Origin of the sequence: Acinetobacter sp. AOR12_HL, assembly GCF_027855275.1 — a bacterium.
Taxonomy (GTDB): Bacteria; Pseudomonadota; Gammaproteobacteria; order Pseudomonadales; family Moraxellaceae; genus Acinetobacter; species Acinetobacter baumannii.
The window spans coordinates 114,132-229,474 of the sequence record NZ_JAKTIJ010000020.1 but is presented as its reverse complement, the minus strand read 5'-3'; the positions used below and the strand labels follow the sequence as shown (position 1 = coordinate 229,474).

At 38.8% G+C, this 115,343-nt stretch carries 90 protein-coding genes, 4 tRNA genes and 1 pseudogene (1 of these 95 only partly in view); 55 read left to right on the top strand and 40 right to left on the bottom strand.

The window, feature by feature from the left end; translation table 11 throughout:
- The 9 genes from MKL36_RS09565 to MKL36_RS09525 all read left to right on the top strand — a co-directional run.
- Nucleotides 1-1,749: the 3' portion of a carbon starvation CstA family protein gene (locus tag MKL36_RS09565; RefSeq protein ID WP_000380470.1), read on the top strand. It extends 348 nt beyond the left edge of the window; only the last 1,749 of its 2,097 coding nucleotides appear in the window; its start codon lies beyond the left edge, outside the window; the stop codon is at nt 1,747-1,749.
- A 2-nt stretch (nt 1,750-1,751) separates the two neighbouring features.
- The gene (locus MKL36_RS09560; RefSeq protein WP_001009533.1) at nt 1,752-2,054 is read left to right on the top strand and encodes a YbdD/YjiX family protein; all 303 of its coding nucleotides are present in this window, start codon (nt 1,752-1,754) and stop codon (nt 2,052-2,054) included.
- Nucleotides 2,055-2,222: 168 nt separating this feature from the next.
- A tRNA-Val gene (locus MKL36_RS09555) sits at nt 2,223-2,299 on the top strand.
- Between the two features lie 262 nt (nt 2,300-2,561).
- Nucleotides 2,562-5,858, top strand: coding sequence for a M10 family metallopeptidase C-terminal domain-containing protein (locus MKL36_RS09550; protein ID WP_021511033.1), 3,297 nt, complete (start codon nt 2,562-2,564; stop codon nt 5,856-5,858).
- 233 nt (nt 5,859-6,091) lie between these two features.
- Nucleotides 6,092-6,958 carry a PaaX family transcriptional regulator C-terminal domain-containing protein gene (locus MKL36_RS09545; RefSeq protein ID WP_000211449.1) on the top strand — a complete coding sequence of 289 codons (867 nt, stop codon included), beginning with the start codon at nt 6,092-6,094 and terminating at the stop codon, nt 6,956-6,958.
- Between the two features lie 29 nt (nt 6,959-6,987).
- Nucleotides 6,988-7,872 carry an SDR family oxidoreductase gene (locus tag MKL36_RS09540; protein WP_021511032.1) on the top strand — a complete coding sequence of 295 codons (885 nt, stop codon included), beginning with the start codon at nt 6,988-6,990 and terminating at the stop codon, nt 7,870-7,872.
- Nucleotides 7,873-8,110: 238 nt separating this feature from the next.
- Nucleotides 8,111-9,130 (top strand): fatty acid desaturase family protein, encoded by a 1,020-nt coding sequence (locus tag MKL36_RS09535; protein WP_001097599.1) that lies wholly within the window; start codon nt 8,111-8,113, stop codon nt 9,128-9,130.
- Entirely contained in the window at nt 9,130-10,122 is a 993-nt protein-coding gene (locus MKL36_RS09530; protein ID WP_021511031.1) for a fatty acid desaturase family protein, read from the top strand. The genes MKL36_RS09535 and MKL36_RS09530 overlap by 1 nt, the downstream gene beginning before the upstream one ends.
- A 42-nt stretch (nt 10,123-10,164) precedes the next feature.
- Nucleotides 10,165-10,995, top strand: a complete 831-nt coding sequence (locus MKL36_RS09525; RefSeq protein ID WP_000511746.1) for a metal-dependent hydrolase — start codon at nt 10,165-10,167, stop codon at nt 10,993-10,995.
- A gap of 61 nt (nt 10,996-11,056) precedes the next feature.
- Here MKL36_RS09525 and MKL36_RS09520 read toward each other — a convergent pair whose 3' ends face one another.
- Nucleotides 11,057-11,737 carry a hydrolase gene (locus MKL36_RS09520; RefSeq protein ID WP_000106450.1) on the bottom strand — a complete coding sequence of 227 codons (681 nt, stop codon included), beginning with the start codon at nt 11,735-11,737 and terminating at the stop codon, nt 11,057-11,059.
- 182 nt (nt 11,738-11,919) lie between these two features.
- Between MKL36_RS09520 and MKL36_RS09515 the strand changes: the two genes are divergently transcribed.
- Both MKL36_RS09515 and MKL36_RS09510 read left to right on the top strand, forming a co-directional pair.
- Nucleotides 11,920-12,840 carry a LysR substrate-binding domain-containing protein gene (locus tag MKL36_RS09515; RefSeq protein WP_001153333.1) on the top strand — a complete coding sequence of 307 codons (921 nt, stop codon included), beginning with the start codon at nt 11,920-11,922 and terminating at the stop codon, nt 12,838-12,840.
- A 248-nt stretch (nt 12,841-13,088) separates the two neighbouring features.
- Entirely contained in the window at nt 13,089-14,012 is a 924-nt protein-coding gene (locus tag MKL36_RS09510; protein ID WP_021511030.1) for a trypsin-like serine protease, read from the top strand.
- A gap of 69 nt (nt 14,013-14,081) precedes the next feature.
- Here MKL36_RS09510 and MKL36_RS09505 read toward each other — a convergent pair whose 3' ends face one another.
- Genes MKL36_RS09505 through MKL36_RS09490 form a run of 4 tightly spaced genes read right to left on the bottom strand, consistent with a single transcriptional unit; the run spans nt 14,082 to nt 18,582 of the window.
- Nucleotides 14,082-15,587, bottom strand: coding sequence for a flavin-containing monooxygenase (locus MKL36_RS09505; protein ID WP_001038285.1), 1,506 nt, complete (start codon nt 15,585-15,587; stop codon nt 14,082-14,084).
- A gap of 55 nt (nt 15,588-15,642) precedes the next feature.
- Nucleotides 15,643-16,563, bottom strand: a complete 921-nt coding sequence (locus MKL36_RS09500) for an alpha/beta fold hydrolase (protein WP_021511029.1) — start codon at nt 16,561-16,563, stop codon at nt 15,643-15,645.
- Nucleotides 16,564-16,571: 8 nt separating this feature from the next.
- A complete protein-coding gene (locus MKL36_RS09495; protein WP_021511028.1) occupies nt 16,572-17,519 on the bottom strand; it encodes a metal-dependent hydrolase in 948 nt (315 codons plus the stop codon).
- A gap of 22 nt (nt 17,520-17,541) precedes the next feature.
- Nucleotides 17,542-18,582 (bottom strand): NAD-dependent epimerase/dehydratase family protein, encoded by a 1,041-nt coding sequence (locus tag MKL36_RS09490; protein WP_021511027.1) that lies wholly within the window; start codon nt 18,580-18,582, stop codon nt 17,542-17,544.
- Nucleotides 18,583-18,746: 164 nt separating this feature from the next.
- Here MKL36_RS09490 and MKL36_RS09485 point away from each other — a divergent pair, with 164 nt between their 5' ends.
- The 5 genes and pseudogenes from MKL36_RS09485 (at nt 18,747) to MKL36_RS09465 (ending at nt 23,270) form a co-directional block, all read left to right on the top strand.
- The gene (locus tag MKL36_RS09485) at nt 18,747-19,766 is read left to right on the top strand and encodes an AraC family transcriptional regulator (protein ID WP_001069952.1); all 1,020 of its coding nucleotides are present in this window, start codon (nt 18,747-18,749) and stop codon (nt 19,764-19,766) included.
- Nucleotides 19,767-20,028: 262 nt separating this feature from the next.
- Nucleotides 20,029-20,151, top strand: a pseudogene (locus MKL36_RS09480) (NucA/NucB deoxyribonuclease domain-containing protein); the annotation flags it as partial.
- A 54-nt stretch (nt 20,152-20,205) separates the two neighbouring features.
- Nucleotides 20,206-21,609 (top strand): MoeA protein, encoded by a 1,404-nt coding sequence (locus tag MKL36_RS09475; RefSeq protein ID WP_021511026.1) that lies wholly within the window; start codon nt 20,206-20,208, stop codon nt 21,607-21,609.
- A gap of 694 nt (nt 21,610-22,303) precedes the next feature.
- The gene (locus tag MKL36_RS09470; protein WP_021511024.1) at nt 22,304-22,867 is read left to right on the top strand and encodes a TetR/AcrR family transcriptional regulator; all 564 of its coding nucleotides are present in this window, start codon (nt 22,304-22,306) and stop codon (nt 22,865-22,867) included.
- Between the two features lie 163 nt (nt 22,868-23,030).
- Nucleotides 23,031-23,270 (top strand): hypothetical protein, encoded by a 240-nt coding sequence (locus MKL36_RS09465; RefSeq protein WP_162281441.1) that lies wholly within the window; start codon nt 23,031-23,033, stop codon nt 23,268-23,270.
- A gap of 34 nt (nt 23,271-23,304) precedes the next feature.
- Here MKL36_RS09465 and MKL36_RS09460 read toward each other — a convergent pair whose 3' ends face one another.
- Nucleotides 23,305-23,991 (bottom strand): pirin family protein, encoded by a 687-nt coding sequence (locus MKL36_RS09460; protein ID WP_000995333.1) that lies wholly within the window; start codon nt 23,989-23,991, stop codon nt 23,305-23,307.
- A 245-nt stretch (nt 23,992-24,236) separates the two neighbouring features.
- Nucleotides 24,237-25,205, bottom strand: a complete 969-nt coding sequence (locus MKL36_RS09455; RefSeq protein ID WP_021511022.1) for a threo-3-hydroxy-L-aspartate ammonia-lyase — start codon at nt 25,203-25,205, stop codon at nt 24,237-24,239.
- Nucleotides 25,206-25,457: 252 nt separating this feature from the next.
- On the opposite strand from MKL36_RS09455, the gene MKL36_RS09450 reads away from it, so the two are divergent.
- Nucleotides 25,458-26,081 carry a helix-turn-helix transcriptional regulator gene (locus MKL36_RS09450; RefSeq protein WP_000528174.1) on the top strand — a complete coding sequence of 208 codons (624 nt, stop codon included), beginning with the start codon at nt 25,458-25,460 and terminating at the stop codon, nt 26,079-26,081.
- On the opposite strand, the gene bauF is transcribed toward MKL36_RS09450, so the two are convergent.
- Nucleotides 26,078-26,938, bottom strand: coding sequence for an acinetobactin utilization protein BauF (gene bauF / locus MKL36_RS09445; protein ID WP_021511021.1), 861 nt, complete (start codon nt 26,936-26,938; stop codon nt 26,078-26,080). The two genes, MKL36_RS09450 and bauF, sit on opposite strands and share 4 nt — an antisense overlap.
- 393 nt (nt 26,939-27,331) lie before the next feature.
- Here bauF and basA point away from each other — a divergent pair, with 393 nt between their 5' ends.
- On the top strand, nt 27,332-29,179 hold the full coding sequence (gene basA / locus MKL36_RS09440) for an acinetobactin non-ribosomal peptide synthetase subunit BasA (RefSeq protein ID WP_086374092.1): 1,848 nt from the start codon (nt 27,332-27,334) through the stop codon (nt 29,177-29,179).
- A gap of 70 nt (nt 29,180-29,249) precedes the next feature.
- Here basA and basB read toward each other — a convergent pair whose 3' ends face one another.
- Entirely contained in the window at nt 29,250-31,280 is a 2,031-nt protein-coding gene (gene basB, locus MKL36_RS09435) for an acinetobactin non-ribosomal peptide synthetase subunit BasB (RefSeq protein WP_086374091.1), read from the bottom strand.
- A 631-nt stretch (nt 31,281-31,911) separates the two neighbouring features.
- Here basB and bauD point away from each other — a divergent pair.
- The 5 genes from bauD to MKL36_RS09410 all read left to right on the top strand — a co-directional run bounded on the left by bauD (nt 31,912) and on the right by MKL36_RS09410 (nt 37,955).
- Nucleotides 31,912-32,853 carry a ferric acinetobactin ABC transporter permease subunit BauD gene (bauD, locus tag MKL36_RS09430; protein ID WP_001159458.1) on the top strand — a complete coding sequence of 314 codons (942 nt, stop codon included), beginning with the start codon at nt 31,912-31,914 and terminating at the stop codon, nt 32,851-32,853.
- A complete protein-coding gene (bauC, locus tag MKL36_RS09425) occupies nt 32,853-33,800 on the top strand; it encodes a ferric acinetobactin ABC transporter permease subunit BauC (protein ID WP_021511018.1) in 948 nt (315 codons plus the stop codon). The genes bauD and bauC overlap by 1 nt, the downstream gene beginning before the upstream one ends.
- Nucleotides 33,797-34,567 carry a ferric acinetobactin ABC transporter ATP-binding protein BauE gene (gene bauE / locus MKL36_RS09420; RefSeq protein ID WP_000582115.1) on the top strand — a complete coding sequence of 257 codons (771 nt, stop codon included), beginning with the start codon at nt 33,797-33,799 and terminating at the stop codon, nt 34,565-34,567. The genes bauC and bauE overlap by 4 nt, the downstream gene beginning before the upstream one ends.
- A gap of 6 nt (nt 34,568-34,573) precedes the next feature.
- Nucleotides 34,574-35,542: a siderophore-binding periplasmic lipoprotein BauB gene (bauB, locus tag MKL36_RS09415; RefSeq protein WP_001104135.1), complete on the top strand. Its 969-nt coding sequence runs from the start codon at nt 34,574-34,576 to the stop codon at nt 35,540-35,542.
- An 85-nt stretch (nt 35,543-35,627) separates the two neighbouring features.
- Entirely contained in the window at nt 35,628-37,955 is a 2,328-nt protein-coding gene (locus MKL36_RS09410) for a TonB-dependent receptor (protein ID WP_021511017.1), read from the top strand.
- Between the two features lie 68 nt (nt 37,956-38,023).
- On the opposite strand, the gene basC is transcribed toward MKL36_RS09410, so the two are convergent.
- Complete coding sequence (gene basC / locus MKL36_RS09405) at nt 38,024-39,334, bottom strand: putative histamine N-monooxygenase (protein ID WP_021511016.1); 1,311 nt, start codon at nt 39,332-39,334, stop codon at nt 38,024-38,026.
- Between the two features lie 47 nt (nt 39,335-39,381).
- Nucleotides 39,382-42,324 (bottom strand): acinetobactin non-ribosomal peptide synthetase subunit BasD, encoded by a 2,943-nt coding sequence (gene basD, locus MKL36_RS09400; RefSeq protein WP_021511015.1) that lies wholly within the window; start codon nt 42,322-42,324, stop codon nt 39,382-39,384.
- A gap of 161 nt (nt 42,325-42,485) precedes the next feature.
- Here basD and basE point away from each other — a divergent pair, with 161 nt between their 5' ends.
- The 9 genes from basE (at nt 42,486) to basJ (ending at nt 52,585) form a co-directional block, all read left to right on the top strand.
- Complete coding sequence (basE, locus tag MKL36_RS09395; protein WP_021511014.1) at nt 42,486-44,114, top strand: (2,3-dihydroxybenzoyl)adenylate synthase BasE; 1,629 nt, start codon at nt 42,486-42,488, stop codon at nt 44,112-44,114.
- 17 nt (nt 44,115-44,131) lie between these two features.
- On the top strand, nt 44,132-45,001 hold the full coding sequence (gene basF, locus MKL36_RS09390; protein WP_001018271.1) for an acinetobactin biosynthesis bifunctional isochorismatase/aryl carrier protein BasF: 870 nt from the start codon (nt 44,132-44,134) through the stop codon (nt 44,999-45,001).
- A 117-nt stretch (nt 45,002-45,118) separates the two neighbouring features.
- Nucleotides 45,119-46,270: an acinetobactin biosynthesis histidine decarboxylase BasG gene (basG, locus tag MKL36_RS09385; RefSeq protein WP_021511013.1), complete on the top strand. Its 1,152-nt coding sequence runs from the start codon at nt 45,119-45,121 to the stop codon at nt 46,268-46,270.
- A 97-nt stretch (nt 46,271-46,367) separates the two neighbouring features.
- Nucleotides 46,368-46,523 carry a hypothetical protein gene (locus MKL36_RS09380; RefSeq protein ID WP_001176134.1) on the top strand — a complete coding sequence of 52 codons (156 nt, stop codon included), beginning with the start codon at nt 46,368-46,370 and terminating at the stop codon, nt 46,521-46,523.
- On the top strand, nt 46,516-48,126 hold the full coding sequence (gene barA / locus MKL36_RS09375; RefSeq protein ID WP_021511012.1) for an acinetobactin export ABC transporter permease/ATP-binding subunit BarA: 1,611 nt from the start codon (nt 46,516-46,518) through the stop codon (nt 48,124-48,126). The genes MKL36_RS09380 and barA overlap by 8 nt, the downstream gene beginning before the upstream one ends.
- Nucleotides 48,123-49,718 carry an acinetobactin export ABC transporter permease/ATP-binding subunit BarB gene (barB, locus tag MKL36_RS09370; RefSeq protein WP_021511011.1) on the top strand — a complete coding sequence of 532 codons (1,596 nt, stop codon included), beginning with the start codon at nt 48,123-48,125 and terminating at the stop codon, nt 49,716-49,718. The genes barA and barB overlap by 4 nt, the downstream gene beginning before the upstream one ends.
- A gap of 72 nt (nt 49,719-49,790) precedes the next feature.
- Nucleotides 49,791-50,525, top strand: coding sequence for an acinetobactin biosynthesis thioesterase BasH (basH, locus tag MKL36_RS09365; RefSeq protein ID WP_021511010.1), 735 nt, complete (start codon nt 49,791-49,793; stop codon nt 50,523-50,525).
- A gap of 10 nt (nt 50,526-50,535) precedes the next feature.
- Entirely contained in the window at nt 50,536-51,291 is a 756-nt protein-coding gene (basI, locus tag MKL36_RS09360) for an acinetobactin biosynthesis phosphopantetheinyl transferase BasI (protein WP_031222709.1), read from the top strand.
- 124 nt (nt 51,292-51,415) lie between these two features.
- Nucleotides 51,416-52,585: an acinetobactin biosynthesis isochorismate synthase BasJ gene (gene basJ, locus MKL36_RS09355; protein WP_000983813.1), complete on the top strand. Its 1,170-nt coding sequence runs from the start codon at nt 51,416-51,418 to the stop codon at nt 52,583-52,585.
- Between the two features lie 120 nt (nt 52,586-52,705).
- Here basJ and MKL36_RS09350 read toward each other — a convergent pair whose 3' ends face one another.
- Nucleotides 52,706-53,962 carry a L,D-transpeptidase family protein gene (locus tag MKL36_RS09350; protein ID WP_021511007.1) on the bottom strand — a complete coding sequence of 419 codons (1,257 nt, stop codon included), beginning with the start codon at nt 53,960-53,962 and terminating at the stop codon, nt 52,706-52,708.
- Between the two features lie 303 nt (nt 53,963-54,265).
- Between MKL36_RS09350 and hemE the strand changes: the two genes are divergently transcribed.
- The 4 genes from hemE (at nt 54,266) to MKL36_RS09330 (ending at nt 58,709) form a co-directional block, all read left to right on the top strand.
- The gene (gene hemE / locus MKL36_RS09345; protein ID WP_000209397.1) at nt 54,266-55,339 is read left to right on the top strand and encodes a uroporphyrinogen decarboxylase; all 1,074 of its coding nucleotides are present in this window, start codon (nt 54,266-54,268) and stop codon (nt 55,337-55,339) included.
- 6 nt (nt 55,340-55,345) lie between these two features.
- Entirely contained in the window at nt 55,346-56,140 is a 795-nt protein-coding gene (locus MKL36_RS09340; protein WP_001199677.1) for a DUF817 family protein, read from the top strand.
- A 144-nt stretch (nt 56,141-56,284) separates the two neighbouring features.
- The gene (locus MKL36_RS09335; RefSeq protein WP_000914200.1) at nt 56,285-56,755 is read left to right on the top strand and encodes a DUF3015 family protein; all 471 of its coding nucleotides are present in this window, start codon (nt 56,285-56,287) and stop codon (nt 56,753-56,755) included.
- 70 nt (nt 56,756-56,825) lie between these two features.
- Nucleotides 56,826-58,709, top strand: coding sequence for an Lnb N-terminal periplasmic domain-containing protein (locus MKL36_RS09330; protein ID WP_437389647.1), 1,884 nt, complete (start codon nt 56,826-56,828; stop codon nt 58,707-58,709).
- Between the two features lie 65 nt (nt 58,710-58,774).
- On the opposite strand, the gene MKL36_RS09325 is transcribed toward MKL36_RS09330, so the two are convergent.
- Together MKL36_RS09325 and folE are read right to left on the bottom strand one after the other, a co-directional pair.
- Nucleotides 58,775-59,926, bottom strand: coding sequence for an extended-spectrum class C beta-lactamase ADC-248 (locus MKL36_RS09325; RefSeq protein ID WP_021511005.1), 1,152 nt, complete (start codon nt 59,924-59,926; stop codon nt 58,775-58,777).
- A 161-nt stretch (nt 59,927-60,087) separates the two neighbouring features.
- Nucleotides 60,088-60,636: a GTP cyclohydrolase I FolE gene (folE, locus tag MKL36_RS09320; RefSeq protein ID WP_001187844.1), complete on the bottom strand. Its 549-nt coding sequence runs from the start codon at nt 60,634-60,636 to the stop codon at nt 60,088-60,090.
- A gap of 262 nt (nt 60,637-60,898) precedes the next feature.
- Here folE and xdhA point away from each other — a divergent pair, with 262 nt between their 5' ends.
- Genes xdhA through xdhC form a run of 3 tightly spaced genes read left to right on the top strand, consistent with a single transcriptional unit; the run spans nt 60,899 to nt 65,765 of the window.
- Nucleotides 60,899-62,398: a xanthine dehydrogenase small subunit gene (gene xdhA, locus MKL36_RS09315; protein WP_021511004.1), complete on the top strand. Its 1,500-nt coding sequence runs from the start codon at nt 60,899-60,901 to the stop codon at nt 62,396-62,398.
- A 1-nt stretch (nt 62,399) separates the two neighbouring features.
- Nucleotides 62,400-64,775: a xanthine dehydrogenase molybdopterin binding subunit gene (gene xdhB / locus MKL36_RS09310; RefSeq protein ID WP_021511003.1), complete on the top strand. Its 2,376-nt coding sequence runs from the start codon at nt 62,400-62,402 to the stop codon at nt 64,773-64,775.
- 6 nt (nt 64,776-64,781) lie between these two features.
- Nucleotides 64,782-65,765, top strand: a complete 984-nt coding sequence (gene xdhC / locus MKL36_RS09305) for a xanthine dehydrogenase accessory protein XdhC (protein ID WP_021511002.1) — start codon at nt 64,782-64,784, stop codon at nt 65,763-65,765.
- A gap of 10 nt (nt 65,766-65,775) precedes the next feature.
- On the opposite strand, the gene MKL36_RS09300 is transcribed toward xdhC, so the two are convergent.
- From MKL36_RS09300 to trpD, 3 genes are read right to left on the bottom strand one after another with little or no spacing between them, the layout of a single operon-like run.
- The gene (locus tag MKL36_RS09300; protein ID WP_000066121.1) at nt 65,776-66,471 is read right to left on the bottom strand and encodes a Smr/MutS family protein; all 696 of its coding nucleotides are present in this window, start codon (nt 66,469-66,471) and stop codon (nt 65,776-65,778) included.
- A gap of 9 nt (nt 66,472-66,480) precedes the next feature.
- Complete coding sequence (gene trpC / locus MKL36_RS09295) at nt 66,481-67,287, bottom strand: indole-3-glycerol phosphate synthase TrpC (RefSeq protein ID WP_021511001.1); 807 nt, start codon at nt 67,285-67,287, stop codon at nt 66,481-66,483.
- Nucleotides 67,288-67,296: 9 nt separating this feature from the next.
- Nucleotides 67,297-68,346 carry an anthranilate phosphoribosyltransferase gene (gene trpD, locus MKL36_RS09290; protein ID WP_001982145.1) on the bottom strand — a complete coding sequence of 350 codons (1,050 nt, stop codon included), beginning with the start codon at nt 68,344-68,346 and terminating at the stop codon, nt 67,297-67,299.
- Nucleotides 68,347-68,701: 355 nt separating this feature from the next.
- On the opposite strand from trpD, the gene MKL36_RS09285 reads away from it, so the two are divergent.
- Together MKL36_RS09285 and MKL36_RS09280 are read left to right on the top strand one after the other, a co-directional pair.
- Nucleotides 68,702-71,434, top strand: a complete 2,733-nt coding sequence (locus MKL36_RS09285) for a TonB-dependent receptor plug domain-containing protein (RefSeq protein ID WP_021511000.1) — start codon at nt 68,702-68,704, stop codon at nt 71,432-71,434.
- Nucleotides 71,435-71,447: 13 nt separating this feature from the next.
- Nucleotides 71,448-74,213, top strand: a complete 2,766-nt coding sequence (locus MKL36_RS09280; RefSeq protein ID WP_021510999.1) for a M1 family metallopeptidase — start codon at nt 71,448-71,450, stop codon at nt 74,211-74,213.
- Nucleotides 74,214-74,309: 96 nt separating this feature from the next.
- Here the strand turns inward: MKL36_RS09280 and MKL36_RS09275 are convergent, their stop codons facing one another.
- The 3 genes from MKL36_RS09275 to MKL36_RS09265 form a co-directional block, all read right to left on the bottom strand.
- Nucleotides 74,310-74,894 (bottom strand): anthranilate synthase component II, encoded by a 585-nt coding sequence (locus MKL36_RS09275; protein ID WP_000925673.1) that lies wholly within the window; start codon nt 74,892-74,894, stop codon nt 74,310-74,312.
- Nucleotides 74,895-75,191: 297 nt separating this feature from the next.
- Nucleotides 75,192-76,994 carry an aminopeptidase P family protein gene (locus MKL36_RS09270; RefSeq protein ID WP_021510998.1) on the bottom strand — a complete coding sequence of 601 codons (1,803 nt, stop codon included), beginning with the start codon at nt 76,992-76,994 and terminating at the stop codon, nt 75,192-75,194.
- Nucleotides 76,991-78,532 carry a peptide MFS transporter gene (locus MKL36_RS09265; protein WP_000872622.1) on the bottom strand — a complete coding sequence of 514 codons (1,542 nt, stop codon included), beginning with the start codon at nt 78,530-78,532 and terminating at the stop codon, nt 76,991-76,993. Before MKL36_RS09265 ends, MKL36_RS09270 begins: the two co-directional genes overlap by 4 nt.
- A 734-nt stretch (nt 78,533-79,266) precedes the next feature.
- On the opposite strand from MKL36_RS09265, the gene glnA reads away from it, so the two are divergent.
- From glnA to MKL36_RS09240, 5 genes are all read left to right on the top strand, one after another.
- Nucleotides 79,267-80,682, top strand: a complete 1,416-nt coding sequence (gene glnA / locus MKL36_RS09260; protein ID WP_000061267.1) for a type I glutamate--ammonia ligase — start codon at nt 79,267-79,269, stop codon at nt 80,680-80,682.
- Between the two features lie 125 nt (nt 80,683-80,807).
- Complete coding sequence (locus tag MKL36_RS09255; RefSeq protein WP_001231791.1) at nt 80,808-81,317, top strand: chorismate--pyruvate lyase family protein; 510 nt, start codon at nt 80,808-80,810, stop codon at nt 81,315-81,317.
- A complete protein-coding gene (gene ubiA / locus MKL36_RS09250) occupies nt 81,314-82,192 on the top strand; it encodes a 4-hydroxybenzoate octaprenyltransferase (protein ID WP_021510997.1) in 879 nt (292 codons plus the stop codon). The genes MKL36_RS09255 and ubiA overlap by 4 nt, the downstream gene beginning before the upstream one ends.
- Nucleotides 82,193-82,302: 110 nt before the next feature.
- Nucleotides 82,303-83,760: an alpha/beta hydrolase family protein gene (locus MKL36_RS09245; RefSeq protein WP_002045860.1), complete on the top strand. Its 1,458-nt coding sequence runs from the start codon at nt 82,303-82,305 to the stop codon at nt 83,758-83,760.
- Nucleotides 83,761-83,870: 110 nt separating this feature from the next.
- On the top strand, nt 83,871-84,071 hold the full coding sequence (locus MKL36_RS09240; protein WP_031222705.1) for a hypothetical protein: 201 nt from the start codon (nt 83,871-83,873) through the stop codon (nt 84,069-84,071).
- 9 nt (nt 84,072-84,080) lie between these two features.
- On the opposite strand, the gene MKL36_RS09235 is transcribed toward MKL36_RS09240, so the two are convergent.
- From MKL36_RS09235 to MKL36_RS09210, 6 genes are all read right to left on the bottom strand, one after another.
- On the bottom strand, nt 84,081-84,524 hold the full coding sequence (locus tag MKL36_RS09235; protein WP_000464149.1) for a DUF2726 domain-containing protein: 444 nt from the start codon (nt 84,522-84,524) through the stop codon (nt 84,081-84,083).
- Between the two features lie 55 nt (nt 84,525-84,579).
- Nucleotides 84,580-84,655, bottom strand: a tRNA-Asn gene (locus tag MKL36_RS09230).
- A 181-nt stretch (nt 84,656-84,836) separates the two neighbouring features.
- Nucleotides 84,837-84,912, bottom strand: a tRNA-Asn gene (locus MKL36_RS09225).
- An 8-nt stretch (nt 84,913-84,920) separates the two neighbouring features.
- Nucleotides 84,921-84,996: transfer RNA gene (locus tag MKL36_RS09220), tRNA-Asn, on the bottom strand.
- 146 nt (nt 84,997-85,142) lie between these two features.
- Nucleotides 85,143-85,769 carry a superoxide dismutase gene (locus MKL36_RS09215; protein WP_000208082.1) on the bottom strand — a complete coding sequence of 209 codons (627 nt, stop codon included), beginning with the start codon at nt 85,767-85,769 and terminating at the stop codon, nt 85,143-85,145.
- 145 nt (nt 85,770-85,914) lie between these two features.
- Nucleotides 85,915-86,673 (bottom strand): Nif3-like dinuclear metal center hexameric protein, encoded by a 759-nt coding sequence (locus MKL36_RS09210; RefSeq protein ID WP_001284931.1) that lies wholly within the window; start codon nt 86,671-86,673, stop codon nt 85,915-85,917.
- Nucleotides 86,674-86,866: 193 nt separating this feature from the next.
- On the opposite strand from MKL36_RS09210, the gene MKL36_RS09205 reads away from it, so the two are divergent.
- Nucleotides 86,867-88,042: a S1C family serine protease gene (locus tag MKL36_RS09205; protein ID WP_021510995.1), complete on the top strand. Its 1,176-nt coding sequence runs from the start codon at nt 86,867-86,869 to the stop codon at nt 88,040-88,042.
- Between the two features lie 49 nt (nt 88,043-88,091).
- Here MKL36_RS09205 and MKL36_RS09200 read toward each other — a convergent pair whose 3' ends face one another.
- The 6 genes from MKL36_RS09200 to ahcY all read right to left on the bottom strand — a co-directional run bounded on the left by MKL36_RS09200 (nt 88,092) and on the right by ahcY (nt 97,944).
- Complete coding sequence (locus MKL36_RS09200; RefSeq protein WP_021510994.1) at nt 88,092-89,330, bottom strand: multifunctional CCA addition/repair protein; 1,239 nt, start codon at nt 89,328-89,330, stop codon at nt 88,092-88,094.
- A gap of 91 nt (nt 89,331-89,421) precedes the next feature.
- Entirely contained in the window at nt 89,422-91,692 is a 2,271-nt protein-coding gene (locus tag MKL36_RS09195; protein WP_021510993.1) for an NADP-dependent malic enzyme, read from the bottom strand.
- 236 nt (nt 91,693-91,928) lie between these two features.
- A complete protein-coding gene (locus MKL36_RS09190; protein WP_021510992.1) occupies nt 91,929-94,778 on the bottom strand; it encodes a putative bifunctional diguanylate cyclase/phosphodiesterase in 2,850 nt (949 codons plus the stop codon).
- Between the two features lie 134 nt (nt 94,779-94,912).
- Complete coding sequence (locus MKL36_RS09185; protein WP_002132055.1) at nt 94,913-95,635, bottom strand: 16S rRNA (uracil(1498)-N(3))-methyltransferase; 723 nt, start codon at nt 95,633-95,635, stop codon at nt 94,913-94,915.
- 18 nt (nt 95,636-95,653) lie between these two features.
- Nucleotides 95,654-96,490: a methylenetetrahydrofolate reductase [NAD(P)H] gene (gene metF / locus MKL36_RS09180; protein ID WP_000167013.1), complete on the bottom strand. Its 837-nt coding sequence runs from the start codon at nt 96,488-96,490 to the stop codon at nt 95,654-95,656.
- Nucleotides 96,491-96,561: 71 nt separating this feature from the next.
- A complete protein-coding gene (gene ahcY / locus MKL36_RS09175) occupies nt 96,562-97,944 on the bottom strand; it encodes an adenosylhomocysteinase (RefSeq protein WP_000994842.1) in 1,383 nt (460 codons plus the stop codon).
- Between the two features lie 221 nt (nt 97,945-98,165).
- Here ahcY and MKL36_RS09170 point away from each other — a divergent pair, with 221 nt between their 5' ends.
- A complete protein-coding gene (locus tag MKL36_RS09170; protein ID WP_021511553.1) occupies nt 98,166-98,702 on the top strand; it encodes a cysteine peptidase family C39 domain-containing protein in 537 nt (178 codons plus the stop codon).
- A gap of 38 nt (nt 98,703-98,740) precedes the next feature.
- Here the strand turns inward: MKL36_RS09170 and MKL36_RS09165 are convergent, their stop codons facing one another.
- The 3 genes from MKL36_RS09165 to lipA form a co-directional block, all read right to left on the bottom strand.
- Nucleotides 98,741-99,124, bottom strand: a complete 384-nt coding sequence (locus MKL36_RS09165) for a carboxymuconolactone decarboxylase family protein (protein ID WP_000043121.1) — start codon at nt 99,122-99,124, stop codon at nt 98,741-98,743.
- A gap of 103 nt (nt 99,125-99,227) precedes the next feature.
- The gene (locus MKL36_RS09160) at nt 99,228-101,693 is read right to left on the bottom strand and encodes an acyl-CoA dehydrogenase (RefSeq protein ID WP_021511554.1); all 2,466 of its coding nucleotides are present in this window, start codon (nt 101,691-101,693) and stop codon (nt 99,228-99,230) included.
- Between the two features lie 283 nt (nt 101,694-101,976).
- A complete protein-coding gene (gene lipA / locus MKL36_RS09155; protein ID WP_001289259.1) occupies nt 101,977-102,990 on the bottom strand; it encodes a lipoyl synthase in 1,014 nt (337 codons plus the stop codon).
- A gap of 196 nt (nt 102,991-103,186) precedes the next feature.
- On the opposite strand from lipA, the gene sthA reads away from it, so the two are divergent.
- Nucleotides 103,187-104,599 (top strand): Si-specific NAD(P)(+) transhydrogenase, encoded by a 1,413-nt coding sequence (gene sthA / locus MKL36_RS09150; RefSeq protein ID WP_001137505.1) that lies wholly within the window; start codon nt 103,187-103,189, stop codon nt 104,597-104,599.
- A gap of 243 nt (nt 104,600-104,842) precedes the next feature.
- On the opposite strand, the gene MKL36_RS09145 is transcribed toward sthA, so the two are convergent.
- The 4 genes from MKL36_RS09145 to map form a co-directional block, all read right to left on the bottom strand.
- Nucleotides 104,843-106,057, bottom strand: coding sequence for an MFS transporter (locus tag MKL36_RS09145; RefSeq protein ID WP_021511555.1), 1,215 nt, complete (start codon nt 106,055-106,057; stop codon nt 104,843-104,845).
- Between the two features lie 174 nt (nt 106,058-106,231).
- The gene (locus tag MKL36_RS09140; protein WP_000097621.1) at nt 106,232-107,578 is read right to left on the bottom strand and encodes an MFS transporter; all 1,347 of its coding nucleotides are present in this window, start codon (nt 107,576-107,578) and stop codon (nt 106,232-106,234) included.
- A gap of 409 nt (nt 107,579-107,987) precedes the next feature.
- Nucleotides 107,988-109,106, bottom strand: a complete 1,119-nt coding sequence (locus tag MKL36_RS09135; protein WP_000976517.1) for an OmpW/AlkL family protein — start codon at nt 109,104-109,106, stop codon at nt 107,988-107,990.
- 204 nt (nt 109,107-109,310) lie between these two features.
- The gene (gene map, locus MKL36_RS09130) at nt 109,311-110,138 is read right to left on the bottom strand and encodes a type I methionyl aminopeptidase (RefSeq protein WP_001089491.1); all 828 of its coding nucleotides are present in this window, start codon (nt 110,136-110,138) and stop codon (nt 109,311-109,313) included.
- Nucleotides 110,139-110,347: 209 nt separating this feature from the next.
- Here map and rpsB point away from each other — a divergent pair, with 209 nt between their 5' ends.
- The 6 genes from rpsB to MKL36_RS09100 all read left to right on the top strand — a co-directional run bounded on the left by rpsB (nt 110,348) and on the right by MKL36_RS09100 (nt 114,714).
- The gene (gene rpsB, locus MKL36_RS09125; protein WP_001982118.1) at nt 110,348-111,100 is read left to right on the top strand and encodes a 30S ribosomal protein S2; all 753 of its coding nucleotides are present in this window, start codon (nt 110,348-110,350) and stop codon (nt 111,098-111,100) included.
- Between the two features lie 137 nt (nt 111,101-111,237).
- Nucleotides 111,238-112,113: a translation elongation factor Ts gene (tsf, locus tag MKL36_RS09120; RefSeq protein WP_000125378.1), complete on the top strand. Its 876-nt coding sequence runs from the start codon at nt 111,238-111,240 to the stop codon at nt 112,111-112,113.
- Nucleotides 112,114-112,178: 65 nt separating this feature from the next.
- Nucleotides 112,179-112,661: a DUF3465 domain-containing protein gene (locus MKL36_RS09115; protein WP_000182509.1), complete on the top strand. Its 483-nt coding sequence runs from the start codon at nt 112,179-112,181 to the stop codon at nt 112,659-112,661.
- Nucleotides 112,662-112,759: 98 nt separating this feature from the next.
- The gene (locus MKL36_RS09110) at nt 112,760-113,584 is read left to right on the top strand and encodes a helix-turn-helix transcriptional regulator (protein ID WP_000554500.1); all 825 of its coding nucleotides are present in this window, start codon (nt 112,760-112,762) and stop codon (nt 113,582-113,584) included.
- 94 nt (nt 113,585-113,678) lie between these two features.
- The gene (locus MKL36_RS09105; protein ID WP_021511556.1) at nt 113,679-114,395 is read left to right on the top strand and encodes an AzlC family ABC transporter permease; all 717 of its coding nucleotides are present in this window, start codon (nt 113,679-113,681) and stop codon (nt 114,393-114,395) included.
- Between the two features lies 1 nt (nt 114,396).
- Nucleotides 114,397-114,714, top strand: coding sequence for an AzlD domain-containing protein (locus tag MKL36_RS09100; protein WP_021511557.1), 318 nt, complete (start codon nt 114,397-114,399; stop codon nt 114,712-114,714).
- 40 nt (nt 114,715-114,754) lie between these two features.
- On the opposite strand, the gene MKL36_RS09095 is transcribed toward MKL36_RS09100, so the two are convergent.
- On the bottom strand, nt 114,755-115,207 hold the full coding sequence (locus MKL36_RS09095; RefSeq protein WP_000835608.1) for an Mpo1 family 2-hydroxy fatty acid dioxygenase: 453 nt from the start codon (nt 115,205-115,207) through the stop codon (nt 114,755-114,757).
- Nucleotides 115,208-115,343 lie beyond the last annotated feature (136 nt).

The window sequence follows — 115,343 nt, the reverse complement described above, 5'->3', positions numbered from 1 at the left end:
ATGGGCTTTTTACCGGGCACCATCTGGTTATTGGTTGGTGTGGTTCTGGCGGGTGCGGTACAAGACTTTCTAGTTTTATTTATATCAACACGCCGTGATGGCCGTTCACTGGGTGAAATGGCAAAGCAGGAGCTTGGTCCTTTTGCCGGTATTGTGGTCATGTTGGGCGCACTTGGGGTAATGATTATTATCCTTGCGGTATTGGCTTTAGTTGTTGTGAAAGCACTTGCACATAGTCCGTGGGGTGTCTTTAGTATTGCAGCCACTATTCCAATTGCATTGTTCATGGGCGTTTACATGCGCTTCATTCGTCCGGGACGTATTGCAGAAGTTTCAATTATTGGCTTCGTTTTAATGATGCTGGCAATTGTATATGGTGGACATGTTGCCGCAGATCCATATTGGGGTGAATTCTTCACTTTAACTGGAACACAGCTCACTTGGTGCCTCATTATTTATGGTTTTATCGCATCGGTACTACCAGTTTGGTTGCTATTAGCACCACGTGATTATTTATCTACTTTCCTTAAAATCGGGGTTATTCTTGGTTTGGCAGTCGGTATTGTGATTGCATTGCCTGACCTTAAAATGCCTGCTGTTACCCATTTTATTGACGGTACAGGTCCAGTTTTCTCAGGTAGCTTATTCCCGTTCTTATTTATTACCATTGCCTGTGGTGCCATTTCTGGTTTCCATGCGCTGGTATCGAGTGGTACGACACCAAAACTTGTTGATAACGAAGTTAATATCCGCATGATCGGTTACGGCGGTATGCTTATGGAGTCTTTTGTCGGGATCATGGCGATGATCTGTGCGACAGTATTAGACCCAGGTGTGTACTTCGCGATTAATGCGCCAGCAGCAGTGCTCGGTACAACCGTAGAATCTGCGGCGGAAGCTGTACGTAATTTAGGCTTTGTGGTTACGCCTGAAATGTTGACGGTTTTAGCTCAAGAAGTGGGTGAAAGCTCAATCCTTTCACGTACAGGTGGTGCGCCTACCTTTGCTATTGGTATGGCTCATATCATTTCTGAAATCTTTAATAGCCGTGCCATGATGGCATTCTGGTACCACTTTGCGATTTTATTTGAAGCATTGTTCATTTTAACTGCGGTAGATGCAGGAACACGTGCTTGTCGTTTTATGGTGCAAGACACGGTTGGTATTGTTATTCCGGCGGTTAAATCTTCAGGTTCATTCTTTGGTAACTTGTTAGGTACAGCCGTTGCGGTAGGTGGATGGGGCTTCTTCGTCTATCAAGGTGTGATTGACCCACTTGGCGGCGTCAACTCATTATGGCCTCTATTTGGTGTGGGTAACCAAATGTTGGCTTCGATGGCACTCATTTTGGGTACAGTGATTCTGTTCAAAATGAAAAAAGAGAAGTATGTGTGGGTGACAATCATTCCAACCATTTTCTTGTTCATTACCTGTATGACAGCAGGGTGGCAGAAGATTTTCCACGAAAACCCGAAAATCGGTTTCTTGGCTCAAGCACATAAGTTCTCCGATGCGATTGCTCGTGGTGAAATTCTTAAGCCTGCAAAAACCATTGCCGAAATGCAAACTATTGTGATGTCGAACCAGATTAATGCTGCACTTTGTGGCTTCTTTATGATTGTATCGATTGTCATGATTATTGCCTCAATTGGTATTGTTCGTCGTGCTTTAGCAAGTCCAACACCGACTGTAAATGAAGCGCCTGCGGTATATACCGATCCTGAAGTGGTTACCACTCGAGGAGAATAAAGATGAATTTTAAATTTGCAAAAAATGGTACTGTCATTATTGCGAAAATCATCAAAATGACCGTGCTTTCGCAAAAAGAGATATTACTCTCTCCAAAGAACTGGTCACGTATCGCAACCTTATGGCAGCGTTTACAGCAAAGCTTCCGACTCATGGTTGGTGTGCCGGACTATCAAACGTATCTGGAGCATATGAAAGCCCATCATCCAGATTTAACACCTATGGATGCACAAACTTTCTATCGACATTGTGTTGATGCAAGATACCCATCTGCAGGTGGTACTTTGAAGAAGTGCCCTTGTTAAGTTGACCTTGATATTTGGCTAAACAAAGACGGTATGTGGTTGAACCATGTACCGTTTTACTTTTTGGGAAATGAAAAAGAGTTTGCTCAAAGTCTGCTCATTTGTATTTTTTTCACTGGTAAATCACTTGTTTTGCTTTTGAAAAATGAATATGATGCTTTCCATCTTAGGCGTATAGCTCAGTTGGTTAGAGCGCTACGTTGACATCGTAGAGGTCTCCAGTTCGAGTCTGGATATGCCTACCAAGATTTAAAGTCATATAAACTCGAATAGCTTTATATGACTGAAAAAGCCCTAAACTATATGGTTTAGGGCTTTTTTATTGCTTTAGATAATCGAGGGATTTGATTTAAGTATTAAGAAGAAGTGTTTAAATCTTTTTTGATTGTTAAGAGCTTAAAACAAAATATGTCGCTAAATGGTAATTTTTGTCGTCCAAAGAAGTTCTTCTATTAAGAAGAATTAAATAATATTTCCTTTTCCAATAACAAAAAAAAGGAAACTTCAATGGTAACTTATGGCAATGATCAAAACGGTTTATGGCTAAAGTTCGATAATTTTACTTCAAATGATATTAGGCAAATTGAATATATAAATAATGTCTTATATGTCACTAATTATTCAGGAACTTACTATTCACTTAATTTTAATTCTCTTGCTAAAGCTCGCATGATTTTCAGTGATGGGGTCGAAAAACAGGTTTTATTTACAAGTGGGGGTAATGGTCTAAACATTTCTACTGCAAACAGTGAGTGGATTGTAGGCACAAATTCAGTCGATCAAATAAGTAGTGGTGCGGGAAATGATCGTCTATTTGGTGGAGTAGGAGACGATATTTATCAATTCAGCAAAGGGGACGGAATAGATAAAGTCACTGACTATAGTGGAAATAACACGATTCAGTTTATGGCGAGTAATTTGGCAGACCTATCTATACAAGGCAATGGAAGTAATTTAGAAGTCAAATACTCTGATACTGATGCAGTATTAATTGAAGGGAATGTAAGTAACTTTAAATTTTTAGATGGTACAACCGCCACACTCGATCAATTACTTACAAATAAAACAATTACACTCACTGGTACCAAAGGCAATGAAACGATTAATGGCTTTGCATCCAATGACATTATCAATGGCCTTGAAGGTAATGACACTTTAAACGGAAACGCGGGGAATGATACGTTAAATGGTGGTGCTGGCGATGATAGGTTATATGGTGGAACAGGTAATGACTTAACTGTAGGTGGAACTGGAAACGATTGGTTAGCATCAGGAAGTGGTGATGATACTTATCAATTTAGCAAAGGAGATGGTAACGATACCATTAACGATTATTCGGGTAAAAATACTATCCAAATTACCGATGTTTCTGCAAAAGATATTACATTCACAACTAACGCTAATAATGAGTTAGTCATTAATTATTCAGCAACGGATAGCATCACGTTAAAAGCCTACATTAACAACTACATTCTTTCAGATGGCGTGGTCCAAACCTATCAGCAGTTTCTAACAGGAAAAACTGCAACCTGGAATGGGACAGATAACGCCGATAACTTTTCGGGCACTCTTCCAAATGATGTGATCACTGGAGGTAAAGGTAATGACACATTAAATGGGCGCGAAGGTGACGATACTTACCGTTTTTCTTTAGGAGATGGGATAGATACAATTAATGGAGATTATTCGGGTAACAACACGATTGTGTTTACAGATGTTAAATCTACCGATGTACAATATAGTTTTGATAAAACAACTTTAAATATCCAGTACAGCGATAGTGATATTGTTAAGTTAACTGGCTATCTTGCCAGCAATAATAAAAACTTTAGTATTCAATTTGCCGATGGCGTGACGATTGATCGTGCCCAACTAGATACGACGGTTGGAGTGAATTACTGGGTACGCGCGCTTGTTGCCACAACAAATAGTAATCCAGACTTTAAGTATATTTTCCCTTCAACCGCACCTGATTACCTACTCGATGCAAATGGTCAAGCACCTGCATGGTGGAGTCCTTTTAGCCAAGCTCAGCAAGACTTTATGACTCAGGTTTATCAGAAAGCTTCTGAGTTTTCAGCATTAACTTTTACTTTAACGGACAATGCATCGCAGCTTAATACTGTTGCTGCATACCGCAATAGCACTGCGGCTACGGCTTATGCACAGTATCCAAGCGGAGCTTTTGTTGGTTCAGATGTGGCGTTTGGCCCTGATTTTTGGTTTGACCCAGCGGGTACTTGGGTAACTGCGAGTTATCCGCATGAGTTGGGGCATGCTTTAGGGCTACGCCATACTTTTGAAGGTTCCACTATTGATAGTTTCTCAAAAGAAGAAGACACGCGTAAATGGTCAGTCATGTCGTATGACCGTACTGGTATGTCATATGATGGCTCTTTTGCACCGTTTGATGTTGCTGCTTTGCAAGCGATATATGGGGTGAATAGTTCTGCGCGTGCAGGTAATGATAGCTATGTGTTTGATAGCACTAAAGGCGTTTTAATATGGGATGGTGCAGGCGTAGATATAATCAATGCAAGTAACGCTACACAAGCCGCTACCATCGATCTTAATCAGGGCGGCTGGAGTTATATTGGTGAAAAATCTTCTCATATATCGAGTGCAAACCAACTAAGCATTAATCTTGGCACTCAAATCGAAAATGCAATTGGAGGCGCTTACGATGATATTTTAGTTGGGAACAATTTATCTAACCGACTTGAAGGTGGCGCTGGCAACGACACTTTAAAAGGAAATTGGGGAGACGATGTTCTATTGGGCGGTGCTGGAAATGACACACTTGATGGAGGAAAAGGTGCAGATAGCCTGATTGGTGGAACGGGTGACGATACTTATTATGTAGACAATGTAGGCGATAGCATTGTAGAGAATACTAGTGAGGGGAATGATAAAGTAATCTCCGATATAAATTATACCTTAGGAGATAACCTAGAAAACCTCACTTTAAATGGCGCGGATAATTTAAACGGCAATGGAAATGCGCTGAATAATGTCATCATTGGTAATGCAGGTAATAACATTTTAAATGGATATGCCGGAAATGACACATTGAATGGTGGAGCTGGAAACGACACCTTAGATGGTGGGGCTGGCAATGACACTTTAGATGGCGGAATTGGGATTGATACGTTGATTGGAGGTTTGGGTGATGACATCTATTATGTTGATAACGTAAATGATGTCATTATCGAGAAGATTAACGAAGGATTTGAGACCGTTAACTCAACTGTGAGTTATGCGTTAGATAGCGGAAACGCGCTAAATAATTTGAATCTGTTGGGAACAGACAACATTGATGGAACGGGTAATGGAAATGGAAATACGATTGTTGGGAACAGTGGTAATAACATTTTAAGTGGTGGTACTAACAATGATGTTTTAAATGGCGGTGCGGGTCATGACATTTTAAATGGTGGAAAAGATAACGATACCTTGATTGGTGGTTTAGGCTCTGACACTGCTTTATATAAACTATTAAATACAAACGATGTAACGGGTGGTAACGGAGCTGATGTTTGGAAAGACTTTAAAGTAGGCAATACCTTAACCGACAGTGAAGCCGACAAAATTGATATTAGTGAACTGCTCATCAATTACGCTAATGGCAGTACTGTAAACTCTATTTTTTCTTATCTCTCATTAGACCTCAATGGAAATAACAGTATTTTAAATATTGACCGAGATGGTGCAGGAACTGCTTATAACAGTACCTCTTTTTTAACCTTAAATAATGTCAACACTACTTTAAATACTTTATGGGACAACCATCAGATCCTTGTCTAAATGAATGGTATGTAAGTGGCTAACTAGCTTTAAAAAGATGCTTAGGTGAGATGGCTTAAGCATCTTTTTTATAATTAAAAAATTAGATTTCTCCTAGAACGTTTTTCGTAAAGCTTTGATGAGTGATTTATTTCATTAATAAAAATAAAAATAAAAAAATGTAATATTGTGGTAAGCTTTATTCTGATGTTTAGAGCGCTCACAAATTTTAAATTTTTCGATCTGGAAATGAGATGACTACACAGAAAATTAATGCACGTACTTTAATTACAGATCTGTTACTGGCTTCAGAAGGTAAAATAATTTCAATTAAAGAAATGATCCTTGCTGCAAAGCTGTTTGGAATTAGTGAAAACGGAATAAGAGTTGCTGTCACCCGTTTAGCTAGTGAAGGGGTCATTGTTTCTGCTGAAAGAGGCTTTTATCAGTTAAGTGAGCAATCTCTTGAATGGGCAGATGTAATGTTAAACCGAAGAGCAGGTTTAAAAGAAACAAAAGCTTGGAATCAAAAGTATTTATGTGTTCTTACAGGAACATTGGGGCGTGTTGACCGTACAGCTTTAAAAAGAAGAGAAAGAGCACTTAAAAAATACGGATTTCGTGAACTTGAACCAAGTGTATATATTCGACCAGATAACTTGGTTATTTCTTTGGAAGACATGCTAGAGCATATGAAATCTATAGGCTTGGAGTCAGGAGCCAAGATGTGCCATATCAATTCCTTTGATCAGATTACGACAGGGATGATTAAAGATTTATGGCAAACCGAAAACTTAAATAAAAATTATGAAAAATATAGCCATATTATTCAGCATTGGCTCAGTCGAGTACCTGCTTTAGGCCTTGAGGATGCTGCAAGAGAATCGTTATTGCTGGGCCGCCAGACAATTTCTTTATTAATGAATGATCCTTTACTCCCTGAACCTTTTGTAAATGTTGAGGCAAGGGAGCAATTTACTGCAGATGTTAAAAAGTTAGATGAAGTTGGGCAAAGATTATGGAAACAGTTACATGAACTAACTTTTGGTACAGCCGCAACGAGCTTATTAAATTTAGAATTACCCGCCGTTGCGGATGTAACTCCTAAAATTCTTAATTAATAGAAGAGCATGATTACAGGAGTATGGATATGCCTTTATATCAATCAGCTTTAGCAAAGGATATTTTTAAAGATCAGATAATTATAGTAACTGGAGGCGGTTCGGGTATTGGCTGGTGTACTGCTCATGAATTGGCTTCCTTAGGTGCGCAAGTCATTCTTACAGGTAGGACCGAAGAAAAACTACAACAAGTAAAACAAGAAATTATTGAAGATGGAGGTAAGGCATCTTATCGAGTATGTGATAATCGTGATGAAGAGAAAGTAAAACAAACAGTTAGTTCTATTGTTGAAGAATTCGGCCAGATTAATGGATTAGTCAATAACGCAGGTGGTCAATTCCCTGCATTTCTTGAAACTATGTCTGCTAATGCTTTTGATAGTGTAATCCGCAATACCTTGCTGGGTACTTTTCTTATGATGAGAGAAGTTTTTAATCAAAGTATGGTGAAAACGGGCGGTAGTATTGTGAATATGACAATAGATATGTGGAGTGGTTTACCGAGTATGGGACACTCTGGAGCTGCTCGTGCTGGTATCGATAACCTTACTAAGACTTCAGCACTCGAATGGGCTAGAGCTGGGGTAAGAGTTAATGCTGTTGCACCAGGTTGGGTAATGGCCTCAGGTCTCGACTCTTATAAAGATGGCATGAAGGCCATGATCCCTACAGTGTCTTCAAAAATCCCTTTAAAACGAATGGCTACAGAATCAGAGGTCTCAGCTTTAATGTGTTTTTTACTGTCGCCAGCAGCTTCTTTTATAACAGGGATGAACGTCAGAATTGATGGGGGAGCATCTTTAGTTTCACCTTTCTTTCCATTGATTGACCATGAAAAATCAATACCATTTGAAGCATTTCATAGAGACGGTATACCTAATGTTATTAAAGAAATGAACCAATCAAAATTATAAGAAATCTCTTTAATATTCTAATAAATTAGTTACTTAAGTCTTTTCAGTAAAGTTAGTTTTATTTGATTACAAATGAATAAGGATATGAAAAATATATCCTTAAGTTTTCTTTTTCTTTAATTTTAATATTACAAAAAATAAATTTTATAAAAATAATAGAAATATTTCATATTTTATAATAAAGTTTAATTTGTGAAATGAATTAAGTCTTCTCAATCCCGCTTAGGAGAAAAAAAAGATGAATACGCGTGTGAGTGTGACTGAGTTATTTAGTCGTGAAGAAATTAAAGAGCTTACTGAGCCTTCGGATATACATGGTTTGTGGGCAGTAGGTTCTACGTGGGCCGTAATTGGAGCAACTTTTGCAGGTGTTGGACTAACTTGGAGTTATTTACCTTGGTGGGGTAAATTGCTGATTTGTTTAGCAGCATTGGCTGTATTGGCTGGACGCCAATTAGCCTTGGCAATATTGATGCATGACGCCTCACACAATAGCTTGTTTAAAACAAAATGGATGAATGATTATCTGGTCGATTGGTTATGTGCACGCCCAATCTGGAATGACGTACATAAATATCGGGCTCACCACACACGTCATCATGCCAAAACATCAACACCAGAAGATCCTGACTTAACATTAGTCGCAGGCTTTCCAACCACGAAAACGTCTTTAACTCGTAAATTTTTACGTGATTTAGTTGGTATTACAGGTTTTAAATTTACTGTGGGCCGTATTTTGATGGATGCTGAAGTTTTGAAATGGACGGTTGCGAATGACTTAACTTGGTTACCGCGTGAAAACCGTCAGTGGTATGACTATCCAAAGGTATTTCTTAAAAATAGTAGTAAGGCAATTATTGCTAATGCTTCCATCTTTGGCATTTTATGGGCTTTTGGTCGTCCAGAATTATATTTACTTTGGCCTCTTGCTTATTTAACGCCATTTCCACTTTTTATTCGTATTCGGTCTATGGCTGAGCATGCTGGTACTCAAATAAGCAATAATGCTTTAACGAATACCCGAACCACAAAAGCAGGATGGTTGGCTCGGGCCTTTGTTGCTCCCATTCGAGTGAACTATCACATGGAACATCATTTAATGGCGGCGGTGCCTTTCTTTAAGTTGCCAAAAATGCATCAGATGTTACGAGAACGTGGCCATGTTCCAGAGCCGCCAACTTATGCGCAAGTTATTCATATGTTGTCTAATCGTCAAACCAATCAACACCCATTAAATAGTGTAGAGCAGGGCGAGTGATGATTACGGATAAACAAACTCGTATAAGTGACTTTCTTAGTCGAGAGGAGATTAGCCAATTTTCTCAGCGCTCAAATCTATGGGGATTATGGTGCATTTTCTCTGTATGGTTAATCATTGGCTTAGCATTTACAGTCATGGCTCTGGCAATTGACTACTTACCTTGGTATTTCGCAATTCCTGTTGTATGCATAGGAACAGTGGTTTTAGGGGGGCGCCATTTGGCATTGGCGATTGTAATGCACGAGGCGGCACACCATACACTCTTTAAAAGCCGCTGGATGAATGACGTATTCGCTAATTGGGCATCGGCCAAATTTATTTGGAATGATGTACATAAATTTCGTGCCCACCATATGGTGCATCATGCGAATACAACAGCAAGTTTTGATCCTGATCGCCCAATATATGAAGCTTTACCTGTGACTAAAAAATCTTTAATTCGAAAATTTGGTCGTGATTTGGTTGGGCTAACAGGGATCAAGTTCTTTATTGGCCGAATTTTGATGAGTGCTGGCGTACTGAAGTGGTCTGATGCAACAGGTGAGCGGGCAGATACGCGTGGTTGGCCATGGCATCGTTACGTTACCAACTTTATCAAGGACTTCTGGCCAACTTTTGTGACTAATCTTGGGTTATATCTCATCCTTGCTGTGATGGGGCATGCTTGGTTATTTCTGATTTGGATAATAGCTTATGCCATCCCTTTTACTGTATTTGTACGTATTCGTGCAATGGCAGAGCATGCGTGTTTAGAGCTTGTACCCGATACGCTTCGTAATACTCGTACTACTTCTGCTGGTTGGATTGCCCGTATGACTGTGGCACCTATACGTGTAAATTTTCATATGGAACATCATTTGATGGCTTCCGCTCCTTATTATCGCCTTCCCAAATTGCATAAGTTGTTATATAGCCGTGGCAAGGTGCCTAAACCGCCTAGCTATTTAGATGTCGTACATTTATGTAGCTCAAAACCGATAGAAAAATAAATCCATTGAATTGTATTCAATGAAACAATGAAGGAATAAAAAATGGGAATTCTAGCTAAAGTCTTTGATCGCGGTGCTCACTTTCCTGTGCGCCATATGAGTTTTAATTTTAATCAGTCTCAAGCTACTTTATTTAAGGATAACCCTTGGGGAGAGTACTGGCTGGCAACCTTGTCTGCCATGTTTCCTGCGGGTGAGCGATTTTTTGTACATAGTGTAAGAAACTTACAAAATCAGGCTAAAACAGAAAGACTTCAAAAAGATATTGCAGCCTTTATTGGACAAGAGGCGATGCATGCTAAAGAACATGAACATCTGAACCAACTTATACAGTCATCTGGACTCGATACCGAACCTGTTTCAGCCAATGTGGAATGGTTAATGGCTAGGCTGAAAAAATATTTCACACCAACCCAGCAATTAGCAATTACTTCGGCTGCTGAACATTTTACGGCCATTATTGCACGGCAGATTATGAGACGTTCCGATTTGCAGGAGCGTTTATCGAGTAATGAAACTTTAAAAAATATCTGGTTATGGCATGCGGTAGAAGAAAGCGAACATAAAAGTGTGGCCTTCGATTTATATCAAGATGTCTCTGGGGGCAATTTCATTCGGCTTCTTGTGATGCCGTTTGTGACTTTATATATGGCAGGAATAATGGCAGCGGGTACGGTGTATCTGGGCATAACTCACTTTTCCGCATGGAAGTTACTCCACCTAAAAGAATTTAATGCATTAATTCTTGGAAGGAATGGTTTTTTAAGTACTTTATGGAAAGATTATTTGGACTATTACAAATTAGATTTTCATCCAGAACAACATGACTCAAAAGCTTTGGAAGAGCGCACTAAAGCACAGCTTGGGTTTTAATAGATTTATTTTAAATGTCCAATCGTAAGAGATTGGACATTTAAGCTGAAAAACTGATGAATTAGGTTCTTTCAGAATCTAGCATTTCATTGTTTTTAACAACATCTTGCGCTTTTTGATAGCTTTCGATGAGCAATTGGTACGGTGGGAAAATTGCACTATAAGCTGCTGCAAAGTCTGCTGCATCACTACGATGCCATGTTTTTTGTAGCTCCGAACACACAGCCGCTGTATCAATTGGCACTACACCAGCTTGTACAACTCGAGCTAATGTAATTTCTTGAGCCATTTTTGAATATGTTCCAGATGCATCAATCACCGCAAAGACTTGGAAACCTTCAGCAACTGCACTGATACTTGGGAAAGCCATACATACGCTGGTAATAGTACCCGCAATAATCAGTTGTTTTTTACCGGTTGCTTTGACTGCTTCAACAAAGTCAGGGTTATCCCAAGCATTAATTTGACCTTTACGGGCAACATATTGTGCATGAGGAGCAAACTGGTGAATTTCTGGAATTAAAGGACCATTTGGACCTTGGGGAACAGAAGCAGTGGTAATCACTGGCACATTACATAGCGTTGCAACTTTAGCCAGAGTAACCACATTTGCACGTAACTCAGGAACAGTAAGATCTTTTACAGTTTGAAATAAGCCACTTTGATGGTCGATTAGTAGCATTGCAACATTATTTGGGTCGATTACGGGTGCTTGACCGTTAAAATTTGCTGGTGTACTCATTTTATGCTCCACTTTATTTCGATAAATTTAAAGTCGGAAGGATGACTAAATAAAACAGGGGGATAGCTGTTTTTGTATAGTTATTCACTTCTTGTTTAATTAAGATATAACGAAAATATGAGCCTAGAAGCTGCCAAAATTTGATTTTAGTGTTCTATTATTTGAACAATAAGAGGTAGGAAATGCAGGATTTAAACGATCTATATTACTTTGCAAAAATTGTTGAATATGGTGGTTATTCTGCTGCCGCTAGAGCGCTCGATATTCCAAAATCTAAACTCAGCCGAAGAGTTGCACTTTTAGAAGAAAGACTCGGTGTACGTTTATTGCATCGTTCCACTAGACAATTTAGTGTGACTGAACTCGGCCAACAATATTATCAATACTGTCACGCGATTTTGATCGATGCTGAAAATGCCCAAGAATTTATTGATTTAAACCAGTCAGAGCCGCGTGGAACGATTCGGGTGTCTTGTCCGCCTGCGTTATTGCATCATCACATGGGCGAGTTTCTGACTAAATTTATGCTGCAATTCCCAAAAATAAAAATCTATATTGATGTGACCAACCGAAATGTTGATGTCTTAAATGAAGGAATTGATATTGCTTTTCGTGTTCGCTATCCGCCACTCAAAGATAGTGGTCTGGTCATGAAAAAATTTGTGACCAGTGATCAGTGTTTAGTCGCGCACCCTCGGGTTTTATCTAAACAGCCGATACCTCAAACTTTAGATGAATTGCATCAGTTCAGAACTATTGGGCTTGGTAATGCAGAGCAACAAAGTGTGTGGGTACTTCATCATCAGGAGCATGGAACAACTCATTTCCAGCATGACCCTGATTTAATTGTGAATGACATGACCGGGGTATTACAGGCTGTTATTCATGGCTTAGGTATTGCTCCTTTACCGATTATGATGGCTCACGAATATATTTTGCGTAAAGAACTGATTGTGGTTTTACCTGAATGGAAACCTACAAGCGGTATTGTCCATGCGGCTTATGCTTCTAGAAAAGGATTATTACCTGCCATCAAAAGGTTGCTGGATTTTTTAGAAGAGCAGTTTAATCAACTCGATAAAGACTTATTAGGTTATCGATAACTAAATTAAAAGCAGTAAAAAACTTAAATTTTTATTATTTTTTTATAGATTAACTTTATGAAAAATAAATAGAAATTAAAATGATTTTATATTGTCGTGAAATGGTCAGTTATGTCGTGAAATGAAGTTCTCCTCAAGAAGCTAAGTGGTTAATCTCTGGCTGATAAATCATCACAGTCCTGTGAAATATTTATCAAAAAACAAGTCATAACACCCTAATTACTTCTAAAGATTTGAAGGAGATAAATATGTATAAAAAGAATATTGGGGGACTAATTAATGCTCTAGCATTAGTTATATATAGTTCTTCAGTCATGGCAGCAGATAACTCAAGTTCTTTTGTAAAACTGGAATTTACCGTCACCAAACCTTTCCTTTTTTTCTCACAGACATCAGGTAATACTTGTGGAGGAGTATTAATTCGCAATGATGTAGTTTTAACGGCGGCACATTGTACGGCGGCAGTTTGGGGTGATAGTGCAAATCAAGGCTATACACTGGGTGGGACGGTGAAATATGGGGCGAGTTTTTTATCTCAAGCTCAAGCAGCATCTTTTAAAAAAGATGAGGGCTGGGTTGAGATTCCCGATGTAGATATCGCTTTAATACGCCTATCTCATCCTATTGATAATAATAGCGGTGCAACCGTAGCCAAAATTCCAGCCGCATGTAGTCAAACTGAAGCAAGGCAAAATATTGGGCGTGGTGATGTAACGGCTTATTTAGGTCGTAGTAGTACGGGTGCGGCCTTACCTGAAAATTTATATGGCACTTCATATGTCAATATTCGAGATGTAGGTCCTTCACCGTTAGCACGAGGGATTTACTATAAGGCAACCGCTTCTATGAATGCTGGGGATTCTGGTGGACCTTGGCTGTCAGATGATAATACTTTAATTGGTATTAATAACGGTATTGCGGGTACTGATAAATACGGTGCTGTAATCTGTCAGTATACTCATCAAATCAATGAAGTATTGGTGAAATGGTCAGCAGCCGGAAACCAAACTGGAGCAGTAACACCACCAACTACACCGCCGTCAGTAGAGCCAACGACTCAACCGCCGGTAACAAATCCACCAACAACTTCACAGCCGACAACTGAACCTAAAACTACCGATAACGTTGTTTTTAGTTTCTTTAACTGGCTTGCTTCATTGTTTGGTTTTTAATTCGTACTTATTAAAAGATCAAGATACTTCGGTATCTTGATCTTTTTTTACTTAGATTGAATGGGTTTATTAAGCGACCACTTTAATTACTTTAGTTGTGGCGTCGTAGTCTTTCAAATTGACGTGATGCAGCTTATGTTTAATCACAAAACCAAACTCGGGCCAAATAATATGGTTACGACCCGCATCATCTAGATAATAGCTTTTACAAACATCTGGTCTTACCGGCATTTTAGCTAATCGTTTATCTATACGGTCATTAAAACGTTTTTGAACATCTGCTTTGACTTCAATACGGTCCAGACGTTGCTGCTGTATTAACTTCACCATTTTTGCGATATAAACGGATTGTTGCTCAGCGGTCCACATCACTGAACCCACGGTGTTTTGAGAGTTTGGACCTAGCATCATAAACATGTTAGGGAAACCATGAATTGACATCCCCATATATGCACGCGGTTGACGCTGCCATACCTCGCTTAAACTGCGGCCTGCTGCACCTTTAATAATTTTATAAATCGCAGGTTCTGCGACCGCATAGCCAGTACCGAAAATAATGGTATCTACTTTAATTTCTTTCCCATCTTCACCGACTACACCATTTTCAGTGATATGAGACAAGCCCTGAAAGAGGACAGTCACATTCGGTTTGGCTAAAGCTGTATACCAGTTATTAGAAAACATTGGACGCTTACAACCTAAGGTATGTGTAGGTGTTAATGCCTTACGCATTTCTGGGTCTTTAACACCTAAAAAGATGTTTAACTTTCCTAAGGCATGCAGTTTTCGCATGATGTTTTCATTCATGAAAATTGGAAGTGAAGGTTCTAGGCTCCACAGCGCACTTTCACGAATAATTTTTTCTAAAATTGGCGCTTTCTTAAATGTAACTTTTACAATATTTGGAACGGCAAAGTCCGGTTTTGGTAAAACCCATGAAGGCGTACGTTGGAAACTATAAAGATGGCCAACTTTAGGCTGAATGGCTGGTAAAAACTGAATAGCTGAAGCGCCGCTACCGATCACAGCTACTTTTTCACCTGTTAAATCATGCTCATGATTCCATTTACCTGAGTGAAACATAGTGCCTTTAAACTTTTCTTGACCCGGGAAGCTCGGCATTTTTGCTTCACCAATAAAACCTGTCGCAGGTACAAAGATTTTTGCACTATATTTTTTACCATCACGTGTGCTAATGAGCCAGCGATTTAGGCCATTATTCCATTCGGCATGAGTGACTTCGGTGTTAAGTTTAATCTGATTCACAATCTCAAACTTATAAGCCACATCTTCTAAATATTGTCGAATTTCGGCTTGAGGCGCATAGGTTCGCGACCAGTTTGGATTTGGAGCAAATCCAAGAGAATACATTTCACTCGGTACGTCACAAAATAGGCCCGGGTAATCATTTAATGCCCATGTGCCACCAATACGACTAGCCATATCTAAAATGACAACGTTTTTAATTCCTTGCTCTTTTAACTTGATGCAAGTACTTAAACCTGAGGGACCAGCTCCAATAATAAGTACATCTACAAGTTGAGTTGGGGTAGAGGGTTTGACTAATTTATTCATAGAAAAATCCTGAAATAAAGTATAAATGACTTGGCTGATAGAGTTGCGTACAGCCTTAAGTGGAGCGATCAGTCTTCTGAAAATGTTGAATTAAGTACTGAGTGATAATGTTGGGTTGTTCAGCTTGTAAAAAATGACCGCAGCCGGGAACGTAGACACTCTCAATTCCTTGCGGGAAATAAGATGTCTGGGCTAAAGCTTGATGTAGCCGTATATTCATACAACCATCGTCCAAACCAGCTAAAGCCAGTGTGGGTGTGGTGACTGGGCTTAATAAATGCCGATTTGCTCTGAGATTGTCCGAATTTAAAACTGCAAATAAGTTGTGGTAATAGCGGGTAGCTGCCCAAGCAATATCGGGATTTTGAAAAGCCGCGCGGGTAGGTGAAAAATCTGACTCAGTAAAATTCCAAGTAGGTGACCATTTACGCCAGATTTTTTCTACAAAACCTGCGTTATTACGAGATAGCACCTGTTCAGCAAATCTTGATTGCATGAGCAACATATAAGAAGACATGTAGAGCTGACGCGGGAAATTAGGTATGGCTTTAACAATATCCTTAAGATTTGGAATAGGAGGAACGGCCAACAAACTCATGCTATGCAAAGCTTCGGATTGCCCACTTGCAAAGCTCATTGCAATTGCAGCTCCCCAGTCATGTCCTACGAGGTGAGCTTTATTTTTTAAGCGTCCTTTCGCTTTTAAAAGTTCTAACCAAGCTGCTAAATCTGCAAGAGCAGAGGCGAGACCGTAATGTGCCTGCCGATTTACAGAATCTTGGGTGTAACCACGCAGCCAAGGGACAAAAACTTGATAGCCCGCTTTTACAAGTAAAGGGTATACGTGGTCCCAACTATGCGGTGTGTCGGGAAAACCATGTATAAGTATCACCAAAGAGGCATCAGCTTCACCATATAGAGTCCCATGCAAAGTGAGTCCATCACGGTTTAACGTTAATTGCTCGACCTGAATCATGGCACTGCTCAGCTTTTCATTTTTGAAGAAAGCGCTTTGGCATAAGCCTCTACGGCTAATTGAGCTGCTGGGGACTGAGCTAAATAAGCTAAAGCTTTTTCGACATCACCATCATGTTCAGGGTGATAGCTCAATTTGCTCCATCCTTTTAAAGCAGTCAAAATCATGCCGAGATCAGGTAAACTTTTCTTTTTCTTTGCAGTTTTTTGAAATAACCAAACTAAAGCCAATGGATTTTTTTTAGCAATTTTTTGGGCTTCTTTGGTTCCATCGAGATGACAAAGATAGACCGTTGAACCGAGCCAGAACCCAACCATTGCAGCAAAAGCAAACCCCATGCTGAGCTGTCTGCCTAAATAGCCTTTAACGCCGTCTCCAGCTAAAGCTCGATAAGCATCATAGCCAACAGTACGATGCTCAACTTCTTCGGCACCGTGCCAGCGTACAATATCTAGCATAGCTGGATCTGCACCTTCTAGGCCTTCTGCATCTAAAGCCCATGTACCAAAGAAACAAAAATAGTGTTCAAGCCCTGCAATAATGCCCATACGAAAGGCGAGCCACTGTTTTGGATAGCGCTTAAAAGGGCCATAAATTCCAAAAGGAGTATCGCCCATAAAGCCATCTTTAAAGAACCAGTTTAAAAAATCTTTAAAAGGTGTTGGATCTATGCCATGGGTCTGAAAATAAATCTCTGCACCTTTATGTGCATTGGCGTGGGCCGCTTCTTGGGCAATAAAACCACGGATATCTGCTTTCAGGTTTTTATCTTCAACATAGGGCAACGTTTTGTTTGCAAGGCGACAAAACCAGTGCTCAACAGCAGGTAAAAGAACGTGCATGCTGTTCAGTACATGTGTCGTTAACACATCATTTGGAACCCAATGCCGAGGTGTTTGAGAAAAATCAAACTGTACTTTCCGTGCAACAATATGATGATCAATAAATGTGCTCATAGTAGAATCCTGCCTACTTAAATCAGATCGAAATTGACTCAATTTTTTTGATCAAGCTACGAGATTTGACGTAACCATTGGCTGCAAACCACTGCAATGCATCACGTACTGCAATTTCAATGGGTGTTTGAGGAAGTCCAAGCTCTTGAATGGCTTTTGTACAATTAAATGAGGTGCCGAGCTGACCGATTTTGGCTGCTGAAGGGGTCACAAGAGGAGCTTTATGAGTAATATGCTCTGTTACCCACAAAGCTGCATGGCCTGCAAGTTGAGATGAGACGCCTTCAACTACACTTGGAATAGTCATTACTGGGCGCCAGATGCCCAAGAGCTGATGAACTGTTTTTGCCATCGCTACGCCGTCAAGATCTTGATTACCTAAAATATAGGTCTCGCCACTTTTACCTTTTTGCGCGGCCAAGACATGGCCTTTTGCTACATCGCGTACATCAACCATGTTGTTAATTGCACCCGGTACAGCAAGGGCAGGCATGGTAGCGATGGTGAGTAAAAGTTTTCCTGTCGGGGTTGGGGCAATATCTTGAGGGCCAATTGGACCTGTCGGGCAGACAATCACAATATCTAAGCCGCCCGCGGCAAACTGTAAGGCAACCTGATGTGCTTCAAATTTTGTTAAAACGTATGCATCTCCAGTCGCGCCTAAAGCAAATGGACTTGTTTCGGTGGCCTGAATGCCTTTTGGTTGACCTGCAAAACATGCGCCTGTACTGGTGTAAACAACACGTTTAACACCAGCTTTTTTTGCAGCATTGAGTACGGTTCGTGTTCCTTCAACATTGACTTTACGCATAAGCTCAGGCTTTGGAAGCCATAAGGCATAAATTGCGGCAGTATGGAAAACCAAATCACAACCAGATACTGCTTCATCCATTTTTGCTGGGTCGGTAATGTCGCCCGCAATTAACTCAACATCTAACCCTTCTAAATTGGTTAATTTTTCTTGAGGTAAATGCAGTACACGTACTTCATAATTCTCATTGAGTAAAGTACGTACAATGTGGGAACCAATAAAACCAGCACCACCAGTAACCAGAGCTTTCATATTTCACCAATCTTTATTAGATTTTTATCCTGTACAAAGTGGATAAAAATGCGGCAACTTAGTAAGAGGTACTATGCCGAATCTGAAATATGTGTCATAGTTCTTGAAATGACAGTTTTGACCATTTCACGACATTTTATTGAGAAAAATAAAGAGAGCATATTGTGAATCCGTCTTTACCTGGAACCTATGTCAGCCTTATGGCGGATGTCGTCCAAAAGCTAAATGTATCTCCTGAAGAACTCTTAGAAGGAAGTGGAGTTTCTGTTGAGCAACTGTTGGAACCCTTTTGGTATTTAGATTTCAATATTTTTAATAATCTTCTAAATAGAGCAGTCGAACTGACCAATGAGCCTGCATTAGGTATTTATCTTGGCTTGCAAATGACCGTGTCTTGTCATGGTTCGGTTGGTCTTGCTGCAATGGTTTCACAAAATTTGGGTGAAGCTTTAAATGTCATGGAACAGTTCATTGGACTACGTTGTCCAGCGTTAAAACCACGTCTTGAAATAGAAAATGATTTAGCTTTTTTATATTTAGATCAACCCATGACAAACTTTAAAATGGGTATTGTAGGGATGACATTTTTGATGGTGGGCTTTGCTCAAATGTCGAATGCCATTACCGGACAAAAATTAGAAATAAAAGCCGAATTAAATTACCCTGAACCTGCTTTCTTGGAACAAGTTCAAGAATTATTGCCATGCGAGATTCAATTTAATCAGCCATTCAACCGTTTGGTTTTTTCGGAAAATTTTTTGGCACTACCATTAATTATGGCTGACCCATTGGCGGCACGTTTAGCTCGTGAACAGTGTAAGCATGATTTAAACAAGTTAGCTGCTAAACGTGGAGAAAAACACCCACTTACGGCTTTAGTGCGTGAGTTACTTTTTGATGAAGTAGAAGGCTTCTTTAAAATGAAAGATGTTGCCGAAAAATTGCATTTAACTGAAAGAACGTTGCAACGTCAGTTAGCAAAAGAAGGGGTTACTTTTCAAATTTTGTTAGATCAGGTCCGAGAGCGTCATGCAAAAAAATTATTAAATCATCATGAATATAGTATTTCTTATATTTCAGAAAAATTGGGCTATTCAGAGGTCACTCATTTTACTCGAGCATTTAAACGTTGGACCAATCAGACTCCGAAACAATATCGAAATTTGAGAGAAGAACAAGAATAAAATTTTAATGAAGATATTCGTAATTTGGAAAATAACCAAGCTTCTAAACTCAGGAATCTGTAACCTCTAAAATTTCGCTGATTCTTAAATTAAAGTGCGAAGATAGGTCTTGATGCAAAGCCACACTAAAACTAGTAGAAATATTTTTGTAGCAAGGCTTCTATTACTCATGTCTTTTATTTTGATAAATAATTATCAACAGATTATTGGTGTGGTTGATAGTGGATATGCCTACCAAGATTTAAAGTCATAATGCTTCTTTACTGGAGACTCAGTGAAAAAAATTGATGTATCCGACAATCGTAGAGCAGGTAGCCGCTTAGGGTCTTTCTTTAATACCGAACGCGTTTTAGATAGTGATAAGTTCTTTATTAATGTTGATTAATAATTAAAATTAATGAAGTACCTCCTATTTGAGGTACTTCTAGGATCTATATTTATGCAAAAAAAACTTCCAATACCAGATAACTTACCAAATCATTTAACGGACATTTTTTATCATATCAATATAAATTTGCCTAAAGGTGATCTAAAAGAAACTGTAGAGCTGGATAAAGCAATAAATCAAGTTAACGCAAGTGATGTATATGCTTTACAGGATTATCCTCTGCATAATTTATCTGAATATGCGGGTTGGGCTATTAATTCAGAAACAACTCAAACTGCGAGTATAGAAAGCCCTTTATTCATTGCCAATTGGTACTACTGGGGGCAACAGCTTTATAGATCTATTAATCCGTATAAATTAGACCTAAAAACTCCAAGTTTGTTAGAAATTCCTGCTTATACAAAATTACCAGAGTCTTTAGATTCGGTCATTCCTGAACAAGATGAAAGACTTGATCTTTCTGATACCGATGCCAAAAAGATTATTGGCCCTATCTCTGCCATGCATGGTGTTATTCCTAAGGGCAGCATATTTAAACAAGGCGATGTGATTCTAAAAAAAGATGAGAGGTTAACTCCTGAAAAACTAATTATCTTAAGACGGGCAGGGATCAAAGAATTAACTATTTATAAAAAACCAAAAATTCTTATTGTAAGTATGCATTCTTTTGATAAAGAAGAAATGAGTGAGGAAAGTCTGTATGTTAAAGATGTTTTGAAAACATGGGGCTATGAGCAGGTAGAAATCAAATCACTTAAACCTGAACGTTACGATGCTGCATTTAATAGCCTTAAAAAAGATAATAATTCGGCTTTAGATGAATCATTAACGACAGGCAGGAACGATTATATAAAGTTCTTTGAAGAACAGACTATGAATTTTGATGTCATTCTTTGTTGTACATATCAAAATAGTCGTTCCGCTTTATTTCAGCTTGAGAAACTTCCGATCTTTGATCAAAGTAGTATATCAGCGGCTTTGAATACTCGTTGTATGCCTGGTAATGAAATTAAAATTCTCAAGGGTAAAGATAGAACGCCACCTAGTCGTGAGACAGTTCAGATTTATGATGAGAACGGTAAACACAAAGGTATGCGTGTAGTCGTTACAGAAGACAAAGCGACTATTATTAACTTACCGGGTGATATCCAAGATATTGCGATTCTGATGCATGCTTTTGTGAAATATATTTTAAATAAACACATCTCAGACTTTTTTGATCATGCTTATTTCAAAGGTAAAACGGACATAGAGATTGTTCCTGATGTAACAAATAGAAAATTGTTATGGGGTCATTACAAGGCTCACGAAAGTGGGGAATATATATTAGAAATTATTGAACAGCAGCCATATCAAATAGAGCCACCTCTTAGTGCAAATTGTATTGTAATGGTTCCGTTTCAAGAAAAAGTAATTGCCAAAGGCAATGATTTATATTTTATGAAAATAGATTGAATCTATTTTCTATGTATAACTTAATTGGGCGATGTAACCTTTAAACTTTTTTAATGGTTACACCTCCAAAACTTTATCCTATAAAACTATTACCCTAACCCCACCTTTATAAACCCCTCTTAAACAATAACTTACTCATTATTTAGCCTTACTTTTTTAATGATCTAAATTAAAGCAAATGTCATTTTGTGTGCTTGACTGCAATAAATGTGAAGCTTATCCTTTGCCTGCTGGCCACATTGCCAGTCGGTTTTGACGAACCGTTTCACACGAGTATCAGAATTATTCCTTCTGAGGGATAGTTTTGGGCAGCTCTTCGTCTCCCTCTCGTAGCGGTAGGACGGAAGGGGGACACCTTCGGGTGTGCTGGCCTCGTGTGACCAGTTCGTCAACCCTCTTTCGTTCTGCCACCATAATTTTAATGCCTTGGCAGAACTCCCAATAAAAAGGAGTTGGCTTTGCACATCCATTATTTCTTGGCTCTCAATGCCAAAAGCTATAACGACACCACATAAACCTTAAAGCAGTTTGAGGGCCATTAGGCCTTTCAGGCTTTAAATCGTCACAACAAAAAACTTAGCAACAATAAAACTTGAGATGTGCCAAGCACAGTCTTTATAGGCTTTGCTGTGCCTTTTTTTCTCCCAAAAAAGTATCTCATTTACAAACAACAAGAATTTATAACGGTAAAACTATGCCAAATTTAATTCTCCCAACGCGTGCCTTATACGTTGTAAATAAAGCGATTGATCTGTTTCATCACCGTGGATTTCACCTTATTGGCGTCGACAGAATAGTGAAAGAATCAGAGATTACAAAAGCGACTTTTTATAATTATTTTCACTCTAAAGAAAGGCTTATTGAAATCTGCCTGATGGTGCAAAAAGAAAAGCTCCAAGAACAAGTAGTCGCAATGGTTGAGTATGATTTAAGTACTTCCGCAATCGATAAACTCAAAAACCTTTACTTTCTACATACCGATCTAGAAGGGCCGTATTACTTATTATTTAAAGCCGTTTTTGAGATTAAAAATAGCTATCCCAACGCTTATCAATCCGCAGTGCGCTATAGAACATGGCTCAAAAATGAAATTTATAGCCAGCTTAGAATACTAAAATCTGATGTCTCTTTTACCGATGCCAAACTATTTTTATATATGGTGGAAGGCACAATCATTCAGCTTTTAAGCTCTGGTGGGGTAAACGAGCGGGAGAGTGTGTTTGAGTGTTTTTTACGAGGGCTAACTACATGCAAATGAAAATTTTAGGGTTGCGCCAGTAGCGGCTAAATAGGAGTTATAAAAAAGGGGGCTGCATGCTGTATTTATCAAAAAATAACTTGTTTATTCAGCATGGCTCCTTTAAATAATGAAAAGAGAAAAACAACAATGATCTCTATAGCTGTATGAAGGAGGGCGTTATTTGAAGTTATTTATTGTGATATTTATTGCCATTTTTTCGAGTATTGGAATCATTTGCTTAATCGCATTACTCAGAAATTCAAAAAATTATTCACCATCGGGTGAGCATGATTATTCAGCTTCAACACATTCACCACACCATCATATTTACGATAACAGTCACCATAGTTCTCATTCATCAAATGATTGCTCATCATTTTCCGACTCAGGCGCATGTGATGGAGGCGGTAGCAGTGACTAAAAAGCCCTTTCATATAAAAGGGCTTTTAAGCAGTTTAAGGTAAATCAAACCAGATAAATTGGCTGTCTTCATTTGCATGAATCACGGCATTATCTTCAAAGACCAGAGCATCACCCGCTTTCACTTCGTACTCACCAATACGCACTTCACCTGAAATTACATGAACGTAATTAACTCGTTTTGAAGTCTCAACTGGCAGTTCACGACCTTTTTCAAGTACAGCAGATTTTACCTCTGCATCTTGGCGAATATGCATTGGTGCATTTGCATCAGGCCCTGCAATCAAATGCCATTCGTTAGGTTGATTACGTGGGTCCAAACTAATTTGCTGATAATTTGGCTCGGCTTCTTTTACATCGGGAATAATCCAGATTTGTAATAAGTGCACTGGCGTATCGGTGTTATTGATCTCACTATGAGCAACACCTGTACCAGCACTCATAAGTTGCCATTCACCTGCTTTAATCTGGCCTTCATTTCCCATGGTGTCACGGTGTGAAATTGCACCATCAAGCACACAGGTTAAAATTTCCATATTATCATGCGAGTGAGTGCCGAAACCGTTGTGGGCATCGATTCGGTCATCATTAATGACTCGAAGTGCACTTACCCCCATATATTTAGGGTTATACCAGCTACCAAACGAAAAGCTATGATAAGACTCTAACCAGCCTGCTTTAACATGACCACGATCTTCACTACGATGCAAATAAGCATTCATGACTCGATCTCCTCAATTATTATTTATCTCTTGAGGAATATGTTAAACCTGTGGGGTAAAGCTAAAAATAGAGTAGATGCAACATATTGTTGCATTTTTAAGATGATTAAGATTTTTATAAATATTCGTTTTAAATTTTAGATATAAAAAAAGCCTGTATAAAGCAGGCTTTTTAAAAAGACATTTACATATAAATGCCTACCTATAAGGCTTTAAAGGAAATTATAGATAGACATTGAGTTTGATTAAGCAGATAAAAACTCCGCGTATTTAGAAATATCGACATTGCCACCACTAATAATAATGCCGATACGTTTGCCTTTTAACTCATATTTTAAATTACGGGCAGCCGCAAATCCGAGACATCCAGTCGGTTCGACCACCATCTTCATTCTTTCAGCAAAAAACTTCATAGCGTTAATGAGTTCTTCGTCTGTGACCGTCAAAATATCATCAACTTTCTGTTGAATAATAGGAAAGGTCAATTTGCCCAAATATTGAGTTTGCGCGCCATCGGCAATGGTTGGTGGGGTATCAATATGAACAATTTCGCCTTTTCTAAAAGACATTTGTCCATCATTTCCTAGCGCAGGTTCAACGCCATATATTTTACAGTTCGGAGAAAGCTGTCGAGCAGACAGGGCAGAACCTGCCAGCAAACCGCCACCACCTAAACATACAAACAGGTAATCTAAATCACCGACTTCTTCAAATAACTCTTTAGCAGCCGTACCTTGACCTGCAATCACATGCGGATGGTCATAAGACGGAATTAATGTCAGACCATTTTTTTCGGCAATCTCTTTTCCAATTTTTTCCCGATCTTCCGTATAACGGTCAAATTCAACAATATTACCGCCGTATTCTCGCGTTGCTGCCATTTTTGCAGCAGGTGCATCTTTAGGCATGATAATGGTTGCTGGAATACCAAGAATTTTTGATGAAAGCGCAATGGCTTGTGCATGATTTCCCGAAGAAAAAACAACTACGCCTGCTTTCTTTTGAGTCTCATTAAATTGCAAAAGTGCATTCATGGCACCACGAAATTTGAAAGCGCCTACACGCTGAAAATTCTCACATTTAAAGAACACTTCTGCTTCAAATTCATTGTTCACCGTACGTGAAGTTAAAACAGGAGTTTTATTTATAAAATCTTTTATACGTTCAGCAGCGGCTGCGACATCTTCATAATTTGGAAGGGTTAAATTGTTCATAATTAAACCTGATTCTATTCAATGTTTTCGGATGCAAGATTTCGTATTGCCAAGGAAAGCACAATCTATTGACCTTGTTTAGATAAAATATATATATTTAGATAAAATGTCTAATTTATTTTTTAATTTGATAACAATGAGATATAAGATTTTGATTTACATTAAGTTTAAAATTAGATAAAAAGTCTAAATTACTGTTTGTGTACTTCCCTCTAGGGTTTGAAACAGTATTAAGTCATTAGGAGAAATACATTGGGCAATCGTGATAAACATTTACTCACTCAACTTGATACCATCGCGAAAGGGTTAAGTGAAACACTAGCGCCTTTTTGTGAAGTGGTTGTCCATGACTTAACCAATCCTGAGCATGCCATACTTTCAATACACAATAATTTGTCTGGCCGAAAAGTTGGAGATCCGGCAACTGAGTTGGGGCTGGCAAGAATCATGTCTCCGGAGTTTCCAAACCTTATTACAAACTATGCTAACCAGTTTGCAGATGGCCGCCCTGCAAAAAGCACCTCGATCGGTATTAAAGATGAAGAGGGCCAGTACGTAGCTGCTTTATGTATGAATATTGATTTAACCTTATTTAGAGGGATGCAAAGTGCTTTAGAGCATTTCACTAAAATTGAAACTGACAGCATTATTGAAAATTTGGAACCAAATGGCACGGAAGCAATTCGAAAATATATCGATCAGTTTGCTTCAAAACATGCCACTACACCGCGTATGTTAAAACTCAATGAGAGAAAGCAATTAATACAAGAACTCAAGAATAATGGCTTACTAGAAATTAAAAAGGCGGTGGAAACGGTTGCCCAACATTTAGGTATATCCAGAGCCAGTGCCTATTTGTATGTAAAAGAAACTTAATTTGCCAAATCGAGGTCATCATATTCGTTCAAGGTCTTACCTTGCTGAATATGTTCCTGATAATGTTGAGCACGCAGTTTGTCTAACTCTGAACTTGATATGCCATCTCTCCAATAGCCAGCAATACGCACGTCATTTTTATTTAACTGTTGGTCTTCTAGAAAAAATTGACGTAAGGCTCTTGCTTCGTTGCGTTCGCAAGCTGCCCAAATCGTAATATTTTCATAATTTTCTAGTGCAAATGCTGCCTTTAAAAGAAGGCCTTTCTGTGACGTGTGATGTTCTTTATGGAACGAATGAATTTTGACATGCTCAAGTTCGGGTAATTGGCTAGCAATGTCTTTTTCAAAACTTTCAATGAAAATATCCGCACTTATGCCGAGTTCCCATTGCTTGAGTATTGAATATAACGCGGGTACAGCCGTATCGTCGGCAAACATGACCACATGCTTTTTGGCTGTGAAATTGGGAATGAAATGGGGGCGTGGGCCAATAAGCCCGATTTTTGTACCCACTTGAGCCGAATTAAGCCATTCCATTGCTGGGCTTAAATCTTCATGTTTAACAAAATCAATTTCGATTTGAGCATTTACAGGGTTAAATGAACGGACCGTATAGACGCGTGAAATGGGTTGTCCCTCTGGCGGATTGCTCACAATTAACCGAATTGCCAAATTGGGAGCTTGCCAAAGCTCTGGTTGTAATGTATTGATTTTTCCTTGAATTCTTACAATAGAAGGATACGGCGTCTGGATCGAGACAATAGTCATCTCAAGTTGTTCCATATCTTGTAAATGGTCTTTTTCTTTTAGTAAGTCGCCATATTCTTGTTTCGATTTTTCTGCAATTTTTGTCATATATATAACCCAAGCTTAATGATTACTATAGAGCGCGATAATTGATATAGATGTAATCTCTCTATGAGCTACGATAACGAAGTTAGCTCTTAATGTAAATAATAATCATTATTAATTGTGTGTTTTAGACCATAGAAATAGTTCTCTAAGCAATTAAATCGAATAGCAAAAATTATTTTATTATTTTGATATTTATCATTTTTTATTAATGGCTTTTAAAAGAAAGAAATTGATATTTCTCTTAATAGTAATTGTAAATGATTATCATTTATATTATTGTGCTGGGGTATCTATTATTCAAACAAACAGCGATGAAAACGACATTTTTATAACTTTGTTTTGAATATTAGGTTGGGTGGTATTGCATAAAGAATAGGGTGAGGACCAAGATAAATGCTAAAAGATTTGAGTCAAAATTTAGGGCAAATGAATGATAAAAATAACAATATAGAAAATTTCTTAAAGCGAATTTATGAAAATATTTTTGATCAAAATTCCAATCGAACAGCACTCATTTTTGAAGGTCGTAGCATTAGTTATGCTGAGGTAGGGACTCAAGTCGCCAAAGTCATGTATGCGCTAAAAATGCAAGACTTGGCAACAGGGTCCGTGGTGGCAATTTGCCTGAGAAAAAGTCCTGAGCATATTTATACAGCTTTGGCATGTGCGCTCACTGGCATCATTTGGCTACCTGTAGATATGGATTCTCCGCCGTCGCGACTGAACTATTTATTGACGAATAGTCGGGCAGATGTTGTGGTGAGTGACTCATCCATTGCAGGTGTGCAAAACCTAAATATTAAAGAAATTTTATCGGCCACAACTGAGTATGAACCGAGCTTAAATGCCGAAATTAACCGACGTCCGGCTTATTATTTATATACTTCGGGAAGTACAGGAACTCCGAAATGTGTGGTCTTAAATAATCAAGCCACAGAAAACACGCTACAACAGACGATCTCGGAATGGAAAATTACTACTGACGATGTGATTATGGCGGTAACACCGTTTCACCATGATATGTCGGTATTTGACGTATTTGCTTCAATGGCAGTGGGTGCAACTTTGGTGGTTCCATCTTTTGAGCAAAGTAAAAATGCTGTTGTCTGGGCCGATTTAGTAGATAGTTACAAGGTTACGATTTGGAGCAGTGTTCCTGCCATTGTCGATATGTTGTTCAGTGTAGCTCAAAAAGAACAATTACAATCTTTGCGTTTAATTGCCCAAGGCGGCGACTATATCAAGCCCTCACTTATAACGAAGTTAAGACAACAATTACCTAACGCTCGTTTATTTTCATTAGGTGGGCCTACCGAGACCACAATTTGGAGTATATGGCATGAAATAAATGAGCAGGATCAGGAAATTATTCCGTATGGAAAAGCTTTAGAAAATAACCAGTATTTTATTTTGGATGAAAATCTGAAACCTTGCCAAATGGGCGAGGTCGGTACGATGTACATGACTGGCCTGAATTTATCTAATGGTTATTTACTTGATGGGGAAATTAATTATAAAGATTTCGTTGATATTCAAGTGAGCGAAAATGAAACTCAAACTGCTTTTCGCATGAGTGATCAAGGATATTTTAGGGAAGATGGAAATATTATTTTTGCGGGACGTGAGGAAGGTTATTTAAAGATAAAAGGTGTAAGAATCTCTGCGGCCGAGGTTGAAAATGCTTTGATGAAGAACCCGTATATCCATAACTGTGTAGTGATCAGTTGTGTACACCCAACAACTGAAACTCAAGAGTTAGTCGCTGTTTACACCCTAGAAAATAAATACAAAACTACTCGCCTAAATAGCCCCGAATTAAAGAACTTTTTAAAAGTGCATTTGCCGAGTTCACATATTCCTTCGAAATATTTGGCCGTCGAAACCATACCTCTCACTCGAAATGGAAAAATTGATCGTAAAGCTGTGCAAGAAATCGCTCAGGGGAAAATTTACGTAACTTCTGCGTTGTCTGCAAACTCTTCTAAAGCATCGTCAGCAGTAGCTGAGGTGGGGGATTCGGTTTTATCGGTTTTCCGTGAATGCATAGCTGACAGCCAAGCTGAAAAAATGGATATTTTTTATAGAAGTGAAATATTAGATATAGGAATTCGTTCGAAACAACTCATGAGTATTGCTCAGAAACTTTCTCAAAAGCTTAATACACAAATTGATTTTTATACGCTAGTTAGCTGCAAAACAATTCAGGATGTGGTGAATAAAGTAGAGCAGCAAATAAAATAGAAAAATTGAAATGTGCTTAAAAGCGAAGTTGAGATGTTTGCTTTTAAGCACATAGTTGGTTTTAGGGCAACTAGATTTGAGCTAAGGTTGCGTTAATTTTTTCACAGATACTTTGCACTGTTGCAGTCGGGAAGCGGTGGGCCTGATACGTAATAATCATGCTTAACTGATGCTGTCCATCAATCACATTTTCCATAATTTCAAAATGTAATCCGAACATCGATTCATCACGTTCGGGCAAAATCTGACGATAAGGAAGGTTTTGTCCCTGAGGTGTTTTAAGCGCGCCGTTTAAAGCATTATTTGAATGGATATGAATAAACACATCAAATAACAGTCCTTCATCTGCGCTCATCCCTAATGCATTTTGTATATGGTTGATTGGAATATCTGCATAGGCCATCGAGGTATTAATCATTGTACTGATATTGTGGAGCAACGATTGGAATGAATCTGAAGGGCTAAACTGTGTGCGATGCGCCACCATAGTCGTAAAGTAACCCACCGTATCAAAAAACTCAGGATCAGTTCGTCCAGAGGCAGAAGTACCAATCACAATATCTTTTAAATTACCTTGTTGCTGTAATGCATGGGCGATAGCAGTATAGAGAACCGTGAAAATAGAAGAGCTGTGTTGTCTCGAAAATGCGAGAAGCTTTTCATGCATTTCCGGTGCAAATTTAAATTCGAGCCATTGGACTTGTGGTTTTTCCTTTTCAGCATTTAATTCATGTTCCGAAACAGGAAGGCTTAGACCTTTGGTTGCCCCTGTTAGCAGGTTAGTCCAATAATTTAGATGGTTTTGGTTGATCCCTTGCTTTTGCTGGAGTAAAGAAAAATCAAGAATGGATTGGGCTGGTGCCTTCCAGTTTGGGGCTTGAGCATTTGAACGAGCAAGATAAGCATGCGCAAGGTCAGCCATAATGGTATTTAAAGACCATTCATCAATCACCATGTGGTGAACTAAAAACGATAGAGTTTGGCGACCTTTGGCATTTCGAATTAAACGAATTCTTAAGGGAAGTTCGCGAGTTAAATCAAATTTATATGAAGCTTCACTTGCAAGCGTTGCATCTTTACTTTCGGCACTGTTCCAAAACCATTTGAATTGTTGAAGTTCAGATGTAGGAACCACCTGTTGATAGGTTTGACCATTGGCGCTATTAAAAATTGTGCGTAAACCTGCATGGCGCTCAACAATATCTGTAAAGGCTTGAAAGAAAATATCTTCATTAATTTCTTCAAGGAATTCTACGGCAAATGGCAAGTTATAAATTGGGCTAAAATCGAACGCAGAATAAGCTTGCCACAGGAAATCTTGAGCTAAAGTAAGCGGGGCTTTATCGACACTTTGTAAGGTGGATTTTTCGGTTTTTGCAGATTTAACGAAAGCATATTGGGCTAAATCAGCAGCAGATGGGGATTTAAAGAAATCATTAAATTGAATCTCAATTCCATGTTTATTAAGTAGGTTTCCAATAATTCGTGTTGCTAATAGTGAATGGCCACCAAAATCAAAAAAGTCATCATGTTGGCTCATTTCTGGTTCAGCGAGCGTATTTCGGAACTCTTCTAAAATAATTTCTGAAACATAGGTTTGGTTAGGTTGTTCTGACGCTTTTGCGAAACTTGTATCTAGATGATGTGAGATATCAATTTCCGTCAGTACCAATGGCATATTATTTGGTGAATATTGTAGATATCTATTTTGTATAGCCTGAATGAAATCTGACTTTTGATAGCTTTCATCAAGAATAGGGTGGAGCGCTAAAATAAGAAAATAGTCTTGTTCAGTTTCTACGAGACTTGTAAAAAAAGGGGGATGAAATTCTGCATTCCATGATTGCGCTTTTAAGGTAGCTATCTGCTCAAATACTTGTTCTGTATTGCTCTTTTTTAATTCTAGGCAAGCTGTATGGTCATCAAAAGGATATTTGTATAAATCGCCTTCGTCACTAAATGTATAGCGGACATTTAAGTCAGGCGTAGTTTTAATAATGTCTTGAATTGCTTTAATCAGCAGTTGAATGTCTAAACCTTGATTAACTTTCCACAGATTAAAACGTCGATTAACTTGTTCAGGCTGCTGTAATTGCAACATCCAGATATGTTCTTCGTAATCAGTAACCGAAAGGAGAGAGGGCGATTTGGAAAATTGTTCCAACATAAATGAATCCTGGTTTATCAAATGGCTATTTTCATCAATTTTTATTTCGCAAATTTTTTACATTAGATTAAATTTAATATAATTCATAATGTTATAGATTTGCTTGTTTGCAAAAATTGACCTTTTTCTAATGAGTTGATGTCCACATGAACTGTACTGATGTAACAGTAGGGTTACATTTTACCTTTAAACATACTATAATTGATTCTCATTTACATCAAGATTATTATTTGCAAGTAGATAGTACCAATTGAGAATGACGAATTTTTAAAATAGAAAATAAATAATAAGTGATTGATTAATATTTATTTAATTCGAAATTGGTTGGGCAAAAATAATTTAAAGATGAAAAAAACGCTCCTCGGAATAGGGCGGTGATTTTGCCTATTCAAAAGGAACTGATTCTGTTGTCTCGATAAAATTGAGGAATTTTCATGAGAATATTCAATCATGAAAGGTTAATAAGCCCATCAAATGTTGAACAAATTTTCCCTCGCTTTGTTTTGATGGGACTAAATTTGCAATTTGCATCGGCTTTATTACGCTCAAGTGGGGCACGCCACTGATGCAATTCGGCTTATTCTGTATTTTTATCATTTTATGTATTTGCTCGTTATTGCTCGGGGCTGAGCAAATACAGTGGTCTACCTTATTTTCTTTTTCTCATGAGAGTTGGCTCACTCTTACAGCCAGCCGTATCCCTCGTTTAATTACTATTGTGCTCACCGGTATCGGGTTGGCGGTATGTGGCGTCATCTTGCAGCATATTGTGCGTAACAAGTTTGTTGAACCGGAAACTTCGGGTGGTTTAGATGCTGCCAAACTGGGAATTTTAGTGTCGTTAACTTTAGTTCCGGTAACCAGCACGCTGAGTAAAATGATATTTGCGATCATTTTTTGTTTTATTGCTAGCTTAATTTATATCGCAATTATTCGGCGGATCCGTTTTAGAAATACGGTTTTAGTACCGGTTATTGGCTTGATGTACGGCAGTGTACTGAGTGCCTTAGCTGAGTTTTATGCCTATCGCTTTAATATTTTACAAAGTATGCAAGGGTGGCTTTTAGGGGACTTTTCAAAAATTGTCCAAGGTCATTATGAAGTCATTTACATTATTTTTCCGATTGTTGTCCTGACTTATCTTTTTGCACACCGCTTTACCGTGATTGGTATGGGTGAAGAGATGGCTTCTAGCTTAGGACTCAGTTATGCGGCTATAGCCGCCATTGGTTTAATACTGGTTGCCATTACAGTTTCGACCACAGTAATTACGGTTGGTGCTATTCCTTTTGTCGGGCTCGTGGTCCCCAATTTAGTCGCACTGAAATACGGAGAGAACTTAGCTAAAACCTTGCCCATTGTGGCTTTAGGTGGGGCGTCTCTATTACTGGTTTGCGACATTCTTGGTCGCTCAATCATTTATCCATTTGAAGTGCCAATTGGACTTACCGCAGGTGGTGTGGGGGGAATTATTTTCCTCATCCTCATTTTGAGGGAGTTCAGATAATGCGTATTACAAAGCTATGGATGATTTATCTGATTGTCGTCTGTCTAGCAGTAGTTTTTTTATTTTTAAACTCAGGGTTAGATTTTGATTATGTCATTCCTAATCGACTTCTGCGTCTTGCCACGATTGTGATAGCCGGTATTTGTGTTGCTTTTTCCTCGATTGTTTTTCAAACGTTGGTGGGTAATCGTATTTTGACCCCTTCCATTATGGGCTATGAAGCGATTTATCTCTTATGGCAAGTTTTGTTGTTGTTCTTTTGGGGGACACATGGACTAAGCCAGTTAGGGGTAAATGGTAATTTCTTTATCTCTATCGTTTTAATGCTGCTTTATTCGTGGGTAATCCATAAGTGGTTATTGCCATATGGCAGAAATGATGTCTTTCTCCTGTTGCTTTTAGGCTTAGTCCTTACGATGGTCGTCGGGACGGTTACTCAATTTATTCAACTCAAAATTAATCCTGGTGAATTTTCTGTTTTCCAAGGCCTTAGCTATGCTTCTTTTAATCGCTCTCAACCAGAAACTTTATTGTATGCCAGCTTAGCCGTAGTCATTGTTCTATTCCTCGGTAGGAAAGCACTTCCTGTTTTGGATGTTCTGGTTTTAGGGCGTGAGCAAGCCATTTCATTAGGCATTCATCATCACCGCTATGTCAGTTTCTATTTAGCCCTGATCGCTATTTTGGTTGCGGTATCTACCAGTCTGATTGGCCCAACAGTATTTATGGGCGTATTTATTGCCAACATTACTTATGCACTAGCAAGAAGTTATAAGCATAAATTAACGCTGCCCATGGGTTGTGCCATCACGATTGCCATATTTATTGCTGCTCAAATTTTAGTTGAGCACGTTTTTAATTACAAAACGACCGTCAGCATTTTGGTCAATCTGGTATGTGGCATTTATTTCCTTGCGCTGACGGTTCGTACCCGAGGTGTTGCATGATTCATGTCAAGAATATCAATAAGTCATATGGAAATAAGCCAATACTGACTGACGTAAATGTTGAATTTCCTACAGGTCAGGTGACGTCACTCATTGGTCCAAATGGAGCCGGAAAATCGACTTTGCTCATGATGATGGCACGTTTAATTGAGCCAGATAAAGGCGAGATTTTTCTTAATCATCAAAATATTGCGGATATTAAAACCGCTGTTTACGCCAAGCATGTCGCGACTTTACGTCAAGCACCCGGCTTTAATTTGCGCTTAACCGTAGAAGAGCTGGTGTCATTTGGACGCTTTCCCTATAGCCGTGGTGTTTTAACCGAGCAAGATCATCAGGTGGTTGATGAAGCTATTGAGTTTCTTTCTTTAGAACCACTGCGCAAATCTTACATAGATGAAATTAGTGGTGGTCAAAGGCAAATGGCCTTTTTGGCGATGACGATCGCCCAGCAAACAGACGTACTTTTATTAGATGAACCCTTAAATAACCTTGATATGAAACATGCCGTTCAAATTATGCGTGCACTCAGACGCTTATGTGATGAACAAGGGCGCACTGTGATTTTAGTCATTCATGACATCAATTTTGCCACGAATTACTCTGACCATATTGTCGCGCTCAAGAACGGCAAGCTTCATTTCAGTGGGTTAACGGAACAAGTGATTACAGAGGCGCAATTAAATGATCTGTACGAGCTTGATTTTGAAATTACATACAGTGAGCGTGGCTGTATGTGTAATTACTTCAACTCATCTGGAGCTTGAATACATATGAACTGGAAGAAAAAGTATGGGGGAGTAGCCCTCATCATAGCGGCAGCTGTCACTCTACAAGCATGTGATCAAAAAGTTGCAGATACCACTCAAGCTTCTCAGAAGCTAGCAGAACCGATTACGGTAAAACATGCGCTTGGAACTACGGTGATAGATCATTTACCGCAACGCGTTGCCGTACTTGATATGAATGAAGCTGACTTTCTAGATCAACTCAATGTCCCGATTATGGGAATGCCAAAAGATTATGTTCCACACTTTTTGGAAAAATATAAAAAAGATGCACAAATTCAGGATTTGGGTGCAATTGTACAGCCCAATATGGAAAGGATATATGCATTAAAGCCAGACTTGATTTTGATGACGCCATTACACGTTAATCAGTATCAGGAACTGTCCAAAATTGCCCCGACCATTCATTACGATATCAACTTCAACAATAGCGAGAGTAATCATATTGGTCTGGTTAAAGACCATATGATGACCTTAGGAAAAATATTTAATAAAGAAGATTTAGCCCGCCAGAAAGTTTCTGAACTTGTTGAACAGGTGAAGCAAGTACAAGCCGTAACGGCCAATCGCCCAGAAAGAGCATTAGTCGTTCTTCATAACAATGGGGCATTTAGTAATTTTGGTATTCAGTCACGCTATGGCTTTATTTTTAGTGCTTTTGGGGTAAAGCCTGCAAGTGGTGTGGTGGATACAAGTCTACATGGGCAACCTATTTCGAGTGAATTCATCAAAAAAGCGGATCCCGATATTCTTTATATCGTGGACCGAACTGCTGTGATGGAACATCGCTCAAACATTAATGCTGCCAGTGTTGAAAATCCATTATTACGTCAAACCAAAGCATGGAAAAACGGTCGTGTCATTTTTGTCGATGCCGATGCGTGGTACACCACGGCTGCAAGCCCAACCTCACTCAAAATAGTGATGGAAGATGTGAAAAAAGGCTATCAATAAATTTTTGGGCACATCACTTAGTTAAATTTTACAGCATAAATTTTCACTATTTTGCTATGAATTTTAAGCAGATAGTTAATAAAAAATGAATCACAACATTAAAGGTCTTTCAATGAACAACGTTAGCGATAACCGTAATTTTAAAACTGGGAATGATCAAAGAATTAATCACCGTTCTTTTGTATTAAATGGTGTTGCATCTGCACAAATGGCCCTTCGATTAGGCTATGCATTAGGCACCGTATTTGTTCTATGTGCATCAAACACCTATGCTGCTGTTATTGATAATTCAACAAAAACTCTAGAACAACAACAGGCTGCTCAAACAAATGTAGCAGCTTTACCCGCAATTACCGTAAAAGCTGAACAAGATGATACTTATGCGGGAGGGCAGGTTTCGTCGAAAAGCTCAGTTGGCTTTTTAGGTAATAAAACCGCTATGGAAACCCCGTTTAATACCATTGCGTATACAGAAAAATATATTGCAGATCAGCAAGCGAAAGATATCACCGATGTGATTGCAAAAACGGATCCATCTATTTTTTCAACTGGCGCTTACGGCGTAATTGCAGAAAGTTATGCTATTCGTGGATTTAGATCAAGTTCTGTGGCTGCTGGCCGCGATACTTCTATGGGCGGATTATATGGTATTGCTCCTTTATATCGCGCCTCACCGGAAATGTTTGAACGTATTGACGTGTTAAAAGGCCCTTCAGCAATGTTAAACGGAATGCCTCCAGGTTCAACTTTAGGGGGAACAGTTAATTTGGTTCCGAAACGTGCAGGAGATGATCCCTTAACTCGTTTTACAACGACGTATATGTCGGATTCACAATTCGGAGGCCATCTGGATATTGGGCGCCGTTTTGGTGAAAACAAAGAGTTTGGTGTGCGGTTCAATAGCGTATATCGAGATGGTGAAGGACCGATTAAAGAGCAGGAAAAAACCACTCATCTATTTTCACTTGGTTTAGATTGGAGAGGCGACAATGCACGACTTTCAGCCGATTTATATACTAGCCGTGACCATGCTGACGGTATAAATCGTGGTTTAACCATTTTACCGGGTGTTAATTTACCCAAAGCGCCAAATCCCGATACTTTATTGAACCCAACGTGGACGGTCTATAACACGCGTGATACGGGAGGTATGATCCGAGGCGAGTATGACTTAAATGATAAGTGGATGGCGTATGCAACGGCAGGTATGAGTAAAACAGAATATAACACTTTAGGTGCTGCTAAAACTGAAATACAAAACGAAGCGGGAGATATAAAGTTTAATATTGCACATTTAGGTTTCAAATATGAACGTAAATCTGCTGAAGTGGGTTTACGTGGTAAATTTGATACAGGTGCTGTCAAACATGCTCTGGCATTCAATGCAACACATTACCGCGAAACGGATGACGAAGCTGGTATTAGACAGGGATTTCCTGAGGGAGATCGTGTAACTAATATTTATAATCCGAACTGGGGCAGTAAACCGAATCGCGTTCCTATTGCACCTATTTTTAGTAATAAAGAAAATTTAACAAGTGTTGGCTTAGCCGATACGATGTCGGTTCTTCAAGATCAAGTCCAATTAACCTTAGGACTGCGTTTTCAAAATATTGTCACCGAAAGTTTAAATGGGCAGGGCGTCCGAAATATTAACGGTCGTTATGATAAGAACGCTATTACACCTGCAGCTGCAATTTTGGTAAAAGCAAATGATCATGTTTCATTATATGCAAACTATATTGAAGGATTAAGCTCAGGGGGAACCGTACCTACAGGACAAAACTACGAAAATGAGGGGCAAATATTTTCTCCTTTTAAAACTAAACAGATGGAAACCGGAATTAAAATTGACAGCGGTAACTTCACCAATACGTTTAGTGTATTTCAGATCAAATCTAGAAATTCGTATGTAATTAAAAGTACCGATGAAAAAATCAAATCTATTTATGGTGCTGATGGAGAACAACGTAATCGCGGAGTTGAATGGGGCTTTTATGGTTCACCTGTTGACAATATTCGTGTAATGGGAGGATTAACTTATATTGATCCTAAAATTACAAAAACCAGAATTGCAAGCGAGTTAGGAAATGTTGTTGCCGGTGTTCCAAAAGTGCAAGCTAAGCTTGGTATTGAAGGTGATGTGTCGTATATCCCGGGCTTAACTTTGACTGCCAATGCGACAGCTGCGTCTAAACAATATATTTATAATGATAATTCAACCTCAGTGCCTGGACGTGAAGTGTACGGAATTGGCGCACGTTATAATACGAAAATAGCTCAATTTCCTGTCACTATTCGCGGGAATATTGATAACCTCACCAATAAGTCATATTGGTCAATGCCTCAATTTACAAATTTAATGCTTGGTGCACCACGTACTTATTTATTATCTGCCACAATTGATTTTTAATTTGATCTAAAAAGAACATATAAAAAAACTGCCAAATTTGATTTGGCAGTTTTTTATTAAGCGTTTTTTTATTTTGGTAAACCATAGTGCTGGAAAGAAGACTGTTTAGGAATTCGATAAGCATTACGCCCCAGTAATTGATTAATAATGACTGAGTTTCGAGTTGCTCCGATCCCTAAGTCTGGAGAACCAACGCCTTGCTGAAAAATCTCGGCATTTTGAATGAAAATTCGACCTTGTCCCTGATCACAACGTAAAGCCGTAAAGTCTTCTTGAACAATACAATCATTTTTATCATCAACAGCTAAAATAGAACCCTTCATATTTTGGAACCATTCAGGCCAATCATGAACATAGCCTGTAGCTGCGACAAGGGCATCAGTTTCTAATTCGCAACGTTGATCGAGTTGGGTGTGCAAACAGGTTAAACGCAGAGAACCCGATTCAAGTTCTTCAACCGATTCAACCTCACAGCTTGTGTATAGGCTTAAACCAGATTTTTCACCAGCCACTGAACGCTCATAAAGCACATCATATATATCGCCAATGGTTGAGAAGCTAATCCCTTTATAGATCAGGCCCTGACTAGCAGCAATATCGCGGCGTTTATCTCTAGGCAGGCTTTGGAAATATTGCATATATGCAGGGGTAAAGCATTCTTGCCCAAGTTTAGAATATTCCATTGGGTGAAAGCCGGCAGAACGTGTGATCCAACGAATAGATGCGCCTGCTTTTACTTGTTCTGGGGTAAGTGAATTAAATAAAGCAAGCACACATTCTGCTGCACTCTGGCCTGAGCCAATAACCGTGACCTGTTTACATTGTTTAAGTTGTTCCTGAATTTTTGCAAACTCCGCAGAATGTTTTACTAAAGGGTGTTTGCATGTTTCAAGCCACGTAGGAATTCGAGGTTTAGTCCCAATACCAATCGCCAGATTTTGGCTTATATATTTTTGTTTTTCGCCCGAGGCTGATTCACTTTCTATAATAAATTTATCCAGCTTGGCATCATATTCCACATGGCTTACGTTTTCTCCAAATCGACAATCCGGTAATTGTTTTGAAGCCCAACGGCAATAATGGTCATATTCACGGCGTGGAATTAAAAAACTGTCGTAATAATAAAACTGATGTAAGCGATCATGTTGATGTAAATAATTAATATAGCCTAAGGGATGGCAAGGATTGGCCATAGTAACCAAGTCGGCAAAGAAAGGAACTTGTAATGTCGTACCTTGCAATAGCAACCCTTCATGCCATCGAAATTCTGGTTTACGTTCTAAAAATACGCTTTTGATTTCGGGATGATGAGACAAAAGAGCAGCTAAACCTAAGTTGAATGGCCCAATACCAATTCCGGTAATATCTATTTTTTTCATGTTTATACTTTATCTGTTTCCAAAATGATGAAAGTTCAAAATACGAATTAATGTGCTGTTAGTAGTTTCTCTACATCAGCAATATTGCGACATTGAATAAGTTGAACAGGTGAGAGCTGAATCGCGTATGTTTCATTAATACGTTTTGAAACGGCCTTTAAATGATGTGGACGTAGCCCGAGATGAGTAAAATGAGTTGAGTTGTCCACTTCCTTATTTGGCGTGTGGCCTATCACTTCTAAGTAAATGTCGAGTAGTTGATTTTGCTGTTTAGCATTATTTTCAAGTGGTATAGATGAATGATCGGACTCATTATTTTTAAAATATGGTCGTTTATTTTGAAGCTCACTGAAAAAATTGCTGAGATCAAAACTGAATATTTCTGAACCAATAATTTGCTTGATTGCTAATTGCAGTGCATCCAAGAAATCGTCAATCATGTTGGGTGGAAATGCTTCTTGGGCATAATCAATATCGAAAATTAAAGCGCCGTCATTTCTTGTGCTAAAGCGAATATCAATTGCAACTTGAGGTGTTTGAGTAAGGCCATCTAGTTGCTGAATAGGATGAGATTCAGATAATACCGGCCATGACAAACCATTTGTAATTACAATCGGCAATACTGGAGCAGTGCCAACTTTTTCAAATAATAGTCGAGCGAGATCAACGCCTGAAAATGAAAGATGCTGTAACCCCTCTAAAACTTCAGTTTGTAAGCGGTTTGCTTGTTCAGCAAATTGATCTAAAGCTTTCCACTCAACAGCAATAAACGTAGAGCTATTAGAAAATGGTCCGGCATAGAGGGGAAGTGTAGGAACAGCAACGCATAGAGATTTTTCAGTGTTCCAATGAGATAGCACTTCCAAAATAAGCGCCATGATAACTGAGTTTTTAAACAGTGAATGTTTTGCGCCAATTTTAGACAACTGTTTAAATTGATCTTTTTCTATAACCAGACTATTACGTTGGTAACGTGAAGTCGGTAAATGCTGTAAGGGCGTTTTCCACGGAAGCGCAGGAATAGCCGATAATTTAGAAAATTTTCTTTCCCAGTAAGCCATATCTGCTTGATAAACAGATAAGCTATTTTCAACTTCATTTTTTTCTATTTGTGTTTGGATATCATGTTGTTGTCCATCAAACAGCTCTAACATAAGTGAAGCTATAGATCGGCCATCTAAAATCAATGCATCAAAGCGGACAAAAATTGTTAATAGATTATTTTTTAATAAAAATACGGTGATATTCCAAGGCGACTGATTTAAATCAAATAGCTCATGCGTATAACTATTTTTATAGGACTCGATGTGGTGAGAAGCATGTTCAGGTTCCCATGTAGTTAGGTCTATTTCTTTTAAATTGACACTCACTTGATCGCTTACATATTGTACTAACCTGTTTTTATCAATATAGGTTCGTAAGCTGTCATGCCGCCGTACCATTTCTGTCAATCGTTGTCTTAATAAAACAATATCCATTGTGCCGTGATACTGCCTAAACTCTTGCATGGCAACACCACCTAAGGGAAGGGCTTGAGTTCGGCCTAATAGGTAGGCTTGCTGTAATGCATTTAATGGTTTTTGAGACGTACGATCTGACGAGGTATTTTGTGCTGGGCTTATAATTTGTGTATTCAGTTGCTCAGGATGTGCGGCAAGATTTTTAAGTAAATGAATAAAAGATTCAAATAAATTCGTGATCCATTCTTTGGGTAGAGCATCTAAACGGATGTCCCAATTAACTAAAATACCGTCATCTACATGAGCAACTTGTGCATCAAGTGCAACTTGCGGCCCTTGTGAAATGACCCAATTCATTGAGCCAAAAACACGGCGGACACGTTCGGAAAGCAAATTATCGTTTTCTAAGTCGAGTGCCGCTGTAAATACCACGGGAGCAATCTGTGCACTACCATGATAACGGGACAGGTCACGTAGAACATTAACACCCGGATAATGTGAATGCTCTAATAACTCAAGCATTTGATTTGCTATTTGTTTGCAGAATGCGGCTAAGGTAGTCGTCTTATTCATATCGACATCAAGGATGACTAAATTAGCAAAATCACCAATAGTGCCTTCGACATTTTTTAAAACTGGCTCGCGCCAAAAAGTAGGAATATTTAATCGGAAGCTGTGATCTTTGGTTGTATGACCAAGCGTATAGGCAAATAGACCTAATATCAGATTGGTCACAGTAATGCGTTGTTCTCTAGCAAGTTGTTGTAATGCTTTTCGTTCTTCCGGCGATAACCACGTACTTAAACGATCACTTTTTGCTGTTTTGAATTCTTGATGAATGAAAGGTAGAGACGGAGCAGGACTAATATGAGGCAGACGTTGTTTCCACCATAAGCGGTCTCGTTGGTTTAATTTTTTTAGGTCAGGGTCTGTCCGTATTTTTTGATACCAGTCAAAAAAATTAGGCGGACGGGAGAATGATATTTCTGGGTCTTCATAAAACAAAGAAAGATCTTCCATCAAGTTCAAAAAACTGGACGGATCTATAGCAATCATGTCCGTATCTACATGAAAACGAAAAATATTATCTTTAAGAACACTTATAGAAAATCTTGCAGTCTGGCCCTGACTTAAATCAAGTTTTTGATGGGTCCATTGCTCCCGTTTTTGCATGAGCATTTGCTCAATTTGATGATCGTTAAGCTTTGAAAAATTATCGACTTCTAATATCTGTTGAGTCTTCTCAGACATAATGTTTGCGATGCCATCGGCACTCAAACTTAATCTCAAAATAGGGTGTTCTTTATAAAGTCGTTGAAGTGCTAAATGTAATTTTTGTAGATCAATAAATTGACCGTCAAATTCTGCATAGAGGTGGGCAGCAACCCCACCTAAAGTTGCGTTGCCAGAGCGACCAAACCAGCAGGCCGCTTGCATCGAAGTTAATTCACACATTGAACGATAACTCGGTTGACAAATTAATCTTGTTTCAGCATCATACAAACAAATGAAAATGATTACCAGTTGCATTTGTTAATCATTTCCAATTTTGCTGTGAATATATAGCTTGTCCGTCTTAAGAGTTTTCTTTTGTCGGTATTCAAATTAAATATTTATGCCGATATGTAAGAAAATTTACAAAGAATCAATAGCTTGATAACCATTAAATTAAATTGAATATTTAGAATGTCATGAAAAAACAGTTGATTGAGTTTGTTCGCTGGTCTCCCGAGAGAGCGCAAAACTATCGAAATAAAGGTTATTGGATTGACCAACCTTTGACGCGCATTTTAACGGTAGGGGTTCAATCGCATCCGCATTCACCGGCAATTATTTGTGGTGAGCGTCAGTTGAGTTATATCGAGCTGGACCAGCTATCAACAAATTTAGCCTCTCGACTAGCTGAAAAAGGCTTGGGCAAGGGTGATACTGCTTTAGTACAACTTCCCAATGTTGCGGAGTTTTATATTGTCTTTTTTGCCTTGCTTAAAGCAGGCGTGGTTGTACTCAATGCGCTATATAGCCATCGCCAATATGAACTAAATGCCTTTATTAAACAGATTCAACCTAAGCTTTTAATTGGTTCGCGTCAGCATGAAGTATTTAGCAATAATCAATTTATTGATTCACTTCATGAAGTAAATTTAAGTCCTGAAATTATTTTGATGCTCAATCATCAAGCTACCGATTTCGGATTATTAGACTGGATTGAAACACCAGCAGAGACCTTTGTCGATTTTTCATCTACACCTGCTGATGAAGTTGCTTTCTTTCAGTTGTCAGGTGGAAGTACGGGAACACCAAAACTTATTCCACGAACGCATAATGACTATGACTATAGTGTGAGGGCCAGTGCCGAGATTTGCGGTTTAAACTCAAATACCCGGTTATTGTGCGCTCTGCCAGCTCCGCATAACTTTATGTTGAGTTCACCCGGTGCATTAGGCGTTTTACATGCAGGTGGATGTGTTGTTATGGCATCAAATCCTGAACCGCTCAATTGCTTCTCTATTATTCAAAGACATCAAGTCAATATGGCATCTTTAGTGCCGAGTGCTGTCATTATGTGGCTAGAAAAAGCCGCGCAATATAAAGATCAAATCCAGTCTTTAAAGTTGCTTCAAGTGGGGGGAGCAAGTTTCCCTGAATCTTTAGCTCGTCAAGTTCCTGAAATCCTCAATTGTAAATTACAACAAGTATTTGGAATGGCCGAAGGCTTGGTCAATTACACCAGACTCGATGACTCCGACGAGCAAATCTTTACGACACAAGGGCGTCCTATCAGTTCTGATGATGAAATCAAAATTGTGGATGATGAGTATAGGGAAGTCCCAGAAGGTGAAATAGGGATGCTTGCGACTCGGGGACCTTATACCTTTTGTGGTTATTACCAAAGCCCTGAACATAATTCACAGGTCTTTGATGAGGACAACTATTACTATTCGGGCGATCTCGTGCAGCGTACTCCTGATGGTAATTTACGTGTAGTAGGAAGAATTAAAGACCAGATTAACCGTGGTGGTGAAAAGATTGCTTCGGAAGAAATAGAAAAACTTATTCTTTTGCATCCAGAAGTTATGCACGCAGCTTTGGTCGCAATTGTTGATGAACAATTCGGTGAAAAAAGTTGTGCCTTTATTGTTTCTCGGAATCCTGAACTTAAAGCTGTTGTGCTCAGACGCCATCTCATGGAGTTAGGCATTGCACAATACAAACTTCCAGACCAGATCAAATTAATCGAAAGTTTGCCACTAACCGCAGTCGGTAAGGTGGACAAAAAACAACTTCGCAGCATTTTAAATACATCTACAACATCTTAATAAATATTGAGCAGCATATGGCTATTTCAAAAATTTCTACTTATCTCATGCCCAAAAGAGAGAGTTATCCAAATAATAAAACAGACTGGCAGTTAGATCCTTCTCGAGCAGTTTTGTTAATTCATGATATGCAGCGTTACTTTTTAAATTTTTACGATGCTGAAAGTGAATTAATTAAAACGGTTGTTAATCATTTAGTTCAACTCAGAAGTTGGGCACATCAGAACAATGTTCCTGTTGTCTATACCGCACAGCCTTATGAACAACCAGCGGCAGATCGAGCATTACTGAATGCGATGTGGGGACCGGGTTTGCCAGCCTCAACAATCGATCAGCAAAAAATTATTGATCAACTTTCTCCTGCTGAACATGACATTGTCTTAACGAAATGGCGTTATAGCGCGTTTAAACGTTCGGATTTGCTTGAAAGAATGCAAAACTGGAATCGTGATCAGCTCATTATTGGCGGTGTCTATGCCCATATCGGTTGTATGGTTACGGCAATTGAAGCCTTTATGAGTGACATACAACCCTTTTTGGTTGGGGATGCAGTTGCCGATTTTTCAGAAGAAGAACATCGCTTAGCTTTGAAATATGTATCTTCACGTTGCGGTCAAGTTGTGGATACCGAATCTGTAGTGGGGCAGGTGGCAACAGGCATTACACGACCTTGGCTAGAGCAAAAGGTCCAGCAGCTTATTGAAGAAGATGAATTAGATCCAGAAGAAAACCTGATTCTTTATGGATTGGACTCATTACGAATTATGCAGTTTTCTTCGGAACTCAAAGCGCAGGGAATCAATATTAGTTTTGAAGAATTAGGACGCACACCCACCTTATCAAATTGGTGGTCATTGGTTGATGCACGGCAAAGGATTGCAGGGTAGAGGGTTGCCATCATAAGGCATACGACAAATCCTGGTCGCTAAATTTATACATAAAATTTATATCTTTGATAGCGACTCCTTAGACGACTTGTAATCGTCATATTAACGGAGCAAAAAATGATTTTATCGCCTGCTGATCAAGAGAGAATAGAGACGTTCTGGAATTATTGTTTAAAACATCAATACTTCAATATTGGATATCCTGAATCTGCAGATTTTGATTATTCTGCTTTATTCCGTTTTTTCAAATTCTCTATTAATAATTGTGGTGATTGGAAAGACTATAGTAATTACGCATTGAATTCTTTTGATTTTGAAAAAGATGTGATGGCGTATTTTGCTGAAATTTTTCAAATTCCCTTTGAAGAAAGCTGGGGATACGTAACCAATGGTGGCACAGAAGGTAATATGTTTGGCTGCTATCTGGCGCGTGAGCTATTTCCTGATTCCACATTATATTACTCAAAAGATACGCATTATTCGGTGAGAAAAATCGCCAAATTATTGCAGATGAAATCTTGTGTGATCGAATCATTGGATAATGGTGAAATCGACTATGATGATTTAATCCATAAAATAAAAACCAATAAAGAAAGTCACCCCATTATTTTTGCAAATATTGGTACGACCATGACGGGCGCAATTGATGATATTGAAATGATTCAAGAGCGCTTAGCGCAAATCGGAATTATACGCCGAGATTATTATATTCATGCCGACGCTGCCTTGAGTGGCATGATTTTACCTTTTGTCGATCATCCTCAAGCATTTTCTTTTGCTCATGGCATCGACTCGATTTGTGTATCTGGTCATAAAATGATTGGCTCACCGATTCCGTGTGGCATTGTTGTGGCCAAACGCCAAAATGTAGAGCGTATATCGGTAGATGTTGACTATATCTCTACACGTGATCAAACCATTAGCGGTTCTCGCAATGGCCATACGGTCTTGTTGATGTGGGCGGCAATACGTAGCCAAACCAATTTACAAAGACGTCAGAGAATTCAACATTGTCTAAAAATGGCCCAGTACGCGGTTGATCGCTTTCAGGCAGTGGGCATTCCTGCTTGGCGGAATCCGAATTCAATCACTGTGGTATTTCCGTGTCCTTCTGAGCACATCTGGAAAAAGCATTATCTGGCAACCTCTGGAAATATGGCTCATTTAATTACTACGGCACATCACCGAGATACACGTCAGATTGATAGCTTAATTGACGACGTTATTTTTGATTTACAAGGTGCCTCTAAACGTACAGTTGGCTTTTAGTCATATCAACCAAGATGATTTAGACAAATCCATATTAATTTTTACAGTCTAGAAAATGATCTAAAAATATTTTGATAGGGTGGTTAGGAAGTTTTTGATGCAATTAAAGTTTTTAAAAAAATACTTTTTATATGATTTTCTTATTCATGCTTTTTTAAAGCCGAAAAAGGCAATTCTTGCTGGTCAATTGAAGCGAGATTTTATTTTAAGTACCGCTTTTTCTATGAATATAAAGAGAGATAAGCATGTCTGATTTAAAGTTATCTCATCTGATGACAGACTCTTCCTTGGCACCTGCACTCAAGCCAGCATTTCCTAAATTATTTGCAGGAACGCTTGCCGCCGTATTTTCTGGTTTAGCCATTTTAACTGCCTTGTGGGGCATGATTCAGTTGATTGGTTATTTATCTTCTTATTGGGTGATCTTTTCAGCGGTTTTTTGGATAGTCGGGGCGGCATTGGCAGCACTGGCTTCATGGTTAGTGCATGATGCAGAGGCTGGATTTTCGGCACGATTACGTCGTCAAATTGCTCATCATTTAATTCGGTTACCTACCACAACCCTATCAAAACAGGGTGACCAAAACTTAAAACGACTGGTTTCAGACGATATCGCAACCTTACACCATATGGTGGCACATTTACCGTCGGAAATTGCGATTTTTGCTGTAATCCCTTTAGTTTCTATTGTTTTATTAGTTGTGTTGGTTGGCCCGATGGCACTTTGGGTATTATTACCTGGGGCAATTGCTTCACTCTATTATTTAATTATTGTTCCCCATGTATCAAAACGGGATGGCGCTGCGCGTATGCAGGTCATGTTAGATATTATTGGTTCTGCTGATGATTATGCGCGCGGCATTCGTGATAATCGAATATATGGGCAACAATCAGGCGCTTTAACAGCCTATACTCAATCAGCACAAAATTTCACTCAAAATATGGTGTCTTGGGTGAGTAAAGTCGCAACACTCGCTGCTGTTGCCACTGCCTTACTACAAGCTGTTGCAACCTTTGCCATAGCCTATCTCGTGGCTTATCAATACGACAGCATGACCTTGGCTGCAACACTTTTCTTTAGCTTGGCCATCGTGACACCTTCGCTACGTTTAGGGCATGGTCTTGATTATGTCGCTGCTGGGCGGGCTGCAGCTACTCGTTTATCTGCTTTCTTAAAAGAGCCATTACTTTCATCGGGCAATCTACAACAGATTGAGGAAGATGTAACACTCGAAATAGTGAATGCAAGCTTTGCAATTGAAAATCAAAAAGTATTGGATCGATTAAGTTATTCATTTCCAAAAAATTCAATGACTGCAATTACAGGGCCGAGTGGAGTTGGCAAAACAACCTTACTGCGAGCACTTGCTGGATTAGCCGTATTGCAAGAAGGTGTCGTTCAATTAGCAAAAACAGATATTTTGCAATTACATGAAAAACTAAGACATGAAAAGGTTTTGTTTATTCCACAAGGTGGAGATGTGTTACCGACCACAGTAAGAGAAAACTTGTCCTTATCTGCCATTAATGCAAATGATGCACAACTTGAGCAGGCATTACTCAAGGCCCAACTAAAAGTAGATTTAAATGCAGATGCAACTTTACTTTCAGGCGGTGAAAAACAACGTATAGGAATAGCGCGTGCGTTTTTATCTTCAGCTCCTATTATTTTATTAGACGAGCCAACGAGCGCACTCGACCAGACCAATGCGACAAAAATAATATTGGAATTAAACCACTTAGCTAAAAACCAGAATAAAACCATCGTCATGGTCACTCATGATCTTGCCTTAGCTGCTCATGCCGACAGCAGGTTAGTGCTTAACGGCCCAACTGACTCAGGGAAATCTTTATGAATACTGCTGCTAAATTAAATAAAGATCAGATTTTTTCGATGCTTCCTCGTTCAGCCAAACAAAAATTAATTATTGTTGGTATCGGATGGATCATTGTTGCAGCAATTGAAGCAATCGCATATACCGTATTGGCATTTGCAATTATCAATCAATGGTCACCAAGCTGGGTTCTCATCAGTGCAATTGCAGCAATATTAGTGACAGTTATAGTCACTCGTGCTGGCTTCCTTACTGGTGTGCGTTTAGCAGGGGACCTATTTGCTGAGTTAGGCAAATCTTTAGCTCGTGCCAAGCTCTCTTGGTTTACTAATGAACAGCGTGCTCAGATTAAAACGATTGCTGGACAGGGAATTCCTGGGTTTATGAGTATCCCTGCTCATCAATTGCAAACCTTTTTACATGCGCCTTTTATGCCTTTATTTCTCACAATAGGAATAGGCCTGCTTGCCGGAGCAGGCGTAGCATTTGTCGCTTTAGGCTTACTTTTACTCTCTTTATTTGCTCAATTCCTAGCACAACGTGCACTCATGCATATTGATAAAAAACGTAATACTGCCGATTTAGCGGCTTCACAAGCAACGCTGGAATTGGTTGATCATGTTGAGTTATTACGCACAGCCGCGGGACCAGAACGTGCGGTTCAAAGGCTGGAACATCGTTGGGAAGAGCAAGAAGAGACATTAATACGGATCAACCGTGCTGCTGCATTTGCAAGTTTTATTGCAACCTTGGCAAGTGTTTTACCCATTGCAGGGATGGCAACATATCTGATGATCGCTGGAGTCAATCATGCTGCTTTGGTATTGGCATTACTCGTCTTAATTGGACGTGCAGCAGCGCCGTTAGGTGAACTTGCTACCGCAGGGTTGCATATCAATGATTTATTTGCTGCACTACGCAACTTTAATCAGATCACCCATCCACCTGAGTTGCCTGAGCCATTACACCCTCAAATTCCTACTGGCCATCATATTTCGGTACAAGGCGTTAGCTATGCGCCAGCACTTGAAAATATATCTCTCGATATCGCATTGGGGAGCAGAGTATGGGTTACCGGACCAAGTGGTAGTGGTAAGAGTACTTTACTTGAATTGCTTACACGGTTTGATGATCCACAAAGAGGAAAAATTACCCTTGGTGGCATAGCTCTTGATCAAATGAAATATGAAGATTTGGTCTCGAATATCGCTTATGTCACACAAGAACCTATTTTGTTCACAGGTACACTGGCTGAAAATATCCGTTTAGGTAAACCTGATGCAACTGATGATGAAATAGAAAAGGCTGCAAGAGATGCCGCATTAGGGGCAATGATTGACCGTAGTTCAGAGGGAATTAATCAATCGGTAGGTAAACAAGGCACCGCATTGTCTGGTGGTGAACGTCAGCGGGTCGCAATTGCCCGAGCATTACTCAAAAATGCGCCGATTTTAATACTTGATGAAGCAACCTCTGCCTTGGATGAAGAGACTGAGCAGGAAATTGTTACAACGATACGTGCTCTTTCTTCTACGGTTATTTTTGTGACACATCGTGATTCAGCCATTTGGCAACCGACTCAAACTATCAATTTAGCTTCAATTTCTATTTAAAAAAATAGAGCAGAAACCTGATTTAAGCATTTTTTATGAAAGAAAAATGCTTAATATTTGGAGAATTCTTAAGTGAATAAACATCAATATAATATGTTCTGTTTACCGCCTGCGGGGAGTAGCGCAAGTATTTATCATCCATGGAAAAAGCAGATTTCTGACAATATTCGTATTATTCCTATTGAATATTCGGGTCATGGTATAAAAATAAATGAACCATTGATTGATGAACCTGATCTATTGGCTATGCAAATTGCCAATGAAATACAAGCTTACTCAGACAAGCCGTTTATTTTATTTGGACATAGTGTGGGAGGTGGCTTGATTTGGAAAGTACTCAATTATTTGAATGAAAAACCCATAATTGATCAGTTGAGATTAATTGTTATAAGTAGCCGACCTGAGCATCACTATATTCAACATATGCGGTACAAGCATGAGCTAACTGATGAAAAAATTATTGATGAATTAAAGCGATACAATAATTTTCCTGATGAAATTTTAAATAATCAGGATGCACTCACATTCTTTCTCAAAATCATTCGTAATGATTTCTATCTTAGTGATCAATTACTTGGCGAGAAGATTCATAAGACTGAGGTTCCGATCGTTGCATTTTATGGCAAACAGGACCCTGATATTCCTAACAAAAGAATGATGGATGCATGGCAACAACACACAGAAAATTGGTTAGGAAGCATTGAGTTTGAAGGGGACCATTTCTACTTTCTCAATCCCGAAACTCGAGTGAAGATGCTTGAAAACATTGCTGCCATCGTTGAAACATTGACCGTAAATATTGAATAAAGTCCATGCTATGAATACGAAGAAGCAGCTAAGTAGAGGGGCTAATTCATGTCTGGATGAAATAAATATTCAATATGAAAAGCTAACAGCTTTCGGGATAGATATACATAAGGTCCAGCTCAGCCAAATCAAAGAAATACCTCAGCTTGATCATATCTATCAGGAGCTGAATATATTTCTTCCACCGAATATAAAAAGCTCACGCTTCATTCGTCAATTAGAGTTCTTGACGGGGCGCTTAGCAGCAAAATATGCATTACAACGCTTCAATTTACAAGACTCTATTGTCTATCAAGGTAGACATGGGGAACCCCTATGGCCCGAAGGAGTGATGGGGGGGATTAGTCATGTTGGATCAAAAAAATCATGTTATGCCATCGCATATGCTAGAAATAACACACCTAAAGAAAAAATATTTGGAATCGATATAGAGTCTCAAAAACATTATATTTTTTTTCAAAAGAAAGATGAATTTTATGATGTTTTTCTCAATAAAAACGAGCAAGAAGAAATTGAAAAGCTACTAAAAGATCAAGCATATTTATATTTGATAATATTCTCCGCTAAAGAAAGTATCATTAAGGCATTTTATTTAAAATATAAGCAAATTATTGATTTTAAGAATATAAAATTTAAAGCGCTAGATGGCGCGTTTCTTTATTTTTACCTTAGACAAGAAAGTTTAATCGAGATAACTCTAGAGGTTAAAGTTTATTTTTTTCATACAAATAACGAGATAATTACAATTTCTTGCATTGAAAACTAAATTTGTTATTGATAATAATAATCATTTGCATTAATGTGTGTTTCAGTATTTTTATATCCTTATATTTAAAAAGAAGTACTACAGAATTTGCTTGAAAAAAATCAATGTGAGAGGTGATATACAGATGATGCAGACTCAAATATCAGTAGAGCAAAATTTAGATCATATCGGTCAAAAGAAATTTTCATGTTTTTCTACGAAGAATTATTATCTCGAGGTCAACGAATTCGTTAAAACGTTAAATACACCTGCAGCAAATACCGCACTATTGAATGAAGAGATTGCAAAATGCTTTGAAGAAATTAAAAAGCAAGGCCATCAAAATCCAGTTTTAATTGGTGCTATACCTTTTGATATTACAAAGAAAAGTAGCTTAAATTTTTATGCTGATCATAAAAAAATAACACAAGCATCTTCTACGATTAATTCATTAAAAAATCGTAATAACATTGAGATAATTAATAAATCATTACTCATTCAACGACAAAAATTTGAAGGTACAGTACAGCTAGCTTTAGATGCTTTTGAGAAAAAGAAGGTAGAAAAAGTTGTTCTCTCTCAGGCTGTTGAATATGAGTTTAACCGTCATCAAGAGCCAGAAAATTTATTGGCTGCTTTATTAAAACAAAATCCAAATGCTTATAATTTTGTGATTCCAGTCGAACATAATAATTATATTCTAGGCGCAAGTCCTGAACTGCTTTTATCAAAACAAGACCGTATTGTAACCAGTAATCCTTTGGCTGGTTCTCGTCCTAAATCTAAAATTTCTGAAAAAAATTTCGTCAGCCAACAAGAATTAAATCATTCTGAGAAAGATCAACATGAACATCGAATTGTGGTTGAAAATATTATTAGAAATTTAGCCACTCATTGTGTAGAGCTTAAGGTTTCTGAATTTCCAGATATTTTAGAAACATCAACGATGTTGCATTTATCATCAGAATTCCAAGGTGTGCTTAAGCAACAGGCTCCCGATGCTTTAAACCTTGCATTAGAATTACATCCAACCCCAGCAGTCTGTGGCTCACCAACTCATGTTGCTAAGCAGTTTATTTTAGATCATGAAGGTTATGACCGACATTATTACACGGGGTTAGTCGGCTGGATGGATGCGGAGGGTAATGGTGAGTGGGTAGTGACGATTCGATGTGGTCTACTCAGTGAAAATAAAATGCGCTTATATGCTGGTGCGGGGATTGTTGAAGGGTCAGATGCTGAAGCTGAATGGTTAGAAACAGAAGCTAAAATGCAAACCATGTTAAATATTCTAAATACAAAAATTGCTGTGTAATGAGAAACCCTAGGCTGGTTTTATTTTTATAATCAAAACAATAACTAAATATTCCACGGGGCTATGCTAAAAAATTTAATAAAAAAGCCTGCATAAAGCAGGCTTTTTTAATTAAGAGGATTATTCTAAGAATTTAACAGTTACGCCTGAACGTACTTTATTACCTAAATCGTTAGCATCCCAGTTCGTTAAACGGATACAACCGTGTGATGCAGTTTTAGAAATTAAAGACGGGTTTGGTGTACCGTGAATACCAAAAGATTTTTTACTTAAACCAATCCAGATATTACCTACAGGCGCATTTGGACCTGGTGGTAAAGAAAGCGGTTTTAAGTTTTTACCTTGTACGAAGTTAGAAGGTGAGTAGCTATACCATGGATTACGAGCTACACCAACTACCTTGTAAGTACCGGTCGGAGAAGGCGTATCAGTACTGCCAATTGTTGCAGGAAATGACGCAATCATTTGGTTACGGCTGTTAAATAGGTACAGTTGTTTTGCACCTTTATGCGCAATAATCAAGTGAATATCTTCTGGTAAGTCATTGCGTACATTTGGAACAATGATTTTTTCACCAACTTTTTTGAATGTCGCAGTCGGGTTAATTTTCTTTAAGAAGGCTTCATCAATATGAAACTTCTCGCCCAACATTTCACTTACGCGTGTGTAGTACAAACCTTTCATTTTTGCTTGTAAAGCATAGTCAGAAGGAATTGATTGTGCGTAAGGACCTTTTAAATCGGCATCGGTAATAGTGTATTCAATAAATGCTGGTTTGTTTTGTTTAGCAACAAGCGCATCCCAAGTTTCTTTAGTCAGTTCACCAGTAGGAGATAAACCATTCATTTGCTGGAAAGATGCAATTGCTTTTAATGTGTTTTTACCGCTCATGCCATCAATTGCACCCGGTGAAGCATGCGCATTGTTTAGCATGACATGGGCACGTGCATAAACTGGTAATTGACCTTTACCAATATTTTCGTACCACTCAGCATTGTTTAAGCCATCTAATGTCCATGAAACGGCTGGAGCAGAAGTGGCAGTCTTAGATGCTGTTGTTGTTTTAGCTGGCGCTGTTGGTTCTGAAGCAGCAATACCTGAATCGGCATTTGGATCTTCAGCTTTTTGTAAATTTTGTAATGTTGTAGACGCTCGATTTAAGTCATTTTGTTCTTGAGCTGTAATCTGTGTCTGGGCTTGAGCTTGAGTTTGAGCTTTAACAGTTGAAGCAGCATCTACAGCAAGCGGATCAATCGGATCTTCTACAGGAGCAGATACTTTTTTAGGAGTGACTGGTTGCTCAGTTGTTGACGCAGCCAAAGCAACATTAGCAATAATACAACTTAAACTCATAGCGAGTAATGAGCGAACAAACATGTAATTCAACCTTAAGAATTTTCATATAAGCAATAGGGTAAGGAGACTGATCCTAAAGTTTATAAAATCACCGATAACGCAATGTATGCGTATTAAGTATTGGTGAATTTAATCATTAAAGGAAGATCAATAAACCCGATGTAACATGTTGCAAGTATTGCAGAAAACCGAGCTTCTTGCAGTAGACTTTTGTGTAAATATGCATTTTTTAGTAGATTGGCAAGTTTTTTGTGTGAAATTGAAATTATAAAAACACTCACCTTTTGTTATGATGCTGCCACATGAAAAAGATAGAGATCGGCAATGACGACACTTAAAAATGATCGTTTCTTACGTGCTTTATTACGTGAGCCTGTAGATACCACTCCAATATGGATGATGCGCCAAGCAGGACGTTATTTGCCTGAATATCGGGAAACACGCTCAAAAGCTGGTGACTTTCTATCTTTATGCAAAAATACGGAATTTGCTTGTGAAGTGACTTTACAGCCTTTGCGTCGCTACGATTTAGACGCAGCAATTTTATTTTCAGATATTTTAACTATTCCAGACGCATTAGGGCTTGGACTATATTTTGAAACTGGAGAAGGTCCGAAGTTTCATAAAACGGTACGTACTGAACAAGATGTGGCTAACTTACCTAAGCTTAATGCTAAAGCCGATCTTGATTATGTCATGAACGCAGTAAGTACAATTCGCTCTGCTTTAGGTGGACAAGTTCCACTGATTGGTTTTTCGGGTAGTCCTTGGACACTGGCGACTTATATGGTTGAAGGCGGTTCAAGCAAAGAGTTCCGTTTTACCAAGCAAATGATGTATGCGCAGCCGGAAGTTTTGCATGCGTTGCTCGACCATTTAGCAGATTCAGTCATTGACTACTTAAATGCGCAAATTGATGCAGGCGCTCAGGCCATCCAGATCTTTGATAGTTGGGGTGGGGCTTTAGCACATCGTGAATATGTAGAGTTCTCTCTTAACTATATGAAAAAGATTATCGCGGGCTTACAACGTGAAAAAGATGGACGCCGTATTCCAGTGATTGTGTTCACTAAAGGTGGCGGTCAATGGTTAGAACCAATGATCACGACAGGTGCCGATGCATTAGGTCTGGACTGGACGACACCATTAAATACGGCTCGAACCACGGTGGCAGGTCGTGTTGCCCTACAAGGGAACCTTGACCCGGCTGTTTTATATGGTTCGGCAGCTTCAATTGAAAAAGCTGTAAAAGCAATGTTAGATGATGCTTACGCAAACGGTGAGAAGACCGGTTACGTTGCTAACTTAGGGCACGGTATTACCCAATGGGTAGATCCGGCGCAGCCAAAAATCTTTGTAGATACGGTACATGAATATAGTGCTAAATATCTAGGATAGTTTTTTGTGCAATATCTGTTTTTACCTCTTCAATTTATTGGCAAGGCTGTTTCGGCAGCCTTGTTTGGTATTTTGCTTCTCATTGCTTTTGCCCTAACTGCGTCGATGGGAAGCCATGAATATATGGGTTTTTATCGTTATGACTATTTACTCATCTATGCAGTGCTGATTCAGATCTGTCTTTTATATTTAAAACTTGAATCATGGGCAGAAGCCAAAGTTATTGCTTTATTTCACGTCATGGCGATGGCCATGGAAATATTCTTAACACATCCTGCGATTGCGTCATGGCAATATCCGCAGCCTGCGGTATTTAAAATTTTAACTGTGCCTTTATTTGCAGGCTTTATGTACTCTGCCGTAGGTAGTTTTTTTGCACGCTCAATACGCCTGCTGCAAGTTTCATTTGAAAAACTTCCGAGTTTTGGAAGTATGCTTTTGCTCGCATTTTTCTCATATATAAATTTTATGAGTAAATTTTTTGTACCCGATATTCGCTATATTTTATTTGCTATCAGTGTTTTTATTTTTTGGAAAACAAAACTTTATTTTCAATTAAATGAGCATAAATTTAAAATCCCGATGCTACCTGTATTGTTAACACTCGCTTTTCTGATCTGGATTGCTGAAAATATTAGTACTTTTTATAAAATCTGGCTCTATCCAAGTCAGGTAGAGGCTTGGCATATGGTGGGGTGGGGTAAACTTGGATCATGGTATTTATTATTACTTTTGAGTTTAGTGTTAGTACTTAAAATATTAGGTCATCGAGATAATCAAGGTAACTGGAATTTAAGATAAATTTTTCTTTTACACTTTTTATCATATTATTTATTTTTTAATTGCTAAATGATTGGCTTATCGCTATCTTTAATATCGTGTAATAAGAATTACACATAACAATACATAAGAAACAATCAATAATGATTTTGGAGATATACATCTATGTTAAAAAAATTAGCTTTAGCTGCTTTGTTAGCAGCTGGTTCAAGTGTTGCTATGGCTGATAACGATGTAGGTTGTGGTGTGGGTACGCAAGTATGGGCTGGCCAAAAAGGAGTGGTGCCTAAAATTCTTGCTGCAACAACAAACGGTATTTTTACTAACCAATTATTAGGTATTACTTTCGGTACTTTAGGTTGCCGTCAAGGTGGAACAGTTACAGCACAAGTTGTTACTTTCACAAATGAAAATGCAGAAGCTTTAGCGCGTGACATGGCTGTAGGCCAAGGTGAAAGCCTGAATGTACTTGCTGAGTTAATGCAAATCAAACCACAAGATAAAGACCGTTTCTTCAAAGTTTCAAAAGCAAACTTTGGTGAAATCTATTCAACAAACAACCAAAACACACTTCAAGTATTAGCATCATTACAAAACGTAATGGCTAAAGACGAAGTTTTAAAAGCTTACGTATAAGTTTGAAATTGAAAACCCTGTCATTTGGCAGGGTTTTTCTTATATTTAATGATAAAAATTGATGAGCTTAATGAAATCGGTTGTTTTAATTTTTGCCTCTTTGGCAGTGAATATTGCGTATTCAGCAGAAACGAATCCATCTATTCAAAACTACTGGTCCATTGCAGAACAAAAAAAATTAGACCAAGACATTACATGGCAAAGGCTCATGTATGCCAATAAAAACCAGAAAAGTGAGGTCACTTATGCTGGCTATTTTCTATCAGAAAATGGAAAAAATAATTTAAAAGAAGAACTGAAAGCAGACATCTCGGCATTATTTATACATACGCAAGATAACCAGTCAATTCGCTGTAAATTTCCGGCACGCAGTCAGTGGCTTATACAGCAATTAGGCATTCAAGAAAATGTATTGCCGCAAGTAAAATGTTCAGAATTTGAAAATTGGATTGGGCAGATTAAGCCTTACAAAGCGACCCTAATTTACGCCACAGATTTTATGGGTAATCCAAGCTCAATGTTTGGGCATACCTTATTGCGTCTAGATCCTAAAGATCAACAGCAGTTAAACCTCGTTTCTTATGCCGTAAACTATGCAGCAACTGTGGCAGGCAATGACAACTGGTCATATGCATGGAAAGGCTTAACAGGGCAGTATCCGGGTGAATACTCACTTATGCCTTACTATCGTAAGGTAAAAGAATATGGTGATTTTGAGAGCCGTGATTTGTGGGAATATGAGCTAAATCTATCTCCAGAAGAAACGCGGTTTTTGGTGAGTCATATTTGGGAAATGCAACATGTAAGCTTCCCTTATTACTTTGTGAGTGATAACTGTGCATATCGGTTATTGGGCTTAGTCGATTTAGTTAAACCTGAATCTCATCTACAAGAAAAGTTTAACTACGCTTCTATTCCAATGGAAACCATTAAAGCGATGCAACAACAGGGACTCACTAAAGCTCCTGTGTATCGACCTGCTTTAGAAACTCAATTATTGGCCCAAGCTCACCAGCATGGCGCATCTTTAGCTAAAGTTGCTCATCAGTTAGCAATGAAGCCAATTAAAGAGTCGTCGGAAACACTTAAATCATTTAGCCCATCAGATCAGGCCAAAATTCTTGAGATGGCTTATGATGATTTATATCTACAGTTTATTGGTCGAAAAGTTGAAGAAAGCTTTGCTCAGCCACAGCTTAGACAGCTTTTAGCACTACGAAGTCAGATTGATTTAGACAAACAGCGCCAAGAACCTAAAAGACCATCAACCGAGCCGACTCAAGGCCATAATGCACGTAATGTCTCGCTAAAACTGGGCGAGGTGCAAGGTGACAAGTTTATCGAGATAGGTCATAGGCAGGCTTATCATGACTTAATAGATCCACAGGGCGGATACCGTGCTGGTACTCAATTATTATTTTTAAATGGTAATGCACAGTGGCGAGATGATCATTTAAAACTAGAACATCTTGATCTGTTAGAAGTGAACTCTTATAACCCGATTCAACCATTTAAAACTCCGCTGACTTGGGGATTTAACTTAGGCTGGCGTCAGGAAGCGGTTCATGACGGCGTTTATAGTGATGAAAAGCAGCATGGCGTAGCGAGTTTTAATGCTCAGGTTGGTTACAGTCTTGCAGATTATGAGCGCAAACATATTTGCTATGGGCAGGTACAAACTTATGTCCAAGCGGGTTCAAATTTAGATAAAGGCTGGCGTGTGGGAGTAGGGCCGACATTAGGATGTATGAATCAGTGGTTTGAAAAATTTAATACTGTGGTACAAGTTGAGCTGCCATATTGGGAAGACCAAAACCAATGGAACTTACGGCTAAATACACAGTGGCAATATGCCATTAATAGTAATAATGCCATTCGCTTTAATTGGGATTATGAAAAACAAAATCATCTAGATTGGATGAAATCAAGCTTAGGATATGTTTGGTTCTTTTAAAGAATAAGTGCATAAAAAAGAGAAATGATATTATCCATTTCTCTTTTTGTTTTTGGCTAAAACGGTTATTTCTTTATTGCATTTAAAACTGTATACGCTGCCTTAATGCGCTCTTCATTTGGAATACGTTTATTGGTTAACATGACTAAGCCAATATTTTCTTTAGGAATAAACACCACATACGTTCCGAAACCGTTAGTTGAGCCAGTTTTATGGTACATCTTAACTGAAGGTTCTTTTGAAATAGCAGTCACTTTATTAGGTTTCATCACAATCTGTTCTGAATTACTGTCTAGTAAAGTTTGTAACATTGCCGGATAAGAAAACTCTTCCCAACCGAGTGCCTGATACATGGTATTTACTTGATAGTGACCCTGATGTGTTTCATTAATTGCCCGTTGAATATCTGCCGGATATTTCTGTGGGTTAAGGTTGGCATGAATAAAACTCAACATGTCGGGTAGTGTCGATTTGACGCCGTATGCTGGGGCATCGAGTGGGCCGGGGTTAACTCGAATCGGCTGATTTTCTTGGTTATAGCCAAAAGCATAGTTTTGCATTTGAGTCTTAGGTACATTTACATAGCTATGTTTTAAGCCAAGGGCCGGAAAAATTGTTTTTTCTAAGACTTGATCGAAAGGTTTATTCATAGACAAAGCAACAACTTTTCCAAATAAGCCAATACTTGGATTTGAATATTGTCTGTATTCACCGATTGGGTTTTTAGGTTTCCAGTCTTTGAAAAAAGTTAAAACTTGTTGGTCTGTTTGTACTTCATCTGGGAACTGCAAGGCAAGGTTACCACTTGTATACGTCGCGAGTTGAAGTAAGTTAACTTGGTTAATCGGTGTATTTTTTAGCTCTTTCCAATATTTTCCGGGTGTGTCTTTAAAAGAGATTTTTCCTTTATTTTTTGCATATCCACCTGCTGTCGCGGTAAATAATTTACTAACAGAACCTAGCTCAAAAATGGTACTGCTATTTACGGCTTTTTTATCTTGAACAGATTGAAGACCATAATACATTTCATACTTTTTATTATTTTGAATAACACCCACAGCCATACCTGGCACATCATATTTTTCTAATAACGGTTTAAAATTTTGATCTACCAGTTTTTTAATTTCTTGGTCTTTTGGTGTATTGTCCGCATAAATTGAGGTACTAAAAATAAAAAGCGGGGATAAAAGTAGACAAGAAATTTTTTTAAATCGCATGATTAGCTCATAAATTATTTAAAAAGAAAGATGCCTACTTTTATAACAAAAATCACCTAATTTAATTGTTATGTTTTATAGGATTGGATTGAAGTTTATCGCGTTCAGCTATAAAAAAAGCCCAACATTGTCGGGCTTTTATTTAGGCAGTAAAAACTATATTAGTAGCTTTCTGGTACTGCACTTAAGAATTCACGGCGCGCTTCTTTATCGGTTTTAAAATCTCCGACAAATGAAACTGTACGGGTGGTAGATTCTTGTTTACCTACACCACGCATCATCATACACATATGTGCTGAATCGATGACTACAGCGACACCGCGAGCACCAGTGACTTCTGCAACAGCTTCAGCGATTTGCTGAGTAAGGTTCTCCTGAATTTGCAAACGACGAGCAAACATCTCGGTAATACGTGCAAATTTAGATAAGCCAAGAACTTTGCCTTCTGGTAAATAGGCAACATGAACACGGCCATAGAATGGGAGAAGATGATGTTCGCAGAGCGAATAAAATTCAATATTCTTCACCAATACCATTTCATGGTTATCTGATGGGAAAACAGCATTATTGGTGACTTCTTCTAAAGTTTTACTATAGCCAGAAGTTAAATATGAAAAAGCTTTAGCCGCACGCACAGGCGTATCTTTAAGGCCGGGACGATTAAGGTCTTCACCGACGGCAGTCAGAATATTTGCGTACGATTGCTGCATTGACATAAGACGTATAAATTTACTCTATTAGACAAGCTCGGCATTGTATCAGAAACATGACCTGATGTTCATAAATCCTCGCACTATATTTATTTTGGTTTTTCTGTACGCTTGATAAAAGATGAATAAATTTCATGTTTTTTAACGTTAATAGTCAAGTGTTTGGACATGAAATGTGCGCTTAATATTGATAAGTTCTAAATGATCGCCTAATGGCATCATATTTGCACAGAAGCATTATTATAAAGCATAAGGATAAAACATGTTAGAACGTCCAATCACCTTCTTTTTCCGTGGTGGTCAGCAGCAAGTAAAAAACGTAGTACCTACAATGACGGTTTTACAATTTCTGCGAGAATATACTCAAACTGGTAAGACTAGGCAGACTGGTACAAAAGAGGGATGTGCTGAGGGCGATTGTGGTGCATGTACAGTAGTGATTGGTGAGTTGGTCAATGACAACCTGCAATTACGTAGTGTGAATGCGTGTATTCAGTTTTTACCAACTTTAGATGGTAAGGCCCTATTTACAGTAGAAGACCTTCATAGCTTATTGCCAGTACCAGATGGCACACTTCATCCGGTACAACAGGCGATGGTTGATATGCATGGTTCACAATGCGGTTTTTGTACACCCGGTTTTATCATGTCGTTATGGTCAATGTATGAAAATGAACAACAGTCTCCAAGCAAAGATAAAATCAGTGATTATCTTTCTGGAAATTTGTGTCGCTGTACAGGCTATCGCCCTATTTTAGATGCAGCACAAAAAGCTTATGACTATCCACGTGTTGTATTAGAACGTCAAAAAGTAATTGATGTATTAAAAGAGATCAAAGCATTACCTGCATTGCATTTGAATGATCAAAAGCAGCAATTTTTTGCACCCAAGACTTTGCAGGATTTTGCTACTTTACGTTTACAGTTGCCGCAAGCACGTATTGTTGCAGGTAGCACAGATGTCGGTTTGTGGGTCACAAAGCAGGGCCGTGATTTGGGCGATATGCTTTATATAGGTCAAGTTGAAGAGCTGAAAAAGATTGTAGTCACAGACCATACTTTAACGATTGGGGCAAATGTAAGTTTGAGCGATGCACTCATTAAAATTTCAGATTTTTATCCCGACTTTCAAGAATTACAGCGCCGTTTTGCTTCCATGCCGATTAAAAATGCAGGAACACTAGGTGGAAATATTGCTAATGGTTCGCCTATTGGTGATTCAATGCCGGCATTAATTACGCTAGGTACACGATTGATTTTGCGTGTAGGTAAGCAGACTCGTGAAATTGCTTTGGAAGACTTTTATTTAGACTATCAAAAAACAGCATTACGACTTGGTGAGTTTGTTGAGGCGATTGTTATTCCGCTTCGTGAAGGGCAGACACGTTTTAAATTTGCCAGCTATAAAATTGCCAAACGATTTGAGCAAGATATTTCTGCGGTATGTGCAGCTATTTCTTGTGAGTTAGATAATGATGATGTCACTCACAATGTAAGAATTGCTTTTGGTGGTATGGCAGCTATTCCCAAACGTGCAAAATATGCAGAAGCCATATTAGAAGGCCAGCAAATTACAGCAGAATTGATCGTTCAGGCGCAGCAGGCATTGTCGCAAGACTATCAGCCTTTAGATGATGGACGTGCTAGCTCGGCATATCGTTTACACGTCGCAAAAAACTGTTTACAGCGTTTTTATGTAGAAAAAATCCTGTCTCAAACACTCACTCGTGTGAATGACCTGATTGCTATGGTGGAGATCTAATATGAATCAAACCATTGACTTAAATATTTCTAAAAAATCAGCTAAAGCAGGCGACTCGATTCCACACGAAAGTGCACATTTACATGTGACGGGGCAGGCAACTTATATTGATGATTTACCCGAGCTTGAAAATACACTGCATTTGGCAGTTGGATTTTCAAGTTGTGCCAAAGGCAAAATCAGTAAGTTTGATTTGGATGCAGTACGTCAAGCTGATGGTGTCCATGCAGTTTTTTCTGCAAAAGATATTGAGGTTGAAAATAATTGGGGGCCAATTGTTAAAGATGATCCAATTTTTGCCGAGGAACAGGTTGAGTTTTATGGACAAGCCTTGTTTGTGGTTGTGGCCGAGAGTTATCAGCAAGCCCGTCAGGCAGTTCGCTTAGCAAAAATTGAGTATGTGCCCGAAACCCCAATTTTAACGATTCAAGATGCGATTAAAAAAGAATCGTGGGTGTTGCCGCCTGTTGAATTTAGCCATGGTGAAGTTGAGCAGGCATTTCAAAACGCAGCACATCAACTTTCAGGTGCTCTTGAGCTGGGTGGGCAAGAGCATTTTTATCTTGAAGGGCAAATTTCCTATGCGATTCCACAAGAAAATCAGAGCTTAAAAGTCTATTGCTCGACACAACATCCAACCGAAATGCAGTTACTGATTTGTCATGCATTAGGCATGAATATGCATCAGGTCAGCGTGGAAAGTCGCCGTATGGGTGGCGGTTTTGGTGGTAAAGAGTCACAGTCAGCGCAGTGGGCATGTATTGCCTCTTTGGCAGCACAAAAAACGGGCCGTCCGTGTAAATTACGCTTAGATCGTGATGATGACATGAGTGCTACAGGCAAACGTCACGGTTTTGCTTATGAGTGGTCTGTGGCTTTTGATGACAGTGGTGTTTTGCAAGGCTTAAAGGTACAACTGGCTTCAAACTGTGGTTTTTCGGCTGATCTTTCTGGGCCAGTGAATGAACGTGCGATTTGCCATATTGGCAATGCCTATTATCTAAATGCAGTTGAGCTACGTAACTTGCGTTGTAAAACTAATACTGTTTCCAATACGGCATATCGTGGTTTTGGTGGACCGCAAGGTATGTTTGTCATTGAAAATATTATTGATGATATTGCTCGTTATTTAGGTTGTGATCCAGTTGAAATTCGTCAGCGCAATTTCTTTGCCGAGCAGCCCGGCGCTGGACGTGACCGTATGCACTATGGGGCAGAAGTCCGTGATAATGTTGCGCCAAAATTGGTAGCCGAACTATTGCAAAGTAGTGATTACGCGAAGCGTAGACAGACTATTCATGCCTTTAATCAGAACAATGACATCATTAAGCGTGGTATTGCGTTAACACCATTAATGTTCGGTATTTCATTTAACGCCGTGCATTACAATCAGGCAGGTGCACTGGTCTATGTGTACATGGATGGCACTGTCGCGATTACACACGGTGGTACAGAAATGGGACAGGGGCTATATACCAAAGTACGGCAGGTTGCTGCACATGAGTTGGGTTTACCAATCGATAGCGTTCGTTTAATTGCAACCGATACTTCTCGTGTGCCCAATACTTCGGCAACTGCAGCATCGAGTGGCGCAGATCTAAACGGTAAAGCTGTTCAAAATGCCTGTATTAAAATTCGTGAGCGTCTGGCTAAACTTGCAGCCGAAATAAGTCAAAGTGAAGCTGACCAAGTCCAGTTTGAAGATAGTATGGTTTCAACAGCCAATGGCTATTCATGGACATTTCCTGACTTGGTTCAGCGGGCATATATGGCACGTGTACAACTATGGGACAGTGGTTTTTATAAAACGCCAGAAATTCACTATGATCAGGTCAACCATTTGGGGCGTCCATTTTTCTATTATGCCTATGGTGCAGCGGTTAGTGAGGTCGCAATAGATACCTTAACTGGGGAAATGAAAGTATTACGTGCCGACATTTTGCATGACGTCGGGCGGTCAATTAACCCTGCAATTGATATTGGACAAATTGAAGGCGGGTTTGTGCAAGGGATGGGATGGCTCACGACAGAAGAGTTGTATTGGCAGCCGCAGGGGCCACACGCAGGCCGTTTGTTTACCCATGCACCTTCAACTTACAAAATCCCGACCAGTGTGGACATTCCTCATATTTTTAATGTCAAACTGTTTAATAATCAAAACCAGGCAGACACTATCTATCGCTCTAAAGCGGTAGGTGAACCGCCATTTATGTTGGCATTATCGGTTTTCTCTGCAATTCGTCAGGCAGTACAGGCAGCTATTCCAGAAAATGCACCGCTCCTACTCAATGCTCCGGCAACTGCCGAGGAAATTTTACGTGCAATTGCTATTGGACGGGGACAAGCTTTGGCTGCTCGCCCACGGGCTAAAATGTAGAAGATTATGCAACATTTACAATGGTGGACTGATTTTGTAGCGTGGCAAGTCGATGCTCTGCCTATGGTATTGGTCACAGTGGTCCGTGCTGATGGTTCTACGCCACGAGAGGTTGGTGCAACGATGTTATTGCGGTTTAATTTGCAACAGCAATGGCAGCAGTCAGATACGATCGGTGGTGGGCATTTAGAGTTTCAGGCGATTGATATTGCTAAAGCAATGTTAAAAGAATCGGAAACTTGTGTGAGACGTATTGAACGCTTTAACCTCAGTGCTCGGCTTGGGCAGTGTTGTGGCGGAGTAATGTGGTTATTGTTTGAAAAAATATCACCCGCTGAAATTGCGTCGGATTTATCTGGGAGTTTGCAAGCATGGCGAACTGGAAAGCATATATGGCGTAATGTCTCACATCAATATGCATCCACTTGGCAAACGATGGATATGGAACAACAACCAAGTTTCGAGTTTCATTCTGGCTGCAGTGAAGAATGGCAATTTGGCCAGCAGATTCAACCAAATACCATGCAAGTGCTGATTTGTGGCGCGGGGCATGTGGGTGAAGCAATTGTCCGTTGTTTATTGCCTATTGGTGTGAGGGTGAAATGGATTGATCCGCGTGATGATATTTTCCCATCCGATTTACTGGAACAGGTGCAATGTTTAACGACTGATACCTTAGAAGCTGAGATTGAGCATTTTGACCGTTCAGGTGCAATTTTAATTTTAACTCATGATCATCAATTAGATTTGCAATTGTGTTTTACAGCCTTAAAACCTATGGCAAAACCATTTGCTTATGTTGGGATGATTGGCTCAAAAAGTAAAAGGGCTATTTTTGAAAAACGTATGCAGGTGCGAGGTTATACTTCGGAAACTTTGCAACGTTTGGTTTGCCCGATCGGGATAGAAGGGATTTCATCGAAACAACCTGCAACGATTGCCATTGCAGTAGTTGCTCAATTATTACAGGTATTTGATGTAAAAAAATGATCCTAAAGGATCATTTTTTTTGTTCGAACTTAGGATTTTTTTCTGCGCGTTTAAGCAGCACGAGAACTGCACCTGTCCCACCTTGATTTTCAGGGGCACTTACAAAGGCCAAAACATCACGATGCTGACGTAGCCATCCGTTGACATAGGTTTTTAAGACCGCTTCTGGGCCTTTACCATGCACAATTTTAATGACATTTTGATTTTCATCTTTTGCCATCTGGATGATTTGTAAAACTGCATCACGTGCTTGTTCAATGGTACAGCCGTGTAAATCTACAGCTTCAAACCAACGCATCTTGCCTGCTTTTAAGTCTTCAAAAACCTTATGTTGAAGAGTCGCAATGCGATAGCTTAACGTTGCTTGGCTTGCGACCGGATTTAAAGCAGCTTGTGTATCTGATAGCTCGGCATGTTCGGTATCACGACCACCTTCGGCAGCTGCACGTTTCGCCAGTGTTTGTGCATCAACTTTTTTGGCACGTGGGGTTTTTACATCGGCAATATTACTATTGTTGATGGGTTTAACGCCTGCAACAGCCTGCTTAAATAGATGTGTGTCTTCCAATTCTTCAGAATCAGCCTGAGATTTTTTAGACTCAGGCTGATTTGCGATTTTGCTTGAATGAGGATTGGAGATTTGCTTTTTAAATTGCTTCAATAACTTTTGTTGCTCTTTAGAAAGCGATGAATCTTTATTACTCATATATCTTCATTAAACCGTTTGAGGTTGTCCAAAAAGGGCAGTAAAAGCTTGATCTGGACGTGGTTGTTTCATAAAACTTTCGCCAACCAAGAAAGTGTGAATATCATGCTCTTGCATCATACGTACATCATCTGGTGTCGCAATACCACTTTCAGTGATCAATAAACGTGAGGCCGGAAGTAATTTTTTCAACCGAATAGTAGTATTTAAATCTACATCAAAGGTTTTTAAATTGCGGTTATTCACGCCTAATAGACATTGCTCAGAAAGCTTTAAGGCACGCTCTAACTCTTCTTCGTCATGAACTTCAACCAATACATCAAGTTGATGCTCAAATGCAGTTTTAGACATTTCTTCGAGTTGCTGGTCAGACAAACAAGCAACAATTAATAAAATACAGTCAGCATGCAAAGCACGTGCTTCAACTACATTGTACGGGTCGACCAAAAAGTCTTTACGTAAAGCAGGTAGGGTACAATGATTACGGGCAATCGCAATATTTTCATCTGCACCCTGAAAGAAATCAACATCGGTCAATACCGATAAACACGCTGCTCCAGCTTGTTCATATTGCTGAGCAATTTCGGCAGGATTAAAGTCTGCGCGAATGATTCCTTTTGATGGAGATGCTTTTTTAATTTCAGCAATCACGCCCGGACGTTTATGTTGTAAAGCATTTGCAAAGCCACGCACCGGAGTCGCTGCTTTTGCAAGCTCTTCTACGTCTTGCAAATTACGTTGTTTTAAACGCGCAGCAAGTTCCTCATGTTTACGGTCAACAATTTTACCTAAAATGGTATTTTGAATATTAATCATGAGAAGTCCTTAATCTGCCTGAGATTGTTTTAATGTTTTAGTAAATTCAGCTAAAACACTCATTTTCTCTAATGCTTGCCCGCCGTAAATAATATCTTGAGCGAATGCAACAGCCTGAGCATAAGTCTTGGTAATGCCCGCTACATAAATGCCTGCGCCTGCATTAAGCGCAATCATGTTTGCAGCTTTTTCACCGATATCAGATTTATTTTTGCTTAAAGCATCTTTAATGAGCTTTAGACTCGCCGTTGCATCTGCGACAACCAAACCATTTAATGTTTGTGACTCAATCCCGACATCTTCAGGATTAAGGGTCCATTCTGTAATTTCACCGTCTTTAAGCTCAGCAATAGTTGTCGGAGCTGCAAGACTAATTTCATCAAGACCATCTTTTGAATGGACAACCATGACATGTTCGGCACCAAGTTGTTTCATCACTTCGGCAATTGGGCGGCACAGTTCATCTGAAAACACACCAATCACAAAGCGTTTTACACCAGCTGGATTGGTCAGTGGGCCGAGTAAATTAAAAATACTTCGAATACCAAGTTCACGACGTGGGCCAGCCGCATATTTCATGGCTTTGTGGTGGTTTGGTGCAAACAAGAAACCTACACCCATTTCGCGGATACAGCGTTCGGTTTGTTGCATATCTAAATCAAGATGAATACCTGCTTGTTCAAGTAGGTCTGATGAACCTGATTTACTTGAAACGCCACGATTACCATGTTTTGCAATGGTCGCACCTGCTGCAGCAATCACAAAGCTAGATGCTGTAGAGACATTAAATAAATTTTGTCCATCACCACCAGTACCCACAATATCAACTAAATGTTTGATATCGCTCACATCGATTTTGATCGCAAATTCTCGCATGACACGTGCAGCAGCTGTCATTTCGTCAATGCTTTCACCTTTCATGCGTAAGCCCATCATTAAAGCACCAATTTGTGCTTCGGTTGCCTCACCTTGCATGATGCTGCGCATAATTTCTTCCATTTGAGGCTGAGTCAAATGAATGTTCTTGGTAATGTGGTTGAGCGCCTGTTGGATATTCATAGTCATGATTTACAGCATTAATGATTAAAATTTTTAGGTGAAGTTGATCGAGTGCGGGAGGTTCGGCCTATTGCGTTCCATGATTCACTAGCTAGGGGGCTATGTTAGCAGAAAATAACCAAAGATTTTTGCTGTTCGATAAGAGTTTTAAAAATTTTGCTCAGTTAGGGTATGGGGTTGAGTCATAAACAGAATTTATTTATTGAAAAAGGTTTTAGTTTATTGTGAGTTTTTATGATAAATAATTAACCATTTGGTATATCTTAAACATCAATATATCTAGAAAAAATGTGTATAAATCAACCAAATAAAAGTGGATATAGTAGGGCGATCTTTATTTTGTCTATTAATAAATATGTATTTAAATAACTTGAAATATGTAGGGGCTTTAAAAAATAAGCGCTCATTTATTTTTGTATTTGTTGCACTGTTTCATCCATTAAAAAGCTATGCGCAAGAAACCGTAGAGCAAACACAAAACCAAGCTAAACCAGATAAAGTAGTCCGTGTTGCAGTAACAGGATCTCGAATTTCAAAAGCACAAAAAGATGGCCCGACTAGTGTGACCGTTATTACCGCAGCCGATATTGAAAAACAAGGTTTTAGTAACGCATTTGATGCACTCAATAACCTGACGCAAAACACTGGTTTTGTGCAAGGTGCCGATTATGGAAATACTTTTACACCTGCGGCTAATGCCATTAGCTTACGAGGCTTAGGACCTAATCATACTTTAACTTTAATTAATGGACATCGGGTTGCAGACTATCCTGTACCTTATGATGGCTCTGTCAATTTCGTAAATTTAGCCAATATTCCAACTGCCATTATTGATCGTATTGAAATATTAAACGGTGGTGCCTCTGCAATTTATGGTTCAGATGCAATTGCAGGCGTGGTGAATATTATTCTGAAAAAGAAAACAGACGGTACTCAATTTAATATTAAGGCAGGTGGAACCAAAAAAGGTGGTGAAAACTTACGTTTACAATTGAGTGGCAGTAAAACTTTAGACAAGCTTAGTCTTGTTTATGGGATTGAACTCAGCGGCCGTGAACCGATATGGGCAGCCGATCGGGATTTTATGAAGAGCCGAACTCGTTTGGGAGAAAAACCAGACACGATTGTGGGCCGTAAAAATGCTGATACTGGTAAATACCTTTCTATTGGTGGATGTCAGGCCTTTAATGGTTTATTTAACGGATCAGTAAATAATATTGGACAAGCAGGGGCGGACAATTGTGCCAGTGGTTTGGCACGGCCAACTTATTGGACGGTACAAACCCAAAACCGCAGCCAAAATGGTTATCTCGGTTTAGATTATGAGTTAAATGATAAAACCCAATTATTTGCCGATTTTTTAATTGGTGCTAACCAAATTGAAAACAATACCCGTAGTCCGATATGGACTTCTTTAGCTGCAACGAGTGGTTATTTCCTAAATCAAGATTCGGGAAATTATGAAATTTGGAATCGTCGTTTTGCACCTGAAGAATTAGGTGGGGTAGAACGAATAAATAAAAAATGGAAAGAAATTTCTTCTAACTTAAATTTTGGAATTCGAGGCGATATTGGAGAGACGAGCTGGAGTTATGAAGCAGCCTATAATGGTTCCATTTATACTAGTCAGCTAAACCGCCAAGGCTTATTACGTTCGAATGTTGATGAATATTTCTTAGGTCAGCAACTTGGTACAGATGCAGATGGTATTCCTATTTATTCACCTCACTTAGATCGTTTAAGTCGACCACTAACAGCAAGTGAATTTGAAAGTATTTCGGGTACAACAAAAGAAAAAGATAAATCGTGGGCACAAAGTTTAACCTTAAGTGCGAATGGTGATGTGTTTAAGTTACCTGCGGGAACTGCCAAACTTGCAGCAGTGGCTGAAATTGGGCGTCAAGGCTTTTCGATTAAGCCAGATCAGGCAGTTGAGAATGGTGAGTTTTATAATACGAGTTCTAGTGGAGAATATAGTGGTACTCGTACACGCCAAGCACTTGGTGCCGAATTATTCTTACCTTTAGCAAAGCCCTTAAATTTAACCTTGTCCGGACGTTATGACCGTTATGCTTTGTCAGATAACAGTATTGATAAGCTAACTTTCGGTTCAGGCCTTGAGTTTAGGCCACATCCGACTTTATTGGTGCGCGGTAACTATGCAACTAGTTTTCGTGCACCAGATATGAACTATCTGTTTTTAAATAAACAAAAAGGTTATTTCGAAAAGACCACCGATTATTTACGTTGTAGCCAAACGGGACAATCTTTAGATAAATGTACCTTTAAAGATTATGCACCTGGGGCGAACTACACTTTAACCGGAAACAAAGAGCTTAAACCTGAAGAGGGTAAATCTTATGGTGCAGGTTTTGTTTGGTCGCCAACCAATAAGTTTGACATTAGCGTCGATTACTGGGATATCAAAATTGATAATCTTGTGAGAAATTTGAGTGATGACAAAATTCTACGTTTAGAAGCAGATTGTCGTTTAGGCAACCAAGATATTAACTCTGCGGCCTGTATTGATGCTTTGGCACGTGTAGAGCGTAACCCTGCAAATGCAGTTGTCGATCCAAATGTAATTAAGAATATTAATATCGTTCCGATTAATGCAGCATCAGACCATACCCGCGGGATTGATTTCACTAGCAGATGGCGCTGGAAAACAGACAGCTTTGGTAACTTTCTCTGGACGGTAAATTATAGTCGTGTACTAGAACATGAATATCAACAATCAAAAGATCACGAGAAAGATGACTATTTAAAAGATTTAAGTAGTCTGGATTGGCGTGACCGTTTTAATACCAGTCTCAGCTGGAGCTTTGGTGATTGGGCATCAACAGTATTAGTTAATCGTTATGGCAAAATTCCAAACGGCGACCAAACTGCTTACCTAAGTCCAACGTATTTGGTGAACTGGAGTGGTACTTATCAAATCTCTCCAAAAGCTTCTGCTTCAATCATTATCAATAACTTGTTTGACAAAGTGAAACGAGATGACACAGGCGGTTGGCCGTATTATCCGATAGGATCATATTCACCATTTGGCCGTCAAGGTTGGTTGGAGTTTAACTATAAATTCTAAGAATGATGTATGGATGCAGCGAAGTGGTACAGCATTTGCTGCATCTTTTTATTTAAAACTACAGAGGATAAAACCCCTTATGCTGGTCAAGCCTTCATTTAAAAAAAGATTACTACTTACAACATTATTATCTTTATCGGCTACACAGATTTTTGCATCGAATAACAGTGAACAAATCCCGATTGGTAAATTACCTGAGTGGGTCGTACCCGAATCTTATGATTTAGATTTTAAGATTGATCCCGCACAAAAAGGCTATACCGGTAAAACTACGATTCATCTAAAACTGGCTCAAGCCACAGATCACATCTGGATTCATGGTAAGTCTTTAACGGTTAAAGATGTGAATATTACATCGGCAGAGGGCGTCAAAACCAAGGCAAAATATGAGCAAGCCTCCGAGGTCGATGGGGTGAGTAAAATTAAATTTGCCAAGACTTTGCCCGCAGGACAGTATCAACTTGTTCTAGATTTTAATGCGGCGTACGACCAGCAGCTCGATGGTATTTATAAAATCGAGTTTGAGGGTAAACCTTATGTGATGACGCAAATGGAAGCAATTAGTGCACGCCAGTCATTCCCATCATTTGATGAACCACGTTTTAAAACGCCGTTTAATATTCGTTTGACGATTCCAAGCAAATATTCAGGTTTTGCCAATACTCAACAAACATCTGAGCAAATAGAGAAGTCAGGGTGGAAAACACTCAGTTTTGCACAAACCAAACCACTACCAACATATTTACTTGCATTGGCTGTCGGGCCGTGGCAATTACAAAAAGGACCTGATATTGGAGCAACTTCATGGCGTAAGCAGCCGATCCAGTTACGTGGTATTGCGCCCGATGCTAAAGCTGAAAAAATGCAGCAAGCCTTATCTGAAACGCCAGCCATTTTAAAAACTTTAGAAGATTATTTTGCCTTTGGTTATCCATTTGACAAGCTCGACTTACTTGCAGCACCAGACTTTGCTGCTGGGGCAATGGAGAACCCGGGGTTAATTACTTTTAGAGACTACTTGATGTTATTAGATAAGGACTCGCCAGTTTTTTTTGTACAGAATTCATTTAATGTCAATGCACATGAGCTGGCGCATCAATGGTTTGGTGATGTCGTCACGATGCCATGGTGGGATGATTTGTGGCTAAATGAATCTTTTGCCACATGGATGCAAAGTAAAATTACTCAAAAATTACATCCCGAATTTAATGCTGACCTAGAACGTATTACAGACACTGCAGATGCGATGAAAAGTGACAGCTTAGTGAGTGTGCGCCGTATTCGCCAGCCTATTTTAAGTAATGCCGATATTCAAACTGCTTTTGATGGTATTACTTACCAAAAAGGTGCAGCTGTTTTAAATATGTTCGAAAACTATTTGGGTGAAGAAAAATTCAAACAAGGTGTGCGCAGTTATATTAATAAGCACCAATATGGTAATGCGACAGCCAATGATTTAATTAGCGCTTTAGCAGAGCAGTCTGGACAAGGTGAGCGCTTTACTAGAGCGATGAAAAGTTTCCTTGATCAACCGGGTGTACCTTTAATCAATACTTCACTACAGCAAGAAGGCAATAAAGTCTTTTTAAATGTGAAGCAAAGCCGTTATTTACCTGTGGGCTCAAAAGGTGATGCAAGAAGTCTATGGGGTATACCATTATGCGTACGTTATGAAGTTCCAAATGCAGCCAGTAAGGTCCAGTGTGAGCTGGTAGACCAAGCAGAAGCAAAGATTGAACTCAAAGGTGCCAGCCTTGGCAGTTGGTATATACCAAATGCAGATGCGGCAGGATATTACCAATTTAGTTTGCCTCAAAAAGAGTTTACTCATCTGACTGCTGCTACAGAAAAGCTTTCTAATACTGAACAGTTGGCTTACGCCTACGCGATTTCAGCGGCATTTAACCACGGTGATATTAATTTGTTGGCTGTCGTAGATGCTGCGAAGAAATTTGCCAATTCAAATAGCCGACAAATTAGTACAGCGCTGTTTTCCCAGTTAAGTACGATTTATCGTCATGTATTGAAAACAGACGCTGAACGTGAACATTTTAGAAAAGTCTTAGCTAATTTATATTTACCTAAATTAAATCAGTTGGGTTATGTCAGCAAAACAGGTGAACCAGCTGAAGACAGTTTATGGCGTAGTGAGTTGGTTAGATTTCTTGCTTTAGATATTCAAGTTCCTGAAGTTCGTACCCAACTGTTAAAACAGTCAGATGCTCTCTTTGCTCAAAAGCAGCTTAATTTTGCGCAAGTAACACCTGAATTATTGCCAACTATTTTGGCTGTACGTGTACAAGAAAAAGGTCAACCAGCTTTTGACCGATTGTCTGGAGAGTTACAACGCGTGACTCAACCGACACAACGTCTTGCAATACTTACAGCTTTGGGTTCAGCAAATCAAGAAGCAACGCGCCAACAAGCCCGTCAGTTGATTTTAAATCCGCGTGTTAAAGTTGGTGAGGTTCGTACCGTGGTCAACTCAATCAATAATTATGGAGATGAACAAGGAGGCTTATGGTCTTGGTTTAAAGTAAATCATGACGCCGTGTTTGATCGTTTAGGTAAATCTTCAGCTGGGCGTTTCCCTGCAATGTTTAGTGGGGCAGCATGTACCCAACAACAAGCGGCACAGTTAAATGACTTTTTTGCACCACGAACTAAAGAGTTGGTCGGGGTAGAAAGAGGATTGAAACAGACTAAAGAGCGTATTCAACTCTGCGAATCTTTGGTGGCAAAACAAGATGGATCGATTGTGCAACAGTTAAAGTTGTAATTGATTCAGCCATGAAAAAAGCCAACTGATCGTAGTTGGCTTTTTTATTCAGGGTTCTTATCAAATTACTTTTAAAACAATCTATTGACGGCTGACTTATGCGTAGATGTCTAAAAAGTTTTTAAAGATTTGATGGCCATGTTGACTCAAAATGGATTCAGGATGGAATTGTACGCCTTCAACAGGAAGTGTCTTATGTTTAACGCCCATAATTTCTTCCATTGAGCCATCTGCTTCATTGGTCCAGCATGTTACTTCAAGACAGTCAGGTAGCGTTTCTTGATCAATCACTAATGAATGATAACGAGTTGCCGAGAATGGGCTAGGAAGATTACTGAAAATACCTTTATTGCTATGGTACATATCAGATAAACGTCCGTGCATCACCGTTTTGGCTCTTACAATTTTCCCACCAAAAGCTTGCCCAATACTTTGATGGCCTAAACACACCCCAAGTAAAGGAATTTTTCCGGCAAAATGATTAATTGCAGGAATTGAAATACCTGCTTCACTTGGAGAGCAAGGGCCAGGACCAATCACAAGATATTTTGGTTGCCATCGTTCAATATCCTCTAATGTGACTTGATCATTGCGAACTACTTTTACTTCCTGATTCAACTCGCCAAAGTATTGAACGATGTTGTAGGTAAAAGAGTCGTAATTGTCGATCATTAGAAGCATGATGAACTTAACCTCATGATAATTAAAATATATTTAATGAGTAGTTAGAATATTACTCACATTCATACTCACTGTTTAGAAAAGACTTTTTAGGTTTGAAAAATAAGAAGCCGCTTTCTAATGGGCTAATATAGCAAAAAAAGAAGTAACCAGTTTAACTATTTCATTCGTTAGAAATTTGCAGAAAAAACGGCTTTAAAAAGTGAGGTTTTTTGAAATTATAGATAAGTACAAATAAGGCAGAATAAGCATCTATTATAAATAAAAAAACTATTCTGCCTTGTTCACACAAGAAGATTAAATCTTACGTGTGTTATAAATTAGCCAATCTAAAACATCACCAGACAAGTGTTCAGCTAGTCTTTCTTGAACAGTTTGATGATAACTATTTAACCAGTCTTTCTCTTCATCCGTTAGCATGTCAACGACAATACAATCTAAATGAATCGGGCAAAGTGTGAGCGTTTCAAACTCTAAGAAATCGCCGTAGGTTTCCTCAAACCCTGAGTGAAGTCTGTTTGCAACCAGATTCTCAATACGAATACCGTATTGTCCCTCATGGTATAAGCCCGGCTCGTTGGAAAGAATCATACCTTCACGCAACTTACTATAGGCATGAATAGGCGCGTAATAAGAAAGCACTTGTGGTCCTTCATGCACGTTAAGCGCAAAGCCTACGCCATGACCTGTACCGTGGCGATAATCTAAACCATGTTGCCATAAAGTATGACGACAAATTGAATCGAGTAGAGGAGCGGCTAAACCTTCCGGATAAATCGTTTTTGCCAAAGCAATATGACATTTTAAAACCAGAGTATAGTCACGTTTTTGTTGCTCTGTTGGTGTTCCTACAGGAACAACACGGGTAATGTCGGTAGTACCGTCTACGTATTGTCCACCAGAGTCAATCAGTAATAGACCATCGCCTTCAATGAATGAGTAATGTTCTTCTGTTGCACGGTAGTGAGGTAGAGCACCATTGGCATTAAAGCCGGCAATCGTTGAAAAGCTTGGGCCTATAAAACCCTCTTGTTGAGCACGGAAGGCTGTAATCTTTTCATCAATGGTAAGTTCTGAAATGTGTTGACTTTGATGAAGTGCTTTTTCTAACCAGTTGAAGAAATGGCAAAGGGCAACACCATCTTTCACCATGGCATGACGGATATGAGCTATTTCACTTTCATGCTTACGCGATTTAAAAAGTGTACTTGGATTGATGTCGTAGACAACCTGAATATCTTTTGCGATAGCTTGCTCATGAAAAATCGATACTTTGGCTGGATCTAACAGCACAGATGCATTAGAAATATTTGCTAAAAACAGAGCTGAATCTTGATAGTCACGTATCTCAATGCCATCAGCTTTGAAAGCCTGTTGGGTAGTTAAATCAACTTTGTTGCTATCAATGAATAAAACAACCTGTTGAGCACTGATATATAAATGTGAAAGGAATACAGGGTTGTACTCTACATCTTGCCCACGTGCATTTAAGACCCAAGCAATATCATCTAAAGATGAAATGAAATGTCCTTCAATCGCTTTAGTTTTTAATGTTTCGCGTATTGCCTGAATTTTTTCTTTACGAGATAGAGCATTTAATCCTTCAGGCATTAAATGAATCTGCTCTAAAGGAAGTTCTGGACGATTAGACCAGATTGAACCAATTAAATCTTGCTGTGTTTCAAGCTTAAAGCCACGTTGCTTTGCTGTATTTTCCAACGCTTTAAATTGTTGGATTGAAAGTGTTTGCCCATTTACTGAAATAACCGAACCAGCCGGTAGATTTTTCTCAATCCATGCGAGATGTGTAGAAGATTCATCACTGGTCAGTTTTTGTAATTGAAAGCCAGTTCCAGCGAGTTGTTGTTCGGCTTGTACCCAATAGCGCCCATCGGCCCAGAGTCCTGCAAAGTTTTGGGTCACAACTAAAGTGCCAACAGAGCCACTAAAACCGCTTAACCACTGCCTTGCTTTCCAATAGTCTGGTAAATATTCAGACATATGGGGGTCTGCACTCATAACAACCAAAGTATCAATACTTTGATTGGTCATGAGTTCACGAAGTTTCGCTAGTTTTTCTGGAACAGTTAAGTCGTTCATATCGTTTCCAAATCAGGTTGAACTTTGTTGGTACTTTTGTCCATTAATTTATTCATTGGTTTCTTTAATAAAAATAACACGATTGCGCCAATAACCAAGGCTAATACACAGCGCATAAATAGGCTAGGTAAATGATTAATACCATCTGCCGAGACTTGCCCGCCAATTAAACCTGCCATGAGGTTGCCAAGAGCTGTACCTGTAAACCATAAACCCATAATTTGACTACGTATGACATCAGGTGCAAGTTTGGTCATGGTTGATAAGCCAATTGGGCTTAAGCAAAGTTCACCTATGGTAAGAAGAAATAAAGTACCGACTAACCAAAATGGTGAAACTACTCCGCCATGAATAGCAAAATGACTGGCTAGAGACATAAGTAAAAAGCCACCTGCTGCGAATAACAACGCAATAATAAATTTGCTGATATAGCTTGGATCTTTATTCGCTTTACCTAGTTTCGCCCATAGCCAAGCTGCAACTGGAGCAAAGATAATAATAAAAAGAGCATTGATTGATTCAAACCATACAGTGGGAATCTCAAATCCGAAAACAATACGGTCCGTATAATCTTGCGCAAATAAAGTAAAAGTTGTGGGTTTTTGTTCGAAAGCTGACCAGAATAGGGCAGAGGCTGCTAATAAAACGAAGCAAATAATTATTTTAAATTTTTCATGTTGCTCTAAATTCAGGAAAAGTAGTAAATATGCAAAATAAGCAATAATCCCAATGCTAATTCCTACGGTTAAATAGGTCGCGACAGCCACGGGATTGATGTGAATGATACCAAGGAAGGTTAGCGCAATAACGACTGCAACTGCGAATAAAAAGCTAAATACAATTTTAGGCGCATTTTTATTTTCTACGACAGGTTTGCTACAGCTATTGGCTTCTTGGCGTAGCTCATTAAATGTTTGGAGCTGAGGCATTGCCATAAAACGGAAAATTAATAAAGCAATTAACATCCCAATGCCACCAATACCAAAGCCTAAATGCCAGCCATGGTCTTTCGCCAAAAGCCCTGTAATAAGTGGGGCAATAAATGACCCCATGTTAATTCCCATATAGAAAATGGAAAAACCTGCATCACGTCTTGCGTCATTGGCTTTATATAGTGTTCCCACAATCACGGAAATACATGTTTTAAATAATCCGGTACCTAAAACAATCAGTACTAAACCTAAGTAAAAGAAAGATTGATCAAATACAGATGTAAGGGCAATTGATAAGTGACCTAAGGCAATAATAATTGAACCGTACCAGACAGCACGTGCTTGGCCTAACCAGTTATCAGCAACCCACCCCCCAAAAACGGTCATTAAATACATGGAGCCTGCAAATAATCCAACAATCGCTGCGGCAGTTGGTCGATCAAGTGCTAGACCGCCGTCATTGACCATCGCAATCATATAAAGAACGAGTAAGGGCCGGATTCCATAATAAGAAAATCTTTCCCAAAGCTCTGTAAAAAATAGCGTTTGTAATGGTTTAGGATGGCCGAAAAAAGCTTTATCCGATTGTTCAAAGTCATATTTCATTATTCAAATCCTTGAATGCTTTTAAGTTTTTTATAAACATAACTTTTGGTTTGTTTATTTATAACAAAAATTTATGCATATAGTTTTTAGTTTTTTTTAATAATAAAAGCAAGTTTGGCCTGTATAAAAAAAGTGAATGAAAAAGAACATGAATAGTAAAATTTATTTTTTGCTGAGTAATGTGAGATCTACTATATGTGGTCTTATTAACTGCTTAGATAGCGACTAAATAGTGCGTTTATTTAGAGAAATTCATAAAAATGAAAAATAATTATTAGATTTTAACTAAAGCAGAAGGCATTTAACTGATGGTTTAAGTCATAAATTTAAGTTGCTGAAATAAACCAAAGGAACTCATTGGGGAAGATCGATGTCAAAGGAGTGATTATTTTCAAGTAATCCGATAAGAATCTCAGCATTATATATAAGAAAGTATTATGATCATGGACGACTGTTAGAAATTGATGCAGCGGTTTATATCAGTGCAACAATTTTGCACTAAATTAGGGCAATAATGAGCTATTTAAATATGCCATAATTTGAAAATGTGTGAATATGGTGCATTTACACAAGCAAACAGTATAATGGGTTCAAGACAAGGGGCCTAAAGCATGAATACTTATAAGCAATTCAATGTTTTAGGTAAGTCTTATAAAGTTGGTATGAGAATTGCTTAATAAATACCAGCAACTAACACGCACTCAACAAGTGCAACAAAATTTCATTGGAGCAAAATGAGCATGGCGAACAAGGTCCTTCAACTCATACAAGAAAGTGGCGCAAAATGGGTCGATTTTCGCTTTACTGATACTAAGGGTAAAGAACAGCATGTAACTTACCCAGCTGATTCTATTGATGAAGATACTTTTGAAGACGGTAAAATGTTCGATGGTTCTTCAATCGCTGGTTGGAAAGGTATTGAAGCATCTGACATGATTTTACGTCCGGATGCAGAAACTGGTTTCATCGACCCGTTCTTTGCTGAGCCAACAGTAGTTGTGACTTGTGACGTTATTGAACCTTCAACTGGTCAAGGTTATGAACGTGACCCACGTTCGATTGCTCGCCGTGCAGAAGAATACTTAAAATCTACAGGTATCGGTGATACTGCATTCTTTGGTCCAGAGCCAGAATTCTTTGTATTTGACGAAGTGAAATGGGACATCGATATGTCTGGCGCTCGTCATACATTAATCGCTGAAGAAGCTGCTTGGTCTACTGGTAAAGATTACGAGTCAGGTAACTCAGGTCACCGTCCACGTGTTAAAGGTGGTTACTTCCCAGTTCCTCCAGTTGACTCTGCACAAGATATGCGTGCAGAAATGTGTGCAAAAATTGAAGACATCATGGGCCCAGGTCGTGTAGAAGTACACCACCACGAAGTTGCTTCTTGCCAATTAGAAATTGGTGTGAGCTTCAATACCCTTGTTCGTAAAGCTGACGAAGTTCAACAGTTCAAATATGCTGTTTGGAACGTTGCACATCAATATGCAAAAACAGCTACGTTTATGCCTAAACCAATGGTAGGTGATAACGGTTCTGGTATGCATGTTCACATGTCTATCTCTAAAGATGGCAAGAACTTGTTTGCTGGTGATGAATATGCAGGCCTTTCAGAAATGGCGTTGTACTTCATCGGTGGTATCATCAAGCACGCTCGTGCATTGAATGCAATCACAAACCCATCTACAAACTCATACAAGCGTTTGGTTCCTCACTTCGAAGCACCAATTATGCTTGCTTACTCAGCGCGTAACCGTTCTGCGTCTATCCGTATTCCTTACGTTTCTAACCCTAAAGGCAAACGTATCGAAGCTCGTTTCCCAGACCCAATGATGAACCCGTACTTAGGTTTCGCTGCGTTATTAATGGCTGGTATCGACGGTATCCAAAACAAGATCCATCCGGGCGAAGCTGCTGACAAAAACTTGTACGATCTTCCTCCAGAAGAAGAAGCAAAAATCCCAACAGTTGCTCATAGCCTAGATATGGCTCTTGAAGCACTTCAAGCAGATCACGAATTCTTGTTAAAAGGCGGCGTGTTCACTAAAGAAATGCTTGATGCATACATCGAACTTAAAACTGAAGATGTACGTCGTCTTAACACGACTACTCACCCAGTTGAATTCGATATGTACTATAGCCTGTAATACATACTTCATAAAAAAGCCTGCTTATGCAGGCTTTTTTATTGCTTGGAATGTTGATTGAATTCTCTACGTTTTTTATCAAAAAATTGGGGTAAACTAGGTGCGAGTTTTCATGTGAGCAGATTATGCGTAAACGACAACCAGTACTTAAGCAGGAAAAGACTTTAAATCCTGAATTGAAAACATGGTTGTATGCGTCTGGTTCTCTGACACAACAACTCACTGAGCTGGGTGGGGGGAAGTTCAGCGTAAAGCCTTTCAAAGAACATTTCCAGCGTTTAACTTTTGCCGACAGTCAATGGATGAACATGCCTCATACCCACACTTCTTGGGTAAGGGAAACCTATTTATATGGCAGTGATGTAGAGCCGTGGGTGAAAGCAAAAAGTATTTTTCCCATTCAAAGTTTACAAAAAAAAGCCCGTATATTTCAGCATATTGGTTCTAAGCCAATAGGTCTTTTTTTATTTCAAAGAACAACACCACTTTGTGATCGCCGGGTTATTCGTTTACCAGAAGGCTGGACGCGACAAAGTTGCTATACTTGGCATGGATGTAAATTTATTGTTCAAGAAACATTCTTACCGGCTTTTGAAGCTTTTTTATATCAGCAGCACGACAAGGAATTACTATGACGACTGCAACAGGTACAACATGGCGTCAGCGTTTAGAAGCTTATTATTATCTATGCCGATTTGATAAGCCAATTGGTACTGAACTGGTGTTTTGGCCAACCATGTGGGCACTTTGGGTTGCATCAAAAGGAATACCGAATTTAGGTATTTTATTCGTCATGATTTTAGGCGTCATTTTTATGCGCGCTGCTGGATGTGCCATTAATGACTTTGCTGATCGTAAAGTAGATGGTCATGTAGAGCGTACAAAAACACGTCCGTTAGCAACAGGGGTTATTCGAGCCAGAGAAGCAGTGTATGTATTCTTGGGTCTTGTTTTAGCAAGTGCATGTTTGTTGTTCTTTTTACCCATAGAAACTTTCTACTGGTCATTTGGAGCATTATTTTTAGCTTTCATTTATCCATTTATGAAACGCTATACCAACTTACCGCAAGTTTTTTTAGGAGCAGCATTTTCATGGTCAATTCCAATGGCCTTTACTGCGGTAGGTAAAACTCCGGATCTGACTTGCTGGCTGCTGTATTTTGGTAATTTGGCTTGGACAGTGGCTTATGACACTCAATATGCAATTACAGATCGCGAATATGATTTAAAGATTGGTGTGAAATCTACAGCTATTCTTTTTGGTCGATATGACATCCAGATTATTGCGCTTTTACAAGCAATAAGTCTTGTTTTGATTGGTACTGCGCTATATTTAGAAAATATCTTATTTCCTTGGGCCATTATTGCTTTAGTTGTAGTGGTATTTGATTTTATATATCAAACAATTAAAACCAAAGACCGCAACCCTCAAGTCTGTTTTTGGGCATTCCGTCACAATCGTTGGGTTGGATTAATCATTTTTCTAGGAATATTTTTAAATTTCATATAGTAAAAATGACCGTGAGGTTGAAAAGTGTTCTATGCAGAGCACTTTTTTTATGTCTTAATATTTGTGCATAAAAAATATGCGGAATAAATAACACATAAAAAGGATATTCTATGAAACGGTCAAAAATTGCTTTAGCTATAACATTATCAATTTCAGCACTATTTCTTACAGCGTGTAATGACGATGATGATAATTACACTGGGATAGATACCAATAAAACTTATGTCTCTGAAAGTAATTATGCTATTGATAAAGTTGATAATGCTTCATCAATTAAAGTCATGACTTATAACATGACAAATGTTCAAGGAAAAACCGCAACTGCTACAGCAATGGTACTGTTTCCAAAAGCAATACAACCCAAAGATGGTTATCGGGTAGTGGTATGGGAACATGGAACTGTTGGGGTGGGTGATGGTTGCGCACCAAGTAAAAATGCAATTAATCCGAGATTTAAAATCCTTGCTGAGACTTTGTTGGCAGCCGGTTATGTCATTATTGCGCCAGATTATGAGGGTTTAGGCACCCCAGGCGTACATCCGTACTTAAACTTATCTAGTGAAGCAAAATCTGCATTAGCCGCAGTCAAAGCAGCCAAAGAGCATTATGGGACTCAGTTAAAAGGCGATTGGATGTCAATTGGTCAGTCTCAAGGTGGACATGCCTCATTGGGTACTGCTGAGTTTGCTAATACGGATGTAAGTTATAAGGGTGCTGTAGCTGGAGCACCTGCTTCAAGCTTAGGAACAATCATTCAAATTTATATTGATCCTGAAATGAATCAAGACAGTAATTTTGCAGTTAGTAAGCTAGATCAGGCAATTAGAGCGCGTAGACAGATTGATGCAGCGATTGCTGCAGGTCAAATGTCTCCAAATGATCCACTAGCACTTGCTGTACCTACAATTGATAAAACTGCAGAAGGATATGCCGAATTATTAGCATATGCAGCATTCGCTAGTGCGGGAATTAAAGCACAGCAACCAGACTATGACTTGAAGGCAATTTTTACATCGGGAGCAGCTGACATTGCAGAATTGGCCTATGGTCGTACTGGTGATGATGGTGCTTGTTTAAGTTATCCTGCGCCTGATACTGCAAACGGCCTGCAAGAGAAATTTAAAGCCGGAATATTAGCTTTCTTGGCTGACCCTACACATCAAATTACTCAGTACGGTATCGATCTGAATAAATTTAAGACAGATCAAGTTGTTCAAAACTTTTTGACAGCAACTCAACCTGCAACAAATGCTACAGCCGAGAAAGTTATTAAAACACCGGTATTTATTATTCAAGGCGAAAAAGATCAAGCAGTATTGCCTGTGGTGACACAAGGCTTATTCGCGAATATGAAAGCGAATGCTTTGAAGTTTTTCCCTCAAGCAGGCTACGATCAAGGTTATAAGCTAACCATTGTACCGAATGCGACCCATACTCAAGCAATCGTATGTCAAAATGCCAATGCTGTAGATTTCATTCAAGCTAAAATGTCAGCGGGTACAGGTATTGTGTTAACTGATGCGCAGAAAGATGCCAGCCAAAGCCCTCACTGTACAGGTAAATTTTAAGATCTATTTACTTGATTAAAATTAGTTTTAAAAAGAGTCTCTTTATAGAGGCTCTTTTTGTTATATTGTTACGCATTCTGAAATCGATATTATTTGAGTTTGAAGAACTTATGAGCCAGAAATCTGTTGAAAAAAAATCTGTTCCTTGGTTATTAATGGGATTAGGTTTACTTATTCCTTTTCTGATTATTGGAATACTTTTTTTGGCTGCAAAAAGTGATGCTCAGAATAAGAAACAATATGAACAGCAGCGTTTAGAAATGGAAAAAAGAATAGCTGAGAAAGAAGCTGCCAATTCTGACAAGAAATAACAGTAGTTTTTAATAAATATCTTTTTGTAGCTGGCGTACACTCGGGATGTTTGTATAGCGTCTTACGATATAACCTGCCTCTATGAGCATTTGATCACGAAGACGATCTTCTTCGACTTTCTCAAGGTGAGTAGGGTCATCTAGCTCAATAATGGCTATTACTTCCATGTTTTCATCAAGCAAAACAAAATCAGTGACTTTACGGTTGAACTGACTACGAACCTTATAATCATTACTGGTTATTAATGCGCTAAAAGCCACTTGTGCTAGAACATGATAACTTGGGAAACTCTGTTTTAAGCGTATAAACATTTGAGTTTCAAAATTAGTAATAACAGGACGGGCAAAGAATTTTTGTTTGGGAAATAAATAAGGGCGTAAACAAACAAGAAGAAAAATACAGGTGCTTAAGCAACCTAAAATAATAAAAAATAAGTGACTCGATTCGAACATTTGAAGACATCATACAAATAAAAACCCACTCATAAGGAGTGGGTTTTTAGAATCTTGGCTCTCCCACCTGGGCTCGAACCAGGGACCTGCGGATTAACAGTCCGTCGCTCTACCGACTGAGCTATGGGAGAATCTGGAAAGGGATTTTAGGCAGGAAAGGGGGCGAGGTCAAGGGTTAATAATGGAATTAGTGAGAATATCTAACTGATTGGTTTAAAAATATTCGAAACATTGATTTTATTCAAAATAATAGAAAAATATTAAATGATTAGAAAAGAAAAAGCCCACAATGAATGCGGGCTTTTAGAATCTTGGCTCTCCCACCTGGGCTCGAACCAGGGACCTGCGGATTAACAGTCCGTCGCTCTACCGACTGAGCTATGGGAGATTAGTAGATGGCTCTCCAACCTGGGCTCGAACCAGGGACCTGCGGATTAACAGTCCGTCGCTCTACCGACTGAGCTATTGGAGAATCTGATGCGCATTTTATGGATGAAATCTAAAAGCGTCAATAAGAATATTAAAGAAAATGAATCGTTTGCTTGATTAATATGCTTTTGTTGTACTAAAAATAAAAAAACCACCCAAAACAGGGTGGTTTTTTATAAAGAAATAAAATTATTTCTCTACACCAGCTGGTTGGCCTGCAAGTTTTGCATTTGCATAGTCCCAGTTCACAAGGTTTTCTAAGAAAGTTGCGATGTATTTAGGACGTAAGTTACGGAAATCGATGTAGTAAGCGTGTTCCCATACGTCAATTGTTAATACAGCAATTTGACCATGTGCAAGTGGAGTGTCTGCATTAGAAGTTTTAGTAATAGAAAGTTTACCGTTTACTTCATCAGCAACTAACCAAGCCCAACCTGAACCGAATTGAGTTGTTGCAGCAGCAGTAAATTCTTCTGCAAATTTTTCGTAGCTACCAAAAGCTTCGTCAATTTTAGCAGCGATTGCGCCAGTAGGCTTACCACCGCCGTTTGGCTTCATGCTGTTCCAGTAGAAAGTGTGGTTCCAAACTTGAGCAGCATTGTTGAAAATACCAGCTTTAGATGCATCACCAGCAGTTGCTTTAATGATTTCTTCTAAAGTTTTACCTTCAAGGTCAGTACCTTTGATTAAGTTGTTTAAGTTAACAACATAGGTATTGTGATGTTTGTCGTGATGGTATTCTAAAGTTTCTTTACTGATATGTGGCGCTAAATCATCATAGCCATATGGAAGTGCAGGTAAAGTAATGGTTGTCATGTTCCTATTCCTTGCATTTGCTGGGTTATACAATTAAGTGGCTCTATTGTAAATGATTCTGGATGCAATAGGGCAGCCTTTTAAAGAACTATACACAATAAAGATCTAATTAATACGCATAACACAGATTGAAAAAAAGACTTAATTAAATCGGATTATTCAATTCAAAATATTCACTTTCAATAGCAAACTGCTTTGAAATTGCTTGTGCTAAACGTTGAACCCCATAACGTTCGGTTGCATGGTGACCACAGGCAAAATAATGAACGCCTAATTCTTTTGCTTCATAAAAAGTTCGTTCACTGACTTCGCCTGAAATATAAGCATCGCAACTTTGTAAAGCAGCTTTAGCAATAAAATCTTGAGCACCGCCTGTACAGAAGCCTACTTTTTGAATACTTTGTTTTTCAGCCGGTAAATGGATCACTTTAAAATCAAAACTGTTTTGTAGTTTTGCTTTAAATTCCTCTACAGAAAGCGTTTGCTCTAAATAACCGATATTACCAATTGGATGTTTCTCGGTTAGATCAAGTGGTTCTAAATTTTGTAAGTTTAGTTTTTCTGCAATAGCGATATTATTGCCTAAACTCGGATGTGCATCTAAAGGCAGATGGTAAGCGACTAATGAGATATTATTTTGAATAAGTTTTTTTATACGGTTACCTCGCATACCAGTAATTGGGTACGGTTCGCCCTTCCAAAAATAACCGTGGTGTACGAGTAAGAGATCGGCATTCTGAGCAATGGCTGCATCAATTGCATCTTCAGAAGCAGTAACCGCACAAAGAATACGTTTTACTTCAGTTGAACCTTCAATTTGCAGGCCATTTGGTGCGTAATCTTTAAATTCTGCTGCTTTTAAGGTTTGGTCGCACCACTGAATAATTTCATGCAAATTTGCCATGATATTTCCTGAATTGAGTAGTAAAAGTTGCTAAAGCTATAGAAACATATTTTGTTGTGTAACTAAAGCTAGACAAATCTTTTTTGACTTTTTTATGTATATCGACATATTTAATTTAAAATGCTTAACTGAAAACTCTTTTTGTTCAATATATTAATTTAATTAAAAACTTCTTTGCGTAGAGGATATGAACGTGCGCCGCACCTTTACATGGTTACCTTGGGTGTTACTTATTATTGTAATTGCCAGTTTTATTGCATGGCAAAAATACCATCAGCCGAAACCAACTGTTGCAGTTGATGGGGTGCAAATGCCAGCTGAGAAAGTTGAGCCACTGGTTGATACTTCTCGAACGGGCGGGGTGGTGTCTTATAGTGCTGCGGTAAAAGTTGCAGCACCAGCAGTAGTTAATATTTTTACGACCCAGAAAGTTAAACAAAATCATCCTTTATTAAGTGATCCGGTATTCCGTGAATTTTTTGGAAATCAGGTTCCTGAGCAACAACAGCAAAATGAAAATAGTTTAGGTTCAGGGGTTATTGTTCGCGCCGATGGTTATATTCTCACCAATAATCATGTGATTGCTCAAGCTGACCAGATTGTGGTGGCATTACATGATGGACGTCGAGCAGAAGCTACAATTGTTGGTACCGACCCTGATACGGATTTGGCGGTTATTAAAATCGATTTAGATAAATTGCCAGTATTGCCTTTTAAGCTCAGTGGTAATGAAGTTGGTGATGTTGTTTTAGCAATTGGTAATCCATTTGGCGTAGGGCAAACTGTAACTCAAGGGATTATTTCAGCAACCGGTCGCTCTGATTTAGGTATTAATACCTATGAAGACTTTATTCAAACTGATGCTGCAATTAACCCAGGTAACTCAGGTGGCGCATTAATCGATGTGGCTGGTAACTTGATTGGTGTAAATACGGCGATTTTCTCACAATCGGGTGGCTCTTTAGGTATTGGCTTCGCGATTCCGGCAAAGGTTTGTCAGCAAGTATTAAACTCGATTTTAAAAGATGGTCGTGTTGTTCGTGGTTGGTTGGGTATTAGTTTACTTCCACCTACACAAGACGATGTATTGGCACCTAAACAGCAAGTGGGTGTAGTGGTTGCTGATGTCTTAAAAAATGGTCCGGCAGATGCTGCAGGAATTAAAGTTGGCGATAAAATTGTTCAGGTGAATAATGAGTCGATCACTTCAGCTTCTCATTTAATTAATTATGTCGCTTTGCAAGCACCAAATAGCGAAATTAATGTTCTGGTTGAAAGAGATGGTAAACAACAAAACTATGTTGTGACGGTAGGTGAGCGAAAAGCACAGAATACACAATCTCAGTATATTCCGCTTCCAAGACGTTAAAACCTAAATAAAAAAAGCCTCATTTTGAGGCTTTTTTTATTGTTGTGTATTAAGAGTGACTAAGACTTTGATGCTGATTTTTAAATTCAGCTAAAGCTTCAATTCGATATTGAATAAGCATTTCACCAATTTCAGCACCCTTAATGTTCTCCGGTAAATCTTGAACTTTAATGGAACGAACAATTTGCATGGCTTCACGCATGTATTGAGCTTGAGGATATGGACGGTCTTCTAGTCCTAATCTGCCTTTTGCATCACACTCGCAGGCTTGTACAAAAGCTTCCACTCTTTCTGGACGACGTAAAACATCTAAGCGTTGCAATAGACGCCATAAAGTACCAGGTTTCAAGGACATAATCTGATGACATTTTAAATGTTCTTTACAAACAGATAAGGCTAATTGTTTGGTTTGTGTCGGAACTCTTAAACGTTCACATAATTGGGTAACTGGCTTAATTCCACGTTCTTCATGCATGATATGACGAGGAAGTTCCTCGGCTGGAGTGAGAGCCTTACCAAGATCATGTATTAAAACAGCGAAACGTACATCAAGCGAGTAGTTCGACTTACAAGCTTGCTGTAATGACATTAAAGTATGAATGCCACAATCCACTTCAGGATGATATTCGGGGCGTTGAGGCACACCGAATAAAGCATCAATCTCAGGGAAAAGATGTTTTAAGGCCCCACAATCACGCAAAGTTTGGAAATAAATATCGGCATGATTTTCCATTAAAGCGCGTGAAGTTTCTTTCCAGACGCGCTCTGGTGTTAGTGCATCAAGTTCACCTGAATCTGCCATGGTTTGCATAAGTTGCAATGTCTCTGGCGCAATTTGAAAACCATATGGGAAATATCGGGCGGCAAAACGCGCGACTCGCAATACCCGTAAAGGGTCTTCAGCAAAAGCTTCTGAAACGTGGCGTAGAATTTTATTTTCTAAGTCGTTTTGGCCACCATATGGATCATATATTTTACCATCTTGATCCATTGCAATCGCATTAATGGTTAAGTCTCGACGAATTAAGTCATCTTCTAAACTAACGGTTGTATCAGTAAAGAATTGAAACCCGTGATATCCCTGTCCAGACTTTCGTTCGGTTCGTGCAAGTGCGTATTCTTCTTTGGTTTCGGGATGAAGAAACACAGGAAAATCTTTGCCTACAGGTTGAAAACCTTGGGCGAGCATGTGTTCCGGCGTTGCACCGACCACAACATAGTCTTTTTCTTGATAGGGATGCCCAAGTAAATAATCTCGAACAGCACCGCCTACTAAATACACTTGCATGAAAAAACCTCTATTCTTCAAGCAATCATGCTACAGAATAGAGGTTTTCTCAAGTCATTAGAAAGGCTTTTCGTAAAAAGCGGTTTCTAAATTACTTTTCTTGCTGTTGAATTTCAGCAACTGTTAAAGCAGTCATATTGATAAGACGGCGAGTCGTCGCTGTCGGAGTCAAAATATGAACTGGTTTAGCAGCACCTAGCAAAATTGGACCAATTGTTACGTTGTTACCAGAAGTTGCTTTTAACAAGTTGAACGAAATATTTGCTGCATCTAAGTTCGGCATAATCAACAAGTTCGCTGAACCTTTGAAACGAGAACCAGGGAATGCAAAATGACGAATATTTTCGTCTAATGCTGCATCACCATGCATTTCACCTTCAACTTCAAGCTCTGGAGCTTGCTCAGATAAAATACGATAAACTTCACGCATTTTTTGAGCGCTTGAGTCTGTCTGGTCACTACCGAAGCTTGAATGAGAAAGTAGCGCTACGCGTGGTGTAATACCAAAGCGACGTACTTCTTCAGCCGCTAAAATAGTCATTTCAGCAAGTTGTTCAGCAGTCGGATTAGTGTTTACATAAGTATCAGCAATAAACAAGTTGCGATCTTCAAGCATTAATGCATTAAGCGTGAAGAAGTTGTTCATGCCTTCTTTAAGACCAATTACATTGCGTACGAAGTCAAGGTGAATGTTATAGCTACTGTAAGTACCACATAACATACCGTCTGCTTTGCCAAACTTAACTAGAAGTGCAGCAATGAGTGTTGAACGACGGCGAGCTTCACGTTGAGCATATTCAACAGTGATGCCTTTGCGTTGCATAGTTTGATAGTAGTCTTTCCAAAACTCTTCGTATAACGGATTTTGTTCTTGATCTACAATCTCGATATTTACGCCGTGTTGTAAACGTAAGCCTAATTTTTTGATGTTTGCTTCAATGACTGCTGTACGACCAACTAAGATTGGTTTAGCTAAATCTTCATCAACTGCAATTTGAACAGCACGTAATACGCGCTCATCTTCACCTTCAGCGTATGCAATACGTTTAGGATCTGTTTTTGCTTGAGCAAAAATCGGTTTCATCAAGAATGCTGAGTTATAAACAAACTCAGAAAGTTTTTGACGATATGCAGAGAAATCTTCGATAGGACGAGTTGCAACACCTGAATCCATTGCTGCTTTAGCAACAGCAGGCGCAATTTCTAAAATCAAACGTTGATCAAGTGGGCGTGGAATTAAGTAGTCACGGCCAAATGAAGCAGATTTTTCACCATAAGTAGCTGCGTCAGCTTCTACGTGAGCCATACGTGCAATTGCGTGTACACATGCAATTTTCATATCTTCGTTAATTGTTGTAGCACCTACGTCAAGTGCACCACGGAAGATATAAGGGAAACATAAAGCATTGTTTACTTGGTTCGGGTAGTCCGAACGACCAGTTGCCATGATTACATCTGGACGTACTTCATGTGCATGTTCAGGCAGAATTTCTGGATCCGGGTTTGCTAATGCAAAAATAATCGGATTTTCAGCCATTTGTTTCACCATATCTTTGGTGAGAATACCAGCAGCTGAAAGACCTAAGAACATATCCGCGCCAGCCATTACTTCATGTAATTGAGTCGCTTTAATGTCTTGTACATAACGTTTTTTCGATTCATCCAAGCCTTCACGTGAAGTTGTAAGAAGACCACGAGAATCGGCAACAATGATGTTTTCTTTATTTACGCCTAAAGCACAAAGTAAATCTAAACAAGAAAGGGCAGCAGCACCTGCACCTGAAGCAACGATTTTGATTTCTTCAATTTTCTTATTAACGATTTGTAGAGCATTTAATAATGCTGAACCTACAATAATACTTGTTCCGTGTTGGTCATCATGGAACACAGGAATCTTCATGCGTTCACGAAGTTTCTTTTCGATATAGAAACATTCAGGTGCTTTGATATCTTCAAGGTTAATACCACCGAAAGTTGGTTCTAATGAAGCAACAATATCAACGATTTTATCTGGATCGTTTTCAGCAATTTCAATATCAAATACATCGACACCAGCGAACTTTTTGAACAGAACGCCTTTACCTTCCATTACCGGTTTAGAAGCTAATGGACCAATATTACCTAAACCAAGAACCGCAGTACCGTTACTGACAACAGCAACCAAGTTACCACGCGCTGTATATTTTGCAGCAGTTGAAGGATCACGTTCAATCTCTAAACATGGAGCAGCAACCCCTGGTGAATAAGCTAGAGCCAAATCTCGTTGGTTGACAAGTTGCTTACTTGGCGTGACGCTGATTTTCCCTGGATTTGGATATTCGTGGTAATTTAAAGCGGCCTGTTTTAAAGATTGATCGTCCATCTGAGTCTCTATTGATACAAAAAAGCAAACTAGTCAAGTTGCTCACAAAGGTTGGTAATTTATCTGCTTACTATGTACAAAATTATATCAAGTAACATAATAGGTAGACGAATGGCCAATAGCCTCATGGTGAGCTAAATGCTAAAGAATATAACACTACTTCTCTATTTCTCACAGTCAAAAACGCTCATTTTTGGAAAAACCAGCGCATGTAAAATAGACTGTTAAAACAATTATCAAATATGCGTATTTGTTTGTAGATATTGAAGAATCTGATTTGGATGAAGTGGACGGCTAAAGAAAAAGCCTTGTAAAAAATCACATTGCTGCTTTTGTAGATAAATAACTTGTTCTTCGGTTTCCACACCTTCTGCAACTAGCTTTAATCCCATGCTTTTACCCATCGCAATCATCGCATTCACAATTGCTTCTTGTTTTTGATCACCGATTTTCGAAACAAAGGCCCGGTCAATTTTTAAAACATCGATTGGGTATTCTGTTAAATAAGCTAGCGATGAATATCCAGTGCCAAAATCATCTAGTGCAATTGAAATATTACGTTCTTTAATGGAGTGCAATAGTTTTTTTACATTGTCAGTATTATCTAATAAAGCAGATTCCGTGATTTCTAGTTCTAAATTTGAACCATCAAGATGATATGTGTCTAAGACTTCGTCTAAATCACTGAGTAAAAAACCTCGATGAATTTGTTGAGCAACAATATTTACAGAAACTCGGACATCGGCGTAGCCAGCTTTTTTCCATTCTTGTAGCTGTTTGCCAACTTTATCTAAAACGACTTTACCAATATCGGAAATAAGGCTACTACGTTCAGCAAAAGGAATGAACATATTTGGCATAACTAACCCTTTTTCAGGATGCTGCCAGCGAATGAGTGCTTCAAAACCTTTAATCGATTTGTCATTTAAATTAATTTTTGGTTGGTAATACACCACAAATTCATCATTTTGAATGGCTTTACGCAACTCTTGTTCTAAGTCTGCTGTTTTATATGGGTTTGTAGTTTTATTACAATAATAGCTAATAGTATTGCCACCTAAACGTTTTGCTTCCGACAACGCTTGTTCGGCATGATTGTTGAGGTGATCAATTTGCCGGCCATGCTCAGGGAAACAAGCAACCCCAATAGAAGCTGTAATGAAATATTCTTGTTCATCAATATAAAAAGGCGCATTTAAAGCTTGTAATATATTTTGGCAATATTGCTCAATGTTGGGATGAATAGGTGATATTTCATAAATAATTGCAAAATCATCGCCGTTTAAGTAAGCCACTAAAATTGCATTGATATTGGTCAGTCGTAGTCGCTGTGCAAATTGTTTAAGTAACTCATCCCCACTATCATTATTTAGAAATTCATTAAATGCTCTAAATCTATCGATATTAATACGTATTAAAGCCAGATTTTTAAAACTATAAGATGGATTAACAAGATATTGATGTAATTGATTATAATAGTAAAAGCGGTTAGGTAGGTGAGTCAAACTATCATAATTTTTTAAATAAGATAAATGCTGCTCTTGTCGCTTTTGGTCGGTTAAATCACGTGCAAAACCAATATAATTAATAATCTGGTTGTACTCATCTTTAACTGCATTAATATGAAGCCATAAATAGACACTTTTACCTGATGTAAACTTTTCATCAAATTGGCCCATATATTCGCCAGTTTTTAGAAGTTGTTGAGTAATGGAGTCGTGAAATTGTTGTTGCTGTAGCTTCTGATTTATTGTGATATTAAATAGCTGCTGACTTAATAATTCAGATTTTGAAAAGCCAGTTAATTTCTCATAATAGGGGTTAACTTCAATATAGTTGAGTTTTTCATCTAGAATAAAAATTCCTTCAGCTGCCTGCTCAAGCACAATCGCAGAAAGTCTCAAATGTTCTTGATCTTTTTTTTCCTGATGAATATCTCTGGTCATTCCGACCATACGTAAAGCTTTATTGGTTTTAGGATCACGGCTAATGACACGTCCTACGTCATGAATCCAACGCCACGAACCATTACGACGTAAAATGCGGAAGGTAATATTGAAGTGATCAGATTTTCCTTCCAAGTGTTCTTTTAAACGTTCATCAAATAACTTTCGGTCATTGGGATGAATGCGCTCTAAAATTGACTTGAGGTGTAAAGGAGTATTTTGAGTTTGTTTTTGTTGATCAAAAAACGTTATTTCTAATTTTTGTTTCTCAATATCCCAATCCCACGGTCGGATACCTGCTGTTTCATGTGCAAATGCTAAATTATGATGATGGCTTTCAAGCCTCTCATTCATTTTAGTGAGGTCATATGTCCTTTCCCGAACCTTTTGTTCGAGCAAATGATTATTAAATTGAAGCTGTGCTTCAATATCTTTAGATTTATTTACTTCTTGTTGGAGCTGTACACATAACTCTTCAGCCCATTGAGTATGCTGTTCTGCTACTTGAACAAGTTGTTTATTTTTAAATAATAGTTGAGAAATTTTTTGATAGTTACGCTGAGTTGCATAAGCACAAAGTAAAGTTGCGACGAAAGCTAAATTATATGCAAAGTAAAAGGGGAGTTGGGTGATTTGAGAATGAGTAAACTGTCCAATAATGAGTGGAACTGTACTTGGAATAAAGAGTAAATAAAAATATCGAGGTTGTTGAGTTAAAAATGTAAGACCAATTATGTGGGCTGAGGTAATAAATAATGCTATGAGGATATGAACATCAGAAACAGATATTAAAGTGTCAGGAAGGGAAAAATGCAGAACAATGATATTTATTCCCATTAAAATTCCAGACGCCAAACAAATGCCTTGTAGCACTAAATCCGTTTTCTTAATGAAATGAATATCACGATAATGTGTTAATAGCTTTGGGACAAATAATAGACAAGTAAGCGTTAAAATAGTAAAGCCAATTGACCAAATAAAGTTTGTAATGTAAGAAGTAAAGTAACAAAAGAAAATAATAGCTGAAATTAGGCACAGTAAAATTAGGCTAACAAGATACCAGCGGATATATTGAATTGAGAGGCGAAGCTGCTCAATTTTTGTTTGATGCTGTAAATATTCTTCCTGAAGGCCAGACATAAGATTTTTCTATCCTATTTTTTTACATTTATACAGAAAGAATCTGATTTATCAGTGGAAAAAAATTTAAATTAATATTCATACCGTAAAAGTAAGTTAACTTTAATTGTTGATTTAATCAATGTTCAATAAGTTTATATGGATAAAAACCGATAATTTAAAATAGATAATGCTACAACAGGTGCAGTTTCAGTACGTAATACACGGTCCCCAATACACCAGTTCATAAATCCAGCTTGATTGGCTTGCGTAATTTCATTGTCACTTAAACCACCCTCAGGACCAATTAAGAGGGCTAGTTCAGGTTGTATTCCTGCCAATACATCTTTTTGCTCTTTTTCAGGAGCCAAAACAAATTTAGATGCAGGAAGGTCAGATGAGTTTAACCATTCATGAAGAGAAATAGGTGCTAAAACTTCTGGAACTAAATTGAGTCCACATTGCTCACATGCTGCAATTGCAACAGCTTGCCAATGATCTAATTTTTTTTGATCGCGGTCGTATTTCAAACGCATTTCGCAACGTTCACTGGTCAAGAGCTGAATCTTACTGACGCCAAGTTCAGTTGCTTTCTGAATGGCATAATCCATTCGGTCACCTTTACTCATGACCTGACCAAGAAGGGCTTTAAATGGGGTATTACGGTTTACAGGATTAAAATTCTCAATAGTGACAAACGCATTTTTTTTATTAATTTCGGTCAATGTCGCGAGATACTCACCACCTTGGCCATTAAATAATATGGCTTGTTCTTGTAATTGTGCGCGTAAAACACGTACCCAATGATGGAAGACTGATTCAGTTAGTTGAATTGTTGAGCCAACTGTAAGTTCAGTTTCGATAAAAAAACGATTCATTGGGTACGCCTTACAAAATTAATTTAAACCAAGGTCAACAACAAGCTGACGAGTTGGTTCGACTTGGTTCATTGAGTAGAAGTGTAAGCTTGGTGCACCACCTGCAATGAGGCGTTCGCATAGCTTAACAACAACTTCATGACCAAAAGCTTTAATACTTTCACTGTCATCGCCATAGGCTTGTAATTGCTTACGAATCCAGCGAGGAATTTCAGCACCAGTACCATCTGCAAAGCGAATTAAATTACTTGCATTGGTAATAGGCATGATACCAGGAGCGACTGGAATGTTAATTCCAGCTTTATCCAAACGTTCTATAAAATAAAAGTATGAGTCTGGATTAAAGAAGAATTGAGTAATTCCCGCATTGGCACCAGCTTGTACTTTTTCAATAAAACGTTGGATATCTGAGTCAAGGCTTTCGGCTTGAGGATGCATTTCTGGATAAGCCGCAACTTCAATATGAAAGTGGTCGCCTGAGTGCTCACGAATAAAACGTACTAAATCTTGAGCATAAGGAAGTTCGCCAAGACCAACCTGTCCAGATGGTAAGTCACCACGTAAAGCGACAATACGGTCAATGCCTTGAGCTTTGTATAAATCGAGTAGTTCAGCAATACGCGTCTTATCATCACCAATACAAGAAAGGTGAGGGGCAACAGGAGTGCCTTTACCATTGAAATCTTCAATAGCAGCAAGTGTGCGTTCACGAGTAGAACCACCAGCACCATAAGTAATCGAAAAAAACTCTGGATTTAATTGCTGTAATTCTTGGTGAACAATACGAAGTTTTTCAGCACCGGCATCAGTTTTTGGCGGAAAAAACTCAAAAGAAATAGGTGTACGTTTAGTCATGTCAAATCCTTGTAAACAGCGAAACATTTTTAGAAAAAAGGGCAGTCGGTTCACCGTCTGCCCTTATGTTCTTAGTATTTGTAAGCGTCAGATTTGAATGGCCCCTCAACAGCAACGCCTAAATAATCAGCTTGCTCTTGAGTTAACTGAGTAAGTACACCACCGAAACCTGCAACCATTGCAGCAGCAACTTCTTCGTCAAGTTTCTTAGGAAGAACTTCTACGCGAATTTTTGCAGCTTTTTCACTTGCAGGTAGGTCGGCAAATTTCTCTTGGAATAAGTGAATTTGACCTAAAACTTGGTTAGCAAAAGAACCGTCCATTACACGTGATGGGTGACCAGTTGCATTACCTAAGTTTACAAGGCGGCCTTCAGAAAGAAGGATAAGGTAATCGTTTTCGTCTTCTGAACGATAAACTTGGTGAACTTGTGGCTTAACTTCAACCCACTTGTAACCACGTAAATAAGCCGTGTCAATTTCTGTATCGAAGTGACCGATGTTACATACAACTGCACCAGCTTTTAAGCTGTCTAACATTGCTGCATCACACACGTGGTAGTTACCAGTTGTTGTTACAACAAGGTCAGTGTTGCCAAGAAGATCGTGGTTAATATCTTCTTTTTTACCTGTTTGTACGCCGTTTTTGTATGGAGATACAACTTCATAACCATCCATACATGCTTGCATTGCACAAATTGGGTCAACTTCAGTTACACGAACGATCATGCCTTCTTGACGTAAAGATTGAGCAGAACCTTTACCTACGTCACCGTAACCGATCACAAGCGCACGACGGCCAGATAAAAGCATATCTGTTGCACGTTTGATTGCGTCATTTAATGAGTGACGGCAACCATATTTGTTGTCATTTTTAGATTTAGTAACAGAATCATTTACGTTGATTGCAGGTACTTTTAAAGTGCCGTCTTTCCACATTTCGATAAGACGTTGAACACCTGTTGTAGTTTCTTCGGTAATACCGTGAATGCGCTCTAAAAGAGCAGGATATTTTTCATGAACAAGAGCAGTTAAGTCACCGCCATCATCCAAGATCATGTTGGCATCCCAAGGTTGGCCATTTACATTGATTTGTTGTTCAAGGCACCATACATATTCTTCTTCAGTTTCACCTTTCCAAGCAAAAACTGGAATACCGCGAGCAGCAATTGCAGCAGCAGCGTGGTCTTGAGTCGAGAAGATATTACAAGATGTCCAGCGAACTTCAGCACCTAATTCAACAAGCGTTTCAATAAGAACCGCTGTTTGAATAGTCATGTGGATACAACCAAGAATTTTTGCACCAGCAAGTGGTTTAGACGCTGCATAACGTTTACGTAAGCCGATCAAAGCTGGCATTTCTGCTTCAGCAAGTTTGATTTCTTTACGACCGTAGTCAGCAAGTGAGATGTCAGCAACTTTGTAATCTGTAAATGAAGCATTAACCGCGTTCATCAGGATCTCCTAGGAAAAAATAGTATTGATCATTCTGTTCGCGGATGCCGTTGTTGGTTAAAACGACTGTTTAACCGATCGTCGAGCCTGGCAAAATGATCTTTAGTGCCGATCATTTGTCGCAGCATCCCTCGACTAGCGAAACATTGTACTTGGAAAAGCTTTTAGTGCCAATCCAGTTTTGTTTATTATCTGCGTAATTACGACTTTAGATTTAAATTATGGCCTTAAATATTCCCGAATCTTTGGCAAACCTCGAAGCGAACTGTGGCCTTTTTGCAGTTTGGATGGTACTTCAACATCATGGAGTACAAATTGATGTTGCTGAGCTGATTAAAGTTTGCCGCTATGACGATGAAGGAACTTATACGATTGCTTTAGCCATTGCTTTAAAAAAGTTGGGCTTTGAGGTGTCATTTCACTCAGATCATGATCCTAACATTAGCCCAAGCGAACGCATGAGCTATAAAGAAGCAAAGGTATTAAGAATACCAACTGGGCCAGCGCTGAGCTATCAAGATATTCAAACAGAGACGCAAAATGGAAAAATGGTGATTGTGTACTACGACACTTTAGAAGGGGTAGGGAATCAGTCGCTCATTTATTCTATAGATCAAAATGAAATCTGCTTTTTTGATAGTTTTGAGCCGATGTCGGCAGCAGTTTTTGAGAATCAACGTAAAGCAGAAGGTATTTGCCGTCAGGCTGTCGTAATTGGTGACCGTAATTTAAATATTCATTCGACTAAATTGAATTAAACTTAAATGAGCCAGTAAAGTGCTGGCTCATACTGAAGTTATTGTTGTTGATATTCTTGAATGACTTCTAACGCAGCCCGGAAAGCTTCCTGAGTAGCAGGGGCACCGCAATATGGCAGGCTATGCAATAAAGTTTCCTGAATTTCTTCAACTGTACAACCATTGTTGAGTGCACCACGAACATGGCCCTTGAGTTCTGTTGGTGATTTGAGTGCAGTTAACATTGCCAAAGTAATTAATGAGCGATATTTACGTGGCAGCACACCTTCACGTTGCCAAGTCGATCCCCATGCATGTTCATTAATCCAGTCTTGTAAAGGCTGGGTAAAGGGCACGGTATTTTCTTGGGCACGTTTTACAAAAGCTTCTCCCATCACTTCTGTGCGTACTTTTAATCCATTTTCGTAATCTTGCTTAGACATTAATTTCTCCTAAAAATAAAAGCGTCGAGTGACGCTTTTATGGCTGTTTATTAATTAATGCGAATCAAAAATGATTGCAATAGTGAATTAGTGGAGGCATCAGTCACACTATTTGATGAGGATTTGATAAAGGTAGGTCTTTATTTAACTTTTCATCAAAAACATCGGTAAGCATGCTATCGAATCGAATTGCGTTGTACTGCAATAATTGTTGAGCTTCGCTTTCAGAAATAAAGCCTTCTTTTATCGCTTGCGCAATATTCTCTTCAAAAGTAAGACCCGTAAACTTGCCTTTGGATTCAGCTTTCTTAAACTTATCCCAAAGCGGTTCAATGGTTCTTAACATTTGGAACGTGTGCTCTAGACGGCCAGTGACATCATTAGGTTCAGTTGAATAGTACACATGGCGTTTGAGTTGCTCTCTAAACGAATGTTCTTCCATCATGAGTTCAGCAACTTGTTGTTTTAACTCATCGTCAGGTTTTGAAATCACACGACCTAACGGGAAGCATATCCATTTGACAAATGCTGCTGGAAGCTTGGCTGGGAAGTTGTCAAATAGTCCCCAAAATGCTTCCTGAATATTCAAGAATGCTTTTTGCAGTGCTAGTTTGGCATGAAGTTGTTCAGCTTCAGTTTTTTGTCCAGCCTCATAATATTTTAAAATTGCAGTGGCAATAAACAAGTGCGCGTGAATATCTGCCAAGCGGCCTGATAGCATTTCTTTACGCTTTAGGTCTCCTGCGAGTAATCCTAGTGCCATATCGGAAACAAGTGAAAAATTGGCGCTAAAACGATTGATGGTTTTATAGTAACTTGCAGTGAATTGATCTGCTGACTGAGGCGCATCACTCGAACCACCTGTCCAACCATAAGCAAATGATCTTGCACCGCGGTTAAAGGTATAGGCTAAATGTTTAAACAACAAATCATCGAATTTTTGTACGGTATTGGCTTTGTCGTCAGACTGAAGTAATTGCAATTCTTCAAAAAGATAAGGGTGACAGCGCATTGAGCCTTGACCAAAAATCATCAATGAGCGGGTTAAAATATTTGCACCTTCTACTGTAATAGCAATTGGAATCGCTTGATAGGTGAGAGCAAGGAAATTGCGTGGCCCAAGTTGAATTGCACGTCCTCCAGCAATATCCATTCCGTGATTAACCACTTTACGCATCGTTTCGGTTGCATAGTATTTTGCCATGGCAGTCATTACAGCAGGGGTTCCACCTTGGTTTAGACCACACGTCACTAAATAACGGAATGCTTCAAGCATATAGGCATCGCTGGCAATTTCACTGCTTGCTTCTTGTACACCTTCAAATTTGCCGACAGAAATATTGAACTGTTGACGAATTCTTGCAAAAGCACCGACAGTGAGATAGCTCATTTCACCTGCGGCCGTGGCTAATGCGGGCAGTGAAATACCTCGGCCAACACCTAAGCATTCCATCAGCATGCGCCAGCCTTTACCAGCATTTTCTTGTCCGCCAATAATCCAGTCAATTGGAATGAAGACATCTTCACCCTCTACTGTCCCATTCATGAATGGAGAGCCCGGATAGTGTCGTGCACCTATTTTTACGCCTGCATGATTGGCTGGAATTAAAGCACAGGTAATCCCGTACTCAGTTTTAGTCTTATCTCCAAGTAAACCTTCGGGGTCATAAAGTTTAAATGCTAGACCGACCACTGTGGCAATTGGAGCGAGCGTAATCCAACGTTTAGAGAAATTCATGCGCAGCCCAAGAACTTGAGCACCTTCATATTCGCCATAGCAGACTACACCCGAATCTGGAATTGCACCTGCATCTGAACCTGCTTCCGGACTGGTTAAACCAAAGCATGGAATTTCTTCACCTTTAGCAAGTCCCGGTAGATATTGCTGCTTTTGCGCATCTGTACCGTAATGCATGAGTAATTCACCGGGTCCTAATGAGTTAGGAACCATACAACTCACCGCAGCAGTTAATGAACGCGAGGCAATTTTGCTCATAATGCGACTTTGAGCAAATGAGCTGAACTCTTTACCGCCAAAGGATTTTGGAATAATAAGACCCAAGAAGCCTTTATCTTTAATGAACTGCCAAACTTCAGGAGGAAGGTCTTTTAATTGATGGTGAATTTCCCATTCATCAAGCATGCTACATAGCACTTCAACTTCATTATCAATAAAACTTTGTTCTTCTGGTGAAAGTGTAGGATAGGGATATTTTTCAAATTGCGACCAATCTGGAGCTCCCATAAATAACTCTTTTTCCCACCAGCTTGTTCCTGCTTCTAAGGCTTCTTGTTCAGTGGTACTGATGCTCGGCATTGAGTTGGCCAGAGTTTTATATGCAGGTTGGGTAATTAAGTTAAACCGTAAAGGTTTAAACAAAATAATAATGCTAAGTGCAATAAGGGGAATCCCTAAAAGTAATGCCCACGGCGTTAAAATGAAAGCAGTAAGTATGGCTACAGCAATCGTAATAACACTACCAGTGACTCTATTTAGGTTAAAAAAGAAAATTGCCCATATTGCAACAAGCTGAATGACAATACTTAAAACAAAGAGTAGGAAAATCATACTTGCTCCTTGCTAGATAAGCCCTCAAGTTAGAAATAATAAAAAAGCGAGGAGAGATTTAAGGCTTAACTAGCGAATTTTTTAATGCTGTTTAAATTTGATTTTTTATGTCGCAATTGATGTATATGCTAGAGCAGGGATATATCGTGCTTTTAGGTATAAAATATTTTTGAATGAAAGTGTAATGGCTTGTTTTATCGATTTGTCAAGAAATGTTATTGATTTTCTTGTATAAATAAAAAAGCCCTCATAATCTGAAGGCCTTTTTAATACTTATGAAGTGTTAAGCTTCGATTGCTTGTACCGCAATTTTTTTCGCAGGATCTACCTTGCGACGAACTTCAGGAACAGGTTCACCATAGTATTGGCGATCAGCAAAATAGCTTGAACGAACCATTGGTGCAGACCAAATATTTCTAAAGCCAAGTTTACGGCCATGCTCTGCATAACGTTCAAATTCTTCTGGTGTTACAAAACGGTCAATTGGTGCATGCTGTTTAGAAGGCTGCAAGTATTGACCAATAGTGACATAGTCGACATCGTGAGCACGTAAGTCATCAAGCAATGCAATGACTTCTTCTTCAGTTTCACCAATACCCACCATCAAACCACATTTTGTTGGGATGTCTGGACAGTATTCTTTAAACATTTTTAATAGGTTTAAAGAGTGCTGATAATCTGAACCTGGACGCATCGCTTTATATAGACGAGGTACAGTCTCAATATTGTGGTTAAATACGTCTGGTGGACATTCAGTCATAATGCGTAAAGCAATATCCATACGTCCACGGAAGTCTGGTACTAAAATTTCAAGTAATGTATTTGGGCTAAGTGCGCGAGCTTCTTTAATACAGTCCACAAAGTGTTGTGCACCGCCGTCAAGCAAGTCATCACGGTCAACCGAAGTGATTACTGCGTATTTGAGCTTAAGATTGGCAATAGTCTCTGCCATGTGGCGTGGTTCATCAGGGTCCAATGCATTTGGACGACCATGCGCTACGTCACAGAAAGGGCAACGACGTGTACAAATATCACCCATGATCATGAATGTTGCTGTACCACCGCCAAAGCATTCTGGAAGGTTCGGACAAGCTGCTTCTTCACAAACGGTATGGAGTTTTTGAGCACGTAAAGTCGTTTTAATACGCTGAACTTCTTCTGGTGCCGTCATCTTGACACGAATCCAGTCAGGTTTACGCGGCACTTCAACCGTAGGTACAACTTTTACAGGAATTCTTGCGACTTTTTCTGCGCCACGAAGTTTTACACCCTGTTCAGGTTTACGGTGTTCTGACATATTTAACTTTTCCACTCGTTTATAGAGACATTGACATTCTATTATAGCGGACTTCTACAAGTAATAGCGGAAAATAACTATTCATATAATAAATGTGGCTATTCAGAAATATAGGGTTGAGAAATACATAAATTCACCGCATATTAGCCATAATTTATTATAAAATATGGTCATTCAACAGAGGAAGGAGCTTTCAATGCCACGTAAAAAAGAGGTCGTTAGTGGGAATTTCGTTAAGTACGATGCGGTAGTTCTCGGTTCTGGACCTGCAGGTGAAGGCGCGGCAATGAAGCTTGCAAAAGCTGGTAAGCGTGTTGCAATTGTAGATGTACGTGATCAACTCGGTGGTAACTGTGCACACGTAGGAACCATTCCAAGTAAAGCATTACGTCAAACAGTTTCTAGCATTATTCGCTATCAGCGTGATCCAATGTTTCAAAAAGTAGGTGAATGGAAACAGTTCACTATGAAACAGGTCTTGCGTAATGCGCACAAAGTGATTCAACAACAGGTTGATACGCATACGCGCTTTTATGACCGTAACAAAATTGGTGTCTTCCACGGTCGTGCATATATTCAAGACAAAAATACAGTTTTAGTTTTTAGCCACGAAGGCATTAAAGAAACAATTATCTGTAAGCAAATCGTGATCGCGACAGGTAGCCGTCCTTATCATCCGCAAGGTCTTGATTTTGACCACCCGCGCGTATTTGATTCGGACAAAATTCTTGATCTTGATTACTCAATTCAAAAAATCATTATTTATGGCGCAGGTGTTATTGGCTGTGAATATGCCTCAATTTTTATTGGTTTAGACCATAAAGTTGACTTGATCAATACTCAACAAAAACTCTTAAGTTATCTAGATGATGAAATCGCCGATGCTTTGTCTTATCACTTACGTGAACAGGGCGTGTTGATTCGTCACAATGAACAAATGGATCATCTTGAAACATTTGATGACCACGTTGTTCTACATTTACAAAGTGGTAAAAAGATTAAAGCTGATGCGATTCTTTGGTGTAATGGTCGTTCAGGTAACACAGAAGGTTTAGGTCTTGAAAATGTTGGGTTGGTACCAAATAGCCGTGGTCAACTTTCTGTAAATGATCAATATCAAACTGAAGTTGAAAACATCTATGCGGCTGGTGACGTGATTGGTTGGCCTTCACTTGCTTCGGCTGCCTATGACCAAGGGCGCTGTGCTGGTGCAAACATGAGTGGTGAAGACGCTAAGCCAGTACGTGATATCCCTACAGGTATTTATACCATTCCGGAAATCTCATCTATTGGTAAGAATGAACAGGAATTAACGGAAGAGAAAATTCCGTATGAAGTCGGTCAGGCTTCTTTCCGTCATTTAGCTCGTGCACAAATTACCGGTGATACAGTAGGTGAGTTGAAGATTCTTTTCCATCGTGACACTTTGGAAATTTTAGGTATTCACTGTTTTGGTAATAATGCTGCTGAAATTATCCACATTGGACAAGCAGTTATGCACAGCCCAAACAATACTTTGAAATATTTTGTTGAAACGACTTTTAACTATCCAACCATGGCTGAAGCATACCGTGTGGCTGCACTTAATGGTATGAATCGTTTATTTTGATTTTAAATAAGTTTTTCATAAAAAAGCCCGCAAACTTGCGGGCTTTTTTATTTTTATTAGACCATATGTTTTTTATATTTTTATGACAATGTACAGAGTGATTTCAGCGTCTCATCTCTCTAGTGTGCACAAAATGCTTGATTAAAATATTCAAACAAATCAGGTGTCTGTTTCCATAAAACAATAGAAAAAACCAGAAGAGCTAAGATGAGGAAAGTCATAATTGTTTTCAAAAGTACGGCATTATGCGTCATGAATAACAGCCTCCTCATTTACAAAGAAATGTACGATTACCCCTAATATACTCAATGCGATAGAACAGAGCCAAATCGCATTGTAATTACCTGTTAAGTCATGGTTAACACCGCCAAGCCAACCACCAAAGAAAGACCCGACTTGATGGGTGAAAAACACAATACCACTTAACATTGAAAGGTATTTAACACCAAACATATTTGCCACGATACCATTGGTAAGCGGAACCGTAGAAAGCCATAGAAGCCCCATGATAATACCGAAAGCATATACTGTATAAGTGCTTAGAGGTAACAATAAGAAAGCAATGATTGCGATGCCGCGGCTACCATAAAGTGCCATTAATAATTTAGGTTTCGAGAAACGATCTCCTAACCAGCCTGCGCCATAAGTCCCTACGATATTAAATAATCCGACTAAAGCAAGAAACACCGTACCTATAGCGGCATCAAAGCCGCGGTCGATTAAATAACCTGGTAGGTGAACACCCAGGAAGACAACTTGGAAGCCACATACTAAAAAGCCTAAAGCTAACCACCAAAACGGTTTATGTTTTCTCGCAATGTGAAGTACTTGTTTAAAGGTGAGCTGAGGTTGGGCAATTGCTTTTGGGGTTTGGTTGCTTGGCCCTTTTAACATCCATGCTAGAGGAATAATAAGAGCGATTAACAGCGCACTTACCATTAAAGCTGATGACCACCCCACTGTCTTAAGTAAGAGAAGGGTAGAAGGCAGCATAATAAATTGGCCAAAAGAACCGGCTGCACTGGCAATACCCATTGCCATACTTCTTTTTTCTGGCGGAGCAGCTCGGCCTACTGCGCTAAGCAGAACTGTAAAAGAAGTTGCTGATAAAGCTAAACCAATAATCAGACCTAAGCTTAAATTCAAAATGAGTACACTTGAACTAAAAGCCATTAAGAGTAAGCCAAGGGTATAAAGTAATCCGCCGACTGTTACCACAACTTTACTGCCATATTTATCTGCAATTGCCCCAGTAAAAGGCTGAACTGCACCCCAGATTAGATTTTGCATGGCAATTGCTAGACTAAAAACATGCTGTCCCCAACCGAACTCATGACTCATCGGGACTAAATAAAGCCCAAAACCATGTCGTACACCTAGTGACAAAGCCAAAATAATGGCACTTCCAATGAGCATATAAATGAGTGATTGAGAAAACTGATGGCTTGTTTTAGTCATTGTGAGTAGAAAATTATAAGAATGTGATAAATCATTGTAGAAGATATATCGAATAATATCGATATATCTATAAAATTATTTTAAGAAAAATTAAAAAGTATCTTAGAGATTTCGGATTATTATGAAAAAGGTGAAGAAGCAAAAATCATTTGTGATTTCTGCTTCTTATCAGAATTAAGCTGCTGAATTGCGTTCAAGTAGAGCCTGTTCAAAAAGTACTTTTTCTTTTTCTTTGTGCTCGGTTGTGAAGCGAATCAAAATTACACTACAGCCTGCAACCATAACCAGTCCACCTAAAATAAATAGACAAGTTTGAATATCAAGTACGCCTTTTAGTAAGAAACCAGCTGCTACTGCGCCCACATTTCCACCTGCGCCAATAATGCCTGCGACGCCGCCTAATGCATTTCGGTCAATAAAAGGGACCAGTGCATATGTTGCTCCGCAAGCCATATGGGTAAACAATGCAAAAACTGTCATGGAAATAATTGCAAGAGCTACGACGTTCATTTGAGAGAAGAGTATTAAGAATAAACCTTCGCCTAAAATCATCAGTACAAGTACTTTAGTACGTCCGTCTAAACCTTTTTTAAGTGCGACTTTATCGGAAATAATACCGCCTAATGCACGTGCAAATAAGGCAAGAAGGCCAAATATACCTGCGGTTAACCCTGCTGTTTTTAAATCCATTTTGAATTGGTCAACATAGTACATTGCGGCAACATTATGGATGAAAATTTCAATACCAAAGCAAGCACCATAAGCGAGGAATAAAATCCAGACACGGTAGTTACGAGCCGCTTGCATTAAGATTGCCATGCCACCTTTTTTACCGCTACCCACCTCAATACCTTGTGCACGAACTTCTTTAAAGTTTCCTTGAGGACAGTCTTGGGTGAGTTTCCAGTAAAGAACCCCAACAATTACCATCATTACGCCTGGTACGATTAATGCAACGCGCCAACCCATAGTTTGCTCGACACCGAACATGACAATTGCACCGAGTAATAAAGGCATTAGAGCTTGTGTTGCACCACCGCCAGCATTACCCCAACCCGCAGCAGCTGCATTTGCTGTGCCTACGACATTTGGCGCAAACATGATACTGGTATGATATTGCGTAATGACAAAGCTTGCGCCAATTGCACCGATGAGTAAACGGAAGAAAAGAAAAGATTCATAGCTGTTGGCAGCGGCAACACCAAATACAGGAATACTGCCAAGTAAGAGAAGGGTGGTGTAAGTAATACGCGGACCATATTTATCACAAAGTGGTCCGACAGCAAGCCGCACTAAAATTGTAATTGCAACGGCGGCAATATTAATATTGGCAATTTGATCTTTGGTTAAGCCGAACTCACCTTTAATAACGGGCATTAATGGAGCGCAAGCAAACCATGCGAAGAAGCAGACAAAGAACGCGAGCCAAGTCATGTGGAAAGCACGCATGGCTGGGGTTGAAAAACTGAATAATTTAATTTCAGTCGCTTTTTTTGCATCTAAATTAATATTTGAAGACATACGCCGTCCCCCTGAACTGAACGAAATTTTAATTTGCATGACAAAATGAATTGTCTATTTGCATACCGATCAGAGCGGACATCTTTGGCCGTCTTGGTTTATCCATTGAATCGCCATTGATTCATCATGTCATAAATAAAGCAAAGGGCGTGCCAAAAGATAATTTTTACTAAAAGGAAAATCTTAGTTTTTAATTTTATTAGGTTAGTTGTCTAACATAAAAATGATTAGAGAAAAGGAATTAAAAGAAGAGGTGATAATAAAAAATAAAGAAGGTTGAGCTTAGTAAACACGTTTCTAAAAAATGCTCATTTTTTTGGCATTTTGGTTTAAAAAGAAGCAATTTTGGTGGGATAAAAAAGCTATAAAAGCTTAAGTAAAGCTTTTATAGCTTGTGTGCTTTTGAGATTTAGAATCGGTAACCCACACCTAAATAGGTAATAAGCGGGTCAATATCAATTTTGCTATTTGCCTGAATTAATTCTTTACCTGTATTTTGATCAGTCACGTAAATTTTTGCTTCGCTATTCATTTTCGAATAAGAAACTGAGCCTACAGCAAACAAGTTCGGATTAAAATCATAAGTTGCTCCTACTGTAACGATAGGTGCAAATGTATCTGTCGCTTCTAGTTTCACAATAGGATTAGCAGAAGATGTTTTACGATCTAATGCTGCACCTGCTTTATTATCATGGATATTCTGGATCATGTGACCCGCTTGAATTAAATCGGCTTCAATACCGGAATTCATTTTTAAATCATTAAAGTATGCATACATCACGCCAGCTCCGATATAAGGACGGAACTTATTTACACCTGTTTTACCAAATTGATAATGTAGCTCAACAGCTGGTAACCATGCACGTGCGGTCGCAGCCTTACCGCCCTGAGAAAGATCAGTAATATGAATGTCTTGCTTTAAAGGAATATCTCCACCCGCTTTGGCAATACCATCTCCGATGATTCCTCCAATCACAGATCCATCTTTTAGTGGAGTCGCTTTTCCAGAGAGGGGAGCGTAAATATTACCTTTTCCATTAATATCTACTTTAGGGGGAATACCACCTTTAATTTCTAAAGATAAATTATCCGTAAAGTTGTAGTTAAACATAAGACCAACGGTATCAACATCAGCAGCTTCTAAGCCAGACCCTTGTTGTTCCCATTGAGAAAGACCATTAATTTCTGCTGTACCCGCAAGTGATGAGGGAAGAGTGTCTGTAAACTTATCAAGAAGGCTAATAGTGCTATGCCAAAATTGTCCTGAAGGTTTACTTTGATCGATTGCGTCTAAAACGGCTTTTGTAGATACATCTCCAACTTTAGATTTTGTACCTTCTGCAACGCTAGTATTGATATTGACAGGGTTTCCTGAGCCTTGAGGCATAGCATGGAGCCAACCAGCTGAGACTGAAAAACGTTTGAAACCATCACCATCTTTTAAACTAAAATATGGGGAAGCGGCGGAAGTGACTGTTGGCAGAGCAAAAAAGGCAGCTGTCATACAAAATAATGACTTTTTCATCATAAAAGGACTCCATGTCCGAGCATTTGTTTACTGATTTTTATTGAGCCCACCATAACGCGTTTTATTGAAATAATTGTGTATTAAAAATTAATAATTGTAATTTTTTTGAAATATTTGTTTATATTTGGAAATATTTATTAATAAAAAGTACAAAATAAAAAAGAAAAGGCTACATAAAGCAGCCTTTTATTAATTTTGATTAAATTATTGATTGAAGCGTGAAAGATCTTCTTCTGGGCGAGCTGTTAATACTTCAATCCCTGTTTTAGTGACTAAAATAGTATGTTCATATTGAGCTGAAAGTTTATGGTCTTTAGTTACAACTGTCCATTTATCACCTAACAATTTAGTTTGCCAAACACCCGCATTTACCATAGGTTCAATAGTGAAAGTCATACCAGCTTCTAAACGCATGCCCGTACCAGCTTGGCCATAGTGCAACACTTGAGGTTCATCATGGAAAACGGTACCAATGCCATGACCACAATATTCACGCACTACGCTAAAACGTTCTGATTCGACATATTTTTGGATGGCATGTCCAATATCGCCTAAATACGAACCATCTCTAACTGTTGCCATTCCGCGATACATCGCTTCTTGAGCTACTTTACATAAACGATTTGCCAGAATAGAAGTTTCACCACCCACGATATACATCATGTTGGTATCACCATGATAACCATCTTTAATGACGGTCACGTCGATGTTAAGGATATCGCCGTTTTTTAAGATTTTATTTTCAGAAGGAATACCATGACATACAACATGGTTAACCGAAGTACAGATAGAGTGTTGAAAAGCAGGGCGTCCTGGCGCACCACCGTAACCTACACAGGCCGGAATAGCGTGCTGTACATTTTCAATATGATTACGACAAATCGTATCAAGCTCGAGTGTGCTTACACCAGCTTTAATATGCGGCTTGATCATATCTAGAACTTCAGCCGCCAGTCGTCCTGCAATGCGCATTTTTTCAATTTCATCTGGAGTTTTGATTAATCGACGTGGAGCTGTATAAGTACTGTTCATGATCTCTAAAAACTTTTGGTAATTTACAAGCGTCTATGGTATAAATAGCCGCCCATTTTATCAAATGCTTTTCGTGAATATCTTTTACGAAGAATTTTGATAGGTGGAGTAAAAATCCGCACATATATCGTCACATTACTCTGGGTGCCCGTAAAAAGGTGGAGAATGCGGATATATGGAGGCCTAACCCAACTTTTAAGGTAAAGAAAATGGCAGATTACAACGTAAGCATGCGCGACCTTCTTCAAGCAGGTGCGCACTTTGGTCACCAAACTCGTTTCTGGAACCCAAAAATGCGTCAATACATTTTTGGCGCGCGTAACAAAATTCACATCATCAACCTTGAGCACACTGTTCCTGCGTTAAATGATGCTTTGAACTTCGCTAACCAATTAGCAAGCAAAAAGAACAAAGTTTTGTTCGTTGGTACAAAACGTGCTGCTTCTAACATCATCCGTGAACAAGCTCAACGCGCTGGTCAACCATACGTAGATCACCGTTGGTTAGGTGGTATGTTGACGAACTGGAAAACACTTCGCCAATCTATCAACCGTTTAAAAGATCTTCAAACTCAATCTCAAGACGGTACTTTTGCTAAGCTTACTAAACGTGAAGCTTTAGAACGTACTCGTGAGATGGAAAAACTTGAGCGCTCTTTAGGCGGCGTTAAAAACATGGGTGGTTTACCTGACGCATTATTTGTAATCGACGTTGATCACGAAGCGATTGCAATCAAAGAAGCGAAAAACTTAGGTATTCCTGTTATCGGTATCGTTGATACAAACTCTAACCCAGACAACGTAGATTACGTTATTCCTGGTAACGACGATGCGATCCGTGCAGTAACTTTATATGCTTCAGCTATGGCTGATGCAATTCTTGCTGGTAAAGAATACGCTCAATCTCAAGCGAACGCTCAAGCAAAAGGCGATGACGCTGCGAAAGACGCTTCTGAGGCTTAATGCGTTTTGACGCAGGCTTGTCATTTTTGCGACATGTAATGGTGGCAAATTAAGCGTCGAGAGTGCAAACGGCCCAGAGTTTCTTTGGGCCGTTTTTGTTGAACAGATTTATTTTCTACCGATTTTAGGAGATCAACATGACTGCAATTACTGCAAGCATGGTAAAAGAATTACGTGACCGTACTGGTCTTGCAATGATGGAATGCAAAAAAGCATTAACAGAAGCGAACGGTGACATCGAACTTGCTATTGATAACCTTCGTAAATCTGGTCAAGCTAAAGCTGCTAAAAAAGCTGGCAACATTGCTGCTGACGGTGCAATCACTATCGTTCAAGACGGTAATAAAGCGATCTTAGTTGAAGTAAACTGTCAAACAGACTTCGTTGCTAAAGACGAAAACTTCTCTAACTTTGCACACACAGTTGCTGCTGCTGCATTAGCTGCTGGTGAAACTGATGCTGCTAAAATTGCTGAATTAAAATTAGCTGATGGCCAATCAGTTGAAGAAGCTCGTATCGCGCTTGTTCAAAAAATCGGTGAAAACATCCAAGTTCGTCGTGCGAAAATCGTTGAAGGCGAACAATTGGCTATCTATAAACACGGTTTAAAAATCGGTGTTGTAGTTTCTTATACTGGTGATGCTGACACTGGTAAAGGTATTGCAATGCACGTTGCTGCATTCAACCCAGTAGCAGTAAATGCTGAAGCTGTTCCAGCTGACCTTATCGCTAAAGAGAAAGAAATTGCTGAAGCGAAAGCGTTAGAATCTGGTAAACCAGCGAACATCGTTGAGAAAATGGTAACTGGTTCTGTTGAGAAATACTTAAACGAAGTTGCTCTTGACCGTCAAATGTACGTTATCGACAACGAGAAAAAAGTTGCTGACGTATTAAAAGCGACTGGTACAAATGTTGCTAACTTCGTACGTTTCGAAGTTGGTGAAGGTATCGAGAAAAAAGCTGAACTTAGCTTTGCTGAAGAAGTTGCTGCTGCTCAAGCTGCTGCGAAGTAATTCGTATCTTCAAAAAAAGCCCCCTATGGGGCTTTTTTTATCTCTGTTGAAAACGGAATATAAAGATGACAAATAAAAAGAATCTAGGTATTGGCGGCATAATTGTTTTATTGATTGCTGCATATTTGGGTCTGGACTTATCTGGGCATAAAAACAATCCGACACCATCAAGTATACCTGTGAATCAGCGTACTGAAACGACGTTTTCAAATGATGGAGTAGATACCATAAAGGCTGCTTATGAACGTAGACAAAGTAACGTTCAAGTGCAGGGTAGTGGTCGAGTAAAAGCAATCTTAAGAGAAGATAATGATGGGTCGAGACACCAGAAATTTATTTTGGTATTAAAAAATGGTCTTTCAATTTTAGTAGCACATAATATTGATTTAGCACCAAAAATTGAAGATTTAAGAAAGGGTGATATTGTCGAATTTAACGGGGAATATGAATATAACGAAAAAGGTGGAGTATTACATTGGACGCATCATGATCCACAGAACCGCCATGAAAATGGTTGGCTAAAACATAATGGTCGTATTTATCAATAGAAAATAGGGTATCCATTTCCGCATAACAGCAATTTTGTTCTATGCATCTTTTTAAAACATGCTATGTTTTTTTGTAGATAAATAGATGAGATGTATATATGCACCGGGAACAGGCTGACTACTTGCATTTGCGAGAGTTGGGCGGTTTAGAATTATTAAAAGCACATTATCACCAAACACAATTTTCAAAGCATACTCATGAAGGATATTGTATTGGTGTCATTGAAGAGGGTGCACAGTCTTTTTTTAGGACGGGTCAACTACATGTTGCTCCTAAAGGTGACATTATTTTAGTTAATGCAGATGAAATTCACACAGGCTCATCTGCTGTTGAATCGGGCTGGCGTTACCGTGCAATCTATCCTACGCCCGAAATGCTTGCTGAAGTAAGCCAAGATTTTTTTGAGCAAGGCCATGGGGCACCTTGGTTTCCGCAAGCTGTAATTCAGGACTTGGGATTATCTCAACAACTCTGTTTATTATTTGATTTATTAGAACAAAAAGACAATTTTTTGCTTAAAGAAACCATGTATTTATCAACATTAGCCTGCTTAATGGTACGTCATGGTAAGTCAAGACACACCTTTTGCGAGTTACCAGAAGCTTATTCAAAAGTATTAAAAGTTAAAGATTTGTTAGCTGATATGCCTGAAAAGAATTTTTCTTTGCAGGAATTGGCTGATATGGTCGGATTAAGTGCATGGCATTTTTTAAGACAATTTAAAAAACATGTAGGTTTACCGCCTCATGCATGGTTAGTACAGGCGCGTTTGCAAAAAGCGAGACAATTATTAAAACAAGGCGTTCAAATTGTAATGGTTGCACAGCAATGTGGTTTTTCTGATCAAAGCCATTTTAATCGTCATTTTAAAAAGGCGATGGGTGTTACACCAACCCAATATGTGGCGAGTCTTAATCTTTAAAATTTATTTGCAGTGCTAACCGCAATTTTGTTCAAGAGAAGCTGAGCTAAATACCAGAAAATCTATAAATAATAACTGTTATAGATGTCTAGGGATGAATACTCATTTAAATCAATCTATTAGATTTTCTAAAAGCCGACCACCGCATCTTTTTTTACGAGGGGCGATAGATATATTGCCACTATCTATTTCGGTTATACCATGGGCTATTTTAGCTGGATCAATGGCAATTCATGCGGGTTTATCATTTTATAAAGCACTAGCGATGTCAGGAATTGTGTTTGCTGGCGCTGCGCAATTAGTAAGTTTAAGCATGGTGATGGAAGGTGCATCGTTATTAACCATCTATGTCACTATTTTCTTTCTTACTGCTCAACATTTTATTTATGCTTTAACTTTAAGAAATGACATTTCTATTTTGCCTCTCTCAAAAAGATTAACTTTAGGGTTTCTGCTTACCGACGAATTATTTGCAGTAAGTGTTCCTAATGAGAAAAAACATCCTCAATACTTATTCGGAGCAGGTCTTTGCTTTTATTTATTTTGGGTGGTTTTTAGTTTAGTTGGTATTTTATTAGCAACCGCGCTACCTAACTTATTAAATTATCATTTGGATTTTTCCATTATTACTATTTTTGTTGCCATGATTGTTCCTATGTGTAAGGGGAAGCCTGTAATGGCAGGCATTTTAATGACTTGTGTCAGTGGTTTTGTACTTAAGTATTTTCATATAGAAGGAGCCATTCTAATTTCTGGTTTATTGGGGATGTTTATTGCGGTAATAGTCGAAAATAAAATAGGAGAAAAATAAAATGTCATGGCTCATGATTTTAGGATTGGCAGCTATCGTATTTTTTAATCGTTATTATTTTTTGGAACCAAACGTAAAAGTTAAATTACCAGTACTTATGAATAAAATGTTGAATTATTCAGCTCCTTGTTTATTAAGTGCTATTTGTATTCCAGTAATTTTTTTTGAAAATAATGAATTAAGAGGATTTTTAGATAACCCTTACTTATACGCAACGATATTTTGTATTGTCGTGGCTTTCTATTTTAAAAAAGTGTTACCGAGCGTTCTGCTGAGCCTAGCATTTTTTTATTTTATAAATTTTTTAATAAATCAATAAGTTAAAGCTGAATCTTTTTAGGATTCAGCTTCTTCAAAATTTATTGAGCAATCAGTTTCTTCTGACGGCTTTTCCAATGAGGTAATATCTTTGCAAGATAAGCATCCATACACCAGACTGGACCAATCAAGAGAAATTGCAAATCTTTAAAGAAAGAAGGTTTTTTTCCTTCAACTTTATGTCCATAAAATTGTCCAATCCAGGCAAACACAAAAAGAGCAATATAAAATCCTACACCTACTGGCAGAACATAAATAAGCCATGCCATCACAACAAGTAGAGCAGCCATTGCTACTGCAAGTACAAGATCAAGCCGAGCATAAAAAATGAGGGTCAGTACTACGAGTAAAGCGGTGAGTAGGGCACTAAAGTGAGCAATAATTCCAATAATCGAAAATAAAATAGCTGGAACACATACCCAGTGAATTTTTTTATTTATCGGGTTTTGATGACTTTCACTATATTCATCAAACCATTCACCGATAGATTTCATAGACCTTGTTCTCCTTGTCTAATTTTGAGTCATTCTTTTTCTGTTTATATTTTATCCTCTCGTTACCGAGAGAGACAAGACAAGTTGTATATCGACATGTTTGTTAAATCAAGTAAGCCTAAAATTTAAAGTTTAT

What these genes read in the sequence shown, in the direction of transcription:
- MKL36_RS09110 (WP_000554500.1), top strand. Translation starts at nt 112,760, where the DNA reads ATGCACCGGGAACAGGCTGACTACTTGCATTTGCGAGAGTTGGGCGGT.
- MKL36_RS09515 (WP_001153333.1), top strand. Translation starts at nt 11,920, where the DNA reads ATGCAGGATTTAAACGATCTATATTACTTTGCAAAAATTGTTGAATAT.
- MKL36_RS09265 (WP_000872622.1), bottom strand. Translation starts at nt 78,532, where the DNA reads ATGAAATATGACTTTGAACAATCGGATAAAGCTTTTTTCGGCCATCCT.
- bauC (WP_021511018.1), top strand. Translation starts at nt 32,853, where the DNA reads ATGCGTATTACAAAGCTATGGATGATTTATCTGATTGTCGTCTGTCTA.
- MKL36_RS09470 (WP_021511024.1), top strand. Translation starts at nt 22,304, where the DNA reads ATGCCAAATTTAATTCTCCCAACGCGTGCCTTATACGTTGTAAATAAA.
- ahcY (WP_000994842.1), bottom strand. Translation starts at nt 97,944, where the DNA reads ATGAACGCGGTTAATGCTTCATTTACAGATTACAAAGTTGCTGACATC.
- MKL36_RS09500 (WP_021511029.1), bottom strand. Translation starts at nt 16,563, where the DNA reads ATGATTCAGGTCGAGCAATTAACGTTAAACCGTGATGGACTCACTTTG.
- basC (WP_021511016.1), bottom strand. Translation starts at nt 39,334, where the DNA reads ATGAAAAAAATAGATATTACCGGAATTGGTATTGGGCCATTCAACTTA.
- trpD (WP_001982145.1), bottom strand. Translation starts at nt 68,346, where the DNA reads ATGAATATCCAACAGGCGCTCAACCACATTACCAAGAACATTCATTTG.
- MKL36_RS09490 (WP_021511027.1), bottom strand. Translation starts at nt 18,582, where the DNA reads ATGAAAGCTCTGGTTACTGGTGGTGCTGGTTTTATTGGTTCCCACATT.
- xdhA (WP_021511004.1), top strand. Translation starts at nt 60,899, where the DNA reads ATGTTAGAACGTCCAATCACCTTCTTTTTCCGTGGTGGTCAGCAGCAA.
- MKL36_RS09195 (WP_021510993.1), bottom strand. Translation starts at nt 91,692, where the DNA reads ATGGACGATCAATCTTTAAAACAGGCCGCTTTAAATTACCACGAATAT.
- basG (WP_021511013.1), top strand. Translation starts at nt 45,119, where the DNA reads ATGATTTTATCGCCTGCTGATCAAGAGAGAATAGAGACGTTCTGGAAT.
- bauE (WP_000582115.1), top strand. Translation starts at nt 33,797, where the DNA reads ATGATTCATGTCAAGAATATCAATAAGTCATATGGAAATAAGCCAATA.
- MKL36_RS09280 (WP_021510999.1), top strand. Translation starts at nt 71,448, where the DNA reads ATGCAGCGAAGTGGTACAGCATTTGCTGCATCTTTTTATTTAAAACTA.
- bauD (WP_001159458.1), top strand. Translation starts at nt 31,912, where the DNA reads ATGCAATTCGGCTTATTCTGTATTTTTATCATTTTATGTATTTGCTCG.
- MKL36_RS09335 (WP_000914200.1), top strand. Translation starts at nt 56,285, where the DNA reads ATGTTAAAAAAATTAGCTTTAGCTGCTTTGTTAGCAGCTGGTTCAAGT.
- MKL36_RS09510 (WP_021511030.1), top strand. Translation starts at nt 13,089, where the DNA reads ATGTATAAAAAGAATATTGGGGGACTAATTAATGCTCTAGCATTAGTT.
- MKL36_RS09190 (WP_021510992.1), bottom strand. Translation starts at nt 94,778, where the DNA reads ATGTCTGGCCTTCAGGAAGAATATTTACAGCATCAAACAAAAATTGAG.
- xdhB (WP_021511003.1), top strand. Translation starts at nt 62,400, where the DNA reads ATGAATCAAACCATTGACTTAAATATTTCTAAAAAATCAGCTAAAGCA.
- MKL36_RS09160 (WP_021511554.1), bottom strand. Translation starts at nt 101,693, where the DNA reads ATGATTTTCCTACTCTTTGTTTTAAGTATTGTCATTCAGCTTGTTGCA.
- folE (WP_001187844.1), bottom strand. Translation starts at nt 60,636, where the DNA reads ATGCAGCAATCGTACGCAAATATTCTGACTGCCGTCGGTGAAGACCTT.
- MKL36_RS09520 (WP_000106450.1), bottom strand. Translation starts at nt 11,737, where the DNA reads ATGAGTACACCAGCAAATTTTAACGGTCAAGCACCCGTAATCGACCCA.
- MKL36_RS09300 (WP_000066121.1), bottom strand. Translation starts at nt 66,471, where the DNA reads ATGAGTAATAAAGATTCATCGCTTTCTAAAGAGCAACAAAAGTTATTG.
- MKL36_RS09535 (WP_001097599.1), top strand. Translation starts at nt 8,111, where the DNA reads ATGAATACGCGTGTGAGTGTGACTGAGTTATTTAGTCGTGAAGAAATT.
- MKL36_RS09525 (WP_000511746.1), top strand. Translation starts at nt 10,165, where the DNA reads ATGGGAATTCTAGCTAAAGTCTTTGATCGCGGTGCTCACTTTCCTGTG.
- MKL36_RS09285 (WP_021511000.1), top strand. Translation starts at nt 68,702, where the DNA reads ATGTATTTAAATAACTTGAAATATGTAGGGGCTTTAAAAAATAAGCGC.
- basB (WP_086374091.1), bottom strand. Translation starts at nt 31,280, where the DNA reads ATGTTGCAATTACAGCAGCCTGAACAAGTTAATCGACGTTTTAATCTG.
- bauF (WP_021511021.1), bottom strand. Translation starts at nt 26,938, where the DNA reads ATGACAAAAATTGCAGAAAAATCGAAACAAGAATATGGCGACTTACTA.
- MKL36_RS09235 (WP_000464149.1), bottom strand. Translation starts at nt 84,524, where the DNA reads ATGTTCGAATCGAGTCACTTATTTTTTATTATTTTAGGTTGCTTAAGC.
- MKL36_RS09350 (WP_021511007.1), bottom strand. Translation starts at nt 53,962, where the DNA reads ATGTTTGTTCGCTCATTACTCGCTATGAGTTTAAGTTGTATTATTGCT.
- MKL36_RS09455 (WP_021511022.1), bottom strand. Translation starts at nt 25,205, where the DNA reads ATGAACAATTTAACCCTTCCAAATTATGAAGATGTCGCAGCCGCTGCT.
- MKL36_RS09495 (WP_021511028.1), bottom strand. Translation starts at nt 17,519, where the DNA reads ATGAGCACATTTATTGATCATCATATTGTTGCACGGAAAGTACAGTTT.
- MKL36_RS09245 (WP_002045860.1), top strand. Translation starts at nt 82,303, where the DNA reads ATGAAACGGTCAAAAATTGCTTTAGCTATAACATTATCAATTTCAGCA.
- barB (WP_021511011.1), top strand. Translation starts at nt 48,123, where the DNA reads ATGAATACTGCTGCTAAATTAAATAAAGATCAGATTTTTTCGATGCTT.
- ubiA (WP_021510997.1), top strand. Translation starts at nt 81,314, where the DNA reads ATGACGACTGCAACAGGTACAACATGGCGTCAGCGTTTAGAAGCTTAT.
- MKL36_RS09410 (WP_021511017.1), top strand. Translation starts at nt 35,628, where the DNA reads ATGAATCACAACATTAAAGGTCTTTCAATGAACAACGTTAGCGATAAC.
- MKL36_RS09475 (WP_021511026.1), top strand. Translation starts at nt 20,206, where the DNA reads ATGCAAAAAAAACTTCCAATACCAGATAACTTACCAAATCATTTAACG.
- tsf (WP_000125378.1), top strand. Translation starts at nt 111,238, where the DNA reads ATGACTGCAATTACTGCAAGCATGGTAAAAGAATTACGTGACCGTACT.
- metF (WP_000167013.1), bottom strand. Translation starts at nt 96,490, where the DNA reads ATGACTAAACGTACACCTATTTCTTTTGAGTTTTTTCCGCCAAAAACT.
- basI (WP_031222709.1), top strand. Translation starts at nt 50,536, where the DNA reads ATGAATACGAAGAAGCAGCTAAGTAGAGGGGCTAATTCATGTCTGGAT.
- MKL36_RS09380 (WP_001176134.1), top strand. Translation starts at nt 46,368, where the DNA reads ATGCAATTAAAGTTTTTAAAAAAATACTTTTTATATGATTTTCTTATT.
- MKL36_RS09170 (WP_021511553.1), top strand. Translation starts at nt 98,166, where the DNA reads ATGGCCTTAAATATTCCCGAATCTTTGGCAAACCTCGAAGCGAACTGT.
- MKL36_RS09255 (WP_001231791.1), top strand. Translation starts at nt 80,808, where the DNA reads ATGCGTAAACGACAACCAGTACTTAAGCAGGAAAAGACTTTAAATCCT.
- MKL36_RS09140 (WP_000097621.1), bottom strand. Translation starts at nt 107,578, where the DNA reads ATGTCTTCAAATATTAATTTAGATGCAAAAAAAGCGACTGAAATTAAA.
- MKL36_RS09105 (WP_021511556.1), top strand. Translation starts at nt 113,679, where the DNA reads ATGAATACTCATTTAAATCAATCTATTAGATTTTCTAAAAGCCGACCA.
- bauB (WP_001104135.1), top strand. Translation starts at nt 34,574, where the DNA reads ATGAACTGGAAGAAAAAGTATGGGGGAGTAGCCCTCATCATAGCGGCA.
- MKL36_RS09550 (WP_021511033.1), top strand. Translation starts at nt 2,562, where the DNA reads ATGGTAACTTATGGCAATGATCAAAACGGTTTATGGCTAAAGTTCGAT.
- MKL36_RS09210 (WP_001284931.1), bottom strand. Translation starts at nt 86,673, where the DNA reads ATGGCAAATTTGCATGAAATTATTCAGTGGTGCGACCAAACCTTAAAA.
- basF (WP_001018271.1), top strand. Translation starts at nt 44,132, where the DNA reads ATGGCTATTTCAAAAATTTCTACTTATCTCATGCCCAAAAGAGAGAGT.
- map (WP_001089491.1), bottom strand. Translation starts at nt 110,138, where the DNA reads ATGAACAGTACTTATACAGCTCCACGTCGATTAATCAAAACTCCAGAT.
- MKL36_RS09115 (WP_000182509.1), top strand. Translation starts at nt 112,179, where the DNA reads ATGACAAATAAAAAGAATCTAGGTATTGGCGGCATAATTGTTTTATTG.
- MKL36_RS09165 (WP_000043121.1), bottom strand. Translation starts at nt 99,124, where the DNA reads ATGTCTAAGCAAGATTACGAAAATGGATTAAAAGTACGCACAGAAGTG.
- MKL36_RS09540 (WP_021511032.1), top strand. Translation starts at nt 6,988, where the DNA reads ATGCCTTTATATCAATCAGCTTTAGCAAAGGATATTTTTAAAGATCAG.
- MKL36_RS09275 (WP_000925673.1), bottom strand. Translation starts at nt 74,894, where the DNA reads ATGCTTCTAATGATCGACAATTACGACTCTTTTACCTACAACATCGTT.
- basA (WP_086374092.1), top strand. Translation starts at nt 27,332, where the DNA reads ATGCTAAAAGATTTGAGTCAAAATTTAGGGCAAATGAATGATAAAAAT.
- MKL36_RS09095 (WP_000835608.1), bottom strand. Translation starts at nt 115,207, where the DNA reads ATGAAATCTATCGGTGAATGGTTTGATGAATATAGTGAAAGTCATCAA.
- MKL36_RS09215 (WP_000208082.1), bottom strand. Translation starts at nt 85,769, where the DNA reads ATGACAACCATTACTTTACCTGCACTTCCATATGGCTATGATGATTTA.
- MKL36_RS09530 (WP_021511031.1), top strand. Translation starts at nt 9,130, where the DNA reads ATGATTACGGATAAACAAACTCGTATAAGTGACTTTCTTAGTCGAGAG.
- MKL36_RS09240 (WP_031222705.1), top strand. Translation starts at nt 83,871, where the DNA reads ATGAGCCAGAAATCTGTTGAAAAAAAATCTGTTCCTTGGTTATTAATG.
- basJ (WP_000983813.1), top strand. Translation starts at nt 51,416, where the DNA reads ATGATGCAGACTCAAATATCAGTAGAGCAAAATTTAGATCATATCGGT.
- MKL36_RS09560 (WP_001009533.1), top strand. Translation starts at nt 1,752, where the DNA reads ATGAATTTTAAATTTGCAAAAAATGGTACTGTCATTATTGCGAAAATC.
- MKL36_RS09460 (WP_000995333.1), bottom strand. Translation starts at nt 23,991, where the DNA reads ATGAATGCTTATTTGCATCGTAGTGAAGATCGTGGTCATGTTAAAGCA.
- MKL36_RS09145 (WP_021511555.1), bottom strand. Translation starts at nt 106,057, where the DNA reads ATGACTAAAACAAGCCATCAGTTTTCTCAATCACTCATTTATATGCTC.
- MKL36_RS09200 (WP_021510994.1), bottom strand. Translation starts at nt 89,330, where the DNA reads ATGCAAGTGTATTTAGTAGGCGGTGCTGTTCGAGATTATTTACTTGGG.
- barA (WP_021511012.1), top strand. Translation starts at nt 46,516, where the DNA reads ATGTCTGATTTAAAGTTATCTCATCTGATGACAGACTCTTCCTTGGCA.
- hemE (WP_000209397.1), top strand. Translation starts at nt 54,266, where the DNA reads ATGACGACACTTAAAAATGATCGTTTCTTACGTGCTTTATTACGTGAG.
- MKL36_RS09135 (WP_000976517.1), bottom strand. Translation starts at nt 109,106, where the DNA reads ATGATGAAAAAGTCATTATTTTGTATGACAGCTGCCTTTTTTGCTCTG.
- MKL36_RS09505 (WP_001038285.1), bottom strand. Translation starts at nt 15,587, where the DNA reads ATGAATAAATTAGTCAAACCCTCTACCCCAACTCAACTTGTAGATGTA.
- MKL36_RS09270 (WP_021510998.1), bottom strand. Translation starts at nt 76,994, where the DNA reads ATGAACGACTTAACTGTTCCAGAAAAACTAGCGAAACTTCGTGAACTC.
- xdhC (WP_021511002.1), top strand. Translation starts at nt 64,782, where the DNA reads ATGCAACATTTACAATGGTGGACTGATTTTGTAGCGTGGCAAGTCGAT.
- sthA (WP_001137505.1), top strand. Translation starts at nt 103,187, where the DNA reads ATGCCACGTAAAAAAGAGGTCGTTAGTGGGAATTTCGTTAAGTACGAT.
- MKL36_RS09185 (WP_002132055.1), bottom strand. Translation starts at nt 95,635, where the DNA reads ATGAATCGTTTTTTTATCGAAACTGAACTTACAGTTGGCTCAACAATT.
- basE (WP_021511014.1), top strand. Translation starts at nt 42,486, where the DNA reads ATGAAAAAACAGTTGATTGAGTTTGTTCGCTGGTCTCCCGAGAGAGCG.
- lipA (WP_001289259.1), bottom strand. Translation starts at nt 102,990, where the DNA reads ATGTCAGAACACCGTAAACCTGAACAGGGTGTAAAACTTCGTGGCGCA.
- MKL36_RS09330 (WP_437389647.1), top strand. Translation starts at nt 56,826, where the DNA reads ATGAAATCGGTTGTTTTAATTTTTGCCTCTTTGGCAGTGAATATTGCG.
- basD (WP_021511015.1), bottom strand. Translation starts at nt 42,324, where the DNA reads ATGCAACTGGTAATCATTTTCATTTGTTTGTATGATGCTGAAACAAGA.
- MKL36_RS09545 (WP_000211449.1), top strand. Translation starts at nt 6,092, where the DNA reads ATGACTACACAGAAAATTAATGCACGTACTTTAATTACAGATCTGTTA.
- trpC (WP_021511001.1), bottom strand. Translation starts at nt 67,287, where the DNA reads ATGATTAATATTCAAAATACCATTTTAGGTAAAATTGTTGACCGTAAA.
- MKL36_RS09325 (WP_021511005.1), bottom strand. Translation starts at nt 59,926, where the DNA reads ATGCGATTTAAAAAAATTTCTTGTCTACTTTTATCCCCGCTTTTTATT.
- glnA (WP_000061267.1), top strand. Translation starts at nt 79,267, where the DNA reads ATGAGCATGGCGAACAAGGTCCTTCAACTCATACAAGAAAGTGGCGCA.
- MKL36_RS09100 (WP_021511557.1), top strand. Translation starts at nt 114,397, where the DNA reads ATGTCATGGCTCATGATTTTAGGATTGGCAGCTATCGTATTTTTTAAT.
- rpsB (WP_001982118.1), top strand. Translation starts at nt 110,348, where the DNA reads ATGGCAGATTACAACGTAAGCATGCGCGACCTTCTTCAAGCAGGTGCG.